The 101012-nt window shown below is 31.3% G+C and carries 97 protein-coding genes and 1 tRNA gene (1 of these 98 only partly in view); 3 read left to right on the forward strand and 95 right to left on the reverse strand.

Translation table 11 applies throughout. The features are described from left to right. The 12 genes from B3J31_RS06245 to gpr form a co-directional block, all read right to left on the reverse strand. A protein-coding gene (locus B3J31_RS06245) for a 16S rRNA (uracil(1498)-N(3))-methyltransferase (RefSeq protein ID WP_150844389.1) crosses the window boundary here: on the reverse strand, nucleotides 1-279 show its start. The gene continues 474 nt to the left of window position 1, outside the view; only the first 279 of its 753 coding nucleotides appear in the window; it begins with the start codon at nucleotides 277-279; its stop codon lies off the left edge, out of view. 26 nt (nucleotides 280-305) lie between these two features. Then, nucleotides 306-1241: a 50S ribosomal protein L11 methyltransferase gene (prmA, locus tag B3J31_RS06250; RefSeq protein ID WP_346867874.1), complete on the reverse strand. Its 936-nt coding sequence runs from the start codon at nucleotides 1239-1241 to the stop codon at nucleotides 306-308. Between the two features lie 268 nt (nucleotides 1242-1509). Continuing rightward, complete coding sequence (locus B3J31_RS06255; RefSeq protein WP_150844387.1) at nucleotides 1510-2379, reverse strand: YitT family protein; 870 nt, start codon at nucleotides 2377-2379, stop codon at nucleotides 1510-1512. Nucleotides 2380-2793: 414 nt separating this feature from the next. Next, complete coding sequence (dnaJ, locus tag B3J31_RS06260) at nucleotides 2794-3918, reverse strand: molecular chaperone DnaJ (protein ID WP_346867873.1); 1125 nt, start codon at nucleotides 3916-3918, stop codon at nucleotides 2794-2796. Nucleotides 3919-4084: 166 nt separating this feature from the next. After that, nucleotides 4085-5944 (reverse strand): molecular chaperone DnaK, encoded by a 1860-nt coding sequence (gene dnaK, locus B3J31_RS06265; RefSeq protein ID WP_346867872.1) that lies wholly within the window; start codon nucleotides 5942-5944, stop codon nucleotides 4085-4087. Nucleotides 5945-6040: 96 nt separating this feature from the next. Continuing rightward, a complete protein-coding gene (grpE, locus tag B3J31_RS06270; RefSeq protein WP_346867871.1) occupies nucleotides 6041-6667 on the reverse strand; it encodes a nucleotide exchange factor GrpE in 627 nt (208 codons plus the stop codon). A gap of 67 nt (nucleotides 6668-6734) precedes the next feature. Beyond that, complete coding sequence (gene hrcA / locus B3J31_RS06275) at nucleotides 6735-7772, reverse strand: heat-inducible transcriptional repressor HrcA (RefSeq protein WP_346867878.1); 1038 nt, start codon at nucleotides 7770-7772, stop codon at nucleotides 6735-6737. A 169-nt stretch (nucleotides 7773-7941) separates the two neighbouring features. Continuing rightward, nucleotides 7942-9084 (reverse strand): radical SAM family heme chaperone HemW, encoded by a 1143-nt coding sequence (hemW, locus tag B3J31_RS06280; protein ID WP_346867870.1) that lies wholly within the window; start codon nucleotides 9082-9084, stop codon nucleotides 7942-7944. A 340-nt stretch (nucleotides 9085-9424) separates the two neighbouring features. After that, a complete protein-coding gene (lepA, locus tag B3J31_RS06285; RefSeq protein WP_150844382.1) occupies nucleotides 9425-11230 on the reverse strand; it encodes a translation elongation factor 4 in 1806 nt (601 codons plus the stop codon). A 152-nt stretch (nucleotides 11231-11382) separates the two neighbouring features. After that, complete coding sequence (locus tag B3J31_RS06290; RefSeq protein ID WP_346867869.1) at nucleotides 11383-11667, reverse strand: hypothetical protein; 285 nt, start codon at nucleotides 11665-11667, stop codon at nucleotides 11383-11385. A gap of 152 nt (nucleotides 11668-11819) precedes the next feature. Then, complete coding sequence (locus B3J31_RS06295; protein ID WP_346867868.1) at nucleotides 11820-12848, reverse strand: stage II sporulation protein P; 1029 nt, start codon at nucleotides 12846-12848, stop codon at nucleotides 11820-11822. Between the two features lie 83 nt (nucleotides 12849-12931). After that, on the reverse strand, nucleotides 12932-13945 hold the full coding sequence (gpr, locus tag B3J31_RS06300) for a GPR endopeptidase (RefSeq protein ID WP_346867867.1): 1014 nt from the start codon (nucleotides 13943-13945) through the stop codon (nucleotides 12932-12934). A 250-nt stretch (nucleotides 13946-14195) separates the two neighbouring features. Here gpr and rpsT point away from each other — a divergent pair, with 250 nt between their 5' ends. Beyond that, nucleotides 14196-14462, forward strand: coding sequence for a 30S ribosomal protein S20 (gene rpsT / locus B3J31_RS06305; protein ID WP_035128853.1), 267 nt, complete (start codon nucleotides 14196-14198; stop codon nucleotides 14460-14462). 61 nt (nucleotides 14463-14523) lie between these two features. Here rpsT and holA read toward each other — a convergent pair whose 3' ends face one another. From holA to B3J31_RS06350, 9 genes are all read right to left on the reverse strand, one after another. Further along, on the reverse strand, nucleotides 14524-15534 hold the full coding sequence (holA, locus tag B3J31_RS06310) for a DNA polymerase III subunit delta (protein WP_346867866.1): 1011 nt from the start codon (nucleotides 15532-15534) through the stop codon (nucleotides 14524-14526). Between the two features lie 57 nt (nucleotides 15535-15591). Then, complete coding sequence (locus B3J31_RS06315) at nucleotides 15592-17454, reverse strand: ComEC/Rec2 family competence protein (RefSeq protein WP_346873793.1); 1863 nt, start codon at nucleotides 17452-17454, stop codon at nucleotides 15592-15594. 25 nt (nucleotides 17455-17479) lie between these two features. After that, nucleotides 17480-19006 (reverse strand): bifunctional diguanylate cyclase/phosphodiesterase, encoded by a 1527-nt coding sequence (locus B3J31_RS06320; RefSeq protein ID WP_346867864.1) that lies wholly within the window; start codon nucleotides 19004-19006, stop codon nucleotides 17480-17482. A 26-nt stretch (nucleotides 19007-19032) separates the two neighbouring features. After that, on the reverse strand, nucleotides 19033-19704 hold the full coding sequence (locus B3J31_RS06325; protein WP_346867863.1) for a hypothetical protein: 672 nt from the start codon (nucleotides 19702-19704) through the stop codon (nucleotides 19033-19035). A gap of 428 nt (nucleotides 19705-20132) precedes the next feature. Continuing rightward, nucleotides 20133-20229, reverse strand: a tRNA-Sec gene (locus B3J31_RS06330). An 85-nt stretch (nucleotides 20230-20314) separates the two neighbouring features. Then, nucleotides 20315-22222 carry a selenocysteine-specific translation elongation factor gene (gene selB, locus B3J31_RS06335; protein WP_346867862.1) on the reverse strand — a complete coding sequence of 636 codons (1908 nt, stop codon included), beginning with the start codon at nucleotides 22220-22222 and terminating at the stop codon, nucleotides 20315-20317. Between the two features lie 76 nt (nucleotides 22223-22298). Further along, entirely contained in the window at nucleotides 22299-23681 is a 1383-nt protein-coding gene (selA, locus tag B3J31_RS06340) for an L-seryl-tRNA(Sec) selenium transferase (protein WP_346867861.1), read from the reverse strand. Nucleotides 23682-23731: 50 nt separating this feature from the next. Beyond that, nucleotides 23732-24760 (reverse strand): selenide, water dikinase SelD, encoded by a 1029-nt coding sequence (gene selD / locus B3J31_RS06345; protein ID WP_346867860.1) that lies wholly within the window; start codon nucleotides 24758-24760, stop codon nucleotides 23732-23734. Between the two features lie 108 nt (nucleotides 24761-24868). Then, complete coding sequence (locus B3J31_RS06350) at nucleotides 24869-25570, reverse strand: helix-hairpin-helix domain-containing protein (RefSeq protein ID WP_346867859.1); 702 nt, start codon at nucleotides 25568-25570, stop codon at nucleotides 24869-24871. A gap of 143 nt (nucleotides 25571-25713) precedes the next feature. Here B3J31_RS06350 and B3J31_RS06355 point away from each other — a divergent pair, with 143 nt between their 5' ends. Then, nucleotides 25714-27009, forward strand: a complete 1296-nt coding sequence (locus B3J31_RS06355; RefSeq protein WP_346867858.1) for a D-alanyl-D-alanine carboxypeptidase family protein — start codon at nucleotides 25714-25716, stop codon at nucleotides 27007-27009. Between the two features lie 135 nt (nucleotides 27010-27144). On the opposite strand, the gene B3J31_RS06360 is transcribed toward B3J31_RS06355, so the two are convergent. The 65 genes from B3J31_RS06360 to B3J31_RS06680 all read right to left on the reverse strand — a co-directional run bounded on the left by B3J31_RS06360 (nucleotide 27145) and on the right by B3J31_RS06680 (nucleotide 94218). Next, the gene (locus B3J31_RS06360; RefSeq protein WP_150843803.1) at nucleotides 27145-28044 is read right to left on the reverse strand and encodes an RluA family pseudouridine synthase; all 900 of its coding nucleotides are present in this window, start codon (nucleotides 28042-28044) and stop codon (nucleotides 27145-27147) included. A gap of 66 nt (nucleotides 28045-28110) precedes the next feature. Further along, nucleotides 28111-28491: a Rid family detoxifying hydrolase gene (locus B3J31_RS06365; protein WP_150843804.1), complete on the reverse strand. Its 381-nt coding sequence runs from the start codon at nucleotides 28489-28491 to the stop codon at nucleotides 28111-28113. A gap of 59 nt (nucleotides 28492-28550) precedes the next feature. Continuing rightward, nucleotides 28551-29123, reverse strand: coding sequence for a bis(5'-nucleosyl)-tetraphosphatase (symmetrical) YqeK (yqeK, locus tag B3J31_RS06370; protein ID WP_150843805.1), 573 nt, complete (start codon nucleotides 29121-29123; stop codon nucleotides 28551-28553). Between the two features lie 3 nt (nucleotides 29124-29126). Next, nucleotides 29127-29735: a nicotinate-nucleotide adenylyltransferase gene (nadD, locus tag B3J31_RS06375; RefSeq protein ID WP_150843806.1), complete on the reverse strand. Its 609-nt coding sequence runs from the start codon at nucleotides 29733-29735 to the stop codon at nucleotides 29127-29129. A gap of 116 nt (nucleotides 29736-29851) precedes the next feature. Further along, complete coding sequence (gene yhbY, locus B3J31_RS06380) at nucleotides 29852-30145, reverse strand: ribosome assembly RNA-binding protein YhbY (protein ID WP_035128811.1); 294 nt, start codon at nucleotides 30143-30145, stop codon at nucleotides 29852-29854. Between the two features lie 21 nt (nucleotides 30146-30166). Then, entirely contained in the window at nucleotides 30167-31444 is a 1278-nt protein-coding gene (obgE, locus tag B3J31_RS06385; RefSeq protein ID WP_346867857.1) for a GTPase ObgE, read from the reverse strand. Nucleotides 31445-31643: 199 nt separating this feature from the next. Next, nucleotides 31644-31946: a 50S ribosomal protein L27 gene (gene rpmA, locus B3J31_RS06390; protein WP_150843808.1), complete on the reverse strand. Its 303-nt coding sequence runs from the start codon at nucleotides 31944-31946 to the stop codon at nucleotides 31644-31646. A gap of 1 nt (nucleotide 31947) precedes the next feature. Next, on the reverse strand, nucleotides 31948-32295 hold the full coding sequence (locus B3J31_RS06395; RefSeq protein ID WP_150843809.1) for a ribosomal-processing cysteine protease Prp: 348 nt from the start codon (nucleotides 32293-32295) through the stop codon (nucleotides 31948-31950). Nucleotides 32296-32297: 2 nt separating this feature from the next. Then, nucleotides 32298-32609 (reverse strand): 50S ribosomal protein L21, encoded by a 312-nt coding sequence (rplU, locus tag B3J31_RS06400; RefSeq protein ID WP_035128800.1) that lies wholly within the window; start codon nucleotides 32607-32609, stop codon nucleotides 32298-32300. A 202-nt stretch (nucleotides 32610-32811) separates the two neighbouring features. Beyond that, nucleotides 32812-34269, reverse strand: a complete 1458-nt coding sequence (locus B3J31_RS06405; RefSeq protein WP_346867856.1) for an Rne/Rng family ribonuclease — start codon at nucleotides 34267-34269, stop codon at nucleotides 32812-32814. Nucleotides 34270-34280: 11 nt separating this feature from the next. Further along, entirely contained in the window at nucleotides 34281-34982 is a 702-nt protein-coding gene (locus B3J31_RS06410) for a TIGR03936 family radical SAM-associated protein (protein ID WP_346867877.1), read from the reverse strand. Continuing rightward, nucleotides 34957-36816, reverse strand: coding sequence for a TIGR03960 family B12-binding radical SAM protein (locus B3J31_RS06415; RefSeq protein ID WP_346873794.1), 1860 nt, complete (start codon nucleotides 36814-36816; stop codon nucleotides 34957-34959). Before B3J31_RS06415 ends, B3J31_RS06410 begins: the two co-directional genes overlap by 26 nt. 104 nt (nucleotides 36817-36920) lie before the next feature. Further along, nucleotides 36921-37769, reverse strand: a complete 849-nt coding sequence (locus tag B3J31_RS06420; protein ID WP_346867854.1) for a site-2 protease family protein — start codon at nucleotides 37767-37769, stop codon at nucleotides 36921-36923. Nucleotides 37770-37791: 22 nt separating this feature from the next. Then, entirely contained in the window at nucleotides 37792-38607 is an 816-nt protein-coding gene (locus tag B3J31_RS06425) for a M23 family metallopeptidase (protein ID WP_346867853.1), read from the reverse strand. Between the two features lie 236 nt (nucleotides 38608-38843). Beyond that, a complete protein-coding gene (gene mgsA, locus B3J31_RS06430) occupies nucleotides 38844-39212 on the reverse strand; it encodes a methylglyoxal synthase (protein ID WP_035128787.1) in 369 nt (122 codons plus the stop codon). Nucleotides 39213-39223: 11 nt separating this feature from the next. After that, on the reverse strand, nucleotides 39224-40330 hold the full coding sequence (gene rodA / locus B3J31_RS06435) for a rod shape-determining protein RodA (RefSeq protein WP_346867852.1): 1107 nt from the start codon (nucleotides 40328-40330) through the stop codon (nucleotides 39224-39226). Between the two features lie 75 nt (nucleotides 40331-40405). Beyond that, nucleotides 40406-40675 (reverse strand): cell division topological specificity factor MinE, encoded by a 270-nt coding sequence (minE, locus tag B3J31_RS06440; RefSeq protein ID WP_346867851.1) that lies wholly within the window; start codon nucleotides 40673-40675, stop codon nucleotides 40406-40408. Between the two features lie 2 nt (nucleotides 40676-40677). Continuing rightward, nucleotides 40678-41487, reverse strand: coding sequence for a septum site-determining protein MinD (minD, locus tag B3J31_RS06445; RefSeq protein ID WP_346873795.1), 810 nt, complete (start codon nucleotides 41485-41487; stop codon nucleotides 40678-40680). A gap of 16 nt (nucleotides 41488-41503) precedes the next feature. Next, nucleotides 41504-42136 carry a septum site-determining protein MinC gene (gene minC / locus B3J31_RS06450; protein WP_150843817.1) on the reverse strand — a complete coding sequence of 211 codons (633 nt, stop codon included), beginning with the start codon at nucleotides 42134-42136 and terminating at the stop codon, nucleotides 41504-41506. Between the two features lie 158 nt (nucleotides 42137-42294). Further along, a complete protein-coding gene (locus tag B3J31_RS06455) occupies nucleotides 42295-45132 on the reverse strand; it encodes a penicillin-binding transpeptidase domain-containing protein (protein WP_346867850.1) in 2838 nt (945 codons plus the stop codon). A 7-nt stretch (nucleotides 45133-45139) separates the two neighbouring features. Then, entirely contained in the window at nucleotides 45140-45655 is a 516-nt protein-coding gene (gene mreD / locus B3J31_RS06460) for a rod shape-determining protein MreD (RefSeq protein ID WP_150843819.1), read from the reverse strand. Then, nucleotides 45642-46487: a rod shape-determining protein MreC gene (mreC, locus tag B3J31_RS06465; RefSeq protein WP_150843820.1), complete on the reverse strand. Its 846-nt coding sequence runs from the start codon at nucleotides 46485-46487 to the stop codon at nucleotides 45642-45644. The genes mreD and mreC overlap by 14 nt, the downstream gene beginning before the upstream one ends. Before the next feature lie 3 nt (nucleotides 46488-46490). Beyond that, nucleotides 46491-47498, reverse strand: coding sequence for a rod shape-determining protein (locus B3J31_RS06470; protein WP_035128766.1), 1008 nt, complete (start codon nucleotides 47496-47498; stop codon nucleotides 46491-46493). A gap of 18 nt (nucleotides 47499-47516) precedes the next feature. Next, nucleotides 47517-48203, reverse strand: coding sequence for a RadC family protein (gene radC / locus B3J31_RS06475; protein WP_035128763.1), 687 nt, complete (start codon nucleotides 48201-48203; stop codon nucleotides 47517-47519). 12 nt (nucleotides 48204-48215) lie between these two features. Further along, nucleotides 48216-48791 carry a Maf-like protein gene (locus B3J31_RS06480; RefSeq protein WP_346867849.1) on the reverse strand — a complete coding sequence of 192 codons (576 nt, stop codon included), beginning with the start codon at nucleotides 48789-48791 and terminating at the stop codon, nucleotides 48216-48218. Between the two features lie 9 nt (nucleotides 48792-48800). After that, nucleotides 48801-49061: a DUF4321 domain-containing protein gene (locus tag B3J31_RS06485; protein WP_035128757.1), complete on the reverse strand. Its 261-nt coding sequence runs from the start codon at nucleotides 49059-49061 to the stop codon at nucleotides 48801-48803. Nucleotides 49062-49268: 207 nt separating this feature from the next. Further along, the gene (locus tag B3J31_RS06490; protein ID WP_150843822.1) at nucleotides 49269-50033 is read right to left on the reverse strand and encodes an SPOR domain-containing protein; all 765 of its coding nucleotides are present in this window, start codon (nucleotides 50031-50033) and stop codon (nucleotides 49269-49271) included. A gap of 157 nt (nucleotides 50034-50190) precedes the next feature. Next, entirely contained in the window at nucleotides 50191-50679 is a 489-nt protein-coding gene (locus tag B3J31_RS06495) for a hypothetical protein (protein ID WP_346867848.1), read from the reverse strand. Nucleotides 50680-50748: 69 nt separating this feature from the next. Continuing rightward, a complete protein-coding gene (locus tag B3J31_RS06500; protein WP_346867847.1) occupies nucleotides 50749-51723 on the reverse strand; it encodes a tyrosine-type recombinase/integrase in 975 nt (324 codons plus the stop codon). Nucleotides 51724-51790: 67 nt separating this feature from the next. Beyond that, a complete protein-coding gene (locus B3J31_RS06505; protein WP_035128745.1) occupies nucleotides 51791-52045 on the reverse strand; it encodes an HPr family phosphocarrier protein in 255 nt (84 codons plus the stop codon). A gap of 23 nt (nucleotides 52046-52068) precedes the next feature. Beyond that, entirely contained in the window at nucleotides 52069-53262 is a 1194-nt protein-coding gene (locus tag B3J31_RS06510; RefSeq protein WP_346867846.1) for a pyridoxal phosphate-dependent aminotransferase, read from the reverse strand. Between the two features lie 375 nt (nucleotides 53263-53637). Next, nucleotides 53638-53907 (reverse strand): stage V sporulation protein S, encoded by a 270-nt coding sequence (locus tag B3J31_RS06515; protein ID WP_150843826.1) that lies wholly within the window; start codon nucleotides 53905-53907, stop codon nucleotides 53638-53640. A gap of 198 nt (nucleotides 53908-54105) precedes the next feature. After that, nucleotides 54106-55659, reverse strand: coding sequence for a ribonuclease Y (rny, locus tag B3J31_RS06520; protein WP_150843827.1), 1554 nt, complete (start codon nucleotides 55657-55659; stop codon nucleotides 54106-54108). 389 nt (nucleotides 55660-56048) lie between these two features. After that, nucleotides 56049-57083: a recombinase RecA gene (gene recA, locus B3J31_RS06525; protein WP_346867845.1), complete on the reverse strand. Its 1035-nt coding sequence runs from the start codon at nucleotides 57081-57083 to the stop codon at nucleotides 56049-56051. A gap of 164 nt (nucleotides 57084-57247) precedes the next feature. Next, complete coding sequence (pgsA, locus tag B3J31_RS06530; protein WP_150843829.1) at nucleotides 57248-57790, reverse strand: CDP-diacylglycerol--glycerol-3-phosphate 3-phosphatidyltransferase; 543 nt, start codon at nucleotides 57788-57790, stop codon at nucleotides 57248-57250. Between the two features lie 245 nt (nucleotides 57791-58035). After that, nucleotides 58036-59355 carry a 30S ribosomal protein S12 methylthiotransferase RimO gene (gene rimO, locus B3J31_RS06535; RefSeq protein WP_346867844.1) on the reverse strand — a complete coding sequence of 440 codons (1320 nt, stop codon included), beginning with the start codon at nucleotides 59353-59355 and terminating at the stop codon, nucleotides 58036-58038. A gap of 75 nt (nucleotides 59356-59430) precedes the next feature. Next, nucleotides 59431-61740 (reverse strand): FtsK/SpoIIIE family DNA translocase, encoded by a 2310-nt coding sequence (locus tag B3J31_RS06540; protein ID WP_346867843.1) that lies wholly within the window; start codon nucleotides 61738-61740, stop codon nucleotides 59431-59433. Between the two features lie 153 nt (nucleotides 61741-61893). Further along, complete coding sequence (locus B3J31_RS06545; RefSeq protein ID WP_346867842.1) at nucleotides 61894-62736, reverse strand: ClpP family protease; 843 nt, start codon at nucleotides 62734-62736, stop codon at nucleotides 61894-61896. A 53-nt stretch (nucleotides 62737-62789) separates the two neighbouring features. Further along, complete coding sequence (gene dapG, locus B3J31_RS06550; RefSeq protein WP_150843833.1) at nucleotides 62790-63977, reverse strand: aspartate kinase; 1188 nt, start codon at nucleotides 63975-63977, stop codon at nucleotides 62790-62792. Between the two features lie 13 nt (nucleotides 63978-63990). Continuing rightward, the gene (locus tag B3J31_RS06555; protein ID WP_150843834.1) at nucleotides 63991-64266 is read right to left on the reverse strand and encodes a YlmC/YmxH family sporulation protein; all 276 of its coding nucleotides are present in this window, start codon (nucleotides 64264-64266) and stop codon (nucleotides 63991-63993) included. Nucleotides 64267-64455: 189 nt separating this feature from the next. Beyond that, nucleotides 64456-66564, reverse strand: a complete 2109-nt coding sequence (locus B3J31_RS06560) for a polyribonucleotide nucleotidyltransferase (RefSeq protein ID WP_346867841.1) — start codon at nucleotides 66562-66564, stop codon at nucleotides 64456-64458. A 109-nt stretch (nucleotides 66565-66673) separates the two neighbouring features. Beyond that, on the reverse strand, nucleotides 66674-66937 hold the full coding sequence (rpsO, locus tag B3J31_RS06565; protein ID WP_150843836.1) for a 30S ribosomal protein S15: 264 nt from the start codon (nucleotides 66935-66937) through the stop codon (nucleotides 66674-66676). 146 nt (nucleotides 66938-67083) lie between these two features. After that, the gene (locus tag B3J31_RS06570; protein WP_150843837.1) at nucleotides 67084-68049 is read right to left on the reverse strand and encodes a bifunctional riboflavin kinase/FAD synthetase; all 966 of its coding nucleotides are present in this window, start codon (nucleotides 68047-68049) and stop codon (nucleotides 67084-67086) included. 11 nt (nucleotides 68050-68060) lie between these two features. After that, the gene (gene truB, locus B3J31_RS06575; protein WP_150843838.1) at nucleotides 68061-68948 is read right to left on the reverse strand and encodes a tRNA pseudouridine(55) synthase TruB; all 888 of its coding nucleotides are present in this window, start codon (nucleotides 68946-68948) and stop codon (nucleotides 68061-68063) included. Beyond that, nucleotides 68935-69909, reverse strand: a complete 975-nt coding sequence (locus tag B3J31_RS06580) for a bifunctional oligoribonuclease/PAP phosphatase NrnA (RefSeq protein WP_346867840.1) — start codon at nucleotides 69907-69909, stop codon at nucleotides 68935-68937. The genes truB and B3J31_RS06580 overlap by 14 nt, the downstream gene beginning before the upstream one ends. Then, complete coding sequence (gene rbfA / locus B3J31_RS06585; RefSeq protein WP_035132809.1) at nucleotides 69899-70261, reverse strand: 30S ribosome-binding factor RbfA; 363 nt, start codon at nucleotides 70259-70261, stop codon at nucleotides 69899-69901. Before rbfA ends, B3J31_RS06580 begins: the two co-directional genes overlap by 11 nt. 18 nt (nucleotides 70262-70279) lie before the next feature. Beyond that, complete coding sequence (gene infB, locus B3J31_RS06590; protein ID WP_150843840.1) at nucleotides 70280-72364, reverse strand: translation initiation factor IF-2; 2085 nt, start codon at nucleotides 72362-72364, stop codon at nucleotides 70280-70282. A 17-nt stretch (nucleotides 72365-72381) separates the two neighbouring features. Continuing rightward, nucleotides 72382-72696: a ribosomal L7Ae/L30e/S12e/Gadd45 family protein gene (locus B3J31_RS06595; protein WP_035132804.1), complete on the reverse strand. Its 315-nt coding sequence runs from the start codon at nucleotides 72694-72696 to the stop codon at nucleotides 72382-72384. Then, nucleotides 72686-72955, reverse strand: a complete 270-nt coding sequence (rnpM, locus tag B3J31_RS06600) for an RNase P modulator RnpM (protein WP_346867839.1) — start codon at nucleotides 72953-72955, stop codon at nucleotides 72686-72688. Before rnpM ends, B3J31_RS06595 begins: the two co-directional genes overlap by 11 nt. A 16-nt stretch (nucleotides 72956-72971) precedes the next feature. Then, the gene (gene nusA / locus B3J31_RS06605; protein ID WP_035132801.1) at nucleotides 72972-74057 is read right to left on the reverse strand and encodes a transcription termination factor NusA; all 1086 of its coding nucleotides are present in this window, start codon (nucleotides 74055-74057) and stop codon (nucleotides 72972-72974) included. Nucleotides 74058-74073: 16 nt separating this feature from the next. Beyond that, nucleotides 74074-74535 carry a ribosome maturation factor RimP gene (gene rimP / locus B3J31_RS06610; protein WP_150843841.1) on the reverse strand — a complete coding sequence of 154 codons (462 nt, stop codon included), beginning with the start codon at nucleotides 74533-74535 and terminating at the stop codon, nucleotides 74074-74076. Between the two features lie 525 nt (nucleotides 74536-75060). Then, entirely contained in the window at nucleotides 75061-79392 is a 4332-nt protein-coding gene (locus tag B3J31_RS06615) for a PolC-type DNA polymerase III (protein ID WP_346867838.1), read from the reverse strand. Between the two features lie 15 nt (nucleotides 79393-79407). Then, nucleotides 79408-80457 (reverse strand): flavodoxin-dependent (E)-4-hydroxy-3-methylbut-2-enyl-diphosphate synthase, encoded by a 1050-nt coding sequence (gene ispG / locus B3J31_RS06620; RefSeq protein WP_150843843.1) that lies wholly within the window; start codon nucleotides 80455-80457, stop codon nucleotides 79408-79410. Between the two features lie 9 nt (nucleotides 80458-80466). After that, nucleotides 80467-81468, reverse strand: a complete 1002-nt coding sequence (gene rseP / locus B3J31_RS06625) for an RIP metalloprotease RseP (RefSeq protein WP_167402981.1) — start codon at nucleotides 81466-81468, stop codon at nucleotides 80467-80469. A gap of 64 nt (nucleotides 81469-81532) precedes the next feature. Next, nucleotides 81533-82687: a 1-deoxy-D-xylulose-5-phosphate reductoisomerase gene (locus tag B3J31_RS06630; protein WP_346867837.1), complete on the reverse strand. Its 1155-nt coding sequence runs from the start codon at nucleotides 82685-82687 to the stop codon at nucleotides 81533-81535. A 260-nt stretch (nucleotides 82688-82947) separates the two neighbouring features. Further along, nucleotides 82948-83742, reverse strand: coding sequence for a phosphatidate cytidylyltransferase (locus tag B3J31_RS06635; RefSeq protein WP_346867836.1), 795 nt, complete (start codon nucleotides 83740-83742; stop codon nucleotides 82948-82950). Between the two features lie 15 nt (nucleotides 83743-83757). Beyond that, nucleotides 83758-84516 (reverse strand): isoprenyl transferase, encoded by a 759-nt coding sequence (locus B3J31_RS06640; protein WP_414632074.1) that lies wholly within the window; start codon nucleotides 84514-84516, stop codon nucleotides 83758-83760. A 90-nt stretch (nucleotides 84517-84606) separates the two neighbouring features. Next, nucleotides 84607-85164, reverse strand: a complete 558-nt coding sequence (gene frr / locus B3J31_RS06645; RefSeq protein WP_035132788.1) for a ribosome recycling factor — start codon at nucleotides 85162-85164, stop codon at nucleotides 84607-84609. A gap of 17 nt (nucleotides 85165-85181) precedes the next feature. Then, the gene (gene pyrH / locus B3J31_RS06650) at nucleotides 85182-85904 is read right to left on the reverse strand and encodes a UMP kinase (RefSeq protein WP_035132786.1); all 723 of its coding nucleotides are present in this window, start codon (nucleotides 85902-85904) and stop codon (nucleotides 85182-85184) included. Nucleotides 85905-86096: 192 nt separating this feature from the next. Then, nucleotides 86097-87017: a translation elongation factor Ts gene (gene tsf, locus B3J31_RS06655; protein ID WP_346867835.1), complete on the reverse strand. Its 921-nt coding sequence runs from the start codon at nucleotides 87015-87017 to the stop codon at nucleotides 86097-86099. Between the two features lie 128 nt (nucleotides 87018-87145). After that, on the reverse strand, nucleotides 87146-87847 hold the full coding sequence (gene rpsB / locus B3J31_RS06660; RefSeq protein WP_150843849.1) for a 30S ribosomal protein S2: 702 nt from the start codon (nucleotides 87845-87847) through the stop codon (nucleotides 87146-87148). 473 nt (nucleotides 87848-88320) lie between these two features. Continuing rightward, complete coding sequence (gene codY / locus B3J31_RS06665; protein ID WP_150843850.1) at nucleotides 88321-89094, reverse strand: GTP-sensing pleiotropic transcriptional regulator CodY; 774 nt, start codon at nucleotides 89092-89094, stop codon at nucleotides 88321-88323. Nucleotides 89095-89330: 236 nt separating this feature from the next. Next, complete coding sequence (gene topA / locus B3J31_RS06670; protein WP_346867834.1) at nucleotides 89331-91415, reverse strand: type I DNA topoisomerase; 2085 nt, start codon at nucleotides 91413-91415, stop codon at nucleotides 89331-89333. Nucleotides 91416-91596: 181 nt separating this feature from the next. Next, a complete protein-coding gene (dprA, locus tag B3J31_RS06675) occupies nucleotides 91597-92676 on the reverse strand; it encodes a DNA-processing protein DprA (protein ID WP_346867833.1) in 1080 nt (359 codons plus the stop codon). An 18-nt stretch (nucleotides 92677-92694) separates the two neighbouring features. After that, a complete protein-coding gene (locus B3J31_RS06680; RefSeq protein WP_346867832.1) occupies nucleotides 92695-94218 on the reverse strand; it encodes a YifB family Mg chelatase-like AAA ATPase in 1524 nt (507 codons plus the stop codon). Nucleotides 94219-94383: 165 nt separating this feature from the next. Here B3J31_RS06680 and B3J31_RS06685 point away from each other — a divergent pair, with 165 nt between their 5' ends. After that, on the forward strand, nucleotides 94384-94746 hold the full coding sequence (locus tag B3J31_RS06685) for a YraN family protein (protein WP_150843854.1): 363 nt from the start codon (nucleotides 94384-94386) through the stop codon (nucleotides 94744-94746). A gap of 67 nt (nucleotides 94747-94813) precedes the next feature. Here B3J31_RS06685 and B3J31_RS06690 read toward each other — a convergent pair whose 3' ends face one another. The 9 genes from B3J31_RS06690 to B3J31_RS06730 form a co-directional block, all read right to left on the reverse strand. Next, a complete protein-coding gene (locus tag B3J31_RS06690; protein WP_414632073.1) occupies nucleotides 94814-95560 on the reverse strand; it encodes a ribonuclease HII in 747 nt (248 codons plus the stop codon). A gap of 67 nt (nucleotides 95561-95627) precedes the next feature. After that, on the reverse strand, nucleotides 95628-96491 hold the full coding sequence (gene ylqF, locus B3J31_RS06695; protein ID WP_150843855.1) for a ribosome biogenesis GTPase YlqF: 864 nt from the start codon (nucleotides 96489-96491) through the stop codon (nucleotides 95628-95630). Between the two features lie 122 nt (nucleotides 96492-96613). Continuing rightward, nucleotides 96614-96958, reverse strand: a complete 345-nt coding sequence (gene rplS / locus B3J31_RS06700; protein ID WP_035132767.1) for a 50S ribosomal protein L19 — start codon at nucleotides 96956-96958, stop codon at nucleotides 96614-96616. A gap of 112 nt (nucleotides 96959-97070) precedes the next feature. Continuing rightward, a complete protein-coding gene (gene trmD, locus B3J31_RS06705) occupies nucleotides 97071-97796 on the reverse strand; it encodes a tRNA (guanosine(37)-N1)-methyltransferase TrmD (RefSeq protein WP_150843856.1) in 726 nt (241 codons plus the stop codon). Next, entirely contained in the window at nucleotides 97796-98293 is a 498-nt protein-coding gene (gene rimM, locus B3J31_RS06710; protein WP_150843857.1) for a ribosome maturation factor RimM, read from the reverse strand. Before rimM ends, trmD begins: the two co-directional genes overlap by 1 nt. A gap of 369 nt (nucleotides 98294-98662) precedes the next feature. Next, nucleotides 98663-98890 carry a KH domain-containing protein gene (locus B3J31_RS06715; protein ID WP_035132761.1) on the reverse strand — a complete coding sequence of 76 codons (228 nt, stop codon included), beginning with the start codon at nucleotides 98888-98890 and terminating at the stop codon, nucleotides 98663-98665. 29 nt (nucleotides 98891-98919) lie between these two features. Continuing rightward, nucleotides 98920-99162, reverse strand: a complete 243-nt coding sequence (gene rpsP, locus B3J31_RS06720) for a 30S ribosomal protein S16 (protein WP_035132758.1) — start codon at nucleotides 99160-99162, stop codon at nucleotides 98920-98922. Between the two features lie 39 nt (nucleotides 99163-99201). Continuing rightward, nucleotides 99202-100563, reverse strand: a complete 1362-nt coding sequence (gene ffh, locus B3J31_RS06725; protein WP_035132755.1) for a signal recognition particle protein — start codon at nucleotides 100561-100563, stop codon at nucleotides 99202-99204. Nucleotides 100564-100574: 11 nt separating this feature from the next. Further along, nucleotides 100575-100922 (reverse strand): putative DNA-binding protein, encoded by a 348-nt coding sequence (locus B3J31_RS06730; RefSeq protein ID WP_346867342.1) that lies wholly within the window; start codon nucleotides 100920-100922, stop codon nucleotides 100575-100577. Nucleotides 100923-101012 lie beyond the last annotated feature (90 nt).

Consider the following 101012-nt stretch of genomic DNA (forward strand, 5'->3'; position numbering starts at 1 on the left):
TATTAAATCCATTTTAGCTGCCTTTGGTAATCCTTGAAAAAGCTGAACTCTTAAAGGACTTTCATTATTTAAAGGAACCTTTTCAATTAGGTTTACTCTTACTTCCTTTTTATTTACCTCTAAAATTTCTCCTATATATTCAACACCCTTGCAGTTATTGATATTTACTTTATCCCCTTCTTTAAGCCTAAGCACCTTATATATATGCTTAACATCATCGCCTTCAATGATGCAAAGAGATTCATTTATGCTATTATCTTCCACAAAAAATTTATGCATTTTAAATATACTCCCATCACTAAGTTTTACTTTTTAGCAATAATACAAATCCATTCTCCATCTTCCATGACTTCTTCAATTTTAAAGTCTAGGGCCTTTAACTTGTCAGTTACTTTATCTCTTTGAGTGTTTAAGATACCAGAAGCTATGAAGTATCCCTCATCTTCTATAAAGGCTCTTACACCTTCACTTAAAAACATGATTATATCAGCTAAGATATTAGCTACTACTATATTAGCTTTACCTTCTACTACTTCCATTAAATCTCCGTAAAGAATTTGGATGTTATTTACCTTGTTAAACTCCAGATTTTTCTTTGCAGATTCTACAGCTACTGGGTCTAAATCTACTCCTACTACCTGTTTTGCTCCTAATTTAGCTGCAGCTATAGATAATATTCCTGAACCAGTACCTATGTCAAATACAGTGGTATCTTTCTCAACTTTCTTCTCTAGTGCTTTTATGCACATTCTTGTAGTTTCGTGGGTTCCTGTTCCAAAGGCCATTCCTGGGTCTAGCTCCACTACAACCTCTCCAGGCTTTTCTTCATAATCTTCCCAGGTAGGTTTTACTACAATGTGCTCCCCAACCTTAGTTGGTTTATAGTACTGCTTCCAGTTATTTGCCCAATCATCTTCATTTACCTTATGATAAGTTACTATGCCTTCACCTTTATCAAAGCCAAATTCACCTAATTTATCTACACTCTCCTTTATGTAGTTTAGTGTATTCATAAAGTTTTCACTATCTTTAAAGTACCCTTTAACCATAGCACCTTCTTCAATAGTTAAAACTGATTCATTTATAAAATCTGCAAAGCCCAGGTTTTTCTTCTTAAATTCCACATCTGCCACATCTTCTATGGAAACTCCTTCTACATCACAGTTATAAAGAAAACCAGCCACAGCTTCTGTAGCCTCACTGCTGGTAAGTACCGTTACTTCAAACCAATCCTGATCCATTTCTACTTCCTCCATATCTATATATAAATTATACTTAAGTTATATGAACAATAGTTAATAAGCTTTAATTAATATTATTGCCATTAATTTAAAAGATGTCTATGGTATTATACACTAAATAATCTTTATTGTGTAATTATATATCACATATTACAAAATAACAAAATAACTCTTCCTTGGCAATAGTGAATCTTTTCTATTGCAAGAAAGAGTTTTATTTGACTCTGTAATTTTCATGGGCCCCTAATATTTATTGTTCTATAGAATCTTAGTCAATTAGGTTATCTTTAAATCCGAGACCAAAGGCTTCATCAAAGGAAGAAATCATAGTCATAGCTGTTGGGTCTATGGTACTTACAATTCTACGCAAATTATACACCTGAGATTTACTGCAAGCACACATTAACATTTGACGACTCTCTCCTGAAAAAGCACCGGTAACATTCATTATAGTTACTCCTCGTCCAATTTCCTTTCCAATGACATCTGCAATTTCCTTTCCATGATTAGTTATTACCATTGCCATTTTTCCTGCTTCAAAACCAGACATGATCTTATCTATTATTGTAGAACTTGATATAGTCATAATAATTCCTAATAATACAGCATCAATAGTTCCAAATACTAATCCACCTAGAAGGATAACACAACCATCAATAGCAATTGTAATCTGTCCAATAGATAGGTGAGGTGCTTTTTTTCTTACAGAAAGAATTAAAAAGTCTGTTCCTCCAGTAGAAGAATTCCTCATATATATGAGTGCTAGTCCAGCTCCAGATAATACTCCTGCAAACACAGCTGCCAGTATAGGATTTCCTGAATAAATTGGGATAAGTGGAAACACTACATCCATAAAGAAGGCTGAAATTACCATAGTTTTTAGAGATTTAACTAAAAACCATTTTCCAAGGACTTTATAACTAATTATTATTATTGGTATGTTAAGTAATAAACTACATACACCTATTGGTATTTTAGTAAAAAAGTTTATAATTATTGATAAACCTGAAATTCCACCTGGAGCAAAGTTAGCTGATAATGCAAAGGTATAAATACCAGCAGCATAAAGTATACTACCAATGATGTCATAGAAGGTATCAATGGTAATGTCATAGATCTTTTGTTTTTCAATTTTCATGTTATTGCCTCCAACCTTTTTATTAAAGTTATATCTTATGATTTTGTAGAAATTAACATAATTCAGACATGACTAAAAGGTTTACATGTACTAAAAAAACTTAACTTCTACACCACTAGTAATAAAAGCACAATAAACCCTAAAATATCATTAAATTCTACAGTAATATTATAAATATTTTGTCTAAAAAAGTCAATTATTAAATTTTAAAAATATTCATATTGTTATTTCCATTTTGCTAATGATTAATTTTACCATTAATATACTGAAATTTAAGATTTTAATATAAATTGGCTCTGTTGAAAATTACAGTGATAGAATATATAAGCACTAAAAATAGCTAAAGTCCTATATTAACTATTACAAGACTTTAGCTATGTTTAAAATATTTGTAGATTATATTAATTCTCTTTATTACTTTCCAAATATTCCTTTTTTGTGTTTTTTCTTTTCTACAGTAGTTTCTGGAGCTTCTCCACTAGCTTCCATAAACATTCTTAGAGCTTCTGTTTGTTTCTCATTAAGGGATTTTGGTACATCTACTATTACCTTAACATAGTGATCTCCTCTACCTGCAGAGTTAACTCTAGGAACCCCTTTAGCTTTTAATCTAAATACAGTTCCAGGTTGAGTTCCTGCTGGAACCTTATAAGTAACATCTCCATCCACTGTTGGAACCTTTATGTCTGTACCAAGAGCAGCCTTTGCAAAGGATATATGAGTTTCCATATGGATATCAAAGCCTTTACGTTTAAATATATTATGAGATGTAACTCTTATATTTATATAAAGATCTCCTGCTGGACCTCCATTTTCCCCTGCTTCACCTTGTCCTCTTAGCGGCATTACATTGCCTGTATCAACACCTGCTGGAACATTTACTGTTAAATTTCTAGTTTTTCTTTCTTTACCAGTTCCTCTACAAGTTGAGCATGGTTCCTCTATTATAGTACCTTTACCTCCACAAGCATCACAAGTTGTAGTTGTAGAAATTACTCCTAATGGAGTTCTTCTTTGAACATTTATCTTACCTCTACCGCTACACTTAGAGCAAGTTTTAGGAGTAGTACCTTTTTTAGCTCCTGTGCCTCCACAAGTTTCACATTTTTCTCTTCTTGTAACTTTAATTTCCTTCTCGCAGCCAAATACAGCCTCTTCAAAGGTTAAATTTAAATTAAATTCTAAATCTGCACCCTTTCTTGGAGCATTTTTATTAGATGAAGAGGAAAATCCTCCACCAAAGATATCGCTAAAAATATCTCCAAAGCCTCCAAAGCCTCCACCAAAATCAAATCCATCAAAACCTTGAGCTCCGTTAAAGTCTGCAGTACCAAATTGATCATATCTCTGTTTCTTCTCTGGATCTGATAAAACTTGATATGCTTCATTTATTTCTTTAAACTTTTCTTCTGCTTCAGCATTTCCTTGATTTCTATCTGGATGATACTTTAAAGCAGCCTTTTTAAAAGCTTTTTTTATCTCATCATCACTAGCACTTTTATCTATGCCAAGTACTTCATAATAATCTTTATTAGCCATATTTAAAATTCACCACCTATTTTACTTCGAATAATATATTAAGATATATTATGTATAATTGCAACCATGTATTAATGGGAACATTAAATTTTCACATTAAAATTTAACATTAAAATCAGTTTTAAGGGATGAGTGTTTCATCATCCCTTAATTAATTTAATGAATATTATTCTCCATCTACTTTAAAATCTGCATCTACAACATTGTCATCATGTGGTGCATCTTGAGCTCCTGCTCCTGCTGCTCCACCCATGTTGTTTGGATCAAAACCTTCTGCTCCTGGCTGTCCGCCTTCAGCTTGGTATACCTTTGAAGATACAGCGTAGAATTCTTGTGTTAACTCTTCTGTAGCTTTTTTAATAGCTTCTATATCTTCTCCGTCTTTAACTGATTTTAATACTTGGATTCTTTGTTCTACCTTAGCTTTATCATCAGCAGAAACTTTATCTCCTAAGTCAGTTAAAGTTTTTTCTGTTTGGTAAACCATTTGATCTGCAGTATTTTTAACTTCTATAGATTCTTTTCTCTTCTTATCTTCTTCTGCAAATCTTTCTGCTTCATTTACTGCATTTTGGATTTCATCATCACTTAAGTTAGTTGAAGCTGTGATAGTTATATTAGCTTCTTTTCCAGTTCCTTTGTCTTTAGCAGAAACTTTAACTATACCGTTAGCATCTATATCAAAAGTTACTTCGATTTGAGGAATTCCTCTTGGAGCTGCTGCAATTCCAGAAAGAGTGAATCTTCCTAAAGTTTTGTTGTCAGCTGCCATTTGTCTTTCACCTTGAACTACGTGAATCTCAACAGATGTTTGACCGTCTGCTGCAGTTGAGAATACTTGGCTCTTCTTAGTTGGAATTGTTGTATTTCTTTCGATTAATGGAGTAGCAACTCCTCCTAAAGTTTCAATTCCTAATGTTAATGGTGAAACGTCAAGAAGTAATACATCTTTAACATCTCCTGTTAAAACTCCACCTTGAATAGCTGCACCTGCTGCAACACACTCATCTGGGTTAACTCCTTTTGATGGTTCTTTTCCTGTAAAGTTTTTAACTGCTTCTACAACAGCTGGGATTCTTGTAGATCCACCAACTAATACAACCTTGTCAATTTCTCCTATTGAAAGATCAGCATCTTGAAGAGCTTTTCTCATTGGCTCAATAGTTCTTTGTACTAAATCATGAGTTAATTCATTGAATTTAGCTCTTGTTAGGTTCATATCTATATGTTTTGGACCTGTAGCATCAGCTGTGATAAATGGAAGATTGATGTTTGTTTGAGTAGAAGATGATAATTCTATTTTAGCTTTTTCAGCAGCTTCTTTTAATCTTTGAAGTGCCATTTTATCATTTCTTAAATCAATTCCATTAGAAGCTTTAAAATCTTCAGCTATATAATCCATAACCTTTTGGTCAAAGTCATCTCCACCAAGACGAGTATCTCCATTTGTAGATTTAACTTCGAAAACTCCATCTCCAAGTTCTAAGATAGATACGTCGAAAGTACCACCACCAAGGTCATATACAAATATTTTTTGATTTGTATCCATTTTGTCAAGACCATAAGCAAGAGATGCAGCTGTTGGCTCGTTTATAATTCTCTTAACATCAAGACCTGCTATTCTTCCTGCGTCTTTAGTTGCTTGTCTTTGGCTATCATTGAAGTATGCTGGAACTGTGATAACAGCTTCTGTAACTGTTTCTCCAAGGTATGCTTCAGCATCTGCTTTTAATTTTTGAAGTACCATTGCAGATATTTCTTGTGGAGTATATTCTTTTCCATCTATATTTACTTTGTGATTTGTTCCCATTTCTCTTTTAATTGAGATTATAGTTTTATCTGGGTTTGTTATTGATTGTCTTTTTGCTACTTGACCAACAAGTCTTTCACCATCTTGTAAGAAAGATACTACTGATGGAGTAGTTCTAGCACCTTCTGCGTTTGGTATTATAACTGGATCTCCACCTTCCATAACTGATACACAAGAGTTTGTTGTTCCTAAATCAATTCCTATAATTTTTGCCATTGTAATTTCCTCCTATAAATTAATACATTTATTTTCTTTTAATTTACTATATACATTTATTTTTAATTAAAGATTAAAATCTTTATAAATCATAGATTAATTTGCTACTTTAACCATACTATGTCTTAATACTTTATCGCCTTTTTTATATCCCTTTAGGAATACTTCAGCTACTTGATTTTTTCCTAAGTTTTCATCTTCTATATGCATTACTGCATCATGGAAGTTAGGGTCAAATTCCCCATCAGATGAGATTTCTTCAACGCCTAGCTTTTCAAAGGAAGATGCAAACTGATTTATAGTTAATTCAATGCCTTTTTTAAGATCTTCTGCACTACCATCTACTGCAACAGCTCTTTCTAAATTATCTAGTACAGGTAGTATTTCCTTTAATACATCAGCACAAGCCTCTGTATATATATTTTCCTTTTCCTTAGAAGTTCTTTTTCTAAAGTTATCATATTCAGCTACAGTTCTTAATAATTTATCTTTCAAAGAATCATTTTCTTCTTTAAGCTCTTTAATTTCTTCTTTGCGATTTCTGAATTTTTTCATCTCATCTTCCTTATCATCTTCCTCTTTAACCTCTGAGGTTTCTTCACCGGAAGTGCCTTCCTCTTCATTTTGATCTTTTTCAGAAGGGTCATTTTCTAAAATTTCATCCGCATTATCTTCCATATCTTTTTTATCTAGCTCTTGGTTTTCTTCCATATTATTTTCCAATGCTCTTTCCTCCAATCTAAATGCTTATCTCATTTACTTTGAATTTTGAATATATATAAACCCATAGTTAATCTGGATCATATATGCTAGAGATCTTGTCGTTTATCTCATTAACCACAGTATCAAGAACAGCTATAACTTTATCATAATGGATTCTTGTAGGTCCTATAACGCCTATGGTACCCATAATACGGCCATTGCAACTATAGCTAGCAGTGATTATACTGCACTCCTTAGCGCACTCCACAAAGTTTTCTTCTCCTATACTAATAAATAAAGATTCCTTGTTTCCTTTGCTAAGAATTTCATTTAGGTTATCTTCATTATTTACTAACCCTAAAAATGCCTTTGCCTTATCGATGTTATTATATTCAGGATAGTTAAATATATTTGTAGCACCCTTAGTATAAATTTCACCATAATCTCCCAACACTAGTGTTTCATGAAGAACAGGAATTATACAGTCAAATATCTCTTCGTAACCAACTAATTCATTTTTTAAATTAACAAGGAAATCTAGAGTAATTTGTTCTATGCTAATCCCTACAAGTAGTCTATTAAGAGCATTATTCACTTTTACTAGCTTATTGTCATCTACTGGATTTGTTACTCTAATAGTATTATTTTTTATATTACCATTGTCTGTTATTATTGTAGATAAAATTATGTGCTTTTCTATTGCTAATAACTTTATATACTTAATACTTGACTTTTTAACAGGAGCAACTTTTACTACAGAAGTTAGTCTAGTAATATTAGAAAGTACATCTATAGCACCCTTAATTATACTATCTATTTCACTTATAGATGTGTCCTTTATTAGGTCATGTCTTATAGTTTCATGCTCTTCTTCTGTAAGTCTGCTAGGGGTCATAAGTCTATCTACATAAAGTCTATAACCCTTATCAGAAGGTCGTCTTCCAGAGGATGAATGGAGTTGTTCTAAAAATCCCATTTCTTCAAGATCAGCCATTTCATTTCTAATAGTAGCTGAACTTATTCCTAAATCGTATTTTTTAGATATGGTTCTTGAACCTACAGGTTCTCCGTAGGTTATATAATCATTTATTATAGCCTGTAAGATTTTAATCTTTCTTTCATCCATATCCATGTTATCACCTCTTTGTTAGCACTCACTACTTACGAGTGCTAATGACTATATTTAATATATATCATTTATAAAATTCAATGTCAATATGATTCATAAATTATTTACAAAATTATTATCTAGGGACATAGCAGCTCTTCACTCTTAAATTTAATAAGATGGAGTATTAGAGGATAAAATCTGCCATCACTTGATTACTCAGTTCTATGCCTCTTTTAGTAAGGTATAATCTATCTCCTTTTAAATTTAATAAATCCAACTTTACATACTTATCTATTACATCTTTATATTTTTCAAAAATGGAGATGTTAAACCTTCTTTTAAATTCTTCTATACTTATACCTTCTATTTTTCTTAATCCTAAGAACATGAACTCTTCTATATCATCCTTTAAGGAATTTTCATTACTCTCTACCACTGCAGAACTTTTATTTTCCATAGACATTATATAGGTTTCTATTTTTTCTTCATTTCTATACCTAATGCCATTAACATAGGAATGGGAAGATGAGCCACAACCAATATAATTTTCTAAATTCCAATATATTTTATTATGCCTACACTCTAATCCATCCTTTGCAAAATTGGAAATCTCATACTGGTGATATCCTTTTACCGCTAAAAAATTAATAGCTTCAGCATACATGTCCCTTTCCACATCTTCATCAGGTAAAATTAATTTATCCTTTTCATAAAGATTATAAAACTTAGTTCCTTCTTCTATGATTAAGCTGTAACAAGAAATATGCTCTGGCTTTAACTCTACAACCTGACTTAAAGTTTCCTTCCACTGAGCTAAACTTTGATTTGGAAGTCCAAACATTAAATCTACATTTATATTATTGAAACCAAAATTCCTTAACATTTCATAGCTATATTTAAAATCCTCAAGGGAATGGATTCTTCCAAGTGAAGTAAGGTGACACTGTTGAACAGCTTGAAGGCCCATAGAAATTCTATTTACACCCATAGCCTTAAAAATTTTTAGCTGCTCCTCATTAAAGGTCTTAGGATTTCCCTCTATGGTAAACTCAAAACCTTCCTCTATCCTCTTTAATCCCTCCAGGGCTTTTTCTATAATTTTCCATCCATCAATGCACAAATAGGTGGGAGTTCCCCCACCTATAAATATGGTGCTTATAATTTTATCCTGGCAAGAAACTTTAATTTCCTCACTCAATGCCTTAGCATAATCTATCATTAAACTTTCTTTACCACTATAGGAAGGAAAATCACAGTAATGACATTTCATCTTACAAAAGGGTATATGAATATATAATCCCACTGTATTTAATCCTACTGTATCCATTTTTCTTCTCCTTTAATATCCACTATCTTTATATCCACTAAATAATATGGCTATATTATTTAGTGGAACTTATGTTTACTTTATTAACTTCTGAAAATTCTTCGTAATGCCAAAAGGTAATCACCGTAGAAACAATCATAAATTTCATTTTAGAAATTCTTAGTCGGAGCGTTATAAAATTACCGTAATTCTTGCCACGATGGCAAGAGCCGAACCCTGAGCCATGACGGCGAATGGTGAGGGTAGGTAATTTTATAAAAGCGGAGACTTAGAATTTCTTAATGAAATTTAGTTTCCTAGGGATTAACCTTGGCATGGAGAAGAATTTTTAGAAGTTTCATTAGTCAACTTTAAGTACTGCCATGAATGCTTCTTGTGGAACTTCAACGCTTCCTACTTGTCTCATTCGCTTCTTACCTTCTTTTTGTTTCTCAAGAAGTTTTTTCTTTCTTGAGATATCTCCACCGTAACACTTAGCAAGTACGTCTTTTCTCATAGCTTTTACAGTTTCTCTAGCTATTATTTTAGCTCCTATGGCTGCTTGAATTGGAATTTCAAACATTTGTCTTGGAATGATCTCCTTAAGCTTTTCTACCATGGATCTTCCTCTGTGATAAGCTCTATCTGCTGGAACTATCATAGATAGTGCATCCACTACATCTCCATTAAGAAGTATGTCAAGCTTAACAAGTTGAGTTCTCTTATATCCTTTAAGTTCATAGTCAAAGGATGCATATCCTCTAGTTCTAGATTTTAAAGCATCAAAGAAATCATAGACTATTTCATTAAGTGGAATATCATAGTTAATTACAACTCTAGTTTCTTCGATATATTGCATATCTATGAAGGTTCCTCTCTTCTCTTGGCATAACTCCATGATTGCTCCTACATAATCTGAAGGTGATATTATTGAAGCCTTAACTTCTGGCTCTTCCATATAGGATATTTCACTTGGTTCTGGTAGATTAGTAGGGTTTGTAATCTCTATAATTTCCCCATCAGTTTTAGCTACCTTGTAAACAACGGAAGGTGCAGTGGTAATTATATCCAGATTAAACTCTCTCTCTATCCTCTCTTGAATTATCTCCATATGAAGTAATCCTAAAAATCCACATCTGAATCCAAAACCTAGAGCTATAGATGTCTCTGGTTCAAAGGATAGGGCTGCATCGTTAAGCTGTAGCTTTTCAAGAGCTTCCTTTAAGGTTTCATATTTAGCTCCATCTACAGGGTATATACCACTAAATACCATAGGTATAGCCGGTCTATATCCTTCTAACGGATTAGCTGCTGGTCTTCCTGCTTCTGTGATGGTATCTCCAGCTCTAGCATCTTTTACATTTCTAATAGCTGCACTTAGGTATCCAACGTCTCCAGCTCTAAGTTCATCCACCTTTAATGGACCTGGAGTAAATACTCCTACCTCAGTTACATCGTAAACTTTATTAGTGTTCATTAATTTGATTTTAGTTCCTGGCTTTACTACCCCATCAAATACTCTGATGTAAGTTACTACACCTTTATATGAGTCATAGTAAGAGTCAAAGATTAAAGCCTTAAGAGGAGCTTCTTCATCTCCTTCTGGTGCTGGCACTTTATCTATAACAGTTTTGATTACATCCTCAATATTTAACCCTGTTTTAGCAGATATTAATGGTGCATCCTCTGCTGGAATTCCAATAACATCTTCAATTTCTTGCTTAACCTCATCTGGTCTTGCACTTTGAAGATCTATTTTGTTTATAACTGGAGCAATTTCAAGGTCATGATCTAAGGCTAAGTAACAGTTTGCAAGGGTCTGTGCTTGTATACCTTGAGTTGCATCCACAACTAATACAGCTCCTTCACAAGCTGCTAAACTTCTAGAAACCTCATAGTTAAAGTCTACGTGACCTGGAGTATCTATTAGATTTAAAATATACTCTTCGCCCTCTTCTGTTCTATGTATAAGTCTTGCTGCTTGAGCTTTGATTGTAATTCCTCTTTCTCTTTCTAATTCCATGTTATCTAGTACTTGGGCTTCCATTTCCCTAGCTGTTAAAGTACCTGTTTTTTCAAGTAATCTATCTGCTAAAGTAGACTTGCCGTGATCTATATGTGCTACTATAGAAAAATTTCTTATGTGTTTTTGTCTGTTAGTTTGCATCTACTCAAATACCCCCGTAAATTTATATTAACTCTTTATTAAAGTCACCTTTTCTAATCTAATTATCAACTATACTTAGTTAGATAATAAACCAACATAAATTATACCATAAAATAAAGGTTCCTTGTCAATATACTTTATAATGTTAACTTTTAAGTTTCATTGGATGGCAATATTAGTTCCTTAATAGTATCTCCTATAACCTTAGTGCCTTTAACAAAATTCTTAAAGGGCTGACCATTAAGGATTATATTAAATTCCCCTATTTTTATATTAACCTTTGAATCCCTGTCATTAGAGCTTACATAAAAACTAGAGCTTTGTCTCACCACCTGAGGTAAATTCATATTTACCACTAAAATTCCGTATATCATAAATCCTACTGAAATTATTATTAAAAACTTGCATATTCCTGTCCTTAGTGTCTTACTATTCATCTTCTCTTTTCTCCTTTACCTATAGGTGCTCAAAATAAAAAAAGTACCTCACATTTAATGATGTACTTTTTCTTATATTTTTATTCTCTCTTAGGCATCTTCAAAAAATAAATAAGTCAGAATCCTCGTCTATTTATTTATTTTCAGATGCCTTACTTAGAATTTAAATACTGTGCAAAAACTATACTCATATATTTCATAGAGTTTTTAGCTTCTTGTAATTTGTTTGTATCTGCTCCAACCTCCATAAGTATGGCATTATCACTTAAATCTTGGTTATAAAATAAAATACCTCCATGGTCAAAGGCTGAAATGCTTCTCTCTCTATATAACCCTGGATAAAGCTTATTTGCTATAGCAACTATGGATTTAACATTTTCTATATGCTTAGGATATTTAGGATCCTGCTTAGTTGTTACTAAAATAAGCTTTGCAACATCCTCGCCCTTTATGTTTCCAGTAACATCTTCTTTTCTAGGACCACCATCTCTATGAAGATCTATTATTAAATCAAACTCTCCATAACTACTTATATTTTTACCTATGGTTTCTCTAGAAGCATGATAAGCTCTATTATAGTCAGCCTTATCATGGATTGTTTTATCATGGACAACTGTAAAACCTAATTTTTCTAATTCAGAAGTAAGAACATCCCCAACCCCTGCTACGGTGGTAGATAATCCATTATTCCCTTCTGCATAAGCTTCATTAGTATGAGTATGATATATTAATATCTTCTTTTTAGAATTATCTTTAGGATCACCAACTACATCTACCCCTTCCTGAAACTTATTTATGTCCGTATCTTTTAGTTCGAAAGGATTTATTGTAATTTTCTTTACTACCTTAGCATGTTCCTTCACATTCTCAAGAGCATTTTTATCCCTTAAATTTTCTTCGTCTAAAAAGCTTATTTCCTTTCTAACTATATCCAAAGGATTCAAGGTAAAATTACCTACAAATTTTGTATCATCCTTATTTACTGCTGGCTTTAAAGTACTGACACTTTGCCCTATGAGCTTCATAAAAAAATTAGTTCTATTGATGCTTTCTAAGTTATCATCATCTAAGGCTTGGGTAGACCTAGATAAACCTATAGATATCACCATGACTACTGCAATTATTGCAAGGATAGCTCTAGAACAATACTTTCCAGCATCTGTCTTACTTTTGTTATTCACCGTATCCCCCCCTGTTTGAGTTATACATAGGTATAATTAATTACTTTAATAATTTATATGAGGGGGGAATAAATTTTATTACTTTAGTTTAAATAGGTATTTATATCATCTAAGGTTAAAGCTGGTTGAAGGGCTATGTTTATGCCATTTGCAATTATTTTAGATACACTATCTATTACTTTATCAATATCTTTAGGAGTTACTACCATGCCTCCTAATTCTGGATCTAAAACCTCTCTAATCAATGTTTGTCTTTCATCTCTGTCAACTTCCTTAAGCATGCTATAAAAGGCACCTCCCTTAGTTGAAGACTTGATTAAGCTTTCTAAAACTAAGTCTATGGTGTCATTAGCTATAGTTCCTGCATCTACCACTGTAGGTACTCCTATGGCTATTACAGGAACTCCTAATGTCTTTTCACTGAGCTCTAACCTTCTATTTCCTACTCCTGCTCCTGGAGATATACCTGTATTACCTAGCTGTATAGTTCTATTTACCCTCTGTGTTTTCCTAGAAGCAAGAGCATCTATACAAATTATTACACTAGGTTTTACCTTATCTACTATACCCTTTATAATTTCGCTGGTTTCCATACCTGTAAGTCCTAAGACACCGGGGGATATAGCACACACTGGTCTTACTCCCTCATCAATGCTATCTGGAACATATTCTTTTAAGTGTCTGCTTATCATTATCTTTGACACTACCTTTGGTCCTACGGCATCAGCAGTGATATTCCAGTTACCTAACCCTACCACTAAAGCTACCATATCTTCATTTAGATTTATGAGATTTGATAACTCTTTAGCCATAACTTCACTTACATCTATTATTCTCTCACCATCATAGTATACGAATTCTGGAAATTCTAAGGTGATATATTCACCAATAGGTTTTCCTATGTTTTTAGCTCCTTCTTCATCTAATATTTTTACAGCAGTAACTCTAACGTTATTATCTATGTATTCCTCCGATTTTACTCCTGATAATTTTCCAGGATTATTTTCACTATAAATCTCTTTAGCTTCTAACGCTAAATCTGTCCTTACACTGTAAACTACTTCTTCTTTATCCTTAGACTTGCTTTCCTTCATCATAATCATTACACCTCATTTATGGTATTTTTCATATCATTCCTATATACATTAGTATTTATATTTATCTTTTCCCAAAGTTTCTTTCATATACTAATATGTTAAAGGTAAATTCTAATATGTTAAAGGTAAATTCTACTTGAAGTACGTAAAATTTAATGTTATAATAGCTTTTGTTATATGAAACTCGTAAGCAGACTTCCCCAAAGCTGCCGCTGAGAGATTGATAAAAATACAAGGGGGTGAATTAATAATGGCAAACATTAAGTCAGCTAAAAAAAGAATCAAAGTTACTCAAGCTAAGACTATGAGAAACACTATGATAAAGTCTTCTTTAAAGACAACTATAAAGAAATTTGAAGCTGTTCTAGCTAGCAATGACGTTGCTGCTGCTCAAGAAAGCTTTAAAACTGTAGTTAAAGCCCTTGATATGGCTGCTTCTAAAGGCATAATACATAAGAATAAAGCAGCTAAGAAAAAATCTAGATTAGCAGCTAAGTTAAATGGATTATCTGCTTAATAAATAAACCGGTGTATTCACCGGTTATTTATTTTTTTGCATATATTAAATTTTGACCTTTTTATTTATTCATCATGGTCTTTACCATAAGCATTTCAATGGCATTCTTTTGATCTACAGATTTACTTTTTATTTCACTTTCCGTTTCAATGCAATTTTCTATATTCTTCTTTAGAGCTTCCTGAGAAAACTTTTTGCTTTGAACTATCATCTTATCTGCAATATAGGGATTTAAGTTATATTCCTTTACTATGTCTTCTTTTCTAATCCCTTTTCCAATCTTTATTCTTATGGCAAATAAAAGCTTAAATTGACGCTCTATCATAGATAATATTTTAGGTGGTTTTTCACCCCTATATATCAATTGATTTAAAGTATCTATGGCTGCCTTTATATTTCTTTCTGAAAGATAGGATACTAAATTAAATATATCATTCTCCTTTTCATAGGGACACATCTTTATTATATCTTCTCTAGTTATCTCCCTTCCTTCAGTATATAAAATAAGCTTCTCTATCTCGTTATCTACTATGTTCATGTTATTTTCTATGATGGAGCAAAAGTATCCAACTTCACTTTTTCCTATGGACTTTCCCTTTTCTTCAAAGATGGCTTTTACTTTACTTTGAAGGCCCATGCCCTTTAGTTTATCAACTTTTACAACCTCACATACATTTTGAAGTTTCTTAACCTTATTACTAAGTTTTTCTCTATCATCTTCAAAGACATAGTACATAATTAAAAAGGTATAAGGAGGAATATCCTTAAGATAGTTTCTAAGGCTATCTATATCTTCTCCCTTATCTCTTAAAAAGTTAGCTCTAAAGATTTCTACCATTCTATATTCACTCATAAAGGGTATAGTTTCGCAATTATTTATTAAAGTATCTACATCTAGTTTATCTCCAGAAATTCTTGTATAGTTAAAATCAGCAAAACTTTCATCTATCTTTAAATTTCTTATTTTTTTTATAGATGTCTTTATAAGTCCTTCATCAGAACCACAAAGTATATAACAATTTTTTAGTTTATTTTCTTTTATGTGTTTTTCAAGTTGTTCTAAGGTTATCAAGAAAAATTCCTCCACTCTTTAATTCAGTATAATACTTATTTCAGCATAATACTTATTCTAGTGAACATAATTATGATATAATTCTCCACCTATGAGTTTATAGTTTTCATAATAATGTCCTAGAATAATTCCTTCTCTTTTTCTGTTAATCCTTATTATATCACAGTTTGGACTTGTTGATGAAGAATTGCTTTTATAACAGCATTGAGTGGCTTCTTTTTCATATTCCTTGTCTATAATTATATTGCTGATTTTACCCCTATGATTTATTTGTAAAGAGAGAACTCCATCTTTATCTTCTACATCTATACTGCAATGCTTTGATAGTTTTAAGGTTAGCTCTTCTTCAAATTCATCATAGATTCTATCTAATCCCTCATAATTTTCATAGACATATTTCAACTTCACCTTTTCCATACATACCATTACTTTTCTGGTACCATAGTTTATTTCTACAATATCAGCCTTTTTACCCCCTATAAAATTTATTTCCGGGTAAATTATATATTGCTGCTTTATAGTTAAAAGAAATAGTAATATAGGCAAGTATCTTAAAGACTTCACCCCTCTTCTTATAAGAATATAACTTAGGTATAATATGAGAATCATAACCCCTTCTATGTAAGTAAATTCTAAGGGTACGGGCAAAAGATTAACTAAGAAATCCTCCATGGTATTAATTATAAGTAGCACTGAGTTAGTAATGAGGGATAAAAGATTAAACACCGTTGGAACCTTAATAAATATAAGTAGAAGATTACCTAAAACTAATAGGAAGGTGTAAAAGGGAATCAAAAATAGATTAGAAATAAGTCCACCTAAACTCACAGCATTAAATCTCATTATTATATAGGGTGTAGTAAAAATCATAGAGCTAAAGGTTAAACTAAGAGATGTAGCTATAAAATTGGGGAGTTTATAAAATTTCCTTTTAATTTTATTATTTAAAGTGAGGATTCCTAATACGGCTAAAAAGCTAAGTACATAACCTATATCTAATATGTAGTAGGGTTTTATTAACAGAAGTAAAAATGCTGCAAAGGCTAAGGCTGATATACCTTCATAGGTCTTTTTCACCTTAGGGCCTAATACCAGCAATAATATCATTATAAAGGCTCTAAAAGTAGAGCTTTTTCCTCCAGTAAATATAACATAAAAGAAAAGAACTATTAAAGCTAGTTTATATCCAATTATACTTTGAAGTACTACATAAATTAAGGATACATGAAGTCCTGATACACTTATTATATGAGATATACCTAAAGCATTGAATTCTTCTCTTTTATCATAATCAATATAGCTATCATCGCCACCACTTACTGCTAGTATAATAGCAGCTCCTTCTTCATCAGTAACAGCTAAAAGCTTATTATAAAGATGACTTTTTATCAAGTATCCCTTGTATATTAAATCTTCCTTTAAAGGCTTTGAAGCTATTAGGTTATACTCTCCTACAATTCCTTTACTATAATCTACCTTTCTATGAAATTCTCCTTTTAATATGTACTGCCTTCCCAATTGAATCTCCTTGTTCTTAGGAAAAATTTTAATTCTTTTATTTTGAAGACTACCAATATAGTAATCCTTCCCTTCCTCCACGATTCTGCACTTAATATTTTCCCCTAGATCCATGGAATAAAAATATATAATGCAGTTTATAAAAAACAACATAGAAAACCCCATAACTATAAAAGCTAGGGGTTTCTTAAAATCTTTTTTAAGTAAAAGTACATAAATTACTATAAAAACTACCGCTGGTAAAATTCCCATGTAGCTATATAAAAAGTATATAGTACATCCAAAAATCCCTGCCAAACATATCTGAACCATGGATTTATCCATAATATCACCCTGTAGTATCATTGCCAAAGTAATAAATTGTAATTCAGTTTTATAACCAATTTTTATATATTTCTTCATCTGGCATTGGCTTTGCAAAGTAATATCACTGAATCTCATCACATTGTAATTTTCTTAAACATTCCAATTGTTCTTTTCTTTCAACTCCTTCAGCTATTACAGGAACCCCTATGGCTTTAGCAACGGTAATTACAGCCTTAACGATTGCGTAATCATAGTTATCCTTATCTATTAGATCTACTAAAGGTTTTGCTATTTTTATTCTATCTACTGGTAACTGCTTTAAATAATATAAAGAGGAATATCCAGTTCCAAAGTCATCAACAGCTATTGAAATACCCATTGCATTAATCTTTAGCAATGTATCTTTAACTTTTATATCTTCTTCCAATTCTAAAGTCTCCGTAATTTCAACTTCTACTTCTTCAGGTGTAATATGATATCTTTCCATGATTTCTTTTAATTTTATAATGAAACTATTATCCTTTAACTGTCTTACAGAAACATTAATTGCCATTCTAAGGTGTTTATTAGTTTTTTTCTTCCACTGGGATAGCTGTGCCATTGCATTTTCCATAACCCAATATCCTATGGGAATTATAAATCCTGTTTCCTCTGCAATGGGAATAAATTCACCAGGTGAAATAAATGTTCCATCATTTCTTTGCCATCGTATAAGTGCCTCAAAGCCTATAATACTTTCATCTTCAATAGATACTTGAGGCTGATAATACAATTGAAATTCTTCATTCAAGTCAGCTTTTTTAAGCATAATTTCAATTTCATTTTTAGCAAATGCTAATTCTCCTAGTTTTTGGGTAAAGACCATTGCCCTATTAAATCCTAATAGCCTAGCTTGTAGCATGGCTATATCTGCATGTTTTATTAATTCCTCTCTATTTTTTGCATCAAGGGGATATATAGATATTCCTATATTTAGAGTAACTCGTATATCATACTCTTCAATGGTATATATGTCACTACAGGCATGTATAAGATTTTTAGCCATTTCTAGTCCATCTCCGTAGGTATAGGAACCTTCCTTAGCAAAAACAAAAACATCTTCACCAAAGGAAGCTAAAATATCTTCTTCTCTGTAAACATACTCTTTAAGTCTCTTTCCTATTTCCAATAATACTTCTTCTCCAATATAATTACCAAACATGGTCTTTAGCATTTTATATTTATTTAAATCAATGTAAAAAAGAATAATATTTTCATCTTTCTTCAGATTATTAATATTTTTATCTATCTGCTGAAGAAAATATCTCCTACTATGTAATCCTGTAACTACATCTTTGTTTATCAAATCATTTAACTCTTTTGTTCTTTCCTGAACCTTGCTTTCCAACTTTAAATTTAATTGCTTTTCATTTTTTAATAATTCTTCTTTAAGTATATTGGTTTGAATATGATTTGAATGTATATAGTAAAAGGTAATAACTATAGGCATTAATAATAAATATTCTAACTGCACGCCTTTAAATAGGATTAAAATTATTGGAGCAGTTAATAATAAAAGCCCCTTTTTATTTCTACCACTATTCATGAATTCAGTAGGTTCTATCTTATGTTGAGTATTAATTTTAATAATTGACCCTATAGCTGCCACTCCAAAAGCAATTACATATGCAGCATCTAATAATGAATTGGCTCATATAGGCTGTAAAAATATTCATAATAATAAATAATATCAAAAACTATATAGAGTATATATGAACCAGCTGTAACCCTTAAATATAAAGGTATTTTTCCTTTTCTTATAGACAAGAACCAACTAGCAACCCATATAAATATTAAAAAGTCTACAAATACACAAATCATAAAAATCCAATCACTTTTCATAATTATTGCATTTTGCATATCAGTATTAAAAAATATAACCCAAACTAAAGTCATAGTACAGATTGTTATTGCAACAGTATCTATTAAAACCTGGGTTACATTCCATTTTTTAAATTGATGATATCCACCTATAATTAAGGAACATAGCAACAGTAAATTAGTCAATGAATACCCACTTACTATAGCACTAACTTGTTCTGGATTAATTTTCAGAATCATAGCTTCCACTGCCCACATAACATCAAAGACAGCCCAGTTAAAAATACTTAGAGCCAAAAATAATCCTGAAGTTTTTAATGTCTTATTTTTCTCCTCCATATAATAACCTTTAAAAACATAATAAGCTGCTATAAAAGTTACAATGGGAGATAAAATGTTTCCAAAAAAATTCGATTTTACAACGGTTGCTCCGAAATAGGATAAATATAAAATTGCTATTAATACCACTGTCAAAACTTTCTTCATAATCCATTTCTCCCTTACAATCGTAGAAATATAATATATAACTTATTTCTCATACAGAATATAAGCTTCTTATTCTAAATATAATACTATTATTCTTTTTTTAGGATGAAAATCCTTTATTTATATAATAAATATTTTCATCTATAATTTCATTGAAGTTAATATAGGGTATGTAAATGTAAAATTGTATGAATATACCAATGAAGTGATATGTAAATATAGAAATATTTGCATAGGTAACTATATGACTATTTATATAGTTAACTATTTACCTATAAAACTATATAAATAGTTAACTAGTTAACTATTTGTTGTGTTCATGGTGGTTTCCAAAAAAAGTAATGGGGTCAGACCCCCTCCCTTTTTTTGGGAGGGGGTCTGACCCCATTCCAAAAATGAAAAAACAATGGGCTAGCCCATTGTTTTTTTGGCGGGAATATGTGAGAATCGAACTCACCCGTCGTGGTCTTAGCACGGCAACTCGGTTTTGAAGACCGGCAGGCACACCAGCACCTATCTACTCCCATATTACTTCCTACACTTGGTATTATAAGATGTAATAGATAAAAAATCAAGTATTAAAATCATCAATACTTGATTTTTTTCACTATTAATACATTACTCTATCATTTTCTACACGTTTAGTGAATTTTATACTATCTAGATGTTCTAGGATAGCAATGGTATATTTTCTGTTACTTTCAAAAATTTCTTTAGCGGTAGCTGCTGATATAGAGCCATTTTCAAGAATATAATTTCTTACCTTATTCTTAGCTTCTTCATAATCTTCCTTAAGAAGAGTGCAGTCTTCATTTAATTTAATTAAAATTTCCTTATCTAGTAGAAGTTCATATACCATCTTAAATCCTGCTCTATCTTTTTCCCCTTGAGCTAAGTCTACATATTTAGGAGGGGTAAACTTTAACTTTTTATATTCATTTATTATAAAGTTCTTCATTCTTTCTTGTTCTTTATTCAAGGTTACATTAAAATCATATAAAGCTATAAATTTTTCACTAACTTTTAATGTTTTCTTTTCTACTAACATGTTTAATATCTCATCATAATTCTTTTGTTTTAATTTTTTAGTAAATATTTTATTTTTAGCTTCTTCTTTAGACATTCCAAATTTCAATGGATTCTTTTTGTGGAAATCTTCTATTAGTGCCTTTAATTCTTTAGTTTTATCCTTTAAGAAATCTTTATGGATGAATATGCTATTATCCTGTCCACCTAATCTTATTATGATCCCTTGATCTTCTAAAACTTTTAATTCCTCTTCTATGTTATCCATGTTCTTCCCAAGACTCTTTAATATGGCTAAAGAATCTGGATAGGTATCACTTAAATTTTTCACTGTATTTTCTAAAATATTAGTAGATTTACCACTTTCTTTTAGTTTTAATTCTTCTAAATACTCAGCTGTAACCTTCTTAGATTTTTTAGCATTAGGCTCTATTATTATACCTCCTGCTATGGTATTCATAGGAGAATAGCTTCTTATGATGTAGCGGTCATTTCTTTGCGCTGTAATAGGCTTTTCTAATCTCAGTTGAACGTAAGCCCACTGTCCAGGTTTAATTTCTTCTTTATCTAAGGGTATAATTCTACAGATTATTTCTTCTGTGCCATGATATAACCTTACCCTTTGTCTATTTACTATAGACTTTTCAGCGGTTTTTATATGGTACAACTTACAATCTATGATTAAAGAGGGCTCCATAATATCTTCCTTAGCTACCACATTACCTCTTTGTACCTCTGACACCTTAATATTGGCAAGGTTTATGGCACAACGCTGTCCTGCTTCTCCAAGTTCTGAAGGCACATCATGGACTCTTATTCCTCTAACCTTGGCCTTAACCTTACCTGGATATATCTCCACGGTATCACCTAGGGATACCTTTCCACTTATTATAGTTCCAGTTACCACTGTACCAAAACCACTTATACTAAAGGATCTATCTACTGGTAATCTAAAATGACCTTCTGTATCCTTTGCTTCTACTTCTTCAGTTAATTTATCTATATCCACAATTAATTCTTCAAAACCCATTTTAGTCTTAGAGGATACTGCGTGAATAGGTGCATCTTCTAAAAAAGTATCCTTAAATTCTTCCTTTATGTCTTCCTTTATCATATCTAACCAGTCAGCTTCTACTAAGTCTGACTTGGTTAACACTACTATACCTTTTTTTATATTTAAAAGTTTTAATATTTCAAAGTGTTCCCTGGTTTGCGGCATTATTCCTTCGTCAGCAGCTATTACAAGTAACACCACATCTATACTACTTATTCCTGCTAACATGTTTTTAATAAACTTCTCATGACCTGGTACGTCAATTATTCCTGCTCTTCTCCCTGAAGGTAAGTCAAAATAGGTAAATCCTAAATTTATAGATATTCCTCTATTTTTTTCTTCTTGTAGAGTATCTGTTTCCCTTCCTGTAAGAGCTTTAATTAAGGTAGTTTTACCATGGTCAATATGTCCAGCAGTACCTATAATTATATGCTTCATCTATTTTACTTCATCCTTTCAAAGGTTCTGTTATCTAATAGAGCAGATAGGTAGTAACCCACCTGAGTGATCTAATCTACTCTATAGCCTTAAAACATTGTACTATTTCATCAAAATCTTCTTTAAATAAGGTTCTTCCATCTAAAACTAGTTCATCATTATAAACCCTAGCTATTAGTGGAGTTCCCCCTAATCTAAGTTTTTTCTCCATATCCTCTGGAGAAAATTTTTCACTGGTTACTTTAACTACATAGGTTTCAATTTTTTCTGTAGGCATAGACCCTCCACCTACCATGGATTCGCCTTTGTCTATATAAAATTTAAAGCCCTGAGTCTTACTTTGTAGCTTTTTCTTTAGAAGTATACATTTTTTCTTAACTTCTTCCTTAGGCATCAAAATCATATTTAAAGATGGAATGTTATCTATAGCTTCTTTTTCATCTATATAATATTTTAAGGTACCTTCTAAGGCTGCTAAAGTCATTTTGTCAACCCTTAGTGCCCTAGTTAATTGATTCTTTTTCATTCTATCTATATATTTCTTTTTCCCAACAATGATTCCCGCCTGTGGACCACCTAGCATTTTATCCCCACTAAAGGTTACTACATCAATACCTTTTTTTATGCTATCTTGGACGGTAGGTTCATAGGTAAAACCATATTTACCAAAGTCTATAAGAACTCCACTACCTATATCTTCTACCACTGGAATTTCATGCTTTTCTCCTAGTTCTACAAGCTGCTCTAAGGACACTCCTTCTGTAAAGCCTAAAACTTTAAAGTTAGAGGTATGAACCTTTAAAAGTACTCCTGTATTTTCTCTTATATTATTTTCATAATCATATAGATGAGTTCTATTAGTAGTTCCTATTTCTACTAGCTTAGCTCCACTAAACTTCATAACTTCTGGTATTCTAAAGGAGCCACCTATTTCTACTAGTTCTCCTCTAGAAACTATGACTTCCTTTTCCTTTGCTAAGGTATCTAGTACTAGCATTATAGCTGCTGCATTATTATTTACTACCATGGCAGCTTCTGCTCCAGTAACCTTTTTAATAATTTCTTCTATGTGAGAATATCTAGAACCTCTTTTCCCACTTTCTATGTCATATTCTAAATTATTATAGCTCCCTGCCACTGTTATCACATTTTCTATAGCTTTTTTTCCTAAAAGTGAACGACCTAAATTAGTATGTATAACAGTTCCTGTGGCATTTATCACCCTTTCTAGGTGCATTTTGTTTTTGCTTTCTAGAGTATGAACTGCAAAATCTAGTACTTGCTCTGTGTTTAAACTATCTACATTGCCTTTTAATATACCATTTCTATAAAATTCTATTGCTTCCCTTAAGGATTCTAAAACTATGGTTCTAGAATTTTCTTCTATTAACTTATTTACTGATTGAAGTTTTAAAAGTTCATCTATCTTAGGTAATTTTCTTAATAATTCCTTATTCATTTTACTTCTCCCATGCATTTTTAATAAGATACCAATAATTTTACAACTATCTATTCTACCACTAGAGGCACTTCACCCTTTTCAATTACTTCACCAATAATAGCAGGTTTTATATCTAACTTCATTAATCTTTCCATCATAGACTGAACTTGATCAGAAGGAGTAGATATTAATAAACCTCCTGAGGTTTGTGGATCAAATAAAGCATCCTCTAACCATTCTGGAATATTCTCTAATTTATACTTGCCATCTAAATATCCTTTATTGTTATAAGTTCCTGCAGGCACTAACCCCATCTCAGCATATTCTCTAGCACCTTTAATCACTGGAATTTTATCTTTAAATAACTTTATAGTGATATCAGAAGCTGATGCCATCTCATATCCATGACCCATTATTCCAAAGCCAGTAACATCTGTGCATGCATTTATGTTGTAATCTACTATAATTTCACCTGCATATTTATTTAAGGTACTCATAACCTTTACAGCTTCATCATATACTTCCTTGGATGCTATTTCTGCCTTTATAGCTGTATTAACAATTCCTGTACCTATAGGCTTTGTTAATATAAGTACGTCTCCCACCTTACAACCATGATTTTTAAGGACCTTTTCAGGATGTACTATTCCCATAACAGATAACCCATACTTAGGTTCGTCATCTTCAACAGTATGTCCACCAATCACTACGGCACCTGCTTCTATGACTTTATCAGCGCCACCTTTTAAAATTTCTCCTAATATATCTATATTAAGGCAATTAGGAAAGCAAACTATATTCATGGCCACTGTAGGCTTTCCTCCCATGGCATAAACATCACTTAGGGAATTTGCAGCTGCTATGGCTCCAAAGGTATAAGGATCATCTACCACTGGTGTAAAGAAATCTAAGGTTTGAATAGCTGCTATATCCTCTGTTAGCTTGTAAACTGCTGCATCATCAGAAGTTTCTATTCCTACTAATAGGTTTTCATTTGACATTTTAGGTAATTTGTCTAGTATTTTTGAAAGGGTCTCCGGCCCTATTTTCGCTGCTCATCCAGAGGTCTTTGAAAGTTCTGTTAATCTTTTTGACATGGTTTTACCTCCTTATTTTATAATAAAAACAAACACTATTTTTTATTAAATTTAACTTTATTTAGTATTAAAAATTATACTAATTCTTTAATAATTCTATACTAATACTCATTTTATGTCTACCTTATCTCTCAATTTCTCTAAGGTTTTTACTCCTATACCCGTTATATTGGTCAGTTCATCTATGGAGTTAAACTTTCCATTTTCATTTCTGTAATCTACTATACTTTGAGCTTTTACTTGACCAATACCTGGAATGGTCATTAGTTCATCCACTGTTGCTTTATTTATATTTATTTTTCCTTTTGAATCTATAGCTCCTGTACCCTTTTCCTGCTGTTCTTCAGCTTCAATTTCTGAATCTGGTACTTCTTCACCTATTTTATATATTTTAATACATTGTTCATCTTCGAGTATTTTAGAAAAATATATCTTTTCCTCATCAGCTTCCGGTGTTAGCCCCCCTGCTATTTCAATTAAGTCTCTTACTCTAGAACCTGCTTTTAATTCATATTCTTTAGGAGCTTTCACTGCACCTTTTATATCTACAACTATTTTACTACCATTTATATTTTCTTGATTTTCACTTTCTTGATTTTCACCAGCTTTATTATTACTCGCTTTATTCTCATTATTTTCATTTTCTCCATTCCCCTTTGAATTTTGCCCCTGGAAATATTGTTGTTCATCAAGGAATACCTCTTTATAGTCTTCTTCTTTATTATGATTAATTATATATCCTGCTACCAAAAATATAATGCTAAGTATTAATATGGATAATGCTCCAATTATTTTTTCTTTTAATTTCACTTTAATACACCTCTCAATTAACATTTTATCCATATTTTTTATAAATTATTATCGTACTTCCAACTTTTTTTTGATATAATTATGTATTATGTGTTAAAAAAGTTACTAGATAAAAATTAAATATGTATAGTAAGGAGATTTCTATGAAAAAGCTATTATTTATCATATTATCATTTTTCGCTATAACCCTATTAAGTTATAGTAATGCATATGCATACTCAGACCCACCTTCAATAACTGGTAAAAGCGTGGTAGTTATGGATGCTAATACTGGGGCAGTGGTCTATGGGAAAGATGAAAATAAGCCTTATCCACCAGCATCTACAACAAAACTAATGACAGTACTTCTAACTCTAGAAAATTGTGATCTAGATGAAGTTGTAACTGTAGGTGAATTTCCTCCTACCATTGAGGGTTCAAAAATCTATATAGATGTAGGAGAAAAGATGACTGTAGAAGAAATGTTATATTCAGTAATAATGGTTTCTGCAAATGATTGTGCTGCTGCTCTAGCAGAGCATATCTCTGGCTCCATTGAAGAGTTTGCTGTATTAATGAATAAACGCGCAAAGGAACTTGGCTGTAAAAATACCAACTTTGTAAATCCTCATGGACTTTATGATGATAAGCATAGAACTACAGCTTATGATTTAGCTCTTATGGAAAAAGAATTATTAAACCATGAAAAATATATTGAAATATCTAAAACTAAATCTACTTTCTTACAGCCTACAAATATTTTTAAAGAAAAAAGACCTCTTTGGAACGATAATAGACTACTTCACGATGCTTATCAGTGCTATTATCCAGATGCCATTGCTGGTAAAACAGGCTATACTGATGAATCTCGTCATTCTTTTGTAGCTTCTGCTGGTAAAGGTGATAACAAATTTATAATAGCAATATTGTTTGATGAAAATAAAGCCTATTATAATGAAACTCCTAAACTTTTTGATTGGGCCTTTAAAAACTTTTCCACTGAAAAAGCTTTTTCAAAAGGTGAAGAAATAGGTACTTATGAAACTACTAATGGTTCAATTATTCCTTTGTTGGCTGATAAGGACATACTATATACCAAGGATAACAGTTCTAAAGAAAAGCCATCCATAGTAATTAATAAGGATACTCTTAGTAATAAATTTTTTAATAAGGGGGAGCCTATTACCACTGTTGCAGTTAATTATAATAGTCAAAGCTATAGTAGTGAGGTTTTAAGTGGTAGTGATTATGAAGAAGAAGTGCTTCCTGTAGTTGGTAATTTAGTTACTACAGAGGATAACACTATAAGCTATAAAAATCTATTTATGATTATAGGTGGAATAGTTTTAGGAATTATTCTTCTAATATTGGCTATTATATATATTATTAAGAAAAGAAGATTAGCCAAAAAACGAAAAAAACTTTTCTCTTCTTATAATTCATACAAAAATAAATATTAATTTACCAAAATATAAATGGTGCTGCATTATTAACTAATGAAGCACCATTTCTTTATCCTATGACTTCCAACTCTAATACACCTATCTTTTTCAACCTGGGAGTAAAGAGCTACTAGGTCTCCAGCTATGAGTTTTCTACATGGATTGAAGGTTATGTATAAGCTTTGTCATATCCTCTGGAAGAACACTTTCAAAGTTTAATATCTCACCACTTCGAGGATGTGGCAATGTTAGACCATAGGCATGTAGGGCTTGACGCGATATTAATTCTTCATCATTAAAATCACTATAGAGTTGTTCTCCATATATAGGACATCCTACATAGCTTAAGTGTACCCTTATTTGATGGGTTCTTCCAGTCTCTAAGACCAATTCTACTAAAGTTCCCTCTTTATAACTCTCTTTTACCTTGTAATGAGTAATACTTCTTTGACCATCCTCTAAAACTGCTCTTTTTATTGTTTCATTTGTAGGTCTTCCTATAGGTAGGTCTATAGTACCTTGTTGATTTTCAAGGTTTCCATGAATTATAGCTAAATAAGACTTTTTAATTAAATTCTTTTCCATGGATTTTGCTAAATTCATGTGAGAAAATTGATTTTTAGCTATCATAATAAGTCCAGAAGTATCCCTATCTAATCTACTAACTAATCTTACTATAGAATTATCATTATTACTTCTAAAATGATGAATAACTCCATTTGCTAAGGTTCCCATAGGATGACTTTTAGTTGGGTGAACTACCATAAAAGGGGGCTTATCAACTATTAATAGATCATCATCTTCATAAATAACCCTTATGTTTAAATCTTCACCTTCTATATTTTGGGTTTCCTCTGCATTAACTGTAACTTCAATAACATCTTCTTCTTGAAGTTTATAGTTAAGCTTTACTTCTTTACCATTTACTCTTAACCTTCTATCCATAGCTGAACCACGAATGAATCTACCGGAAAGATTTAAATTCTCCTTCATGTAGTCTCTTATCTTCACATCCTGGCCTTCTTTTCCTACCTTATATGTAATAACACTCATCTTCTTGTCACCTCTATTTATAAATATTTAAGCCTCCTTGTGTAGGAGGCTTAATCATATACTTAGTTATTCTACTATTGCTATTACTTCTATTTCTATTAAAGCATCTTTTGGTAACTTACCTGGTTGAACACAAGATCTTGCAGGTGGATTTGCATTGAAATACTTTCCATATATTTCATTCATGGCTGCAAAGTCATTCATATCCTTTATAAATACCATAGTCTTTACAACCTTATCTAAGGATGTACCAGCCTCTTCAAGAATAGCTTTAACATTTTCTAAGCACACAGCTGTAGCCTTTTGTATATCATCATTTACTAATTCTCCAGCTTGGTTTATTGGTAATTGACCTGAAGTGTATAGTAAATTTCCTACCTTAACTGCCTGTGAGTATGGTCCTAAAGCTGCAGGTGCTTTTTCAGTGTTGATTATGATTTTATCCATTTTTTTGCCTCCCCAAATTAAATTATTATATATTATTAGATAATTTTTACCTAGTAATATCAGTTTCTTTTAGTAACTAACAAATAATTTCTAGCTTTAATGGTATCTATATGCATTATTGAGTTTCTAGATAATATATACATTATAGTATCGTCAAAGGATTTTAAAAGAGCTTTATCTAAATCCTCATAGGCTAAAGTTCTTAATTCTTCCACACCTTTAAAATTTCTTGAAGGCTCTATACAATCAGCAATATAAACTATTTTTTCTAATGTAGACATATTTTCTCGTCCTGTTGTATGATATTTTATTGCATTTAAAATATCTTCATCTTCCACATGGAACATTTCCTTTGATATATATGCTCCAATTAAACCATGTAAAAGCTGAGGAGATTTGTAATATATATCTGAAATAATTACTCCATTACTCCTTGCTTTATTAATTAAATCATTGGCAGAAAAATTTTTAGCACAATCATGACAAAGCCCAGCTATTCTACCTTTATTAGGATTTATACCATAATGTTTTGCAAGGTCTTCACTAGTTTTCATTACACCTAAACTATGGTTATATCTCTCCTTGGTAAGATGAATTTTTATATAATCTTTTATTCTATTTTCCTGCCACATACCTTACACCTTATTTCTATATAAATTATATTGATTAATTACCTCCTCTACCCCTTGAGGAAGAAGGTAATTAACCATTTTATCTTCTGAAATTTTCTTTTTAATTTCTGTAGATGATATATCTAAGAGAGACATTTCTAACAAAATTATCTCTTTACCATACTCTGTCTCTAAATCCTTTTTCATTTTTAATACATCATCCATAGCATATCCAGTTCTAGAAAACACAACTAAAGTGCAGTTATCTAATATGATGTGAATATTTTTCCACTGCCTTAAAGTCATTAAACTATCTACTCCAACTAAGAAATACCATTGAGTATAAGGTTCTCTATGGTTAAACTGCATTAGAGTATTATAAGTATAACTTAAACTGTCACTTTTTATCTCAAAATCACTTATAGAGAACTTTTTCTCCCCTTTTATGGCCTGAGAAACCATTTTATACCTAATTTTCTCCTCTGTCACAGCCCTAGCTCTTTTATGTGGTGGTCGACCATTTGGCATAAATATGACTTCATCTAGGCTTAAATTATATAGTGCCTCATAAGCTATATGAATATGTCCTATATGTATAGGATCAAAAGTTCCTCCAAAAATCGCCTTTTTCATGCTATTACCTCTTTAAATTATAATACCATATATGAAGTATTTTACCAACTGTAAATGGGATACTTGTTTAAAAGTTACATATCTTTAAAGGTTTCTAAAACTCAATTAAATGTATATTATTTAGGAAGTTCTATTTTAGGATTTTTCTTGGATTTGCGATATATAACTAATTTACTTCCTATAGCTTGAATTCCTTCACAACCTAATTCTTCACATAAAATTTCTGAAGCTTCTCTTGCTGTAATCCCACTATTATTTAAAGTTTTTATCTTAATTAGCTCTCTTGATTCTAGAGCCCCATCTATCTGCTTAAGAAAGTTTTCTTCTATGCCACCTTTTCCTACTTGGAATATAGGTGCCAATTGACTTCCAAGAGATCTAAGATAGCTTCTTTGTTTTGTTGTTATCATGTTATTTATTTCCCCCTAATTCTATAATAAGAACTCAAATTCAAAATCATTTAATCTTACTAGGTCACCATCTTGTATTCCCATATCCTTTAACTCATCGATAATTCCTTTGTTTCTTAAAACTTTATGGAAGTATCTTAATGAATCTGGCTCATTTACATTTACACTAGTTAATAATCTATCTACAAAGGATCCTGTAATCTCAAATATACCTTCTTCGACTTCATTTATTTCATATGTAAATCTCTTTTCTTCAGGAATAAATTTATCGTCTTCTGAAATCTCTAATTCCTTAACTGGAATTGTACTAAGCATTTCAGCTGCAGCCTTCATAAGATCATCTACACCTTCATTGGTAGCTGCGGATATCTTATATATCTTATCATAGCCCATAGCTTGTAATTCTTTTTTAAAGTTTTCATAAACTTCTTCATCATAGAGCATATCAGATTTATTTGCTGCAATTATCTGTGGTCTATCCCATAGCTTTATGCTATATTTTTTAAGTTCCTCATTAATTCTTTTAAAGTCTTCTATAGGATTTCTTCCTTCAACTCCAGAAATATCAACTACATGAATAAGCATTCTAGTTCTCTCTATATGTCTTAAGAACTCTAATCCTAATCCTACTCCCTCTGCTGCTCCTTCTATGATACCTGGAATATCAGCAATAACAAAAGGTTCTATACCCTTCACTGCCACCACTCCAAGATTTGGTTTTATAGTAGTAAAGTGGTAGTTAGCTATCTTTGGTCTAGCCTTAGATACCATGGATAAAAGTGTTGATTTTCCTACGTTAGGGAATCCTAGAAGTCCTACATCGGCTAAAAGTTTAAGTTCTAGCTTAATCCATCTTTCTTCTCCTGGCATACCTGGCTCTGCAAAGTTTGGTGCCTGTCTTGTAGGAGTACAAAATTTTGCATTTCCTTTTCCGCCTTTTCCACCTTTACATACTACAAATTTATCGCCATCATGAGCTAAGTCACACATAATCTTATCTGTTTCAAAGTCTTTAACTATAGTTCCCATTGGAACTCTGATAATAATATCTTCTCCACCTCTTCCGTAGCATTTAGAGCCTTCACCCTTTCCCCCATTAGGAGCTACGAATTTACGGTGATAAGAAAAATCTAATAGGGTAGTCATATTACTATCTACTACTAATATGACGCTTCCACCATCTCCTCCATCTCCACCATCTGGTCCACCTAGTGGAGCAAACTTTTCTCTTCTAAAATGAATGGAACCATTACCACCATCTCCGGACTGTACAAAAATCTTGGCTGTATCTATAAACATTATTATTTCACCTTCCTAACAAAATATCCTTTGATATTTTTACGAATTAAGTATACGTATATTATTATTATTTACAAAAATAATAATTTTACCTATGTTTTATTTTAAAACTAATTAACACCTAGGGATGTTTTTTTATAACATAGAATAAATAATTGTCCTATGTCATAAAAAAGCACCCTTACGGGTGCTTAATTAACTATTCAGCTATTGCAATTTCTACATCGATTGGATAAACACTAGCTTTTTTCTTGTTTTTACCCACTCTTTCAAATCTTACAACTCCATCAACCTTAGCGAAAAGAGTGTCATCTCCACCGATACCAACGTTTGTACCTGGGTGAATTTTTGTTCCTCTTTGTCTTACAAGGATGTTTCCTGCAAGTACAAATTGTCCGTCTGCACGTTTAACCCCTAATCTCTTAGATTCACTATCTCTACCGTTCTTAGAGCTACCTACTCCTTTTTTATGAGCACATAACTGAAGGTTTATTAGTAACATATCACTGCACCTCCTCTACTACAACTTTGATATATTTTCCATAACTAATTTCTAAATTTTTTAATCCCAATAACATCGTTTCTAGTAGGACTTGTGTACTTTCTATTTCCACATGAGATAACTTAGATACATCTAAAGCTATGTTTCCCTCTTCCGCGATATATGTAGGTTTTAACTTTAGCACCTCTAACACTCCTAAGATTGTTACCTGGGCTAAATTACTTACAGAACCACAAACAACATCATCATAAACAGTTGTATTTTGCTTAACATCAAAATACTCAGCATGCCCATATACATGAAATGATACTAACATGCTTTTTGTTCTTTTGAAAGTTACCTTAATCATAATTAAGCTTCAATCTTCTCAATTACAACTTTAGTAAATGGTTGTCTATGACCTTGTTTCTTTCTGTAGTCTTTCTTTGGCTTATATTTGAAAACTATAACTTTCTTAGCTTTTCCTTGTGCTACTACTTTAGCAACAACTTTAGCTCCTTCAACTACAGGCTTTCCAACTACTAAACCGTCTTCTTTTCCAACTGCTAAAACCTTATCGAATTCTACAGTTGAATCAACTTCAGCTTCAAGTTTTTCAACGAATAAAACGTCTCCCTCTTGAACTCTGTATTGCTTTCCTCCAGTAAGTAAAACTGCGTACATTAAATACACCTCCTCAATCCAGTCTCGCCATCTCAGGTATAACTTACAAATTCTTTACAAAATTTTATAAGTTAGTTTAAAAACCTTATGTGTGCGGTCTACAAATGACATTTTAACACATACGCTGATGATTGTAAAGCAACTTATGGTATTTTTTTATTGATGATTATTATCTCTAATACTGCCATGTTTTTCAAAATTATTACTTACATCTAGTTTTTGCAGAAAATACTTTTAATTCTTCCATAGCTTCAATTTGGCTATGGAAAATTAAAGATTCAGCTTTAAAATTATCTAGATTTTCCTGAAATCTAATAAAAATATCACAGTCTAGCCCATCTAATTTCTCCACAAAGGTTACTATATCATTATTTATTTCATACTCATAGTTTTTATCTAGTTCTATATAGATATTTTTAATTCCCTGCTCTGATTTTATTTTTTTCACTTTACCTTTTAAAATGCTTAATATATATTGTAAAGATACTTTTTCTCCTGTACCTTTACAATGAACACAGGAATTAAAAACATAATCACATATGGATTTGCCATATTTTTTTCTAGTTATCTGAACTAAATTTAATTCTGTAAAAGGATATATCTTAGTATTATGCTTATCATCCTTAAACTCTTCTTGTAGAACTTTTAAGACTTCAGCTTTATCTTCATGAGATTTCATATCTACAAAATCTACTACTATTATCCCACCTAGATTTCTCAGTCTTATCTGTTTTACTACTTCCTTAGCAGCTTCCATGTTAGTTACTAAAATATTTTTTTCCTTTAAAGATGGCTTTATGTTTTTAGCTGTATTTACATCCACCACATTCATGGCTTCAGTGCGCTGTAACACAATGTTACCACCACTGGATAAGTTAATTTTATTATGTCTTAATGCTAAAATTTCTTTTTCTATGCCATAATTATCAAATATTGATAAAGCTCCTTCATAAAAACTTAGATGAAGATTTTCTAAGTGCTTTTCTTTAATTAACTTTTCATAGTAAAGGTAATCTTCATAATTATCAACTACTATCTCAGCTCCACCTTCAGTATAATTTCTTAAGACCCTACTTAGTATCCCATTATCTTTATAGAGAGGTCCTACTTTAGATGAGTAAGTAAACTTATTACATATTTCTTCATATCTATGTATTAACTCACTTATTTCTTCCTTTAAAATGTTTATATCAATATTTTCTGCTTTTGTTCTAATTATTATTCCAACATCCTCAGGTTTTGATATATCTTCTTCTATTAATTCTTTAAAATTTGGTGTTTTAATCTTTTTTGAAATTTCTATATGGCTATGTTCTTTAGTAAGTACTGCATAGGCTCCTGGTAAGGAAAGGTTTCTAGTTACCTTTGGGCCTTTTTTATCTATCTCTTCCTTTACTACCTCTACCATAACTTCATCACCTTTTTTAAGGGTGTTTATATGATGATTTTTTTCTAAGGAAAGATATCCATTTTTTTCATAACCTATATCTACGAAAGCACCATGAATAGAAGGTACTATATTTTTAATTACACCTCTATATATGTCTCCTACCTTAGGGCCTTCTGTATCTTCTTCTATAAAACACTCTTTAAGAATATTACCATATTTTACTGCAACCTTTAATAATGTATTTTGTCTTTCAATGAATATTTTTTTCATTAAATCAACTCCTAGTACTGTGCAAAATACTCTTGAAGTGTAAGTAGTTCTTTCCCTTTAAAGGCATACATTTCTACTCTTTTTATATCAACAAAGGCATCTTCCTTAATTCCCTTTACATGAGTTTTTATAAATTCACTAAGTAAACTTGCTGATAGGTTTTCTCTACTTCCACAACTAAGAAATCCTTCTATAGTTAACATTTTATTATCTATGGAGTACTTTATCTCCTTAACTAAAGGCTTAATATCTGTTTCCTTTTCTCCTGATTTAGATTTCTTTAAAATTGTCCATTGACTTAAATTCATTAAAGAATCCATATCTAGTACAGACTCATCCTGAAGTTTAAAATTTATTATATATTTAGCTGCATCTATGGTAGCCATTGCTTGCTGATTTTTCTGTCCTTCTTTTCTGGCTACTTTGGTAACGGATAAAAATTTAACTCCACCTACTGTATTTTCATTTAAAGTCTTTAGAATTTCCTTTTCATCAACGGCTTCAATAAACACTGCATCTAAGTATTCTCCTGTAGAATATACCCCTACTGATAGGGGTTGTGCTATAGATATGCTCATATGAGGATTAAACCCTTTAGAATACTCTATTGGTAGTTTTGCTCTTCTTATAACTCTTTGTATAGTTCTCATTAAATCTAAATGAGATAAAAACTTTATTTCACTTTCTTTAGTGTATTTTATTAAATAACGCACCATGAAAGCACTCCTTTTCCTTAAAGCTAGTATTGATCCCACATCCTGTACATCTCTCTCTACAGTCTGGTGTTAAAACCATTTCTTTAGCTTTTTCATTTTCACTTATTAGATAGCTTTTACTTACTCCTATATCAATGAAGTCCCATGGTAAGATTTCATCATAACTTCTTTCTCTATAAGCATAGAATTCTCCATCTATCCCACATTCTTCAAAAGCTTCTTGCCACAATTCAAAGTTGAAGTACTCGTTCCAACCATCAAATCTAGCGCCCTTTTCAAAGGCCTTTACTAGAACATCACAAAGTTTTCTATCCCCTCTTGCAAATACTGCTTCTAGGTAGCTAAGTGCTGATTCATGCCAATTGTAGTTAATAGCCTTACTTTTTATAGCGTCTCTAAGACTTGATATTTTTTCTCTCACTTCAGCCACTTGATTCATTGGAGCCCATTGGAAAGGTGTAAATGGCTTTGGTACTAATATAGAAGTACTTACTGTAACTCTTAAGCCCCTCTTTCTTACATCCCTAGGTACATGGAAGTATTCCTCTACTACCTTTTCTGCTAAGTGTGCAATTCCTTCTACGTCTTCTACGGTTTCGTAAGGAAGTCCTATAACAAAGTATAGCTTTATAGTTGACCAACCTGATTCAAAGGCATTTCTAGCAGATCTTAATAAATCTTCTTCTGTTACACCTTTGTTTATTACATCTCTCATCCTTTGAGTTCCAGCTTCTGGAGCAAAGGTTAATCCTGTCTTTCTTACCTTTTGTATCTCCTTTATTAAATCTACAGAGAAGGCATCTATTCTAATTGATGGTATAGATACTCCTATTTTTTCTTCTCCATACTTTTCAATTAAAGAAAATATTAAGTTTTGGATATTAGAGTAGTCACAAATACTTAAGGAACTTAGAGAAATCTCCTGATAACCTGTGTTTTTTACAAGAACATCGATTTCTTCCATAAGCTTTTCTGTGGTTTTTTCTCTAACTGGTCTGTATATCATTCCTGCTTGGCAGAATCTACATCCTCTTGTACATCCTCTAAAGGTTTCAATAACTATTCTATCATGAATAATTTCTGTATAAGGAACTATGAATTTTTCTGGAGAATTGTTAGCATTAAAATCTGAAATTATTCTCTTTTTAACAGTTTTAGGTACATCCTCATACTTTGGAGTCATGTCCTTAATAGTGCCATCTTCATTGTAATTTACGTCATAAAGGGATGGTACATAAACTCCTTGAATCTTTGAAATTGCTCTTAGATATTCAGCCTTTGATTTACCCTTCATTTCCTTATAAACATCTAAAACATCATGGGTAACTTCTTCTCCTTCTCCTAATATGAAAACATCAGCTATATCATATAAAGGCTCAGGATTGTAGGCGCAAGGACCTCCCATCATGATGATAGGATATTCTTCTCCCCTTTTTGAAGCTCTAACTGGTATATTACACATATCTAACATATTTAAGATATTAGTATAGCTCATTTCATATTGAAGAGTGAATCCTAAAATATCAAATTCACTAAGGGAATCCTTAGTTTCAAGAGTTCCTAGTGGAATGTTATTTTCTCTTAGTAGTTTTTCCATATCTGGCCAAGGTGCAAAGCATCTTTCACAGAAGGTATCCTCTCTTTCATTCATAAGATGATATAGTATTTTTGTTCCTAAGTGGGACATTGCCACTTCATAAACATCTGGGAAACAAAAAGCATATCTAATATCTACACTGTTTTTATTTTTATTATATGAGTTTAATTCTCCACCTATATATCTAGCTGGTTTCTCAACTCTATACAAAATATCGTCGGAAATTTTATTCATTGAGTATCCTCCTTAAGTTAATTCAACTTAGCTTCAGAAGATTTTACATCCGCTGAAGCTAAGTTTCATTTTAGCACAACTATATAATATTTCAAGTAACTATACTATTTTTCATAGCTTTCTAGAAGTTCTTCAAGAGTTATATTTCCCAATTCCTTAATTCCATTTAATATATCCTCTTCATATAAAACCCCTATCATGTTCATTTCATCATCAAGTACAGTAAATACATTATACTTGTTTTTATCTATTAATTCTATTAATTGTAATATATTTATTTTGTAATAAACAGAAATACTTTTATTTTCTAGGTATCCTCTACCTATTAGCTTTTCCTTTTTTTTGATGATATATCCCATTATTATATAAGCTATCCTCCCTTTTTCCTTATAGGAAATCATTAATATAAATATAGAAAAAAATGCAAAATCTAAAACCAGTTGCTCCATGCATAATCCCATTAAAAAGATTGCTCCAAATATATATCCTATTACTATACTTATATTTAGCGCAATCTTATTAGCTTTTTTATATATGAGCTTAATATTAAGAATATCTCTTAATATACGACCTCCATCTAAAGGAAATGCTGGTATAAGATTAAATATACCTATAACTAAATTATAATTGCAAAATTCAATAAAACTAGAATTAGAAAAATATCTGCCTAAAAAATAACTAGTTAAAGCAATTAAAAAATTCCCTATAGGACCACTTAAGGATATAATAATATCTTCCTTAGGAGTTGCCTCTTCTAGCTCCTTTAATTTTAAAGTAGTACCTATTGGTAATATATCTATAGAAAATCCTGAATAACCTAAAATTCTTGCTGTTATTAAATGAATGATTTCATGGATGATTATGATTATAAAACCTATAATTAACTCACTTTTAAATCCTATAATCAATATTAAAATTATATAGGGTATTAAGTATTTGCTTATTCGTATCAATGATTTCCCCCTAATAATCTTGCTATATCATAGTTTCAAAATTAAAGCATTTCTCTGGGTTTAAAATATTTCCCATATAAAATACTTCTATACTTAATATATTGCCTTCATCTCCCTTTACTGTACCAATAACTTCTCCTGTATCAACAGAATCTCCAATTTTAACTTTGCTACCGCTTAGTCCATAATATTTCATCTCAATACCGTCACCATAGTCTAGGATTAAAGTAATTTCTTTTCCTTCAGTAATACTCTTTACCTTTCCTGGAAAGGACGCTTTTATATCACTTGCACTAGTTAATCTTAAAGAAAGTCTATTATCTTTTATAGTAATTTGATTTTTATCCTTTATGATTATGGGGTTTACATAATTTTCTTTTATATAATTTTCTTTCTTTTCTTCAAAATTAACCATAGACTTTACTTCATTAAAAACTTCAGTAATTTTTTCTTCCTTAAATATATCCAATATACTTTCCTCTTTAAATGCTTGGACTATATTCTCCATAGTTATATTTTTTTCCTTCAATAAACCATTATTTATAATTGCTATACTCTTGTCATATACCTTATTAACGTAACTGTTAGAATATGTTCTAGCTAAAAATAGTCCAGCTATAAGAACTAGAACTATTACGCATTGAATAATCAATATATTGGCAAAGCCTTTCCCAAAAATGTTTAAATAAATGGGGAAGGTATTTCTTCTACTATTTAATTTATAGTTACTACCTCTAGTACTATTTCCACTATATTTTGTAGGTTTATACTCACTAGTTCCTGATTGTTTTCTCATATTAGAATAATATTTTTGATAATATTCATTATAAATTCCCATAAAATATCCCCCCATAATTTATTATTACTAATTTATATATATTAAAAAAAAGTAACTTTATGATGGGTATAAAAATTTATTTTCATCAAAGCCTAATAAAAAAGACTGTCTCAGTATATGCCAATCCTAAAGTAATGTTAATAATGGACTTATATAAAGTACAAATTCAACATTTTAAAAAGATTAACAAATTGTCTTGAGACAGCTTCTTTTATTTAATATTATTATTAATTTTATTATCTGTTTTTTAAAGCCTTCATGAATACTTCTGCTGTACCTATATTAGTTGCAAGAGGTATACAGTGAACATCTGAGAGTCTTATAAGGGCTGTTACATCAGGTTCATGGGGTTGAGCTGTAAGAGGATCTCTTAAAAAAATTATCATATCCATATTTCCTTCTGCAAGTCTTGCTCCTATTTGTTGGTCGCCACCTAAGGGTCCTGATAAAAATCTATATATAGGAAGACCAACTATTTCATTTATAAGTTTTCCTGTAGTGCCTGTAGCATAAAGTTCATGATCCTTTAGCACATCCTTATATCTTTTAGCAAAATCAATAATGTCATCCTTCTTTTTATCATGTGCAACCAATGCAACTCTCATTTAAATCACTCCTAAAAATTAATTTTATTCTTTCTCATACCTATATTTAAAACTAACCCTAAAGATATAAAATAAGTTAACATAGAACTCCCACCATAACTAACAAAAGGTAATGTTATACCTGATATAGGAAGTAATCCAATGGTCATCCCGATATTTTGAATTATTGAAAATAGTATAGATGCTATTACACCTACCACTATAATACCTCCAGCTATATCTTTTGAGTTCTTTGCTATATTTATAAGTTTGCATAGAAGTATTCCATATAACATCATAAGTACTAGCGCTCCAACTAATCCCCATTCTTCACCTAATACAGCAAAGATAAAGTCTGTATGGTTTTCTGGTACAAACTTATATTGCTTCCCATTCATAAATCCCATACCAAATATTCCACCAGAACCTATGGCTATTTTAGATTGAATTAACTGCATTCCTTCTGTTTGTGCATAGTCTTCAGGGTTAATAACTGCTAAAAACCTTGCTCTCCAATAGAAGGGCATAATCTCAGACCTCCATATTCCTACAACTGCCAATACCACTGCGGAAAGACCTCCAACTATGATCTTCCAATTTAAGTTTGCTACAATTACAATTCCCAACATTATAAAAAATGAAACCATGGTAAGCCCCATATCTGGCTGTATTACAATGAGTATCATTGGAATAGCTGCATACATGGCTATTTTAGAAAATGTTTTTATATTATTTATATCACCTTCAGCATCCTCTATAACCTTTGCAACCATAAGGATCATACCAATTTTTGCAAACTCTCCAGGCTGAATAGCTCTATTTCCCAAACTAATCCATGCATTAGCTCCATTTACCGCTTTACCAGTTATATCATTAAAAAGCAAAAGTATAACCGCTGCCCAATATATAACAGGTGCATAATTTAATATTTGCACATAGTCTAAAGTTAATATGAAGTATATAGTTATCATACCCACAATCATCCAAGCAAATTGAAGCATGGCATATTTAGCTCCAATGGCAGAGTAAATATTAACTATACCAAAGGCTACGATTAAAAATACTACAATTAAAATACTAAAATCTATATTTTTAATTAACTTATCATTAATTTTAAATTTCTCTAATAATTTATTCATTTGCATCTCCCTCCATACCTGTTCCTATTATATCATAACAAGGAAAAAAAGCTATGAAAAACATAGCTTTTTTGATTACCTTCTCTTAACTTTTTTAATAGGTATACTAGCCACTAAAGCTGGGGAATTCCCATCATATTCATCACTAGTAGTTATTCTTATTTCAATTTCTTCTCCATTTTCAATTTCTGCATAATTAGATATAGTCTTAAGCAACTCCATTTTAATATTCTCTAAAAAATCTGGTGAAACGGTAGCTCTATCATGGACTAGAATAAGTTTTAATCTATCTGCAGCAATATCCTTTGAAGATACTTTGCTTGAAAAAATTTTAAACAAGTCCATATCTAATTTCTACCTCCTCCAAATATTTTTTTTATTGCACCCATAAACCCTTTTTGACCGTATATTTCATTAAAATCTAGGAATGGTACTTCTTCTCCTAAAATTCTATTTCCAATATTCTTAAAAGCTTGACCAGCATAAGCAGAACTGTCTAACACTACAGGCTCACCTTTATTAGTAGATATAGTTACCTTTCTGTCATCGGGCACTACCCCTATAACTTTAGTAGCTAAACACTCCTTTATATCTTCTATAGTCAACATTTCACCATTCTTAGCCATATCAAAGTTCATTCTGTTAACTATAAGTTCCTGTCTCTCTATCCCCTTAGCATCTAACTTTCCAATAACCCTATCTGCATCTCTCACAGATGTGATTTCTGGATTCACAACAACAATAGCCCAGTCTGCTCCTACAATGGCATTTTCAAAACCTTGTTCAATACCTGCAGGGCAGTCTAAAATTACATAATCAAACTCTTGTTTTAACTGTGTTACCACTCTTAACATTTCATTTATATCTACATCATTTTTATCTCTAGTTTGTGCTGTTGGAAGAAGAAATAAATTGTTAAACCTCTTATCTTTTATAAGTGCTTGTTTCAATCTACACTTTTCTTCAATAACATCAACTAATGTAAATACCACTCTATTTTCAAGTCCCATGAGAACATCTAAGTTTCTTAATCCTGTGTCTCCATCAATAACAACTACTTTTTTATCCATTGATGCTAAAGCTGTACCTATATTTGCTGTAGTAGTAGTTTTTCCTACTCCACCTTTCCCAGATGTTATAACTATGGCCTCTCCCATTTACTAATACCTCCGATTAAATATATTTATTTATTGAATATGGTTCTAAAACAATATTTCCATTTTTAATTCTTGCCAATTCTGGATACCTAGGTTTGTCCATATCTTCTGGAGACCTAGTGATAAGATCAGCAATTTGCATTATTTGTGGTGTTAATGCAAAGGCGGCTATTATAGCACCACTATTACCATTAATCCCAGCATACACACTACCTTTAACAGAGCCTAATACTACTATATTTCCTGCGGCATATACCTCTGCTCCAGAATTTACATCTCCTACAATAACTATATTTCCTGAATATTCAAATCTTTGACCACTTCTTATAGTTTTTCTGACAAATTTAGTTTTTCCTTCATGTATACCATTAAAAACCTTTTTTTTATTATCTTCTAAATTTATAAAGGAGCAATCCTTTATCATAAATTCCGTTGATAAAAAGTCTCTTATTGCTCTTAAATCTCTAGCTTCTAATTGCCTCATATCTACAGTTATTTTAATGGAGGCACCCTTATAGAACCTTCTACCCTTTCGAAGCTTTACTCTCAATGCTTCAATTAAGCTTTCTATAGAGCTAAAGAGTTTAATATTTACAACTAAATTAAGTCCATCTTTTTCGCCTTTAAATTTTATACCATCATCTTGCATATGCAACCTCCACATATCGAGATATTCTTACTATTTCAACGTATAGAGCCTAAATTCCTTCTTTATATTGAGAAAAAATAATTTTTTTGTTGAAATACTTATTATATAACAATATTCCTTTAAAAAAATAACAAATGGTAATCCATTTGTTATTTTTTTTATTTATATTTAAATTCATAATTAGGATTAGTTTTTAATATCTGTTCCTTAAAATAAGCTTCAAACATTGCCTTGGCAATAGTTCCATCACCATGGGCAGCATCAAATACTATAGAACATACTACAATCTCTGGATTATCAAAGGGTGCAAAGCCTACATATACAGAGGCTGCATCCCTTCCAAGAGGTTTTTGCAGAGCATAAGTTACAACGTTAGAAGTACCGGTTTTACCTCCAGTAGGTATAGGAAACCCATTAAATACAGCTGAAGTTGTACCATTTTCTCCTCGAGTAACCTTTCCCATTCCCTCTTTAATAATTTCGATATTTGCCTTATTGAAACTAGCTTTGCTTATAACCTTTGGTTCTATATCTTCTATAACTTCTTTAGTCTTACTATCAATGATTTTATCAACTAGCTTTACTTCATATCTTTCTCCACCATTTAAAAGGGTAGCAAGATAACTAGCTAATTGTAATGGCGTAAATTGATTCATACCTTGACCTATGGATGCATCATAGGCATTACCTGGAGACTTTATATATGAATGCGCATCATTTACACAATAGAACATTGCTAGAGCAATATTTTCTATATCATCTTCAGAATATCCTAAGGCTTTTATAGTCTCATTAGTATTAATTATATCTTGAATTAAAGGTTTAAATCTTTCTAGGATATCATCAGAGGTAGACATCTCTTCTTTTTTTATTTCTTCTCTAATTACATCCACTAAAGTCTTTTTCTTAGAATTGGTAAGTTTTATTTGCTCTAGTTCTTTACCTGTTCCAATCTCCTCTTGCTGTACAATGTCAAAAGGCTTATAATGAGATGCTGCATTCATAGAACTAATTCCTTTTTGTAAATATTCAGCCACTTGATTTATAAATGTATTAGCTTGAACATTTTTGTTTGATTCATAATTGTATATTTGACCAAAATTTTCTTCAATTTCTATGCCTGTAGATGCCTTTAGTTCACTGCCTTGTGGTAATCCTAGTCCTAGTTGCCAACCATATTTTGCTATTAAATTTAAAGCACCTTCAGGATTTTCCATTCCACCACCCTTTGTAAAAAGGCGATCTGCCACATCAAAGAAAAAATAGTTACAAGAAACTTCTAAGGCTTCTTTAACATTAATTCGACCATGGGAACCATGTCTATTATTCATATTATATATCCAACAAGATCCTCCATATCCGTATTTCCCATATATACCATCATCTAAAATCTCAGTATCTCCAGTAATAACACCTTCTTCTAACCCTGCAAGAGCAGTAGCTGGCTTAAAAGTAGATCCTGGTGGAACTAATGATAAGGTTCCGTAATTATAAAAAGGTTTAGGGAATATATCATATCTATCTTCTCTTCTTGTAGTATTTCCTGGTATACTTTTATCTATTGGGAACATTCTATCAAGCAATAGTTGTTCTCTTTTTTCTAAGCTTAAAGTTGTTAATTCCTCAGCTGTTAAAATACCCTTTATATTTGCAAGACCTCTTTTTTTAATATATTCTTTTCCCATGGCTTCTAAATCTGGGTTAAAGTATTGTTGTGACAATTCAGTAGTTAATTTTCCAGGGTCAGTAAATATATTAGGATCAAAACCTGGTTTACTAACAAGGGCTAACACTTCTCCCTTAGTACTTATGGCTACGGCTGCTCCTCTAGTGGCATTAGTACTATCTCCATAATAATTTTTTCCACTCTTTTGAAGATTAGTCATCACTTCGTCTAGTGCCTTTTCTGCAGCTCTTTGTACATCCATATCAATATTTAATTGCACAGTTTTTCCTTGATAAGCTTCTACCTGTCCTAGAGTTCTAACTCTACGTCCTTGCTTATTAATTTCTATACTCTCTTGTCCCTTAGTTCCCTTTAAATAGGCTTCATAGGCTGCTTCAATACCTGCTTTTCCTATGTCATCAGTACTTACATCATAACCCTTTTCTTCATATTTTTCTTGTTCCCAAGGGTTAATTTGAGACATGTACCCTAGAAATGCTGAACCTAACTCTCCATTAGGATAAGATCTCATAGGCTGAGTATCAACTATTATACCTGGCATATCTGGTTGTAGTTGCTCAAATACAAAGGCAGTTTCTTGATCTAAAGTATTTGCAATTACTACTGGGCTATACCCTGAAAAACTTTGCATCTTCATAGCATCTTTTAATAGTAAAAATCTTCTTCTTTCATGAAGAGTTAACTCATAGTACCTATCTACACCATAATCTTTCTCTAAAGTTTTATAGGCCTCTTCTGCAGTTATCTGTAATAACAAAACATCCATATAATTTTTTTGTTCTTCTGTAAGCTCTGAACTCTTCTTACCCTCACCATATTCTTTCTTTACTACCTGCTCTAAAAAACCTCTATCCTTTTTAAATCTAAGTTCTAGCCATTTTCTACTTGATTCATCGGTAGCTTTGAAGTTATATTCTAACTTTCCTTCATTATTTATAATTATAGGAAATTCATCTACAATTGGTATTTGCTTTTTATCTAATATTTCAAAAACTTTAGACATAGTTTTAAAGAAATGCTCTTTACTTTCTTCTGTCTCACTAAATTGTAATACATAATTTTGAACACTTTGGGCAAAAACTTTACCATTTCTATCTACTATATCTCCCCTAGCTGCTGCAACAGATACTGTTTTATATTTATTGCTATTTGCTCTTTCTCTATAATCCTCTACCATTACTATTTGTAAAAAAAGTAATCTTGAAGTAATTCCAATGAAGATAACTACCATAGCTATATAAAATAAATTATATCTTGAAAAACTTTTTTTATTTTTTTTATTTCTAATTATTTTTTTATTTTTTTTCATACTTTCTTTAGAATCTCCATTCCTTTTTTATAGTTTTGGTTTCACTAAACTTAAGTATAATCCTATATATCAGTAAAGCTATTATCATCTCATAAATAGCTTTATATATGATTAAGTGTAAAAAATTATTACTAGCTCCTATTAATATAAATATAGCAAAAATAGCAATACTCTTTAGTAAACTTAGTAGGAATGTTGAAAAAATAGGTATTATAACCTTATCCTTAAAAATTCCTTTTCCAATTTTAGCTGCCATTAAACAAATTAACATGTTTATTAACATGTTAATTCCCATGACTCCTGGAAAATAAATGTCTTGAAGAATCCCTGTTATAATACCAATAATTGTTGCTTCACCATATCCATTTATAATGGAATAACAAACTATAAATACAAAAAGAACGCTTGGATATATATTTTTAATAGCAAAAAAAGTTATAATGGTATTATCAAAAATAAAAAGAATGGTGATTATTAAAAATAAATATAATATTTTTTTAAATTTATTATTAGTTTTTGACATCTCTTTTTTCCTTTGGCACTATTATTACAAGTTGCTCTACCTTATTAAAATCTACTGCAGGCTTCACAATTGCACTCTTCACGACCTTTGCTCTATCCTCATAAATTTCTAGAACATCTCCTATTTTAATTCCTTTTGGATATATGCCACCTAGTCCAGAAGTTAGTATAGTGTCCCCTTCTTTAATTTTTGAATCTAAGGAAAGTCCTGTAATTTCCGTAAGAAATTTATCTTCATTCCCCTTATAACCCTTTACAATACCATTACTTTCTTCAGTGCTCAATACATATCCTGCTACAGCCATATTCTCATTACAAATAGATTGAACTATACTCCAATTACTACCAACACTAGTAATTTGACCAACTAGTCCTTCTCCTTCCAAGGCAATCATACCTTTTTCTATTCCATCTTTTTCACCTTTATTGATTACATATCCATCCAAAAAATTATTTCCAACTAAGCCCAAAATATCTACACCTATATAATTATACTGAGCATTTGCACTAGCAAAGTTTAACATGCCTCTAAGTCTGTCATTTTCTTTTCTTAAAAGATCATTTTGAATAGCATTAAATTTCAACTTCTCATTTTGTTTTTTCAACTCATCATTTTCACTCTTTATATTTCCTATATTAAGTACTAAACTAAAAGAACTTTTTATTTTACTACCTATTTTATAAACAACACCTTGAACAGAGTTTATAGCACTTCCTACACCATCTTCCACCATGGACATCTTGTCTTTTTGAACTGAATAACCAATTAACCCCAAAAAGGACACTGACAGTAGTATAACTATTACTGCCAGCTTATTCTTGAATATCTTCATTTTTTATCTTCTACTCATAATATCTACATTATCTAATGCTTTTCCAGCTCCTACAGCTACACAATCTAATGGTATTTCCGCTATATTTACTGGCATATGGGTTTCATGGGCTATTAGTGCATCTAATCCTTTTAATAAGGCTCCTCCACCTGTAAGCATTATACCTTTATCCATAATATCTGCTGCAAGTTCTGGTGGTGTTTTTTCTAGTGTTGTTTTTATAGCTTCTATAATAGAGTATACAGGTTCTCTTAAAGCTTCTCTTACTTCATCTTCACCTATTTCTACCACTTTAGGAAGACCACTTATTAAATCTCTTCCTCTAATTTGCATATTCTCTGCCTTTTCTTCTACTTCGTAAGCTGAACCTAATTGTATTTTTATATTTTCTGAAGTTCTCTCACCAATCATTAAGTTATATTGTTTTTTTATGTATGCTATGATTGCTTGATCTAATTCATCACCTGCAACTCTTAATGACATACTTGTAACAACTCCACCTAAAGAAATTATTGCTACTTCTGTAGTACCTCCACCGATATCTACAACCATGCTTCCTGTAGGTTCTCCAACTGGAAGTCCAGCACCTATAGCTGCTGCCATTGGTTCTTCTAATAATCCAACTTCTCTAGCTCCAGCACTCTTAGTTGCCTCTTCAATTGCTCTCTTCTCTACTTCAGTTACCCCAGATGGGAAACAAACTACGATTCTTGGACTTTTAAAGGAATTTTTGCCTCCAACCTTTTCAATAAAATGTCTAAGCATCTTTTCAGTTACATCAAAATCTGCTATAACTCCATCTTTCATTGGTCTTATAGCTACAATATTTCCTGGTGTTCTACCTATCATATTTTTAGCTTCATTACCTACTGCTAAAACTTTTCCTGTATTTTTATTTATTGCTACAACGGAAGGTTCTCTAAGTACGATACCCTTTCCTTTAATATATACTAATGTGTTTGCAGTTCCTAAATCTATTCCAATGTCTCTAGAACTTCCAAAAAAACCCATAAAAACTCTCCTCTCAATCTATATAATACCTTTTTCTTTTAAGCTTATATAAGCTTCGTTACCAATAATAATATGATCTAAAACTTCAATTCCTAGTAATGTTCCACACTCCTTTAGTCTTTTAGTTATTAGTATATCCTCTTTGCTAGGTGTTGGATCACCTGATGGATGATTGTGACACAATATCACTGATGCACTACTAAGCTTTATAGCTTCTATAAAGACTTCTCTCGGATGAACAATGGAACTATTTAAATTTCCTATAGAAATATCTTTAACTGATATAATTATGTTTTTAGTATTTAACATAATTAGCTTAAAATATTCTTTTTTTAAACCTTTCATTTGTCTCATCATATAATTAGACACATCTTTAGGACTACTTACAATATGCTCCTCACCGGATTTAAAAGAATTAAATCTGGTAGCTAGCTCTGCAAGGGCTAAAACTTGAGTAGCTTTAACCTCCCCTATTCCTTTTACCTGCTTTAAATCATTAATACTGGGGCTAGAAATTCCATTTATGCCTCCACAATGAGATAATAACCTATCACATAGATTTAAAACACTATCTTCCTTTGTTCCAGTCCTCAATATAAGGGCTAAAAGTTCAGAATTAGACAGGTATTCTGCCCCATACCTTAACATTTTTTCTCTAGGTCTTTCATTTTTAGGTAAATCTTTAATCTTTAATTTATAGTTCATAAACTAACTCCTTTATTGATTTACCCCCATCTCCCTTAGTGATAAATATAAAGTATTTAAAGGCAATCCTACTACATTGTAATAACAGCCATTAATATTCTCCACAAAAATAGCAGCATTATCTTGTATTCCATAGGCACCAGCTTTACCATTACATTGACCTGATTCAATATACCTAAGTATCATATCCTCAGATAGGTTCATAAATTTAACTTCAGTACAAACGCTTTTTCTTATTAATTCATTGGTTTTACTGTTTATTAAAACTAGCCCGGAATAAACTTTATGTACATTTCCACTGAGTGACCTTAGCATTTCAAATGCATCTTTATCATTTATTGGTTTCCCAAGAATTTTCCCATTTAAATATACTATAGTATCACAGCCTATGACAATACTATCTTTCTGCACTTTATTCAAAATATTTCTAGCTTTTCCTTCAGCTAAATCACACACATGTTTATCTATATCACCTTGAAATTCAACAGAATCCTCATCAAAGTTACTAATCTCTATTTTAAAATTATCTACTAACCTTTTTAATAATTCCTGCCTTCTTGGTGATGCAGAAGCTAATACTATATCCATAACTTCCTCCTAGAATCTCTTAAATAATACTATTGCTAAAACCATACCTACTATAGCCATTAAATTCAGACCAAATCCTAGTCCAAAAGTTAATTCTAAAACCTTTAAATCAATGACTAAAGGATTTTTCAATCCTATAAAGTAGTTTTTTCCTAAAAAATCTAAGGCTTTAAAAGTATTTCCTAAAAATTCTCCAATAAAGCTTCCAGAAATAGCCCCCAGAAGAGTTATAAATACATACTCTTTAGCGGTTTTATATGATTTTCCCATAAAAAACATCCCCCAGTATATTTAAAATGTGCAATATACTATTTGTATTAACCAATATAACATTTTATATCTAATATAGTGTAACATTTAATATTTTTTTACACAAGACTATAACAAATTTTTTAAACTTTTTTTATAATTTAAGGCTATCTGTGAACTTTTGTTCACAGATAGCCTTATATCAACTTATTAAAAATAATATAAACCTTATTTTTTAAACTTTATTAGCTGGTCATAGACATATTTTAATACTTCTCCATCCTTATTTTTATCTACTTCATCTGGAAGAGCCTTTATATATTCCTTCAAAGAATTAACTTCATTATATTGTTTCATGTTCTCATCTATTTTCTCCAATCCATCTATCCACTTTTTAAGTTCACTGGTATTAATAGATTTTACACCACTTTCTGAAGTTTTATTTACTACTTGCAACAAACTATCTACGATTTCACAAAATTGTTTTGTAGAATTATCTTCCATAGGTATATTTATAGTTACTTTAGTATTATCTATTCCCTTTTCTTTTAATATTGAAGCTCCATTTTCAATATTTTTATCAGAATACATCCCAAAATATACCTTAGATAGCTCTCCCTCTTGACCTATAAAAGGATTACCGAAGGCTGATAATTTATTTAAAGTTTCATCAGCGTTACTTTTAACTTTAAATACACCACACTGTAGTATATAAAAATTATATTCTGACACAGCTTTTTCTTCCTTTACTCCAGTTGAATTTCCTTCTTCCTTTACTTCACTTTTACCAGGCACTTTACCACTATTTTGTTGTTGCTTATAATTATTCATATCTATACCCTTAATAAATCCTATTTTACCCGAGTCTTTAAGTACAAATTTAAATATAAAAGTTCCTAATAGTAATGCCAAAAGTAAAGTTATAGCTAAATAAAACAAAAAACTGTTACCACTCTTTGGTTTAGATTTAATATTGTATCTTGTGTACTTCATTTTATACCCCCATTTCTAATTAATAAACATTAATTTTAAATTTAAACCTTAAAATAATACGTCCTATTAATTTATATATATAATTAGAGGTAAATATTACTATATAATTTATTATAAAAATCAAAAAAAATCGACATAGTCGATTTTTTTATTCATGTTATTCATTATAACGAATTGATAGCCTTACTATTCTTCTAATAAATTTTTTTGCCTTTTCATAAGGCATTCCATTAACTTCCAAAAACTTGAATACTCCTAGATTATTTCTTTCTATGGATTTAATAACTTTTTCTATTCTCATAAGTTCATCATTATTATCTTCTTTTGATGGAACCTGTGTAGGGTTAAAGCTTCTTTCATCATCAAAGTCTTTCAATAATCTATTTTCATTCTCCTGTACATATCTCTCTACATCATCTTCAAAGTCTTCATCTAAATAAGCCTCCGCAGGAATATCTATGTCCTCATTAGTTTCTTTTAAATCTATAACTTGAGCCAACTCTTTTTGCATTGGATGTATAAAATTATTTCTTGGCATTATTCCCATCATACCACATACAGATATGAAATCTTTCATTTCATCGGGCAAAGAATTATGTGTCATAGGCGCCAAGGGTACAAATTCATATTCATTATCAAAAGCCATGAACATACCTCCATTTTTTATATTACATTAAAAATGTATGCCTTTAGCCTCTAATAAATTCCTATAACTTTATATTATATCCATATTATCTCCTGGATTATCTTTAAGCTTGTCTATAGAGTGAACATATCTATTGGTAGTAGCAATACTACTATGAGCTGCAAATTCTCTAACTTTTTCTATGGTAGCTCCTTGAGTAATGGCCATAGTTATAGCTGTATGTCTAGTGGAGTGAACTTTTAATTTTTTATTTATATTGCACTTACTACATATATTTTTAAGCATATAGTTTAAAGTACTAGGATTTAACTTCTCTCCATTTCTATTATTCGAGGAGTGTCCTATAAATAAATAGGTATTGTTAAACTCTTCTTTATCTCTTCCTGTAACTAAAATATATTTCTCAATTAAACTTTTCACCTTAGGTTGAAGCTTTACTAAATCTTTTTTATTTCCTTTTCTAGTGACTTCTATAACATCATACTCTCCATACTTTTTTATATCACATATTTTTATATTTATCATTTCTGATTTTCTTAGTGCAGTGGTGAGTGCTAAGGCTAATATAGCTTTATTCCTAAGTCCTAGTACAGATGTAGTATCAATACTTCCCAGTAAAATCTTACTTTCTTCCTCAGTCAAAAATTCTGTAACTTTATTATTTACAATAGGTTTTTCTTCCTTCACATTAGCAAAAGGATTAAACTTAATAATTCTTATATCACTGTAATTATCTTCATACTTCATAAGCCACTTATAAAGAGCAGAAAGAGATGATATCTTTCTATTAATGGTTGCAGAAGATAATCCTTGATTTTGCAAATCCAGGATAAATTTTTGAACATGAAATATATTTATTTCTCTTATATGTTCTATTGTTATTTCAGTTACATCTGACCTTTTAAAAAAATCCTTTATATCTTTCTCATAGCAAATAGCTGTATATTTACTTCTTCCACCCTTAATATCTAGGAAGCATTGAATAAAATGTTTATTTTTTTCAAAGTAAAGCTCCTTATTACTATGCAATATTATTTCATTCATAAAATCCTCCTCCTTTACAAATCTGCTATAGAACAAAAGAACCGCCTAAGCAGTTCTTTTATTTCAATTATAATCCTTCTACAGTAGAAATGATTTCTGTAAGTGCAAGTTCCTCATCAGTTCCATTAGTTATAATTTTTACTGTATATCCCTTATTAACTCCTAAGGATAATACTCCAATGAGACTTTTTGCATTAGCTCCTTTACCATTACATTCTATAGTAACTTCACACTTAAAAGTAGTAGCCTTTTGAACTAATAAAGTTGCTGGTCTTGCATGCAATCCCTGTGGATTATTAATGATTATTTCCTTTGTTAGCATATTATCACCTCATTTACGAGAAATTATTTTATGCCATTAACAAAGTCTTCTATTCTATTCAATCCTTTTTCTATGTTTTCCATAGATGTAGCATAAGATAATCTTATAAAATCATCTACTCCAAAAGCAATACCAGGTATTACTGCAACCTTCTCCTTCTCAAGAAGCAGGTCACTGAATGTAAGAGAGTCTTTTATAATCTTTCCATCCACTTCCTTATTTAACACCTTTGATATGTTTACCATAACGTAGAATGCACCTTCTGGTTTAACACAGGATAAGTTATTTATAGAATTAATTTTATCTACCATAAAATCTCTTCTCTTTTTAAATTCCTGTTTCATTTTTTCAACTTCGCTCTGATCTCCATTTAAAGCTTCTACAGATGCATATTGAGATATTGAACATGGATTTGAAGTAGTGTGACTTTGTATGTTTGACATTAATGAAGTTATCTTTTCACTAGCTGCTGCATAACCAATTCTCCATCCAGTCATAGCATAAGCTTTTGAAACCCCATTTATTACTATTGTTCTATTATAAGCATCTTCAGATAAACTTGCTATAGAAATATGACCACTTTCTCCATATAAAAGTTTTTCATATATTTCATCTGATATAATTATTATATCATGTTTTTGTGCAAAAGTTGCAATTTTCTCTAACTCTTCTTTCGTATAAGCTGTTCCTGTTGGATTATTAGGGCTATTTAGTATCATAGCTTTAGTTTTTTTAGTTACAGCTTTTTCTAGAGCTTCAATTGTTAGTTTAAAAGAATTACTTTCTTCTGTGTCAACAAAAGTTGGAACTCCATCAGCCAATTGTACAAGTTCTGGATAACTAACCCAATATGGAGCACCTATTAAAACTTCATCTCCCGGATTTAATATAGATTGAAAAATATTTGCTAAACATTGTTTAGCTCCTGTTGAAATAATAATTTGAGAAGTTTTATAAGTTAAGTTATTATCTTTTTTAAACTTATTTACAACTGCTTCCTTTAATTCAATTATACCTGAAGCCGCTGTATATCTTGTTTGACCTGCTTCAATTGCCTTTATAGCAGCTCGCTGTATATTTTTTGGAGTATTAAAATCTGGCTCTCCTGCACCGAAGCCTATAACGTCAATCCCCTCTGCTTTCATCTTTTTAGCCTTTGCTGTAATTGCTAATGTAAGTGATGGTGAAATTTCCATTGCTTTTTTTGATAGCATCATTATAACTACCCCCATTAATATTTATTCTTTACAATATAAAATAATTAAAACTATCCAAATAAAAGAAATATTATTTAAACCTTTTCATTCAATTATATTCTCAAAAATATAATAAACGAGTTGGATATTCTACATCTAATGAATTTTAAAATGCATTAGAACTTCATATGAAAGATATACTTCATATCTGTATAATAACACTTATTCTATATAGTGTAAAGATTATATGGTAATTTTAACTTACTATTATTATTCTCATTTTTTATATTTACATACTAACTTTTTATAACATTTGTCCAAAGTTCTGAAACTTATTTACCTACATATAAAGATTAAAGACATGAAATTAAATTTTTAATTTCATGTCTTTATAACCTAAAAATTATTTTTAGATTGTACTATCAATTTAATTGCAGTTCTTTCTTCCCCATCAATTTCTACATCTGTAAATGCCGGTATACACACCAGGTCCATTCCACTAGGCGCTACAAATCCTCTAGCTATAGCCACAGCCTTTACTGCTTGATTGATTGCTCCTGCTCCTATAGCTTGAATTTCTGCCCCACTACTTTGTTTTAGTACTCCTGCCAGGGCTCCTGCTACTGAATTAGGATTAGATCTTGCTGAAACTTTTAATACTTCCATATTAAACCTCCTACTACTATTACTACTTATTAAACTAATATTATTAGAATCCTATATATTATTTCTACATTTAATTGAAAATTCCTTTTATTGAAAATACAATTTCAGATTATTGCAAATTATAGTTTCACTTAATATAATAGACATAAATAAAAGCCTCCTATTAAATAGGAGACTCACCTTTTTCATTACCTAATTTTACTTTGCATATTCTACTGCTCTTGTTTCTCTGATAACATTAACCTTTATTTGACCCGGATATTCTAGTTCTGATTCTATTTTCTTCACAATATCTCTGGCCACTTCAATAGCACCTGCATCATCAACATCATCTGGTTTAATCATAATTCTGATTTCTCTTCCGGCTTGAATTGCATATGACTTTTCTACACATTCATATGAGTTTGCGATTTCTTCTAATTTTTCTAATCTTTTTATATAGGCTTCTAGAGTTTCTCTTCTAGCACCTGGTCTAGCTGCTGATATAGCATCTGCTGCTTGAACTAGTACTGCTTCTAGAGATTGATACTCTACATCTCCATGATGAGCTGCAATAGCGTTTACAACTATTGGAGATTCATGACATTTTTTAGCTAACTCAGCACCAATTAGTGCATGTGGTCCTTCTACTTCATGGTCTACAGCTTTACCGATATCATGTAATAATCCACACCTTTTTGCCATGGTAGGATCCATTCCAAGCTCTGATGCCATAAGACCTGCTAAGTATGAAACTTCTATAGAATGTTTTAATACATTTTGACCATAACTAGTTCTATATTTCAATCTTCCTAAAAGTCTGATTATTTCCACATGTAATCCATGGATACCAGTTTCGAAGGTGGCTTGCTCGCCCTCTTCTCTTATGTCATTCTCAACATCTTTTTTCGCTTTTTCAACCATTTCCTCAATTCTTGCTGGGTGTATTCTTCCATCAACTATTAGTTTTTCTAAGGCAATTTTAGCTACCTCTCTTCTAATAGGATCAAAAGCTGAAAGAATAACAGCTTCCGGAGTATCATCTATTATTAAATCAACTCCAGTTAAAGTTTCAAGGGCTCTTATATTTCTACCTTCACGCCCAATAATCCTTCCCTTCATTTCATCGTTAGGAAGTGATACAACATGTACTGTAGATTCAGCTACATGGTCTGCTGCACATCTCTGTATAGCATATGTTATAACTTCTCTTGCCTTTTTATCGGCTTCCTCTTTAGCTTTAGCTTCAATTTCTTTAATCATTATTGCTGTTTCATGTTTAATTTCTCTTTTTACTTCGTCTAATAGTATTTGCTTTGCTTCTTCTGAGGTTAATCCTGCTACTCTTTGTAATTCTTCTCTTACACTATTATATAATTCTTGTATTCCTGATTCTAATGTCTCAACCTCTTGTTGTTTTTTAGATAATACTTCTTCTTTTCTTTCTATTGATAGGGTTTTCTTATCTAAAGTTTCCTCTTTTTGAAGAACCCTTCTTTCTAATCGCTGAATTTCATTTCTTCTTTCTCTGGACTCTTTATCAAAATCAGCTCTTAATCTATGAACTTCTTCCTTAGCTTCAAGGATTGCTTCTTTCTTTTTAGATTCTGCTTCTTTTTGTGCCTCACCTAAAATCTTTTTAGCATCTTCCTCTGATTTAGATACATTAGCTAAAGATATATTCTTTCTTGTATAAATAAAAACAAAAATAGCGACTAAACAAACAACTAGCGCAATAGCTATTATTAAAATAATTTGACTTGGTTCAGTCAATTTCCAACACCTCCTTTGCTTTTTTTATGACATATATTAGCAGTAAAATGAAAGCTCGAAAAGGTGCATATTCTATTCAATTCCTCTTATATTAAACCAGTATTTGTATTCATTTTATATTACTTTAACATCATTGTCAAGGTTATTACTAAATACTACAAATTCTCTCAACTTAGCTCTTAGGCTCGACTTGAACCTTTTAAAAAAAATTTTTAATCAGAATATCACCTTTAATTTTTTCATTAAAATATCACATACTTTAATTATACATTTATTTGTATATTTCATACACAATATTTAAAATTTTAATTAAAAAAGATATATAAAGCTTAAGTTATATATTTTTACTTAAAGCTTCATATATCTTCTATCTCATTTAATAAAGTAATTTAATTTTCTTCTACTTTATTCTCAACTTTTACTGGATTGTTATTTAATGGCAAAGAGTACTTCTCTCTTATTTTATTTTCTATTTCATTGGCGATTTCTGGGTTTTCCTTAAAAAAGTTTTTAGCATTTTCTCTTCCTTGGCCTAGTCTTACGTCTCCGTAGGCAAACCAAGCTCCACTTTTTTGGACAATTTCTTCTTTAACACCAATGTCTAATATATCTCCAACCCTAGATATTCCTTCACCATACATAATATCAAATTCTGATTGTTTAAATGGTGGTGCAACTTTATTCTTAGTTATCTTAGCTCTAGTTCTATTTCCTAAGAAGGTTTCTCCTTGTTTAATAGTATCTATCTTTCTTACATCAATTCTTACAGAGGCATAGAATTTAAGAGCTCTTCCTCCTGGAGTTGTTTCTGGATTTCCAAACATAACTCCAACTTTTTCTCTCAATTGGTTTATAAATATAGTAGAGCACTTTGATTTGTTTATAGAACCTGTAAGTTTTCTTAAAGCTTGAGACATAAGTCTAGCTTGAAGACCTACATGGGCATCTCCCATTTCACCTTCAATTTCAGCCTTTGGAACTAAGGCAGCAACAGAGTCTATAACTACTATATCTATTGCACCAGATCTAACTAATGCTTCTGTAATTTCAAGAGCCTGCTCACCTGTATCTGGTTGAGATACTATTAAGTTATCAATGTCTACACCTAATGCCTTTGCATAAACTGGATCAAGGGCATGTTCTGCATCTATATATGCTGCACAACCACCCTTCTTTTGAGCTTCTGCAACTACATGTAAAGCTACAGTAGTTTTACCAGAGGATTCTGGTCCAAAAATCTCAATTATTCTTCCTCTTGGAACTCCACCAATTCCCAGTGCAATATCTAGCCCTAAACATCCTGTAGATATGCAGTCTATATTTAAAGTGCTCTCTTCCCCTAATTTCATTATTGAGCCCTTACCAAATTGCTTTTCTATCTGTCCCATAGCTGCTTCTAATGCTTTTAATTTATCGTTATTCATAAATTCCCCTTTAGGGTTCACATCCTTCCATCGCGAACAATAGTTCTTATATATTTATTATATAGTATTTAATTTATCAGGTCAAGTGTTATAGTAAAGAGTTCCTTTAAATTTCTTTCAAGGAACTCTTTACCATTTTTGACATAGTTATAGAATTATAAACATTATTCATTAATATTTATAATATCTTTTCCTTTAATAAAATAATCCACTCCAGATCCAATAGTTACAACGGCTGCTAGGTATATGGTAACCTGGGTTGTAACATTAAGCCACCCTGGATTATATACTAGAGATAATAATCCCATTATGATAGCTATCATCTGAATTACAGTCTTCAGCTTTCCCCAATTACTTGCAGCTATTACCACGCCTTGTGAAGCAGCTAATGTCCTTAATCCTGATACTATAAATTCCCTAGCAATTATTACAACTACTACCCAGGCTGCAACAATTCCTTTTTCAACTAAAAGTATTAGAGCACAGGTAACTAAAAGCTTGTCTGCTAGAGGATCCATGAATTTTCCAAAGTTAGTTATCTGATTTCTGCTTCTAGCTATATATCCATCTAATTTATCTGTTGCTGAAGCTATAATAAATATTGATAAAGCAATAATATTAGTTGTGGTGGTATCAAGTATTGCACATATTAAGAATATTGGAACTAACATTATTCTTAGCACTGTAAGCTTATTTGCAAGATTCATCATTAACATCTCCTACTCCTGAAATTTAACAATCTTATAATCTGTTTACCTAATTAAAATTTACCTCTTATTATAAATATCAAAAACAAATTTTTTATAATAGTAATTATAAATTATTTTATCTTATACAAACATTATACAATAAAATCTAAAAATTATTTAGTTTATTAATACTAATTTTACTTTATATCCTTATCTATATTATTAATTAATATTTTTTTATTATAAATATATAAATCTAAAAACTATTTAAGGATTTCTCCTATTAAATCATACTCTAGTGCATCTTTTATTTTTACCTTAACAAAATCACCTATACTTAATTTATTAGATTTTACATAAACTTCTCCGTCAATTTCTGGAGCCATTTCATAACTTCTTCCACAATATGTTCCTTTTTCTTTACTTTCAATCAACACATCATAGGTTCTACCTATTTTATTTTTATTTATTTCTGTTGATATACTTTGTTGAGCCATCATTATAGAGTGAAGTCTTTCTTCTTTAATATTTTCTTCTATTTGACCTTCCATTTCTGCAGCCACAGTACCTTCCTCTTGAGAGTAAGTAAATACTCCTAGCTTATCAAATTTAGTTTCTCTGACGAAATTTAATAATTCTAAGAAGTTCTCTTCTGTTTCTCCTGGAAATCCTACTATAAGAGTAGTTCTTATAGTTATATTAGGAACTGCATCTCTAAGCTTTTTAATATTTTCAGTAATTATTTTCTTTCTTCCTTTTCTTCTCATGGCCTTTAAAACATCATCACTGATATGTTGTATAGGAATATCTATATACTTACACACCTTATCATTGATAGCTATTTCATTTATAACTTCATCAGTTAGCTCTTCTGCATAACAATAAAGAAGCCTTATCCATTTTATACTTTTAATTTTACCTAGCTCTCTTAAAAGAATATGTAAGGTTTTTTCTCCATATATATCTACCCCATAATTAGTAGTATCTTGTGCTACTATAATTAACTCCTTATATCCATTTAAAGCTAACTCTTTAGCTTCTTTAAGGATATCTTCCATATCCCTACTTCTGTATCTTCCTCTTATTTTAGGAATTGCACAGTAGGCACAAATATTGTTACACCCTTCAGATATTCTTATATAAGCAGTACTTCCTCCTGTTGTAACCTGTCTCTTACCAATGTTTATATTGGTATCACTATAAGTTGTAATACAGCTCTTTTCTCCAGTTTCCATAGATTTTTCAATACATTCATGCAATTTATCATAATCATTTACACCTAAAATTATATCTAGTTCCGGCATAAGTTCTAAAAGCTCACTACCATATCTCTGAGTTAAGCACCCAGTAGCTATGAGCACCTTGCATTTATCTTTCTTATATTTTGCCATTTCTAATATGGTATCAATAGATTCTTGCTTTGAAGTTTCTATAAATCCACAGGTGTTAACTAGCAATATGTCTGCCTGCCTTTCATCTGTCACCGCTTCATACCTACTCTTCAAACTACTTATTATAATTTCTGCATCTATTCTATTCTTGTCACAACCTAAATTTATTACTCCAAATTTTAATTTTTCCACCTTTATCCTCCTAAGTTATCTCTATATTATTTAAAACCTCTTCTTTTGTGTTGTAATGAAAGTTTCATTAAGAAGTTATTGTCTCATAGTATCATCTCTTCCAAAAACCTGTCTTGGCTTACTTCCATTACGACCAGAGATAATCCCTTCAGCTTCCATTTCATCTATAATTCTAGCCGCTCTATTATACCCTATTTTTAGTCTTCTCTGCAATAAGGATGTTGAAGCTTGCCCTTCTTCTAATACAATTTTAATAGCTTCATCTATTAACTCATCACAATCTTCTCCACCCTTAGATTTGGAAACACTATTTTCTATTTCATCCATGATTTCTTTTTTATACTCTAATTCCTTTAATCCATTACGAATAAATTCTACTACCGTCTCTACTTCTTCCTCAGACACAAAGGCTCCTTGAATTCTAAGTGGCTTCGATTCACCTACAGGATAATATAGCATATCCCCTTTACCTAAAAGCTTCTCTGCTCCCGAAGAGTCTAGTATAGTTCTTGAGTCTATTTGACTTGAAACAGCGAAGGATATCCTAGATGGTATATTAGCTTTAATTACCCCTGTAATTACATCTACAGATGGTCTTTGTGTTGCTATTACTAAATGCATTCCTGCGGCCCTAGCCATTTGAGCAAGTCTACCTATATATTCCTCAACATCATTTGGACATACCATCATTAAGTCTGCTAACTCATCAATTATTATTACAATCCATGGAAGTTTTTCTTCTATTATTCCCTTTTCTACAAAGTCGTTATATCCTTCAATATTTCTTACGTTATTATCTGCAAAGAGTTTATATCTTCTAGTCATTTCATTAACTGCCCAATTTAATGCTCCTGCAGCCTTTTTAGGTTCTGTAACTACTGGAATTAATAGGTGTGGTATTCCATTGTATATATTAAGTTCTACCACTTTAGGGTCTATTAACAGCAATTTAACCTCTTGAGGTGTATATTTATATAATAAACTTATTAATAGAGTATTGATACATACACTTTTTCCTGAACCTGTAGCTCCTGCAATCAAAAGGTGAGGCATCTTAGATAAATCTCCCACTACACAATTTCCTGCAATATCCTTTCCAAGGGCAAAGGCTAAATTTTTCTTAGTGAGCGTAAACTCTTCACTTTCTATTACCTCTCTTAAAAATACTGCTGATAAATCTTTATTCGGTACTTCTATACCCACTGCTGCCTTTCCAGGGATTGGAGCCTCTATCCTAACTCCTGAGGCTGCTAAGTTTAGAGCTATATCATCTGCTAGATTAACTATCTTACTAACCTTAACTCCTACATGGGGTTGTAATTCAAATCTAGTTACAGATGGACCTTTTGTAACCTGTATTACCTTAGCTTCAACTCCAAAACTTTCTAAAGTTTCTTGAAGTTTATTAGCACTATTAAGGAGGTCTTTTTTATCGCTATTTTTACCTAAACTACTTAAATTTTTATGAAGGAGTTCTGGTGCAGGATGTTCATAAGCATATATTTTGTTTCCATCACCAAAGGAAATGTCAATATCTATATCCTCTATATTATTTCTATTTTCCTTTGACTTATTAGGTTGTTCTATACTTGTTTCTGTTTTTCCTTCAAATCTATTCTCTTCTTCATCCATCTTCATAAAATCTATAATTTTAATCTTCGACTCATCACTGCTTCCATTGTCTCTAGTATTCCCATCTGCTGATACATATTCCATAGCTTCATCAATTGCAATATTAGTTTGCTTCAAATCCCTTGACTTTTTTTTGCTTTTTACTTTTTCAAAGGTAAATAACTCTTTTATAGTAATATTATTAATTAAAACTAAAGATATTATATATAAAGCAAATAAAACTATATAACTACCTACCTTTCCTAAAAGTGAACTTATAGGAACAGTAATTATTAAAGATATAATACCTCCGTGAAGTACAGACTTAGATTTAAATTGATCTATAATAGCACTTGCCATATTTCCTTTTACATAGTAAGCAGGTAATACTATAAGTTCAACAAAAATCATGGTAGTAACTATAAATATTAAAATTCCAAGGGATTTTTTTGTTATCTTTAGATATTTATCTATTTTTATGTAACTTACTCCCATATAAATAAGCACAAAAGGTAAAACATAGGCACCAATTCCAAGAAGTCCTATAAAAATTCTATTAATAAATACTCCCATGTCCCCAGCCAAAGATGTTGGGTCTGAAAACATAACTGATAGTAAAGCTAAAAATATTAAAACACCTAGGGTTATCAGTATAATTCCATTAAAATCAAAAAGTTTATCCTTTTTTGCTCCCTTAGCTTTTGAACTATTATTTTTAACAGTGCTTTTTTTACTGCTATTTTTCTTTTTTAAAGTTTCTTTTCCTTTAGTCATAGTATCTCCTCCAAAACTCTTCCTAAGATTCATGAAAATAATTTCCATTTATCCATCTCAATATATTGTACATTGAAATCCACCTATATTTCAAATTTTTTTACAAATAAAAAGTTGCCAACATGATTTTGCTGACAACTCAATGGTGAATTGTTAAATTTTATCTATTTCTTCACTAATATTTTCTTCTGAACTTATTTCTAGTTGATTTTTTTCACCTTCACTTATTAACTCTTCTAATTTATCTAAGGCTTCTCTAATTCCACCGACTTCATCAATAAGACCACATTCTACGGCTTGATCCCCTATCAATATAGTTCCTATATCATTTAGTAATTCATCTGTTTGACTCATAAGCCTTCTAAAATCGTCTGAATCAATTTTTGAAGTTCTAACTACGAACTCAACTATTCGCTCCTGCATCTTTCTAAAATATTCAAAGGTTTGAGGTACACCTATAACAAATCCATTCATTCTTACAGGATGCACTATCATTGTAGCTGAAGGAGTTATAAAGGAATAATCTGATGCCGTAGCTAATGGAACTCCTATAGAGTGTCCTCCACCTATGACTATGGATACTGTAGGCTTACTAAGACTAGTTATCATCTCTGCAATAGCTAATCCTGCTTCTACATCCCCTCCTGCAGTATTCAATACTATGAGTATACCTTTTACATTGACATCTCTTTCAATAGCTATTAGCTGAGGAATAATCAACTCATATTTAGTAGACTTAGTTTGATTACCAGAAATATTATGACCTTCAACCTGACCTATTATAGGTATAACTTGAATCCTGTCATCAGCCTTTGCTACAGACATGACCCCTACTTCTTTGAGGTTTGCAACTTCCTTACTTACTCCTTTAGAGTTATCATCTTCATTTTGTTCATCTTCATTTTCTTCATTTATTATAACTTTACTTTTATTATTTTTTTTGTGTTTAGTATCTTTATCTTCCTTATGTTTTTTATTTTCCGCTTCATTAATCATGGAAAAACACCTCCTAATGTTTCTTATTCTGTGCATTAAGAGGTGTTTATATACTACCCTAATTTAAATTCATTATGAAGTAAATTTATAGCATCTTTAACTTTATTACTTTCTACAAGACACCAAATAGTTGTATGTGAATCAGCAGTTTGAAGAATATCTATATTACCTTCTTCTAAAGCCCTTAGAATTCTAGACATAACTCCAGGTATTCCTCTCATCTTTGAACCTATTATAGATATTTTGCTACAATTTTCTGTATACTGATAATCAATTTCATAGTTAGTTGCTATATTTTTAAACTTATCTAAGTCTACCTCACTTATAGTAAATATTTTATCATTTACAAATACACTTATCAAATCAATACTTATTTCATTTTCAGCTAAAATATGAAATATATTATTGCAGTGCTCCTTTGAGCCTCCATTAATTCTTATTTGAACTCTATTACTCATATGAGTAATTCCAGTGATAATTCTTTCATTGTCCTCCCCATAAGAAGAAATAGTAGTCCCTTCACAATCACTAAGAGTATTTTTAATTACTAATGGAATATTATATTTTCTAGATATTTCAACAGCTCTAGGATGTATTACTTTAGCTCCTTGATCAGCAAATTGGAATACTTCATCATAGCTTATACTCTCAATTAGTGAAGCCTTAGAAACTATTCTTGGATCTGCTGTCATTATACCATCAACATCTGTATATATTTGAACTTCCTTTGCCTTTAGTGCTGCTCCTAAAATTGCCCCTGTAACGTCACTTCCACCTCTTCCTATGGTAGTGATGCTACCTTCTTCACTTATACCTTGAAAACCTGCTACTACAGGTACTTTTCCCTGCTCTAATACCTTTAGTACATTTTTCGGATTAACATCTAAAATAGATGCATTATTAAAATTATTATCAGTCCTTATACCAGCTTCTCCACCCATAAGTGGAACTGCCTCTACACCTTCTCTTAATAAATCATTACACATTACCACTGTACTTAAAGTTTCCCCACAGGACAAAAGTAAGTCTAAGGCCCTTTTATTATTTATCTTAAATTCTTCATTAACTAAAGATAATAATGTATCTGTTGCATAAGGAGAACCTTTTCTCCCCATAGCTGATACTACTACTACAGGTTTATATCCATCCTTTATAGCTTTTTTTATCTTTTTTGTAACTAATATTCTATTATTTTCACTAGATACTGATGTACCACCAAATTTCTGAACAACTATATCCATACTTACCTCCATATTATATATGGGATTTTCTTAGTGTTTCCCCATCAACATCGATGATTATAGTTTTAGAGCCTATCTTCTTTACATAATCCCATGAAACTTCCAGCATCTCATTATTTCTAAAAAACATCTTACTAGACTTTCCATCTCCAAGTAATAGTAGCTTTAGCTCACCATTTTCATTTATAACTATATCATTATTGCCCAGGACACTATACTTATCTCCATCATTAATGTTTATTATTTCATATCGTTCCATTTCACTTAAAAATCTATATTTTTCTTCCATCACATATCACCTCATACATAATTATATAAATTACTATGATTAATATGTTTTCTATTATATATTTATGAGTAAATTAAAGAAACTTAATACAATTATAATATAATTTATGAAATTATACACTAGTATGTTCTTATGTTTTATAATAAAAAAAAATAAAAAGGCATTTTACCTTTTTATTTTAACTTCTATTTACTCTTCTGTTTTAGACTCTTCACTATCTTTTAATGCATCTTTTCTTGAAAGATTTACTCTTCCTTGAGAATCGATTTCTGTTACTTTTACAAGTATTTCATCACCTATAGCTACTACATCTTCTACTTTATTTACTCTTTCGTTAGCTAATTTAGATATGTGTACTAATCCTTCTTTACCAGGAAGTATCTCTACAAAAGCACCAAAAGCCATAATCTTAGTAACTTTACCTAAGTATATTTCTCCAGCTTCTACTTCTTTAGTGATTTCTTTAATGATTCTTAATGCTTCATTAGCACTTTCACTATCAGTAGACATTATAACTATCTTACCATCATCATTAGTATCAATTTTAACACCTGTATCTGCTATTATTTTCTTAATAGTTTTTCCACCAGGTCCTATGATATCTCTAATTTTATCTGGTTTTATATTTATAGTGTACATTCTTGGAGCATATTGAGATAGCTCTGCTCTTGGCTCAGCTATACATTCATTTATCTTATCTAAGATATATAATCTAGCAGTTCTAGCATCTTCTATAGCTGTTCTTATACAATACTTAGATAATCCTTTTATTTTTGTATCAACTTGAATTGAAGTTATTCCTTTTTCTGTACCAGCAACTTTAAAGTCCATGTCTCCAAAGAAGTCTTCGATTCCTTGAATATCTGTAATTACAGCTTCTTCACTTAAATCTTCGCTAGTTATAAGTCCCATGGCAATTCCTGCTGCTGGTCTCTTTATTGGAACTCCAGCATCAAGTAATGCTAATGTACTTCCACATACACTGGCTTGAGATGTAGATCCGTTAGAGCTTAAAACTTCTGAAACAAGTCTTATTGCATATGGGAATTCCTCTATAGAAGGAATTAGTGGTTCTAAGGCTCTTTCAGCTAAAGCACCGTGTCCTATTTCTCTTCTTCCTGGTCCTCTAAGTGGTCTTACTTCTCCAACACTGTATGCTGGGAAATTGTAGTGATGCATATATCTCTTGAAGTCTTCTTCTCCAATACCATCTATGATTTGAACATCACCTAAAGCTCCCAATGTAGCTACAGTCATTACTTGAGTTAATCCTCTTGTAAATAATCCTGTCCCATGAGTTCTTGGAAGGAGTCCAGTTTCACAAGATATAGATCTAATTTGATTAAATTCTCTTCCATCTGGTCTTCTCTTATCTCTAAGTAACATGTTTCTTACAATTTCCTTTTGAATATTGTAAACAACTTCTCCTATGTCACTTCCACCCTCTGGATACTTCTCAGAAAATTCTTCATTTATTTTAGTTTTAATTTCACTTACTTTAAGATTTCTTTCATCTTTATCAGTGATATACATAGCTTCTTTTAACATATCAAAAGCAAAGTTTCTTACTTCACCTTGGATTTCTTCATTTGCTTTGTATAGTACTGGCTCAGGTTTAACCTTTCCAAATTTAGCTCTAGCCTCTTCTTGGAACGCTATAATAGATTGACACTGATTAAATCCAAAGTCTATAGCTTCAATCATAGTTTCTTCTGGAATTTCATCTCCACCAGCTTCTATCATCATAACTCTGTCTTTAGTAGCACATACAGTTAATTGCATTGAGCTTAATTCTCTTTCTTTAGATGTAGGGTTAACTACAAACTTTCCATCGATTAATCCAATTGATACTGTAGCTACTGCATCAGTAAATGGTATACTTGATAAAAGTAATGCTATTGAAGCTGCATTCATAGCTAATATTTCTGGAGAATTATCTTGGTCTACAGATAATACCGTACAAACCACTTGAACATCATTTCTATATCCTTTTGGGAATAGAGGTCTTATAGGTCTATCTATAGCTCTACAATTTAGTATAGCTTTTTCTGATGGTCTTCCCTCTCTCTTTAAAAATCCCCCTGGAATTTTACCTACTGCATATAGTCTTTCTTCATACTCTACACTTAGTGGGAAAAAATCTATTCCTTGTCTTGGTTCTTCAGACGCATTTACATTTACAAGGATTACAGTCTCTCCATAACTAATAAACATAGCACAATCAGATAACTTTCCAATTTTACCAATTTCTATCTTCATTTCTCTTCCTGCTACAGAAGTACTTAACGTATTTGTCATTTAATCTCCTCCTTTCGGTTATTAAAAAAATATATATATAGATATATACTTATTATTATCTTTTTTTTGCTATTTAATTAAAATAATAGAGCGGCTTTGCCGCTCTTAATTATTTTCTAATTCCTAATTTAGCAATTATAACACGGTATCTTTCGATATCTTGCTTCTTTAAGTAGCTTAAAAGTCCTTTTCTTTGTCCAACCATCATTAAAAGACCTCTTCTTGAGTGGTGGTCTTTTTTGTGAACTTTTAAATGCTCAGTTAATTCCTTAATTCTTTCTGTTAATAATGCTATTTGTACTTCTGGAGAACCTGTATCTCCTTCTGTTCTTGCAAATTGTTGCATTATTTCTTGTTTTCTTGCCTTTTCCATATTGTATGCACCTCCAATAGTTAAATCGCCATATGCCATGTACCCCGTTGGCATTCAGAATACATAGCATAAGGTTCATATGAAATTATATCAAACTAAATTTATTTTGTAAATAGAAAAACTAATTAAAAATTTGTAAAAATTAGTTATTTAGGGATTTTATCTATATATATAGAATAATCCTTACTATTTACATAATTTTTATCCTTGGATAGTTGATTCTTTAATTCATCAATTGATCCAAATCTTTTTTCTTCTCTTATTTTCTCTATAAAATATAGTTTAATTTCTTCTCCATATATATTTTTATCAAAATTTAAAATATTAGTTTCAATACTTAATTTACTACCTTCTAGGGTAGGATTGTATCCAATATTAGTTATGGCTTTATAAAAGCAATTTTTATACTCTACAATAGTTCCATAAACTCCACCCTTAGGTACTACAAATTTTTTATCATAATTTAAGTTTACAGTAGGAAATCCCATGGTTCTACCTATCTGCTTACCCTTAATTATATTTCCACTTAACATAAATGGTCTATCAAGAAACTTATTAGCTCTTTCTATATTTCCTTCTTGAAGATTATGTCTAATGGCAGAGCTACTTACCACTTCTCCATCTGAAGTTATGGGCTCTACTACAAAAAGTTCATAGTCTAATATTTCACTATATTTTTTAAGAATCTCTACATCACCTAAATTTTTATATCCAAAACGATAATTAAAGCCAACTACTATACCTTTAGCATTATAATGCTTCTTTAAATTATTAATGAATTGTTCTGGTGAAATTGACATGAATTCCTTATTAAACTCCATAAAATTCAATATATTCACTTGAAGTTTTTCAAATAAAATAGCTTTCTCTTCATTGCTCATTATTAGTTTTGGACAAATCTCTTTATTAACAACAGACAAAGGATGATTTTTAAAGGTACATACCATTACCTCTACATCTTCTATCTTTTCACTTAATTTAATCTTCTCTGCTAATTCCTTAGCACTATTAATTAATTCTCTATGACCACTATGTATACCATCAAAACTTCCCAGAACAATTATACTAGGAGTTTCAATGATTTCATTAAAATTATCTTGTATAATTTTCATAAATATATCCCCTAAAGAAAAAGTTTTATTAATTTAAATCCTGCTTCACTTTCTGACCCAATTCCTATAAGCTTATTTGAATTGTTGTATACTGCATATTTGCAAAACTTTTCAATTCTATTTAAAAGAGTTCTATCATTTATGGTTACACCATTTAATATTAACCTTTCAAACTTTTCATTAACTACAAGTTTAGGAAACTTACTAAATACTTCATCTAAGGAAATAATATAGTTATTTATATTATCCTCTGTTAGATCTTTTAGTTCTACACTCCTATCTATAGTAAAAGGACCAGTAGCTGTTCTCTCTAGCTCCCACATCATAGCTCCACAACCAAGTTCTTCTCCTATATCATAACATAAACTTCTTATATAAGTTCCTTTAGAACATCTAACTTTTATGTGGATTATAGGTCTATCTATGGATAATATATCAATACTATGGATAGTAACTGTCCTTGGCTCTCTATAGACTTCTTTTCCTTCTCTAGCTAATTCATAAAGTTTTTTCCCATTTTGTTTAAGAGCAGAATACATAGGTGGAACTTGTGCAATAGTTCCTACAAATTTATTTATAGCCTTAGTAATTTCTTCTTCTGTAGAATCTACCTTACTCTCACGAAGTACTTTTCCTTCTCTATCGTAAGTATCTGTGACAACTCCTAATTTAACTTTTGCTATATATTCTTTCTCACCTTCCATGATAAAGTCTATGGCCTTTGTTGCTCTTCCTATACATACCGGAAGTACACCACAAGCTTCTGGATCTAAGGTACCCCCATGTCCAACTTTCTTCTCTTTAGCTAGCTTTTTTATTTTTCTCACTACGTCAAAGGAACTAATGCCAAGAGGTTTATTTATATTTAAAACTCCAAAGGGTTTATTATTTTCTATCATAAGATATCAACTCTTCTTCTAATATTTTGTATATTTTATCCTTTACTTCACTGATGGAACCTTCACAAAAAAGACCAGAAGCTCTTTTATGACCTCCACCATTAAAATTTTCCGCTACTTTACTAACGTCAACTATTTCTTTAGACCTTAAGCTTACTTTTATTCCACCCTTACTTTCTTTAAATAAAGCCACTACCTCTACTCCACTTATCATAGTTCCAAAGTGAATAACCTCGGAAGAATCCATGGATTCTAAGCCTACTTCATTAAGCATAGCATCATTAATCTCCATAAATACAACTTTATTATTTAGATGTAATGTCAAAGTATCGATGACTTTTCCAAAGAACTTAACTTTATTAAATTCTTTATTTTCAAAGACTTGTCTTTGAATTTTATTAAAGTTAACTCCAGTTTTAATAATTTCACCAGCTATCTCATGAGTTCTGCTTGTAGTATTAGAATGCTTAAAGGAACTTGTATCTGTTAAAATAGAAGTATAAATTGATTTACCTATATTCTTTGTAATATCTACTTTTAACTGATTTAATATGTCATAAATTATTTCTCCAACTGCTGAAGAATTTATATCCACATAATTAAAATCACCATACTTTTCATTACTTAGATGGTGATCTATGTTTACAAGCTTATATTGCCTTTTCTCCGCATCTAAATTAGCATTTATTCTCTTGAAATCTCCACAATCTAGTACAATTATTAAATCTGTACCATCCTTTACCTGTTGAAGTAATCCTGTGATTTCCTCACTACAAGGCAAATACTCAAAAGTATCTGGAACTTTCTCCTTAGAAAGTATATATGCTTCTTTATTAAGTGCCCTCAGCCCTTGAAGTAGGGCTGTGGCACTTCCTAGAGAATCACCATCTGGTGATTGATGAAAAGTAATTCCTATACAATTACTTTTCTCTATGATATCTACTATATTCCTAGTTATCATTAGAATCATTCTCCTTTATCTTTCTAAATAAAGACTCTAAATGATTCGCTTTATCTAAAGTTGTATCTAACTCTATGATAACTTCTGGAACATGTCTTAACTTAACATTTTTTCCTATCTCTTTTCTTATAAAACCTGTTGAGCTTTTAAGAATTTTAAGAGCATCTGTCTTTTGATCCTCTGTACCAAATATACTAACAAATACTTTAGCATAGCTTAAGTCTCTTGTTACTTCTACATCTGTTACACTTACCATTGCTGTAAGTCTAGGATCCTTTATTTTGTTTTGAATAGTGTTGCTAACATCTTTTTTTATCTCTTCATTGATTCTGCCGCCTCTATAGTTAGCCATGGAGATCACTCCTTCCTATTACAATTGTTTTGGTTTAATTTCTTCCATGATATAGCCTTCTATAATGTCTCCTTCTTTTATATCATTGAATTTCTCAATGCTAAGTCCACATTCGTATCCAGCTGCTGCCTCTTTAACGTCATCTTTAAATCTCTTTAAAGATGCAAGAGTAGATTCTGTAATTACTATACCATCTCTTAGTACTCTAACTTTACTGTTTCTTGTTATCTTTCCATTAAGAACATAACATCCTGCTATAGTCCCAACGTTAGAAATTTTATATACCTGTCTTGCTTCACAACGTCCAGTAATAACTTCTTTATATTCAGGTTCAAGCATACCAATCATTGCTGATTTAATATCATCCAATGCATCATAGATAATTCTGTAAGTTTTAATTTCTACGTTATCTCTTTCTGCAACTGTAATAGCATTATTGTCTGGTCTTACGTTGAAACCAATAATAATAGCATTAGAAGCATAAGCTAGAGATACGTCTGTTTCAGTTATAGCTCCAACTGCTCCGTGGATAACTCTAACTTTTACGTTATCTGTAGAAAGCTTTTCTATGGATTGCTTAACAGCTTCTGCTGAACCTTGAACGTCAGCTTTAACTATTACACTTAATTCTTTAACCTTACCTTCTTGGATTTGGTTATATAGATTTTCCATAGATACTCTATTAGAGGTTTGGAAATGTTCTTGTCTAATCTTTTCTTTTCTTGACTCTGCCATTATTCTAGCTGTCTTTTCATCTCTAACAACAGTAAATCTATCTCCTGCTGCTGGAACTTCTGAAAGTCCTAATATTTCTACTGGCATAGAAGGGCCAGCTGCTTTTGTAGTTTTACCTTTATCATCAATCATTGCTCTGATTCTACCATAAGTAGTTCCAACTATTATAGAATCTCCTGATTTTAAAGTTCCATTTTGAACTAGTATACTAGCTACAGGTCCTCTACCTTTATCTAATTTAGCTTCTATAACTGTTCCTTTAGCTCTTCTATTAGCATCAGCTTTTAATTCTAACATTTCAGCATTTATTGTAATCATTTCAAGAAGATTATCTAAGCCTTCCTTAGTGTGAGCAGATACTGGTACACATATAGTATCTCCACCCCAATCTTCAGATACTAATCCATATTCTGTTAACTCTTGCTTAACCCTATCTGGATTTGCACTTTCTTTATCCATTTTATTTATAGCTATAATCATAGGTACTTCTGCAGCTTTACAGTGATTTATAGCTTCAACAGTTTGTGGCATAATTCCATCATCTGCTGCTACTACTAATATAACTATATCTGTAACTTGAGCTCCTCTGGCTCTCATAGAAGTAAAAGCTTCGTGACCTGGAGTATCAAGGAAGGTAATTCTCTCACCATTTACATCTACAGTATAAGCACCTATGTGTTGAGTAATTCCACCAGCTTCTGTTGCTGTAACTTTAGATTTCTTTATTGCATCTAGTAATGATGTCTTACCGTGGTCAACGTGACCCATTACTGTAACTATTGGTGGTCTTTTAGTTTCTTTTGCTTCTGATGCTTCGTCTTCTATCTCATCAATCTCATCCTCTTGTTCTTTAGCAACGTCACCAACATTTTGCTCTTTTAATACTGCAATAGATCCAAAGCTATCTACAAGCTTTTCAGCTGTGTTAAAGTCAATCTCTTGGTTTACACTTGCCATAACTCCTTGGAATATTAAAGCTCTTATAACTTCTACCACTGGTTTTTTTAGCTTATCAGCTAAGTCTTTTACAACGATAGTTTCTTCCATTTCGATTACTTCATCTGGAGTTTCATCAACCTTTTCTTCGTTTCTCTTATTTCCGCCTTTTCTCATTTTGCTATTTTTTCTTTGCTGCTTACTTATATCTTCATTGATTTTTGATTCATATTCCTCAATGATTTCTTTCTTTTCAGCTGCTTCTTTTTTCTGTTCTTCATATAGCTCTTTTATAAGATCAGCATCCTCTTCATCGATGACACTCATGTGATTCTTAGCTTCTACACCGAACTCTTCCATTAATACACTTATAAGTTCCTTGTTTGTAACTTCTAATTCTTTAGCTAACTCATATATTCTTATTTTCGACAAAACTTTCACCCCCGAATTTACATTCCGTAATTCTCTTTCCATAACTTTATTAAATTTTCACAAATTTTTTCATCTCTTACTGCTAACACATTGATTTCTTCTCTACCTATGGCCATACCCAATTCATTTTTAGGTATATTTCCTATTACAGGCACTCTTCTGTCATCACAGTATTTTTCAAATTTTTTCTTAGTGTTTTCTGAACACTCTAAGGATAAAATACATAGATGGATTTTATTTCTTTTTATCTCTTCTTCGCATCCATTATATCCTTCTACTAAGTTTCTAGATTTTTTTGCAATTCCTAGAAAACTTAAAAATTTATTCTGCATTAACTATCTCTTCCTTTAGTTTATCATATATTTCATCATTTATCTTAGTTTCCAGATTTCTTTCTAGTCTTTTAGTCTTTACGGATTTTTCTAAACATTGAATATTTCTGCAGATATAGGCTCCACGACCAGGTTTTTTACCATGTAAATCTATAGATATCTCATTTTCCTTATTTTTAACAACTCTTATAAGTTCCTTCTTAGGTTTCATTTCCATGCATCCTGTGCACATTCTTTGAGGTATCTTTTTTACCTTCATAAAATATCACCTACCTTTAAAGGTTACTTTCTTCGTTTTGTAAGCTTTCAGCTTGACTCTTACTCTTAATATCTATTTTCCATCCAGTAAGTCTTGCTGCTAATCTAACATTTTGACCTTCCTTACCTATGGCTAATGATAATTGATTATCATCTACTACAACCTTAGCACTCTTTCCATCCTCATCTACATCAACTGATAAAACTTTAGCTGGACTTAGCGCATGAGCAATATACTCTTCTGGTAACTTACTCCACTTTATTATATCAATCTTTTCATTTCTAAGTTCATTTACTATGTTTTGAACTCTAATTCCTTTAGGTCCAACACAAGCTCCCATAGGATCTACTTCTTCATCATTAGACCATACAGCTATTTTAGTTCTTGAACCTGCTTCTCTAGCTATACTTTTTATTTCTACAATTCCACTGTATATTTCCGGAACTTCTAACTCAAATAATCTTTTTACAAGGCCTGGGTGTGTTCTTGAAACTACAATTTGTGGTCCCTTAGAACTTTTCTTTACTTCCACTATATATAGCTTTAATTTTTCATTAAATATATAAGATTCTCCTGGCATTTGCTCATTTGGGCCTAATACAGCTTCTAGTTTACCTAGATCTATAAATACATTTCCTCTATCTTTTCTTAGAACTATACCTGTTATTATGTCAAATTCCTTAGTTATAAATTCATTATATATAAGAGTTCTTTCAGCTTCCTTAATTCTTTGAATAACAACTTGCTTCGCAGCTTGAGCCGCAACTCTTCCAAAATCTCTTGGAGTAACTTCAATTTCCGCAATATCTTCTAAGTTATATTTGGCACTGATTTCTCTAGCATCCTCTAAGGATATTTCTATTACATCATCATATACTTCTTCTACAACTTCTTTTAATGAGTATACATGAGTTTCTCCTGTATCTCTATTAACCCATACCCTTACGTTTTGCTCCTTGGCATGAGACTTTGCAAAATTTTTCTTATATGCTGCTACTAAAGCATCCTCTATGGTAGTAAAAAGCATTTCCTCACTAATTCCTTTTTCAACAACTAGTTGTTTTACAGCATCTATAAATTCTTCCTTAAATCCGGTGCTCATTATATTTATATCCTCCTTATAAAGTTGGGTTTAACGTAACTAAAGAAACCTTTGACATTGGTATTGCAACTTCATTGTCATTGATTTCTAACATTAAGTTTTCGCTATCAAACCCCTTCAATATCCCTTCATATTTTTTCTTTCCTTCAAATAATGCTGAAAGTTTTACAGCTACATCATGATTTATATACTTATTAAAATGTTCTTTTGTATATAAGGTTCTAAATATACCTGGAGATGATACTTCTAAATTATATTCTTCTGTTATAGGATCTTCTTTATCTAGCATTTCTCCAACAGCCTTACTTACTTCTACACAGTTATCCAAAGCAACGCCTTTTTCATTATCTATAAAAACTCTTAAAATATTTTGTCCGCCTTCACGTACATATTCTAAGTGATAAAGTTCAAATCCGAGTTTTTCTACTATATTAGTAATTTTACTATGGAGTTTTTCCACAACACCGCTACTGTTCATAATACATTTCCTCCTTTTTATTATATTTACTTCAAATCTTTAGTAATAAACTTAATATTTTTTTATTGCTATATAACTTTCATCTTTTTATTACGTTGAAAGTATTTGGTCAAATAGTCATGGGATAATATTTACATTACCACAGTACCCTTTAAGGTATGAGTTCAACTAGCTTTAGTGAGATGTAAAACCTTAGTTCAAACTAAGGTTCACTTTATAATTAAAACGCAACTTGGGGTTGCGTTTTAATAAATAGAGAGTAGGCATAAATCCTACTCTCCCTCAAAGATTATCATAATAACTAGCTCATTAAGTACGATTATATCATAGCTATTTTCAATATGCAATGGTTTTAGCTCCTTTGAGGTATTTATACCGATGACTACCATCTCTAATACTCCCATTTTATTTAAAATTGGAGTAAAGAGCTGCTACGTCCCTGGATAACGATTTCTAAGCTTCAAAGAAGCTAAGAACTCTGTTAATAAAATGGCACCTAACTTAAATTATTTAAATAAACAGTTGTTAAAAAAGACTTAATTGATTTGTTTCTGGTAAATCTCCTATGGCTCCGTGATTTGCCAAGGCTTCTACTACAGTCTTTGTAGCTTTACTTCTTATACGAAGATCTTCCTTAGATATAAATTCTCCATGATTTCTAGCTTCTGCTATAGCCTTTGCTGCATTTTCCCCTACTCCAGTAAGTCCACTTAAAGGAATTCTTATATTATCTCCTTCTATTGTAAATTTTACTGCCTCTGATTTATATACATCTACGGGTAGAAATTTTATCCCCCTTTTGTACATTTCATAACAAAGTTCTAAGGTGGTAAGAAGACCTTTTTCTTTCGTACCTATATTGTTCCCCAAAGCATTTAATTCATCCATAGTATCTTTCATTGCTTCTTCACCCTTTATAACTAAATCGCCATCAAAATCGTCTGCCCTAACAGTAAAATAAGTTGCATAGTAAGCCTTTGGGTGGTGAACCTTAAAATAAGCTATTCTCATAGCCATCATTACATAGGCAACGGCATGACCTTTAGGAAACATGTATTTTATTTTCTTACAGGACTCTATATACCAATCTGGAACATTATGTTCTCTCATTATGGCTTCAAACTCTTCTGATACACCCTTTCCTTTCCTAACCTTCTCCATGATGGTAAAAGCAGTCTTGGGCGGAAGCCCTTTATATATAAGATAAACCATAATATCATCTCTAGTAGATATACAATCTTTAAGGGTAGTATATCCTTCTTTTATATAATATTGAGCATTATTAAGCCATACGTCAGTACCATGAGAAAGACCAGAAATTCTAACTAGGTCAGAAAATGTTTGTGGTTTTGTATCTAACAGCATCTGTCTAACAAATTTGGTTCCAAACTCTGGAACACCATAACATCCAACTTCACAACCCAGTTCTTCAGGAGTTATGCCAAGAGCTTCTGTTCCTGTAAAAAGACTCAAAACCTTTGGGTCAGATAAAGGTACACTTTGAGGACTTATTCCAGTTAAATCTTGAAGCATCCTAAGCATAGTAGGATCATCATGGCCTAGTATATCAAGTTTTAAAAGCCTACCACTTATAGAGTGATAATCAAAGTGAGTTGTTATTATATCCGATTTTGGATCATCTGCAGGATGTTGTATTGGACAAAAATTAAATATTTCATTGTCGCTAGGTACAACCATAATTCCTCCTGGGTGTTGCCCTGAAGTTCTCTTTACCCCAGTACATCCAATAGTTAATCTTTCTATTTCCGCATTAGTAGTATTTATTTCTCTTTCATCTAAATACTTTTTAACATATCCATAGGCAGTCTTATCTGCAATAGTTCCTATGGTTCCTGCTTTAAAGGTATGACCTTTTCCAAAAAGAACTTCTGTATATCTATGAATATCACCTTGGTTATCCCCTGAGAAATTTAAGTCTATATCTGGTTCCTTATCTCCCTCAAAGCCTAAGAAGGTTTCAAAAGGTATATCATGACCATCTTTTATATAAGGAGTTCCACATTTTTCACAGTTTTTATCTGGTAAGTCAACTCCCGAACCTATGGATCCATCTAAAATGAATTCACTATTTTTACAATTTGGGCATACATAATGGGGTGGAAGCCCATTAACCTCTGTTATATCTGACATGGTAGCTACAAAGGAAGATCCAACAGACCCCCTAGATCCAACTAGATATCCATCACTGATAGACTTAGCCACTAATTTTTGTGCTATAAGATAAAGCACCGCATATCCGTTATTTATAATAGAGTTTAATTCCTTATCAAGTCTTTTCTGAATAACTTCTGGAAGATTATCTCCATATATAGATTTTACTTTATTTAAAGTCATGTTTCTAATGTCATCCTCTGCACCCTCTATTTTAGGAGCATAGGTTTCATCTGGAATTGGTTTAACCTCTCCAACTAAGCTTTGTATATACTCAGGGTTTTCCACCACAATTTCCATGGCCTTTTCTTCACCTAAATATGAAAACTCTCTTAACATTTCTGTAGTGGTTTTGAAATATAGTGGAGGTTGATTATCAGCATCATCAAACCCTTTTCCAGCCATTAAAATTCTTCTAAAAACTTCATCTCGTGGTTCTAAAAAGTGTACATCACCTGTGGCAACTACTTTTTTATTATAGAAATCTCCTAGTTCGCATACCCTTCTATTGAGATCCCTAAGCCCTTCTTCGTCTTTAACCATGTTCTTCTTTATTAAAAATTCATTATTCCCAATGGGCTGTACTTCTAAATAATCATAAAATTCTACTATATGTTCCATGTCCTCTAGGGATCTTCCTGCTAGAACCCCCTTAAATATCTCTCCAGCCTCACAGGCAGAACCAATAATAAGTCCCTCTCTATATTCTTCTATTAGACTCTTAGGAAGCCTTGGTCGTCTTTGATAATAGTCTAAGTTAGAAAAGGAGATTAGCTTATATAGATTTTTTAATCCACTCTGGTTTTTTGCTAAAATTATTACATGGTATGTGGGAGCTTTTTTTACATCAAAGGATTTTAAATATTCCTTATTAACTCCATCTAAATTATTAAAACCCTTCTCTCTTAACATATCAAAGGATTTTAAAAGAATATCTCCAGTAGCCTTAGCATCATCCACAGCTCTATGATGGTTTTCTAAGGATATCTTTAAGTATTCACATATTACATTAAGCTTATGCTTTTTAAGTTGTGGAAATAAAAATCTAGCTAAAGGTAATGTATCTATAATTCCATTTTTAAATTGCAATCCAAGATTTCTGCACTTAGACTTAATAAATCCCGTATCAAACTCCGCATTGTGAGCTACTACTACAGAACTCCCTACAAAGTCTAAAAACCTAGGAAGAACATCTTCTATGGTTTTACAACCCTTCACCATATCATTACTTATACCTGTAAGCTCTGTTATTTTATATGGAATGCTCATCTCTGGATTTATAAGTTCATTAAAGCTATCAATAACATGTCCATTCTCTATTTTAACAGCTCCTATTTCTATAATGCGATCTTGGTGACTTGAAAATCCTGTAGTTTCAATATCAAATACTACAAAGGAACTATTAAAATCTACTCCTCTACACCCGGTAGCTATACCTACTCCATCATTAACTAAATATCCCTCTATTCCATATATAATTTTTATATTATGCTTCTTCCCTGCATCCATTGCCTCTGGAAAGGCTTGAGCTACTCCATGATCTGTTATAGCAATTGCCTTATGTCCCCATTTAGCAGCTTTAGCAATAAGCTTTGAAGGTGTAACCACTGCATCCATGGAGCTCATGGTGGTATGAGCATGAAGCTCTATCCTCTTGACTTCACAACCATCCATTCTTTCACTAGGTTTCAACTTTACAATAGACTTTGCATTAAGGACTAAATCTTTAGAAAATCTATCAATTTCTACTTCCCCATAAACCTTGCAACATACTCCTGGTTTTAACTCTTCTAGCAGCTTTTCTACTTCTTCATTACTTCTTGGATATATTTTTATAGTTATAGAGCTAGTGTAGTCTGTAATATATAAAGAAGGATATATTTTTCCACTTTTAGCTTCAAATATATTTACCTTAAATACATCTCCAGCCACAGCTACTCTCCCAGAACCCATATTTAATTCACACATTTCTGTGGTTTCTTCATTTATATTTCTATTACCATATACCACATTGTCATCTAAAGGCTCTTTGCTCTTTCTATAATTCTCCTTCCAAGGACTAGCTTTTTTATCTCCCTTAGTTTCTTTAGCCTTTTCTTTAGCTTTGTCACTAGATCTACTAGAAATCTTAGGGCTATTTGCTATAATATCACTTACTATTCTCTTTTCTTCAATTTGCTTTTCTAGAATATAATCTTCTTCAATAGCCGATTCATCATAGTATATTTTTACTTCTACTTTAATGTTGAACATATTATAAATTTCACTTTGTATTAATCTATCTATATTCTTATGGCAGAGCATCTTAGATATAAATTCATTGGATATACCTATATTAATTCTGTCATTTTCTAGCTTTTTAACTGCTTTTAGTAAACTAGTCTTAGCAGAAGGAAAAGATGAGGCAAGAGAGTTAATCACATCTATCCAATACTCCCCCACCACATCTTCTAAAGCAACATGTTCTACATCTCTATACCACAAGATATCTATAGTACCTAAATCACAAAGTTTATCCTTAATAAGATTACATATATTCTCCTTCATAGGATCATCTAAGGAACTCTTATGTTTTAATACTACCTTAACCATCTCGCTTTGTTTTAGATATTGAACTTTATTTATGATGATATCTTCATAAATAGGCAATCTACTATCATATCCTAGTAGTTCTGACAATGTCATTTAGATTCCTCCTATCTATAAACTTTCAATCTCCTTAATCAATTCATCCAGTAAATCTTCTTCTTTTACTTTTCTTACAATCTCACCTTTTCTAAAGATAAGACCTTCTCCATTACCACCAGCTATTCCTACATCTGCTTCTCTAGCTTCTCCTGGCCCATTAACTACGCATCCCATAATAGCTACTTTTATATTTTTATTTATGTGACTTAATCTTTTTTCCGCTTCTTCTGCTATACTAATAAGATCTATTTGAGTTCTTCCGCAGGTTGGGCAAGATACAAATTTTATTCCATCCTCTAACATGCCAAGGGATTTTAATATTTCTCTTCCCACCTTAACTTCTTCAACCACATCTCCTGTAAGGGAAATTCTTAAGGTATCTCCTATGCCCTGTGCTAAAAGTGCTCCTACACCTACGCTGGATTTAACAGTGCCTCTCCATGTGGTACCTGCCTCTGTAACTCCAATATGCAATGGATAATTAACCTTACTAGAAACTATATTATAAGCCTCTATCATTTGAACTACATCAGAAGATTTTATAGATATGATTATATCTTCAAAATTTACTGCTTCTAGAATTTTTACATGATTAAGAGCACTTTCTGCTAAAGCCTCACTACACACTCTACCGTATTTATTTAAAACTTCTTTTTCTAGAGATCCAGAGTTAACCCCAATCCTTATTGGTATATTTCTTTCTTTTGCAGCTTTCGCCACCATCTCAACTCTACTTATGTCACCAATATTTCCCGGATTTATTCTAAGCTTAGAAACTCCATTTTCTATAGACTTTAATGCTAATCTATAATCAAAGTGGATATCTGCAACTAAAGGAATGTGAATTTGTTTTACGATTTCCTTTATAGCTTCTGCAGCCTCCATATCTGGAACTGCACATCTTACTATATCACAACCACTTTCTTCAAGTCTTAAAATCTGCTCTACTGTGGAGGATACATCTCTTGTATCCGTATTAGTCATGGATTGTACTGTAATTCTAGAATCTCCTCCAATGTATATATCTCCAACTTTAACTTTTCTTGTTTCTTTTCTCTTCATAATTTCCTCCTAAAACTGAATAGGATTTATAATATCTTTTAGCAATACCAAAACCATAAGAGACATCAATGCTAAAAATCCATAGTAATTAATTGTTGCAACCTTTTCTTTATTTACTTCCTTACCAGTTATGATCTGGAATAGTAATAGGAATATCCATCCACCATCTAAGGCAGGGAAGGGAATTACATTAAATATTGCTAGTTGAACACTGAATAAAGCCATAATATTTAATAATGTAAGAATTCCTTGCTGAGCAGCTCTTCCTGAAATTTTTATAATACTTATAGGACCTCCTACATCATCAGCAGAAACCTTTCCTTTGAATAGCTGACCAAAAAAGCCAAAGGTCTGTCTTATGGTACTTCCTGTTTGATTAAGCCCATATTTTATAGATTCAATAAAGTTAGGCTTTACAACCTTAGTATATACACCTACTTGATATCTATCCAATTCCTCATTATATGTTGGCACTAAATCAAGCTTTATCTTTTCTCCGTTTCTCTCTATTTCCATATTAACGGGCTTTCCTTCTCCTGTAAAAATCTCAGTAAGAAATTCTTCCCAAGTAGTAACCATCTTACCATTGACTTCGGTTATCTTATCTCCAGCTTTTATTCCTACTTCCATGGCTGGTGATTTTTCTACTACTTTATCTACAACGTTAGTAGAATGCCCTTGAATACCTCCTACTAAACTAAAGAATAGTATAGCTATTATAAAATTCATTATAGGACCTGCTGCTACAATAGTTAGCTTTTGAAAGGATGTCTTATTAGAAAAGGCTCTATCATCAACTACAGTTACATCATCCTCTTCTCCATACATTCTTACGTAACCACCAATGGGAAGTGCTTTAATAAGATACTCTGTCTCCTTCCCCTTAATGGAGAATAACTTTGGTCCCATGCCTAAGGAAAATTCAAGAACCTTTACGCCATTAACTCTAGCCATTATAAAATGACCAAATTCGTGACCTATAATTAATACACTAAATGCAAGTAAAGCCATTAAAAAATACGGTATATTACCTATAATACTTTGCAATATTCTTCTCCCCTTCCACTATATTCACTTATACATATCTCTTTAAAACATATTCCCTAACCTGCTTATCTATGTCTAAAACTTGTTGTAAATCTGGATTTTTCACATGTGGAAACTTATTCATGGCATCTTCTATTATTTCTTCAATTTGTAGATACTTAATCCTTTCATCCAGGAATAATTCTACTGCAATTTCATTAGCTCCATTATAAATTGCCGGCATATTGCCACCAAGTTTTCCTGCTTTAAATGCTAATTCTAAGCATCTAAAAGTGTTTATATCAGGCTGTTCAAAGGTTAGACTTGAAACGGTTTTAAAATCTAACTTATCTGCTATAGCTGTCCTTCTCTCAGGATAGCTTAAGGCATATTGGATAGGTAACCTCATATCTGTGCTTCCTAATTGAGCAATAATTGAACCATCTTTATACTCTACCATGGAATGTACAATACTTTGTGGATGAACTATAACTTCAATTTCATCATAAGAAACTCCAAATAAAAAGTGTGCTTCTATAACTTCTAATCCCTTGTTTACCAAGGTTGATGAATCTATAGAAATCTTTCTTCCCATGTTCCATTTAGGATGTTTTAGAGCCTCTTTAGGGGTAATTTCCTTCAAACCATCTCTAGTTTTACCTCTAAATGGCCCACCTGAAGCGGTAAGTATTATCTTGTTTATATCTTTTTTTTCATTACCCTGAATACATTGAAATATAGCTCCATGCTCTGAATCCACTGGAAGAATTTTAACACCATTTTCCTTTGCCTTTGCCATAACTATATCTCCAGCAACTACTAAGGTTTCTTTATTAGCAAGTGCTATATTTTTCTTAGCTTCAATAGCCCTAATAGTTGGTTTCAATCCTGCAATTCCTACTACAGAAGTCAAAACCGTATCGATTTCTTTTAAAGTAGCAACTTTTTCTAGTGCCTCTTCTCCACCAAAAAGGTTTACCTGTTTATTTTCTCTTTCACAGTACTCCTTTATAGCTTCATAACATTTCTCATCTGTTATACCTATATATTTTGGACTAAACTCTTCTATAATATCCACTAATCCTTTAAAGTTTCTATGAGCTGTAACCCCTATTAGGTTTACTTTATTTTCTTTATTTCTTATTATATCTAACGCCTGTGTTCCAATGGAACCAGTAGCTCCAAGTATGCTTATGTTTTTCACTGTCAACGCTCCTTTAATTTTATCTAAACACATTATACCCTATAATATGTAATAATACAAAATACTAATAGTTAAATTAATTTTAATACTAATAGCTAAATTAATTTTAAAGAATCAAAATTTAAAAAGGGATTTCCCAAAACAAGCTACTCTTAAGTAAAAGTCGAGGATCACTTATCTTATTCCTGCTCAGTACTTAAAGACTTGTAAATTTTTTGAGAAATCCCTTAAATTAATAATACCTTAATAATTTTTTATAATTACGCTACAAAAACATTAATATAATAATATACCACCACAGATACTAGCAATATACTATCAAACCTATCTAATATACCACCATGTCCAGGAATTAAATTTGAGTAATCCTTAACACCCGCATGTCTTTTTATTGAAGATGCCACCAAATCTCCACACTGTCCAAAGATTCCACCTAATAGACCAATTATCATATAGTTATATAGTGGGACCACTACTCCAAATTTAGTTATGATGTATCCATAAATTGTACATCCTAAAATACTTCCTATAAGTCCACCTATGGCTCCCTCTATGGTTTTTTTAGGGCTAACCCTTGGATTTAATTTGTGTTTTCCTAGATATCTACCAAAATAATAAGCTAAAGTATCACATCCCCATGATGATATAAATATAAGCCATATGAAGAAGTTTCCATTTTCCATATTATTAAGTAATAATATAAAACTAAAAAATATGCCTACGTAAAAACAAGGTAATATGGTCAATGCTACATCAATGAAGTTTCTATCAGTATCAAATACCGGAACTATCATTAAAAGGAATACTACAAGGATAAATACACTGACAGCAATATTTAAATTAAATCCATGTCCTAAATAGATATAATAAAGTAAACATAATAAATATCCTACTAAAGATATAGGTTTATATCCATCCACTTTGCTTACCTTATAAAATTCATACATTCCACCAAGGGATAATAAAACTACAGAAATCTTTAAAAAATACCCCCCTAAAAATATAAATAGTAATAGAGGAGCTAATATCATTGCCCCTATATATCTTTTATTCATTTGCCTCACCTCTTACTATACTCCACCAAATCTTCTATCTCTCTTTTGAAAATCACTAATTGCTCTTCTCAAATCTTCTTTTGTAAAGTCAGGCCAGTTTATATTGGAAAACCAAAATTCAGAATAAGCACTTTGCCATAATAAATAATTACTAAGTCTTAATTCTCCACTGGGCCTTATAACAATATCCGGATCTGGCATACCACTAGTATATAAATGGTCCGATATGATCTTATCATCTATGTTATCTACTTGTAACTTTCCTTCTAATACTTCCTTGGCTATTTCCTTAACCCCTTTTATAATCTCATCTCTTCCTCCATAATTTAAGGCTATGTTAAGAGTTAAACCTGTATTATTTCTAGTTTTATACATTGCATTTTCTACAGCAGCCCTTGATTTTTCAGGAAGTTTACTTATATCTCCTATGGAATTAAGTTTCACATTATTTCTATGTAGCTCTTCAAATTCCTTATTTATAAACTCTACTACTAAGTCCATTAAAGCTCCTACTTCTTCTTTTGATCTCTTCCAATTTTCTGTGGAAAAAGCATATAAGGTTAAATATTTAACTCCCAGATTACTAGATTCCTCCACCATCATTTTAATATTTTTCATACCAGCTCTATGCCCCATAGTTCTTGGAAGTTTTCTTTGTTTAGCCCAACGTCCATTCCCATCCATAATTATGGCTATATGGGCTGGGATTCGTTCCATATCTATTTGTATTTTTTCTTTAGTTGTGTCTTTTTTAAACTTAAATATATCCAAAATATACCTCTCCATTTCAAGTAATCATGATGCTATTATATCACAAATACCTAATAATAAAACCTGCAATATTTGCAGGTTTTATCTAACATATTATACTGACATTATTGACTTTTCTTTTTCTTCTATAGCCTTATCGATTAATTTGATAAACTTATCAGTTTCTTTTTGAATCTGATCTTCAGCTTTTTTAGATTCATCTTCACTGATTTCACTATTCTTCTTTAAGTTTTTAATCTTATCATTTGCATCACGTCTTATGGATCTGATAGCAACCTTAGCATCTTCACCACATTTTTTAACTGATTTAACTAAATTTTTTCTAGTCTCTTCAGTTAATTCTGGAACAATTAGTCTAATAACCTGACCATCATTACTAGGATTAATTCCTAAATCTGATTTTAAAATTGCTTTTTCTATATCTTTCATGCAACTTTTGTCCCATGGTTGAATAAGAAGAACTCTTGGCTCTGGAGCTGATATGTTCCCTACTTGATTAAGAGGTACCATCGTTCCATAACTTTCTACTAATATTCTATCAAGCATTGTAGGGTTTGCTCTTCCAGCTTTTAATGTTCCAAGCTCATTTTGTAAGCTTAAAATAGTTTTGTTCATTTTCTCATCAGCATTTTTAATGATATCTTTTACCATAAAATTACCTCCATCAATTATTTACATATATTAGATGATACTAAAGTACCAATATTTTCACCTTTTACCGCTCTTATAATATTATGAGGCTCATCTAAACCAAATACTAGAATAGGTATTTGATTATCCATACATAGGGATGTAGCAGTAGAATCCATAACCTGCAATCCTTTTTCTAATACCTCAATATAAGATAAATTATTAAACTTAACTGCACCCTCATGTTTATGAGGATCTTTATCATATACCCCATCAACTTTTTTAGCAAGTAAAATAACTTCAGCTTCTATTTCTGCTGCTCTTAAAGCTGCTGTAGTGTCTGTGGAGAAATATGGATTTCCTGTTCCTGCTGCAAATATTACAACTCTTCCCTTTTCAAGATGTCTCATTGCTCTTCTTCTAATGTAAGGCTCTGCTATTTCTCTCATTTCAATAGCCGTTTGAACCCTTGTATTAACACCTATAGCTTCCAAGGAATCTTGTAATGCTAAAGCATTTATACATGTAGCAAGCATACCCATATAGTCCGCGGTAGTTCTATCCATGCCTTCGCCACTTCTACCTCTCCATATGTTGCCGCCACCAACAACTGCACCTACTTCAACACCCATTTCAACTAACTTCTTAATTTGTAAAGCAATAGTGTTCGCTGTATCAAAATCAATGCCGTACCCTTTCTCTGACGCTAATGCCTCTCCTGAAAGTTTAAGCATGACTCTTTTATATTTCGCAGTTTCCATATATATATTATACCTCCAACTCAATATATTTACACCATATTTTTATATATTACCAATTAATAACTAAAATTAACCATAGAAATTACATTAGATACTTCAATGTAAATATGACTTTCTCTAGTTACATAGTTATTATAATACATGTAGATTTTAAAAAAAGAGAACCTAGGTTCTCTTTAATATTATCTTGTATTATTTTCCTTGCATTTGTCTTTGAACTTCTTCAGCAAAGTTTTCTTCTTTCTTTTCGATTCCTTCGCCTCTTTCAAATCTTGCAAACTTAACAACTTCCATAGTTGCTCCAAGTTTCTTTCCTTCTTCTTGAAGATACTTGCTTATAGTGTAATCTCCATTTTTAACCCATACTTGATCTACTAAGCAAACTTCTTTGTAGTATTTGCTTATTCTTCCCATAACCATTTTTTCAACTATGTTTTCTGGTTTTCCTTCGTTAAGAGCTTGAACTCTGTAAATTTCTTTTTCTTTTTCTAAAGATTCATTGTCCACTTGATCTTTGTTTAAGAATAATGGGTTAGCTGCTGCTACTTGCATTGCTACGTCTTTAGCAACTGTTTTTAATACTTCATCTTGTTTTTCACAAGCTAATTGAACTAAAACACCTATTTTCCCATTACCATGGATATAACTTTGAATTATTCCATTGTCAACTACAAACTTTTCAAATCTTCTAACAGACATGTTTTCACCTAATTTTGCAATTAGAGCTGTAACAGCGTCTTGAAGAGTTATGCTTTCATCTCCAACATATTTTTCTGCTAATAATCCTTCTACAGTAGTTACATTAGTAGTTGCTGCCATTTTAGCTACATTTGCTGCTAATGCTTTAAAGTCATCGTTTGCTGCAACGAAGTCAGTTTCACAGTTAACTTCTACTACAGAACCTATTTTCATATCTTCTGATATATAAGTAGTAACTATACCTTCAGCTGCTATTCTTCCAGCTTTTTTAGTTGCTGCTGCTAATCCTTTTTCTCTTAAAACTTCTACTGCTTTTTCCATATCTCCATTTGTTTCGGTAAGAGCTTTTTTACAATCCATCATTCCTGATCCAGTTCTTTCTCTTAACTCTTTTACCATTGCTGCTGTTATCATCTTTATTCCTCCTTTAATTTCCTAACAAAAAGGTAAATGAAAGATTTCTCTCTCATCTACCTTTAAAATTTCATATGTTTTACAACCATAGATGAGGCTGTTTGAAATTTACTTAGAAAGTTGCTATATTATTCAGCTACTTCTTCACCTTGTCTTGCTTCAATTATAGCATCAGCTAATCTTTCAGTTATTAATTTAACTGCTCTTATAGCATCATCGTTTCCTGGAATTACATAGTCAACATCATCTGGATCACAGTTTGTATCAACTATTGCTATTACAGGAATTCCTAATGTTTTAGCTTCAAGTATTGCATTTTTTTCTTTTCTTGGGTCAACTATAAATAAAGCTCCAACATTCTTAGCATCCATGTTTCTAATTCCGCCAAGGTTCTTTTCTAGTTTTTCTCTTTCATTTTTAAGTTGAATAACTTCTTTTTTAGGAAGAACATCAAATGTTCCATCTTCTTCCATTTTATCTAATGCTTCAAGTCTACCTATTCTTGTTTTAATAGTTCTGAAGTTAGTTAACATTCCACCTAACCATCTGTTGTTTACAAAATGCATGCTTGATCTGATAGCTTCTTCTTGGATAGCTTCTTGAGCTTGCTTTTTAGTTCCAACAAATAATATATCTTTTCCTTCTTCTGATACTGATTTTATGAAATCATATGCTTCATCAATTTTCTTAACTGTTTTTTGTAAGTCAATGATATAGATACCATTTCTCTCAGTGAAGATGTATGGAGCCATTTTAGGGTTCCATCTTCTTGTTTGATGTCCAAAATGAACACCTGCTTCTAATAATTGTTTCATTGAAATAACTGCCATTTTAATATACCTCCTGGTTTTTTCCTCCACTACCATCATTTTTATTAAATACTCCTTAAAGCACCTTTTAATAAATTCAGTAGTGTGTGTATTTTCTTACCTTGTGTATTATATCACATAGAAAATCAATGTTCAACAAATTTATTTCTAAATAACAAGGTTAATTTTAAATTTTTATTATTTAAAATTCTGTTAATACAATAATTATAATTTTTCATAATTAATATATATTAATTCTAGAATTTTAAAAGACAAATCCCTGAAACCCGCATGGATAAAACAAATAGTTAACTATTTAACTATTTAACTATTTACCTATTTACCTAGTTACCTAGTTAAATAGGTTACATTATAACTGTTTACCTAGGAAACTTTTAAAATACATGTGAGTAGTGAAAGAATCTTCTTTATTAAAAATAAAAATCCTTTATCAGGATTTTTATTTTTAATATATTTCTATATATTGTATTAAATTATTTAAGCTTATTTAATTCATCTATTAATTTCTCATTTAGAATCTTTATGTGAGTACCCTTCATTCCTAAAGATCTAGATTCTATAACTCCAGCACTTTCAAACTTTCTAAGAGCATTTACTATAACAGATCTAGTTATTCCAACCTTATCTGCTATTTTAGATGCAACTAAAAGTCCCTCACTACCATCAAGTTCGTTAAATATATGTTCTACGGCTTCTAACTCTGAATAAGATAATGTTCCTATTGCTAATTGAACTATAGCTTTTTTTCTTGCTTCTTCTTCTATTTCATCAGTCTTAGCTCTTAACATTTCCATTCCTACAATAGTACCACTATATTCTGCAATAACTAAATCATCTTCAGTAAACTGTTTAGAAAATCTTGATAACAATAAAGTTCCCAATCTTTCCCTGTTCCCATTAATAGGAACTATAGTTGATAGCATATCTTTGAAGTCACATTGAACTTCTCCATTAAATACACAAATACCACTGCTTGGCATATTTGCCTTTGTCTCATCTATATTTAGCAGTTTAGCATTATATTGCTCTGGAAATCTTTTATTTTCAACTACTTGTTCTTTAACTTTATCGCATTCAAATCCATAGGAAAGATTATATCCTAAAACTTTCCCCTTTCTACTAATAACATATACATTACAATCTAACACTTCACTTAGAAGTTCACATATATCATCAAAAACTACTGGTTCTGAACCTGACTTTTGTAAAATCTTGTTTAATTTTCTTGTTTTATCTAATAATGACATCTCTATTCCTCCTTCTTCTTTTTTTCATTTTTCATAATGCTATTTATCACTGCAACTTTTTAAATAATTCAAAATATTCTTTTCTTTCACAAATTTTAGAATTGTTTCGTTGCCATATACCATCATATCATATAGAATTTATTCTATCAACATGTTTTTTATTAATTTTCGACATATTTAACCTTTTTTTAAATTAAATTTTACTTCAAAGTAATTTTTAACTAATATAAACCATTTTATTTATTATCTGTTAACTCTTTATGCTTACATTCCGAGTTAATACATTCTAAATAATCACCTTTTGCTTTGCTATATCTTTTAGCCATTACACTTCCACACTGAGGGCATTTCTTTTCTGTAGGTTCATGCCAACTTACAAAGTCACATTGTGGATAATTTCCACATCCATAAAATATCTTACCTTTTTTGCTTCTCTTTTCTAAAACATTTCCTCCACACTTAGGACACTTTACATCTAATTCTCTAGCCATTGTCTTTGTATTTTTACACTCCGGATATCCTGGACATGCGAGAAACTCACCAAATCTTCCCTGTTTTATCACCATAAGTCTTCCGCATTTATCACATGGTATGTCAGATACCTTATCTTCTATAGTTATCTTAGCTATTTCTTTTTCGGCTATTTCTATAGCTTCCTTTAGTGGTACGAAGAATTCTTCTACTACAGATTTCCAATTTGCATTTCCTTCTTCTATTCTATCTAATTTACTTTCCATTTCTGCAGTAAATTCTACATCAACTATTTGTTTAAAATATTCGCTAACTATATTATTAACTATAAATCCTAATTCCGTAGGAAATAATACCTTCTTTTCTCTATCCACATATTTCCTGCTTAATAAGGTGGTAATTGTAGGTGCATAAGTACTCGGTCTACCTATTCCATTTTCCTCTAAAGTTTTAACTAAGGATGCCTCTGAAAATCTTGCTGGAGGTTGAGTAAAATGTTGTTTTCCATCTACAGATTTTTCTATTAACTTTTCATCTGTATTTAAGGTTGGTAATTTTGCATTTCCATCCTCATCTTCATTATCTGTAGCATAGATTTTAGTAAACCCATCAAATCTCACCTTAAATCCTGAAGCTTTAAATAAATAATCCCCATTGTTTATTGAAATTGATGTAGTATCAATTATTGCAGACTCCATTTGGCTAGCTACGAATCTATTCCAAATTAAAGTGTAGAGTTTTAATTGATCATTGCTTAAGGTTTCCTTAGCAATTTGTGGAGTAATCTCTACATTAGTTGGTCTTATAGCTTCGTGAGCATCTTGTGCTCCCTTCTTACCTTTGTAAGCTCTTTTAACCTTTGGTGCATATTTATCTCCATACATATTTTTTATAAATTCAAGAGTAGCTCCCTGAGCCTCCTCTGATACTCTTACTGAGTCTGTTCTCATATAAGTTATAAGACCGATAGTTCCATGTCCTTTAACTTCTATACCCTCATACAACTGTTGTGCTGTTGCCATGGTTTTTTTAGTTGAAAAGTTTATTTTTCTATAGGCATCTTGTTGAAGTGTACTAGTAGTAAATGGTGGTAATGGATTTTTAGATTTAGCTGTATCTTTTATATCTTTTACCACAAATTCACCTTGCTGTACAGCTTTTATAATATTATTAGCTTCTTCTTCCTTATTTATAATAACTTTTTTCCCTTTTTTACTATGCAATTTTATTGTAAAGGTTTTTGTTTCTGCTAATTTAGATACTTTTGCTTCCACAGTCCAATATTCTTCTGGTACAAAAGCTTGAATTTCCTTTTCTCTATCGCATATTATTCTAAGAGCTACAGATTGTACTCTTCCAGCACTTAATCCCCACTTTATTTTTCTCCAAAGTATAGGACTTATCTCATATCCTACTAATCTATCTAATACTCTTCTAGCCTGTTGAGCATCAAATACATTTTCATTTATCTTTCTTGGAGATTTTATGGCATTTTTTACAGCACTTTTTGTGACCTCATTAAACTCTATTCTACATGACTCTTTAGTATCTATTTTTAATATGTTAGCTAAATGCCAAGATATAGCTTCCCCTTCTCTATCAGGGTCCGTAGCAAGATATATTTTTTCACTTTTTTTAGCTTGTTTCTTAATCTTATCTAAAAGTTCTCCTTTACCTCTAATAGTTATGTATTTGGGTTCATAATTTTTTTCTATATCTACCCCTAACTGACTTTTAGGTAAATCTCTTACATGACCCATAGATGCTTCTACTACATAATTTTTTCCTAAATACTTCTTTATGGTTTTCGCTTTTGCTGGCGACTCAACTATGACTAATTTTTGCCCCATTCTAACCCCTCCATTATAGCTTATAATTTTTTACTTTATTACATATTTATAAGCACCATGCAGATTTCTCATAATCTTTTTATTATATATAAAATTCTACATCCTACTATATTTTAAAATATTATTATCTCATTGCAAGTCATAATATACAAACCTTATTAAATATTTCATAAATTTTTAACTATTTATTAATTCTAACATAAAAGTTTCCACTTAAACATAAAATCTCCTCTTTTACTTGCAACTCAAATAATAACTTATATAATCGATTAATGTCAACATCAACTAATTTAATTATTTTATCAATGTGTATAGGATTATCATCTATAACTTGATATATTCTTTCCTCTAATTTGCTTTTTACAGTAGTTATATTTTTATTATCTATGGAAACTCCAGAAATATTCAATAAATTTAACACATCTTCTATATCTGTATAAACGTAGGCACCATCTTTTATTAATTTATTAGTCCCTTTACTTTCACTGGAGAATATACTCCCTGGCACAACAATTATATTTTTTCCTTGCTCTAAAGCTGCTCCTACAGTAATTAGCGTCCCACTTTTTTCTCCGCCTTCAGTGACAACTAACAATTCACACATACCACTGATAATTCTATTTCTCATTGGAAAATTTCTACTTAAAGGTGGTGTTCCCAAGGGAAACTCACTAATTATACAACCACCGTTATCTAAAATTTCATGGTAAAGTCTATAGTTTTCTTTAGGATATATAACATCAATACCACTACCTAAAACTGCAATTGTATTAATGTTGTTCTTTATTGCAGCCCTATGAGCTACAGAATCAATACCTTTAGCCATACCACTTACAATATTTATTTCATAAGGACTTAACTGTTCCACCATACTATTAGTTACGTCTATCCCATATCTAGAACACTTCCTAGAACCCACAATAGAAATATTCTTTTTTTCATTAATCATTGAAATATTCCCCTTGTAAAATATACCAAAAGGTGCATCCTCATACTGCAGTAAACTTATAGGATAATCTATATCATACATAGTACAAATATGTATATCCCTAATGGATTTACATTCTTCAGCAGCTAACTCTTCAATTTTTATATAAGACTTTTGAAACTTTTCTACAATTTTTTTAGGCAATAGTGTCATATTATCACTAATCACCATTTTTCTCAAGGTATCAAAATTATGATATTCATTATAAACATATTTTTTCATATCATTAGATACTTCCGTAATAATAATCCATAATTTAAATAAATCAACCATCTATACTCTCCTAATTCTTTATATTATATCTTCTCTTATGTACTTCCTATATTGAAGTGCTTCAATAATATGATTTTCTTCTATGGATTTATTGCCATCTAAATCCGCAATAGTTCTAGCTACTTTTAAAATTCTATTATAAACTCTAGTACTAAGTCCATATTTTTTATAGGTATATTCAAGAATCCTATTAGAATCCCCATTAAGCTTACAGTATTTTTTTATATGACTAGAAGACATATTACTATTATATTTTATATGTTCATTCCTAAATCTTTCACTTTGTATCTCCCTTGCCCTTTCTATCCTAAGGGCCATAACCTCTGATTTTTCTTCTTTTTTATCATTATTTATAGTCTCATAGGATATGGAATTTACTGGGGTGAAAATATCTATTCTCTCTAATAAAGGTCCAGATAATCTAGATAAATATCTTTTCACTTCGCTATCACTACATTTACATAACCTTGTTTCACTTCCATACATCCCACAGTTGCAAGGATTCATAGCTGCCACGAGCATAAAATCCGCTGGATAAGTTATAGTTCCATTTACTCTTGATATTCTTACCCGCTTATTTTCTAAAGGCTGCCTTAGAACTTGAAGAGCTCTCTTATCAAACTCTAATATTTCATCTAGGAATAACACTCCATTATGAGCTAAAGATACTTCTCCTGCTGATGGGTTTCTGCCACCACCAATCAAAGCAGTACTAGTAATAGTATGATGAGGATTTCTAAAGGGTCTATTTCCCATTAATCCTTCTTCCTTAAGCTCTCCACTAATACTATATATCTTCGTAACTTCTAGAGCTTCCTCATCGGTAAGCGGTGGCATAATAGAAATAACCCTCTCTGCCAGCATAGTTTTTCCCGATCCTGGAGTTCCATACATAAGTACATTATGATTTCCTGCTACCGCTACCTCCAATGCTCTTTTAGCTGCTTGCTGTCCTATGACATCTTCAAAATCTAATGGACAATTATTATTTTTATATTTTTCTCTATTGGTAAATGTATAAGGTTTTACATCCTTATAAGTAAAAAGATGAATTACTTCACTCAAATTTTTGATAGGATATATATTTGCTTCTTCAATACAAGCACATTCATCTTTATTTTCCATAGGTACTATATAGTTCTTTACACCATGTTTTATACCTTCAATTACAATGGGGAGAGCCCCTTTAATTTTATTTACATTTCCATTTAAGGACAATTCACCCATAAATATAAAATTATCTGGCTCTTCTAAGAAAAGTTGATTAGTTGCTAAAAGAATTCCTACAGCTATAGGTAAATCATAGTGGGAGCCTTCCTTGCGTATATGAGCCGGAGCTAAATTTATAGTTATTCTACTAATTGGAAAATCTAAAGAAGAATTGGTTATAGCTGATCTAACCCTATCCTTAGATTCTTTTACAGCAGTATCCCCTAAACCTACAATATTAAAATTAGGTAACCCATAGGTGATATCTACCTCTACATTAATTAATATACCTTCCACTCCAGAAAAGGCTGCAGTCTTTATTTGAATTGACATAATTTCACCCTCCAAATATAAATTTCCAACTTTACTAGTGTAAGTATTGACCATTGAATTTAGAATAAATCAACTTTGTAAAAAATTTTAATTAAATCAAAGTTTAGCTTTGGATTATATTGTCTAAAATGTAGACATAATTCTTTGCATTAAAGGGAGTTTTAAATGAAGATTTTAAATAAAACTATAGGTAATTATGGAGAAGATCTAGCTAGAGAATATATTAAAGAAAAGGGATATATAATATTAGAAGAAAATTTTTTATGTAAGTTAGGGGAAATTGATATTATAGCTAAGGATAATAATTATATTTGCTTTATAGAGGTAAAAACTCGATATAGCAAAAGATACGGTACCCCATTAGAAAGTATCACTAATACTAAGAAAAGAAAATTGTATAAAACTGCACAATATTATATTTGTTTAAAAAATATACATAAATCTTATTTTAGATTTGATGCCATAGAGGTAACACTGATTTCTTCTGGTGAAACCCCTAATATTACACTGATTAAAAATGCTTTCTAAAAAGTAAATACCTGAATAAAAAAGTAATTACATAACTTTTTTATTCAGGTATCTTTTATTTTATTAATTATTTGTTAAGTATATTTTTCAGAAAACTTTCTCTATGAATTGGACAGCTACCATGACAAATTATTGCATCTATATGTTCTTTGGTACCATATCCTACATTTTTATCAAAGTGATATTTTGTATACTTCTTACCATACTCTTCCATTAAATTATCTCTATATACTTTAGCTATTATAGAGGCACACGCAATGGCAGCACTTTTAGTGTCTCCTTTAATTACAGCTTCATTTCTAAGGTTAAATTCTCTTATAGTATATCCATCAGATAATACTATATCAGGAGTAACTTTTAGTTCCCCCACAGCCATCTTGAAAATTTCATTGTTACAAAACCCTATGCCTTCTTTATCTATTTCTCTGTTGGTTTTTAGAGCTATAGAATAACTTATTGCTTCTTTTTTTATTATATCACTTAGCTCTTCTCTTACTTCTTTAGTTAACTTCTTAGAATCATTTATTCGTAATATTAAATCCCTTGAATTATTGTCAAGAACTACTGCAGCAGCAACTATAGGACCTGCTAAGGGGCCTCTTCCTACCTCATCTACACCAGCTACAATATCATGTCCATAGCTTTTATCAAAATCATATAATTTTTCTACTCTAGCATATTCATTTTTATAATGCTCCACATATTTTCTTAGGGTTTCTCCTAAAGCTCTTACATTTTTCCTATGATCATTATTTAATACTCGATATATAGCTTGATAATCTGCTTCATGGCTACTTACATCTTTTAATGACATAAACCCACGGACAGAAGATTTTATATCGTTAAATCTCATAGTTTTAATTTCTTTTAAAAAATTTATACTACTCATATTTATGTTCTATATCAGGTACCTCTAGTGAAATAGGACCTAACTTTCCCCCCCTAAATTCATCTAATAGCATTACAGCTACTCTATTATAATCTATGTTGCCCCCTGAAATTATAGCACCTCTTTTTTTACCTATGTTATCCATATTAGTAAGAGGATTTTCGTCTAATTCTTTAAGCTTATATCTCTCCACTAGCCTTGATCCATGGGTATTTTGAAGTCTTTCTATAAGCTTTAATGCCAGTTCCTCAACATCCATTATTTCATCCTTTATAGCTCCAGTAAAGGCTAAATTAAGCCCTACTGTATCGTCTTCAAATTTAGGCCATAAAACCCCTGGAGTATCCATAAGCTCTATACCCATCTTTGTTTTTATCCATTGTTTACTCTTTGTAACACCAGGTCTATCTCCCGTTTTAGCAGCACTATTTTTTGCCATCCTGTTTATAAATGTAGATTTTCCTACGTTAGGGATTCCTACTACCATTACTCTGGTAATAATATTTACTACGCCTTTACTTTTAAGTCTATCCTGCTTCTCTTTTAAAAGCTCTTCTAGAGTGGGTTTAATTTTGTTAAGCCCTGATCCTGTAAGGCAGTTAACAGATAATACTCTAGTTTTATCGTCTGATAATTTATTTACCCACTTCTTTGTTACATATTCTTCACTAAGATCGCTTTTATTAAATAATATTATTCTAGGTTTCTCACTACAGATATCTTCAATGTCTGGATTAGAACTTGAATAAGCTATTCTTGCATCACGAATTTCTATTATTGCATCTACTAACTTTAAATTTTCTTTTATTTCTCTTCTGGTCTTTGCCATATGTCCAGGAAACCAGTTTATACTCATTTATCTCACTCCTAAGAATTTTATAATTAGATATATTAAATTAACTATTTTAGTATTCACCACATTTACAATAAATACTTCTATATATGTAATAAAAAAAGGGACTATCTAGCCCCATTTTCTTACATTCTCTCTTTTACTTTAGCAGCCTTACCTACTCTATCTCTTAAGTAGAATAATTTAGCTCTTCTTACTTTTCCTCTTCTAACTACGTCGATTTTTTCTATAACAGGCGTATTTATTGGGAAAGTTTTTTCAACTCCAACTCCTGATGCAAATCTTCTTACTGTAAAAGTTTCTCTAGCTCCACCATTTTGTCTTTTAAGAACGGTACCTTCAAATATTTGAACTCTTTCTTTGTTACCTTCTTTGATTCTGATGTGAACTTTAACTGTATCTCCTACATTGAACTCAGGTAAGTCAGTTCTTAATTGTTCTGCTTCTATAGCTTTTATTATATCTAACATTGTGCATTCCCTCCTAAAATTTATTATGACGTTCTTACTCACATTGGGTGACAGAGGACCGCCCGTACTAGCACAATCCTCATTTTATCACATAATATTTCAATGTGCAATATTATTTATCCTTTTTATGATAATTGTCTAATAGCTTTTTATCCTCTTTAGTAAGTTCTATATTTTTATATAAGTCCATTCTTCTTTCCTTTGTAATGAGTAATGATTTAAGCCTTCGCCACTTTCTTACATTTTCGTGATGCCCAGATATTAATACCTCTGGAACTTCATCTCCTTCAAAGGAAAAAGGTCTTGTATATTGAGGATATTCTAATAATCCTTCATAAAAGGATTCTTCTTCATAACTCTCATCACAGGATAGAACTCCTGGTATCATTCTAGCAATACTATCAACTACAGGTATGCAAGCCATTTCTCCCCCTGTTAAAACAAAATCCCCTAGAGAAATTTCCATATCTATATATTTATATACTCGCTCATCTATACCTTCGTAATGACCACATAAAAATATTAACTCCTCCTCTTTGGCAAGTTCTTTACATAACTCTTGATTTAAAGTCTTACCTCTAGGACCTAAAAATATAACTTTTCCTTTATTATTTTCTTTTAGATGTTTTATAGAGTTTACAATGGGTTCTGGGGTCATCACCATGCCTGCTCCACCCCCATAAGGGTAATCATCAACCTTTTTATGTTTATTAGTAGAGAAGTCTCTTATATTAGTAGTATTTATAGATAATATTCCTTTTTCCATAGCATTTCCTATGATACTATGATTAAATACCTGAAACATCTCTGGAAATAAAGTTAAAATATCTATCTTCATTATTCAGACCATACCTTCACTGGTTTTATTACAATTTTATTATTTTCTATGTCTACTTCTTCTACAATTGTCTTTAAAGCAGGAACTAGCACGTCTTCTTTTCCTTCTGATTTAACCCAATATACATCATTACTTCCCGTTGCAATAACATCATATACTTTCCCTAATTCTTCTCCATCTGTATCATAAACATAACAATCCATTAAATCTGCAACATAGTAGCTACCCTTTGGTAATTTTATAGCATCTTCTCTTTTTACTTGAAGATATTTATTTCTATAAAGTTCGGCTTCTTCAATTGAGTCAATTCCTTCTATTTTTAATATAGCTCTATCCTTTTGAAGCTTAACTGATGTAATTTTTATTTCTTTATCATCTATGTATACCTTATCTAAGTCTCTAAATCTTTCTAAGCTATCTGTTAGAGAAAGCACCTTAACTTCTCCTCTTACTCCATGGGGCTTAGTTATCTGACCAACGCTCATCAATTCCCTCATCATATATCTCCTCACTATTTAATTACTTAATATTATTAACATAAAAAATTTTCATAAACTCTGTTTACCCGATGACTATTAGCTCTAATACTCCCTCCTTATTCTTAAGTCGGCAGTTAAGAGCTACTACGTCCCTGGATAACGATTTCTAACCTTCAAAGAAGCTAAGAACTCTGTTTACCCGATGACTATTAGCTCTAATACTCCCTCCTTATTCTTAAGTCGGCAGTTAAGAGCTACTACGTCCCTGGATAACGATTTCTAAGTATCGAAAATACTGATACTAAGAACTCTGTTTATTATAATAATTATTTGTAATTCTTGTCAACTACAATATATAAAAAAATAAGAGCTAGGTATTCCTAACTCTTATATTATTTCTACAACAACTCTTTTATTTTCTTTAATCGCTGCTGCTTTAACAACAGTTCTAATAGACTTAGCTATTCTTCCCTGTTTTCCAATTACTTTCCCCATATCTTCTTCAGCAACCTTTAATTCTAAAATTATAGAATGCTCTCCAGCAATTTCATTTACTTGCACTGAATCAGGGTTATCAACTAATGACCTTGCAATAATTGTAAGTAATTCTTTCATGGATTGCGCCTCCAATCAATTAAACTTTCCTATTTTATTCCTGCATTGTTGAAAAGTCTTTTAACTGTGTCTGTTGGTTGAGCTCCATTTTTTACCCATTTAACTGCTTTCTCTTCATCGATTTTAACAGTTACTGGCTCTGTAGTTGGATTGTAGTATCCAATCTCTTCAACAAATCTTCCATCTCTTGGAGATCTTGAATCAGCAACAACTATTCTGTAGAAAGGAGCTTTTTTAGCACCCATTCTTCTTAATCTTATTTTTACTGCCATTATATTTTCACCTCCTTCAAAGGTTATGTGTATTTAAACTTAGAAAGGTAATTTTCCAAACAAGCCTTTTTTACCAAATTTACCAGCCTTGCCTCCCATGCCCTTCATCTGTTTCATCATTTTTTTCATCATCTCGAAGTCTTTTAAAAGTTTATTCACTGCTTGAATGTTAGAACCTGAACCATCAGCTATTCTCTTCTTTCTAGATGGTGAAGAAGATACTATACTTGGATTTTTTCTTTCCTTGGCAGTCATGGAATGTATTATTGCTTCCATCTTTCCCATTGCCTTTTCACTTTGTGAAAAGTCTACACCTTTTAATTCCTTTGCATTAAAGCCTGGAATCATTTCAACCAACTTGCCCATAGGTCCTAAATTTTTCATTTGATTCATAGTCTCTAAAAAGTCCTCAAGATTGAATTCTTGATTCATCATTCTGTTACCGAGTTCTGTAGCTTTCTTCTCATCGATAGCTGATTGAGCTTTCTCAATTAAAGAAAGTACATCTCCCATACCAAGTATTCTTGATGCCATTCTCTCTGGGTGGAAGATTTCCAAATCTGTCATCTTCTCTCCCATACCTACATATTTTATAGGCTTTTCAGTGATTGCTTTAATTGATAGTGCAGCACCACCTCTGGTATCACCATCCAACTTGGTAACGATAACTCCTGTAATATCTAGTGTATTATTAAAGGTTTCAGCTACATTTACTGCATCTTGACCTGTCATAGCATCTACAACTAATAAAATTTCTGATGGATTTATTGAAGCTTTTATATCTTCAAGTTCTCCCATCAGCGCTTCATCTATGTGAAGTCTTCCTGCCGTATCCACGATAACTACATTAGCTCCAATGCTCTTAGCATGTTCAATGGAAGCTTTTGAAATATCTACTGGGCTATTTTTATCTCCCATGGTGAATACAGGTACATCTATTGACTTTCCTACAACTTGTAGTTGTTTTATAGCTGCTGGTCTATAAACGTCACAGGCTACTAGTAATGGCTTTTTATTGCTTTTTCTAAGATTTAGAGCCAGCTTTCCTGCCATGGTTGTTTTACCTGCACCTTGGAGACCAACTAACATTATCATTGTTATTCCATTGTTGACAAATTCTATTTTCTTTTCAGTGGTTCCCATTAACTCAGTTAATTCTTCATTAACTATTTTAACTACTTGCTGACCTGGTGTTAAACTTTCCATAACTTGATCACCAAGACATTTTTCACTGACAGACTTTACAAAGTTTTTAACAACTTTATAATTTACATCCGCTTCTAAAAGAGCAAGTTTTACTTCTCTCATAGCCTCTTTAATATCTTTCTCTGAAAGCTTACCTTTACCCTTTAGCTTTTTTATGGTCTCTTGTAATTTGGAAGATAGTCCTTCAAAAGCCATATGAAAACCTCCTATACATTCTCTTCTATATCTTTAATTATATGGTCTATTTCTTTTTTTATATTTTCTTCAGAAGTAGTACCTTTTAACCCTTTTAATTTGTTAATAATTTCAGTCTTAGAGTTTTCTATAGCTAAGGTTTTTTTCATTAAGTGAAGTTTTCTTTCATACTCTTCTAAAAGATTACCACATCTTTTAATTAAGTCATGAATTGCTTGCCTACTAGTATTATTAACTTCTGCTATTTCTGATAGAGATAAGTCATTATTATAATATAAATCCATAATATCTCTTTGTTTATCAGTAAGTAATGAGTTATAAAAATCTAGTAAAATTGATATTTCAACTCTTTTTTCCATATAATCACCCAACTCACAAAACTTATATTAACAAATTAATTTTAAGCTGTCAAGTATTTTTACTTAACAGCAGAGCTTTAGCATGAAAAT

This window comes from Clostridium sp. UBA5988 (assembly GCF_002435615.1).
Classification (GTDB): domain Bacteria; phylum Bacillota; class Clostridia; order Clostridiales; family Clostridiaceae; genus Clostridium_J; species Clostridium_J sulfidigenes.

Coding starts and splice junctions, on each gene's coding strand:
- prmA (WP_346867874.1), bottom strand. CDS start 1,241: ATGGATCAGGATTGGTTTGAAGTAACGGTACTTACCAGCAGTGAGGCT.
- B3J31_RS06255 (WP_150844387.1), bottom strand. CDS start 2,379: ATGAAAATTGAAAAACAAAAGATCTATGACATTACCATTGATACCTTC.
- dnaJ (WP_346867873.1), bottom strand. CDS start 3,918: ATGGCTAATAAAGATTATTATGAAGTACTTGGCATAGATAAAAGTGCT.
- dnaK (WP_346867872.1), bottom strand. CDS start 5,944: ATGGCAAAAATTATAGGAATTGATTTAGGAACAACAAACTCTTGTGTA.
- hrcA (WP_346867878.1), bottom strand. CDS start 7,772: ATGGATGAAAGAAAGATTAAAATCTTACAGGCTATAATAAATGATTAT.
- hemW (WP_346867870.1), bottom strand. CDS start 9,084: ATGGATACAGTAGGATTAAATACAGTGGGATTATATATTCATATACCC.
- lepA (WP_150844382.1), bottom strand. CDS start 11,230: ATGCAAACTAACAGACAAAAACACATAAGAAATTTTTCTATAGTAGCA.
- B3J31_RS06290 (WP_346867869.1), bottom strand. CDS start 11,667: ATGAATAGTAAGACACTAAGGACAGGAATATGCAAGTTTTTAATAATA.
- gpr (WP_346867867.1), bottom strand. CDS start 13,945: ATGATGAAGGAAAGCAAGTCTAAGGATAAAGAAGAAGTAGTTTACAGT.
- rpsT (WP_035128853.1), top strand. CDS start 14,196: ATGGCAAACATTAAGTCAGCTAAAAAAAGAATCAAAGTTACTCAAGCT.
- B3J31_RS06315 (WP_346873793.1), bottom strand. CDS start 17,454: ATGAAGAAATATATAAAAATTGGTTATAAAACTGAATTACAATTTATT.
- B3J31_RS06325 (WP_346867863.1), bottom strand. CDS start 19,704: ATGAAGAAAGTTTTGACAGTGGTATTAATAGCAATTTTATATTTATCC.
- selB (WP_346867862.1), bottom strand. CDS start 22,222: ATGAAGCATATAATTATAGGTACTGCTGGACATATTGACCATGGTAAA.
- selA (WP_346867861.1), bottom strand. CDS start 23,681: ATGAATAAGGAATTATTAAGAAAATTACCTAAGATAGATGAACTTTTA.
- B3J31_RS06355 (WP_346867858.1), top strand. CDS start 25,714: ATGAAAAAGCTATTATTTATCATATTATCATTTTTCGCTATAACCCTA.
- B3J31_RS06360 (WP_150843803.1), bottom strand. CDS start 28,044: ATGAGTGTTATTACATATAAGGTAGGAAAAGAAGGCCAGGATGTGAAG.
- B3J31_RS06365 (WP_150843804.1), bottom strand. CDS start 28,491: ATGGATAAAATCATAATCAACACTGAAAAAGCACCTGCAGCTTTAGGA.
- yqeK (WP_150843805.1), bottom strand. CDS start 29,123: ATGTGGCAGGAAAATAGAATAAAAGATTATATAAAAATTCATCTTACC.
- nadD (WP_150843806.1), bottom strand. CDS start 29,735: ATGAAAAAGGCGATTTTTGGAGGAACTTTTGATCCTATACATATAGGA.
- yhbY (WP_035128811.1), bottom strand. CDS start 30,145: ATGATAACAACAAAACAAAGAAGCTATCTTAGATCTCTTGGAAGTCAA.
- obgE (WP_346867857.1), bottom strand. CDS start 31,444: ATGTTTATAGATACAGCCAAGATTTTTGTACAGTCCGGAGATGGTGGT.
- rpmA (WP_150843808.1), bottom strand. CDS start 31,946: ATGTTACTAATAAACCTTCAGTTATGTGCTCATAAAAAAGGAGTAGGT.
- B3J31_RS06395 (WP_150843809.1), bottom strand. CDS start 32,295: ATGATTAAGGTAACTTTCAAAAGAACAAAAAGCATGTTAGTATCATTT.
- rplU (WP_035128800.1), bottom strand. CDS start 32,609: ATGTACGCAGTTTTACTTACTGGAGGAAAGCAATACAGAGTTCAAGAG.
- B3J31_RS06405 (WP_346867856.1), bottom strand. CDS start 34,269: ATGAAAAAAATATTCATTGAAAGACAAAATACATTATTAAAGGTTGCA.
- B3J31_RS06415 (WP_346873794.1), bottom strand. CDS start 36,816: ATGAATAAAATTTCCGACGATATTTTGTATAGAGTTGAGAAACCAGCT.
- B3J31_RS06425 (WP_346867853.1), bottom strand. CDS start 38,607: ATGGGAATTTATAATGAATATTATCAAAAATATTATTCTAATATGAGA.
- mgsA (WP_035128787.1), bottom strand. CDS start 39,212: ATGAGAGTTGCATTGGTTGCACATGATAAAAAGAAGGATGACATTATT.
- rodA (WP_346867852.1), bottom strand. CDS start 40,330: ATGAATAAATTATTAGAGAAATTTAAAATTAATGATAAGTTAATTAAA.
- minE (WP_346867851.1), bottom strand. CDS start 40,675: ATGGACTTGTTTAAAATTTTTTCAAGCAAAGTATCTTCAAAGGATATT.
- minD (WP_346873795.1), bottom strand. CDS start 41,487: ATGGGAGAGGCCATAGTTATAACATCTGGGAAAGGTGGAGTAGGAAAA.
- minC (WP_150843817.1), bottom strand. CDS start 42,136: ATGCAAGATGATGGTATAAAATTTAAAGGCGAAAAAGATGGACTTAAT.
- B3J31_RS06455 (WP_346867850.1), bottom strand. CDS start 45,132: ATGAAAAAAAATAAAAAAATAATTAGAAATAAAAAAAATAAAAAAAGT.
- mreD (WP_150843819.1), bottom strand. CDS start 45,655: ATGTCAAAAACTAATAATAAATTTAAAAAAATATTATATTTATTTTTA.
- mreC (WP_150843820.1), bottom strand. CDS start 46,487: ATGAAGATATTCAAGAATAAGCTGGCAGTAATAGTTATACTACTGTCA.
- B3J31_RS06470 (WP_035128766.1), bottom strand. CDS start 47,498: ATGGGTTTTTTTGGAAGTTCTAGAGACATTGGAATAGATTTAGGAACT.
- radC (WP_035128763.1), bottom strand. CDS start 48,203: ATGAACTATAAATTAAAGATTAAAGATTTACCTAAAAATGAAAGACCT.
- B3J31_RS06480 (WP_346867849.1), bottom strand. CDS start 48,791: ATGGATATAGTATTAGCTTCTGCATCACCAAGAAGGCAGGAATTATTA.
- B3J31_RS06485 (WP_035128757.1), bottom strand. CDS start 49,061: ATGGGAAAATCATATAAAACCGCTAAAGAGTATGTATTTATAACTCTT.
- B3J31_RS06490 (WP_150843822.1), bottom strand. CDS start 50,033: ATGAAGTACACAAGATACAATATTAAATCTAAACCAAAGAGTGGTAAC.
- B3J31_RS06495 (WP_346867848.1), bottom strand. CDS start 50,679: ATGGCTTTTGATAATGAATATGAATTTGTACCCTTGGCGCCTATGACA.
- B3J31_RS06500 (WP_346867847.1), bottom strand. CDS start 51,723: ATGAATGAAATAATATTGCATAGTAATAAGGAGCTTTACTTTGAAAAA.
- B3J31_RS06505 (WP_035128745.1), bottom strand. CDS start 52,045: ATGCTAACAAAGGAAATAATCATTAATAATCCACAGGGATTGCATGCA.
- B3J31_RS06510 (WP_346867846.1), bottom strand. CDS start 53,262: ATGATGCTATCAAAAAAAGCAATGGAAATTTCACCATCACTTACATTA.
- B3J31_RS06515 (WP_150843826.1), bottom strand. CDS start 53,907: ATGGAAGTATTAAAAGTTTCAGCAAGATCTAATCCTAATTCAGTAGCA.
- recA (WP_346867845.1), bottom strand. CDS start 57,083: ATGAATAACGATAAATTAAAAGCATTAGAAGCAGCTATGGGACAGATA.
- pgsA (WP_150843829.1), bottom strand. CDS start 57,790: ATGAATCTTGCAAATAAGCTTACAGTGCTAAGAATAATGTTAGTTCCA.
- B3J31_RS06540 (WP_346867843.1), bottom strand. CDS start 61,740: ATGACTAAAGGAAAAGAAACTTTAAAAAAGAAAAATAGCAGTAAAAAA.
- B3J31_RS06545 (WP_346867842.1), bottom strand. CDS start 62,736: ATGATTAATGAAGCGGAAAATAAAAAACATAAGGAAGATAAAGATACT.
- dapG (WP_150843833.1), bottom strand. CDS start 63,977: ATGGATATAGTTGTTCAGAAATTTGGTGGTACATCAGTATCTAGTGAA.
- B3J31_RS06555 (WP_150843834.1), bottom strand. CDS start 64,266: ATGGAAGAAAAATATAGATTTTTAAGTGAAATGGAACGATATGAAATA.
- B3J31_RS06560 (WP_346867841.1), bottom strand. CDS start 66,564: ATGACAAATACGTTAAGTACTTCTGTAGCAGGAAGAGAAATGAAGATA.
- rpsO (WP_150843836.1), bottom strand. CDS start 66,937: ATGGAAAAGGCAAGAAAACAAGAAATAATGCAACAATTTGCAAGAACA.
- B3J31_RS06570 (WP_150843837.1), bottom strand. CDS start 68,049: ATGAAAATTATACAAGATAATTTTAATGAAATCATTGAAACTCCTAGT.
- truB (WP_150843838.1), bottom strand. CDS start 68,948: ATGATAGAAAATAATAAACCCTTTGGAGTTTTAAATATAAATAAACCT.
- B3J31_RS06580 (WP_346867840.1), bottom strand. CDS start 69,909: ATGATAACTAGGAATATAGTAGATATCATAGAGAAAAGTAATTGTATA.
- rbfA (WP_035132809.1), bottom strand. CDS start 70,261: ATGGCTAACTATAGAGGCGGCAGAATCAATGAAGAGATAAAAAAAGAT.
- B3J31_RS06595 (WP_035132804.1), bottom strand. CDS start 72,696: ATGCAGAATAAATTTTTAAGTTTTCTAGGAATTGCAAAAAAATCTAGA.
- rnpM (WP_346867839.1), bottom strand. CDS start 72,955: ATGAAGGTAAAAAAGATACCTCAAAGAATGTGCACAGGATGCATGGAA.
- nusA (WP_035132801.1), bottom strand. CDS start 74,057: ATGAGCACCGGATTTAAGGAAGAATTTATAGATGCTGTAAAACAACTA.
- rimP (WP_150843841.1), bottom strand. CDS start 74,535: ATGAACAGTAGCGGTGTTGTGGAAAAACTCCATAGTAAAATTACTAAT.
- B3J31_RS06615 (WP_346867838.1), bottom strand. CDS start 79,392: ATGACATTGTCAGAACTACTAGGATATGATAGTAGATTGCCTATTTAT.
- ispG (WP_150843843.1), bottom strand. CDS start 80,457: ATGAAGAGAAAAGAAACAAGAAAAGTTAAAGTTGGAGATATATACATT.
- rseP (WP_167402981.1), bottom strand. CDS start 81,468: ATGGCTTTACTTGCATTTAGTGTATTAATTATAGGTCACGAATTTGGT.
- B3J31_RS06635 (WP_346867836.1), bottom strand. CDS start 83,742: ATGAATAAAAGATATATAGGGGCAATGATATTAGCTCCTCTATTACTA.
- frr (WP_035132788.1), bottom strand. CDS start 85,164: ATGGTAAAAGATATCATTAAAAATGCTGATGAGAAAATGAACAAAACT.
- pyrH (WP_035132786.1), bottom strand. CDS start 85,904: ATGGAAACTGCGAAATATAAAAGAGTCATGCTTAAACTTTCAGGAGAG.
- tsf (WP_346867835.1), bottom strand. CDS start 87,017: ATGATAACAGCAGCAATGGTAAAAGAGTTAAGAGAAAGAACTGGATCA.
- rpsB (WP_150843849.1), bottom strand. CDS start 87,847: ATGGCAGTTATTTCAATGAAACAATTATTAGAAGCAGGTGTTCATTTT.
- codY (WP_150843850.1), bottom strand. CDS start 89,094: ATGTCATTATTAGATAAAACAAGAAAATTAAACAAGATTTTACAAAAG.
- topA (WP_346867834.1), bottom strand. CDS start 91,415: ATGGGGCAAAAATTAGTCATAGTTGAGTCGCCAGCAAAAGCGAAAACC.
- dprA (WP_346867833.1), bottom strand. CDS start 92,676: ATGGTTGATTTATTTAAATTATGGATTATTATTACGGAAGTATCTAAT.
- B3J31_RS06680 (WP_346867832.1), bottom strand. CDS start 94,218: ATGTCAATTCAAATAAAGACTGCAGCCTTTTCTGGAGTGGAAGGTATA.
- B3J31_RS06685 (WP_150843854.1), top strand. CDS start 94,384: ATGAAGATTTTAAATAAAACTATAGGTAATTATGGAGAAGATCTAGCT.
- B3J31_RS06690 (WP_414632073.1), bottom strand. CDS start 95,560: ATGTCATTAAAAGATGTAAGTAGCCATGAAGCAGATTATCAAGCTATA.
- ylqF (WP_150843855.1), bottom strand. CDS start 96,491: ATGAGTATAAACTGGTTTCCTGGACATATGGCAAAGACCAGAAGAGAA.
- rplS (WP_035132767.1), bottom strand. CDS start 96,958: ATGTTAGATATAATAAAAGCTATAGAAGCAGAACAATTAAGAACTGAC.
- trmD (WP_150843856.1), bottom strand. CDS start 97,796: ATGAAGATAGATATTTTAACTTTATTTCCAGAGATGTTTCAGGTATTT.
- rimM (WP_150843857.1), bottom strand. CDS start 98,293: ATGAGGGAATTGATGAGCGTTGGTCAGATAACTAAGCCCCATGGAGTA.
- B3J31_RS06715 (WP_035132761.1), bottom strand. CDS start 98,890: ATGAAAGAATTACTTACAATTATTGCAAGGTCATTAGTTGATAACCCT.
- rpsP (WP_035132758.1), bottom strand. CDS start 99,162: ATGGCAGTAAAAATAAGATTAAGAAGAATGGGTGCTAAAAAAGCTCCT.
- ffh (WP_035132755.1), bottom strand. CDS start 100,563: ATGGCTTTTGAAGGACTATCTTCCAAATTACAAGAGACCATAAAAAAG.
- B3J31_RS06730 (WP_346867342.1), bottom strand. CDS start 100,922: ATGGAAAAAAGAGTTGAAATATCAATTTTACTAGATTTTTATAACTCA.